The 115,343-nt window shown below is 70.8% G+C and carries 81 protein-coding genes and 1 pseudogene (1 of these 82 running past the window's edge); 41 read left to right on the top strand and 41 right to left on the bottom strand.

The window, feature by feature from the left end:
- On the top strand, positions 1-870 hold part of the coding region annotated (locus D7X32_RS45320; protein ID WP_158625605.1) for a trypsin-like serine peptidase (this coding region is incomplete at its 5' end). The annotated region extends 42 nt beyond the left edge of the window; 870 of 912 annotated nt are visible.
- Between the two features lie 51 nt (positions 871-921).
- Here D7X32_RS45320 and D7X32_RS03720 read toward each other — a convergent pair.
- Positions 922-2,316 (bottom strand): M20/M25/M40 family metallo-hydrolase, encoded by a 1,395-nt coding sequence (locus tag D7X32_RS03720; RefSeq protein ID WP_120601102.1) that lies wholly within the window; start codon positions 2,314-2,316, stop codon positions 922-924.
- Between the two features lie 96 nt (positions 2,317-2,412).
- On the opposite strand from D7X32_RS03720, the gene D7X32_RS03715 reads away from it, so the two are divergent.
- From D7X32_RS03715 to D7X32_RS03695, 5 genes are all read left to right on the top strand, one after another.
- A complete protein-coding gene (locus D7X32_RS03715; RefSeq protein ID WP_120601101.1) occupies positions 2,413-3,432 on the top strand; it encodes a dipeptide epimerase in 1,020 nt (339 codons plus the stop codon).
- Positions 3,429-4,631, top strand: a complete 1,203-nt coding sequence (locus D7X32_RS03710) for a DUF819 family protein (RefSeq protein WP_244238830.1) — start codon at positions 3,429-3,431, stop codon at positions 4,629-4,631. The genes D7X32_RS03715 and D7X32_RS03710 overlap by 4 nt, the downstream gene beginning before the upstream one ends.
- Before the next feature lie 15 nt (positions 4,632-4,646).
- Entirely contained in the window at positions 4,647-5,591 is a 945-nt protein-coding gene (locus D7X32_RS03705; protein ID WP_120601100.1) for a serine hydrolase, read from the top strand.
- A 261-nt stretch (positions 5,592-5,852) separates the two neighbouring features.
- Entirely contained in the window at positions 5,853-6,272 is a 420-nt protein-coding gene (locus tag D7X32_RS03700; RefSeq protein WP_147450016.1) for a hypothetical protein, read from the top strand.
- 116 nt (positions 6,273-6,388) lie between these two features.
- A complete protein-coding gene (locus D7X32_RS03695; RefSeq protein WP_120601098.1) occupies positions 6,389-7,465 on the top strand; it encodes an NAD(P)H-dependent flavin oxidoreductase in 1,077 nt (358 codons plus the stop codon).
- A 1-nt stretch (position 7,466) separates the two neighbouring features.
- Here D7X32_RS03695 and D7X32_RS03690 read toward each other — a convergent pair whose 3' ends face one another.
- Positions 7,467-8,567, bottom strand: coding sequence for an OpgC family protein (locus tag D7X32_RS03690; protein WP_120601097.1), 1,101 nt, complete (start codon positions 8,565-8,567; stop codon positions 7,467-7,469).
- Positions 8,568-8,679: 112 nt separating this feature from the next.
- On the opposite strand from D7X32_RS03690, the gene D7X32_RS03685 reads away from it, so the two are divergent.
- The 6 genes from D7X32_RS03685 to D7X32_RS03660 all read left to right on the top strand — a co-directional run bounded on the left by D7X32_RS03685 (position 8,680) and on the right by D7X32_RS03660 (position 20,271).
- A complete protein-coding gene (locus D7X32_RS03685; RefSeq protein WP_120601096.1) occupies positions 8,680-9,981 on the top strand; it encodes an AHH domain-containing protein in 1,302 nt (433 codons plus the stop codon).
- Positions 9,982-9,998: 17 nt separating this feature from the next.
- Positions 9,999-10,580, top strand: a complete 582-nt coding sequence (locus D7X32_RS03680) for an imm11 family protein (RefSeq protein ID WP_120601095.1) — start codon at positions 9,999-10,001, stop codon at positions 10,578-10,580.
- A gap of 368 nt (positions 10,581-10,948) precedes the next feature.
- Entirely contained in the window at positions 10,949-11,365 is a 417-nt protein-coding gene (gene rnk, locus D7X32_RS03675; RefSeq protein WP_171446740.1) for a nucleoside diphosphate kinase regulator, read from the top strand.
- Between the two features lie 219 nt (positions 11,366-11,584).
- Positions 11,585-13,354, top strand: coding sequence for an OmpA family protein (locus D7X32_RS47450; protein WP_120601093.1), 1,770 nt, complete (start codon positions 11,585-11,587; stop codon positions 13,352-13,354).
- Between the two features lie 60 nt (positions 13,355-13,414).
- Positions 13,415-16,597: a DUF4215 domain-containing protein gene (locus D7X32_RS03665; RefSeq protein WP_167506431.1), complete on the top strand. Its 3,183-nt coding sequence runs from the start codon at positions 13,415-13,417 to the stop codon at positions 16,595-16,597.
- Between the two features lie 125 nt (positions 16,598-16,722).
- The gene (locus D7X32_RS03660; RefSeq protein ID WP_120601110.1) at positions 16,723-20,271 is read left to right on the top strand and encodes a serine/threonine-protein kinase; all 3,549 of its coding nucleotides are present in this window, start codon (positions 16,723-16,725) and stop codon (positions 20,269-20,271) included.
- 22 nt (positions 20,272-20,293) lie between these two features.
- Here D7X32_RS03660 and D7X32_RS03655 read toward each other — a convergent pair whose 3' ends face one another.
- From D7X32_RS03655 to D7X32_RS03645, 3 genes are all read right to left on the bottom strand, one after another.
- On the bottom strand, positions 20,294-20,665 hold the full coding sequence (locus D7X32_RS03655) for a hypothetical protein (RefSeq protein ID WP_244238829.1): 372 nt from the start codon (positions 20,663-20,665) through the stop codon (positions 20,294-20,296).
- 153 nt (positions 20,666-20,818) lie between these two features.
- Positions 20,819-21,190 carry a hypothetical protein gene (locus D7X32_RS03650; protein ID WP_167506430.1) on the bottom strand — a complete coding sequence of 124 codons (372 nt, stop codon included), beginning with the start codon at positions 21,188-21,190 and terminating at the stop codon, positions 20,819-20,821.
- Positions 21,191-21,216: 26 nt separating this feature from the next.
- Positions 21,217-22,860: a sigma 54-interacting transcriptional regulator gene (locus tag D7X32_RS03645; protein WP_120601090.1), complete on the bottom strand. Its 1,644-nt coding sequence runs from the start codon at positions 22,858-22,860 to the stop codon at positions 21,217-21,219.
- A gap of 209 nt (positions 22,861-23,069) precedes the next feature.
- Here D7X32_RS03645 and D7X32_RS03640 point away from each other — a divergent pair, with 209 nt between their 5' ends.
- Entirely contained in the window at positions 23,070-23,780 is a 711-nt protein-coding gene (locus tag D7X32_RS03640; RefSeq protein WP_120601089.1) for an HAD family hydrolase, read from the top strand.
- Here D7X32_RS03640 and D7X32_RS03635 read toward each other — a convergent pair.
- Positions 23,752-24,504: a hypothetical protein gene (locus tag D7X32_RS03635; protein WP_244238828.1), complete on the bottom strand. Its 753-nt coding sequence runs from the start codon at positions 24,502-24,504 to the stop codon at positions 23,752-23,754. The two genes, D7X32_RS03640 and D7X32_RS03635, sit on opposite strands and share 29 nt — an antisense overlap.
- A gap of 41 nt (positions 24,505-24,545) precedes the next feature.
- Complete coding sequence (locus D7X32_RS03630) at positions 24,546-27,707, bottom strand: TonB-dependent receptor (RefSeq protein WP_208752307.1); 3,162 nt, start codon at positions 27,705-27,707, stop codon at positions 24,546-24,548.
- 264 nt (positions 27,708-27,971) lie between these two features.
- Here D7X32_RS03630 and D7X32_RS03625 point away from each other — a divergent pair, with 264 nt between their 5' ends.
- Positions 27,972-28,466 carry a hypothetical protein gene (locus D7X32_RS03625; RefSeq protein WP_147450015.1) on the top strand — a complete coding sequence of 165 codons (495 nt, stop codon included), beginning with the start codon at positions 27,972-27,974 and terminating at the stop codon, positions 28,464-28,466.
- Positions 28,467-28,473: 7 nt separating this feature from the next.
- Here D7X32_RS03625 and D7X32_RS03620 read toward each other — a convergent pair whose 3' ends face one another.
- A complete protein-coding gene (locus D7X32_RS03620) occupies positions 28,474-28,899 on the bottom strand; it encodes a hypothetical protein (RefSeq protein WP_120601085.1) in 426 nt (141 codons plus the stop codon).
- Positions 28,900-29,743: 844 nt separating this feature from the next.
- Between D7X32_RS03620 and D7X32_RS03615 the strand changes: the two genes are divergently transcribed.
- Positions 29,744-30,268 carry a hypothetical protein gene (locus D7X32_RS03615; RefSeq protein WP_147450014.1) on the top strand — a complete coding sequence of 175 codons (525 nt, stop codon included), beginning with the start codon at positions 29,744-29,746 and terminating at the stop codon, positions 30,266-30,268.
- A 73-nt stretch (positions 30,269-30,341) separates the two neighbouring features.
- Here D7X32_RS03615 and D7X32_RS03610 read toward each other — a convergent pair whose 3' ends face one another.
- From D7X32_RS03610 to D7X32_RS03580, 7 genes are read right to left on the bottom strand one after another with little or no spacing between them, the layout of a single operon-like run.
- On the bottom strand, positions 30,342-31,067 hold the full coding sequence (locus D7X32_RS03610) for an SDR family oxidoreductase (protein WP_244238827.1): 726 nt from the start codon (positions 31,065-31,067) through the stop codon (positions 30,342-30,344).
- Entirely contained in the window at positions 31,057-32,448 is a 1,392-nt protein-coding gene (locus D7X32_RS03605) for an FAD-dependent oxidoreductase (RefSeq protein WP_120601083.1), read from the bottom strand. The genes D7X32_RS03610 and D7X32_RS03605 overlap by 11 nt, the downstream gene beginning before the upstream one ends.
- Entirely contained in the window at positions 32,435-33,712 is a 1,278-nt protein-coding gene (gene kynU / locus D7X32_RS03600) for a kynureninase (RefSeq protein ID WP_120601082.1), read from the bottom strand. Before kynU ends, D7X32_RS03605 begins: the two co-directional genes overlap by 14 nt.
- Entirely contained in the window at positions 33,709-34,725 is a 1,017-nt protein-coding gene (locus D7X32_RS03595; RefSeq protein ID WP_120601081.1) for an amidohydrolase family protein, read from the bottom strand. The genes kynU and D7X32_RS03595 overlap by 4 nt, the downstream gene beginning before the upstream one ends.
- The gene (nbaC, locus tag D7X32_RS03590) at positions 34,722-35,246 is read right to left on the bottom strand and encodes a 3-hydroxyanthranilate 3,4-dioxygenase (protein ID WP_120601080.1); all 525 of its coding nucleotides are present in this window, start codon (positions 35,244-35,246) and stop codon (positions 34,722-34,724) included. The genes D7X32_RS03595 and nbaC overlap by 4 nt, the downstream gene beginning before the upstream one ends.
- 1 nt (position 35,247) lies before the next feature.
- Positions 35,248-35,676 (bottom strand): RidA family protein, encoded by a 429-nt coding sequence (locus D7X32_RS03585; RefSeq protein WP_120601079.1) that lies wholly within the window; start codon positions 35,674-35,676, stop codon positions 35,248-35,250.
- Positions 35,677-35,698: 22 nt separating this feature from the next.
- Positions 35,699-37,141 (bottom strand): aldehyde dehydrogenase, encoded by a 1,443-nt coding sequence (locus D7X32_RS03580; protein WP_120601078.1) that lies wholly within the window; start codon positions 37,139-37,141, stop codon positions 35,699-35,701.
- A gap of 186 nt (positions 37,142-37,327) precedes the next feature.
- Here D7X32_RS03580 and D7X32_RS03575 point away from each other — a divergent pair, with 186 nt between their 5' ends.
- Entirely contained in the window at positions 37,328-38,116 is a 789-nt protein-coding gene (locus D7X32_RS03575; RefSeq protein WP_120601077.1) for a 2-keto-4-pentenoate hydratase, read from the top strand.
- Here D7X32_RS03575 and D7X32_RS03570 read toward each other — a convergent pair.
- The 8 genes from D7X32_RS03570 to D7X32_RS03535 form a co-directional block, all read right to left on the bottom strand.
- Complete coding sequence (locus tag D7X32_RS03570; protein ID WP_120601076.1) at positions 38,038-39,411, bottom strand: nitrilase-related carbon-nitrogen hydrolase; 1,374 nt, start codon at positions 39,409-39,411, stop codon at positions 38,038-38,040. The genes D7X32_RS03575 and D7X32_RS03570 overlap by 79 nt on opposite strands.
- Positions 39,411-40,127, bottom strand: coding sequence for a hypothetical protein (locus tag D7X32_RS03565; protein WP_120601075.1), 717 nt, complete (start codon positions 40,125-40,127; stop codon positions 39,411-39,413). The genes D7X32_RS03570 and D7X32_RS03565 overlap by 1 nt, the downstream gene beginning before the upstream one ends.
- A 29-nt stretch (positions 40,128-40,156) precedes the next feature.
- Positions 40,157-40,897 carry a hypothetical protein gene (locus tag D7X32_RS03560; protein ID WP_147450013.1) on the bottom strand — a complete coding sequence of 247 codons (741 nt, stop codon included), beginning with the start codon at positions 40,895-40,897 and terminating at the stop codon, positions 40,157-40,159.
- A gap of 232 nt (positions 40,898-41,129) precedes the next feature.
- Positions 41,130-42,278, bottom strand: coding sequence for a bestrophin family protein (locus D7X32_RS03555; protein ID WP_120601073.1), 1,149 nt, complete (start codon positions 42,276-42,278; stop codon positions 41,130-41,132).
- A gap of 156 nt (positions 42,279-42,434) precedes the next feature.
- Entirely contained in the window at positions 42,435-44,666 is a 2,232-nt protein-coding gene (locus D7X32_RS03550; RefSeq protein ID WP_120601072.1) for a hypothetical protein, read from the bottom strand.
- Positions 44,667-44,945: 279 nt separating this feature from the next.
- Entirely contained in the window at positions 44,946-46,232 is a 1,287-nt protein-coding gene (locus D7X32_RS03545; protein WP_120601071.1) for a hypothetical protein, read from the bottom strand.
- Positions 46,233-46,431: 199 nt separating this feature from the next.
- Positions 46,432-47,952 carry an FAD/NAD(P)-binding protein gene (locus D7X32_RS03540; protein WP_120601070.1) on the bottom strand — a complete coding sequence of 507 codons (1,521 nt, stop codon included), beginning with the start codon at positions 47,950-47,952 and terminating at the stop codon, positions 46,432-46,434.
- A 127-nt stretch (positions 47,953-48,079) separates the two neighbouring features.
- Positions 48,080-48,913, bottom strand: a complete 834-nt coding sequence (locus tag D7X32_RS03535) for a sterol desaturase family protein (protein ID WP_120601107.1) — start codon at positions 48,911-48,913, stop codon at positions 48,080-48,082.
- Positions 48,914-49,057: 144 nt separating this feature from the next.
- Here D7X32_RS03535 and D7X32_RS03530 point away from each other — a divergent pair, with 144 nt between their 5' ends.
- Positions 49,058-49,768 carry a TetR/AcrR family transcriptional regulator gene (locus tag D7X32_RS03530; RefSeq protein ID WP_120601069.1) on the top strand — a complete coding sequence of 237 codons (711 nt, stop codon included), beginning with the start codon at positions 49,058-49,060 and terminating at the stop codon, positions 49,766-49,768.
- A gap of 8 nt (positions 49,769-49,776) precedes the next feature.
- On the opposite strand, the gene D7X32_RS03525 is transcribed toward D7X32_RS03530, so the two are convergent.
- From D7X32_RS03525 to D7X32_RS03515, 3 genes are all read right to left on the bottom strand, one after another.
- Entirely contained in the window at positions 49,777-50,754 is a 978-nt protein-coding gene (locus tag D7X32_RS03525) for a sensor histidine kinase (protein ID WP_120601068.1), read from the bottom strand.
- Positions 50,755-51,063: 309 nt separating this feature from the next.
- Positions 51,064-51,900 carry a hypothetical protein gene (locus D7X32_RS03520; protein ID WP_244238826.1) on the bottom strand — a complete coding sequence of 279 codons (837 nt, stop codon included), beginning with the start codon at positions 51,898-51,900 and terminating at the stop codon, positions 51,064-51,066.
- A gap of 397 nt (positions 51,901-52,297) precedes the next feature.
- Positions 52,298-53,686 carry a serine/threonine-protein kinase gene (locus D7X32_RS03515; protein WP_120601067.1) on the bottom strand — a complete coding sequence of 463 codons (1,389 nt, stop codon included), beginning with the start codon at positions 53,684-53,686 and terminating at the stop codon, positions 52,298-52,300.
- Between the two features lie 262 nt (positions 53,687-53,948).
- Here D7X32_RS03515 and D7X32_RS03510 point away from each other — a divergent pair, with 262 nt between their 5' ends.
- Both D7X32_RS03510 and D7X32_RS03505 read left to right on the top strand, forming a co-directional pair.
- A complete protein-coding gene (locus D7X32_RS03510) occupies positions 53,949-56,213 on the top strand; it encodes a serine histidine kinase EspA (protein ID WP_167506432.1) in 2,265 nt (754 codons plus the stop codon).
- Complete coding sequence (locus D7X32_RS03505; RefSeq protein WP_120601065.1) at positions 56,210-58,024, top strand: OPT/YSL family transporter; 1,815 nt, start codon at positions 56,210-56,212, stop codon at positions 58,022-58,024. The genes D7X32_RS03510 and D7X32_RS03505 overlap by 4 nt, the downstream gene beginning before the upstream one ends.
- A gap of 11 nt (positions 58,025-58,035) precedes the next feature.
- Here the strand turns inward: D7X32_RS03505 and D7X32_RS03500 are convergent, their stop codons facing one another.
- Entirely contained in the window at positions 58,036-61,953 is a 3,918-nt protein-coding gene (locus D7X32_RS03500; protein ID WP_171446596.1) for a serine/threonine-protein kinase, read from the bottom strand.
- A 366-nt stretch (positions 61,954-62,319) separates the two neighbouring features.
- Here D7X32_RS03500 and D7X32_RS47445 point away from each other — a divergent pair, with 366 nt between their 5' ends.
- Together D7X32_RS47445 and D7X32_RS03490 are read left to right on the top strand one after the other, a co-directional pair.
- Positions 62,320-63,873, top strand: a complete 1,554-nt coding sequence (locus D7X32_RS47445) for a Tox-REase-5 domain-containing protein (protein WP_279635557.1) — start codon at positions 62,320-62,322, stop codon at positions 63,871-63,873.
- Between the two features lie 12 nt (positions 63,874-63,885).
- Positions 63,886-64,647, top strand: a complete 762-nt coding sequence (locus D7X32_RS03490; protein WP_120601062.1) for an immunity 52 family protein — start codon at positions 63,886-63,888, stop codon at positions 64,645-64,647.
- A 57-nt stretch (positions 64,648-64,704) separates the two neighbouring features.
- On the opposite strand, the gene D7X32_RS03485 is transcribed toward D7X32_RS03490, so the two are convergent.
- The gene (locus D7X32_RS03485; protein ID WP_120601061.1) at positions 64,705-66,222 is read right to left on the bottom strand and encodes a Do family serine endopeptidase; all 1,518 of its coding nucleotides are present in this window, start codon (positions 66,220-66,222) and stop codon (positions 64,705-64,707) included.
- 434 nt (positions 66,223-66,656) lie between these two features.
- Here D7X32_RS03485 and D7X32_RS03480 point away from each other — a divergent pair, with 434 nt between their 5' ends.
- On the top strand, positions 66,657-67,118 hold the full coding sequence (locus tag D7X32_RS03480) for a response regulator (protein ID WP_120601060.1): 462 nt from the start codon (positions 66,657-66,659) through the stop codon (positions 67,116-67,118).
- A gap of 71 nt (positions 67,119-67,189) precedes the next feature.
- Positions 67,190-67,990, top strand: a complete 801-nt coding sequence (locus D7X32_RS03475) for a glutaminyl-peptide cyclotransferase (RefSeq protein WP_120601059.1) — start codon at positions 67,190-67,192, stop codon at positions 67,988-67,990.
- 21 nt (positions 67,991-68,011) lie between these two features.
- Here D7X32_RS03475 and D7X32_RS03470 read toward each other — a convergent pair whose 3' ends face one another.
- A complete protein-coding gene (locus tag D7X32_RS03470; RefSeq protein ID WP_120601058.1) occupies positions 68,012-68,548 on the bottom strand; it encodes a metal-dependent hydrolase in 537 nt (178 codons plus the stop codon).
- A gap of 86 nt (positions 68,549-68,634) precedes the next feature.
- On the opposite strand from D7X32_RS03470, the gene D7X32_RS03465 reads away from it, so the two are divergent.
- Together D7X32_RS03465 and D7X32_RS03460 are read left to right on the top strand one after the other, a co-directional pair.
- The gene (locus tag D7X32_RS03465) at positions 68,635-77,286 is read left to right on the top strand and encodes a non-ribosomal peptide synthetase/type I polyketide synthase (RefSeq protein WP_120601057.1); all 8,652 of its coding nucleotides are present in this window, start codon (positions 68,635-68,637) and stop codon (positions 77,284-77,286) included.
- Positions 77,267-77,716 carry a nuclear transport factor 2 family protein gene (locus D7X32_RS03460; RefSeq protein WP_120601056.1) on the top strand — a complete coding sequence of 150 codons (450 nt, stop codon included), beginning with the start codon at positions 77,267-77,269 and terminating at the stop codon, positions 77,714-77,716. The genes D7X32_RS03465 and D7X32_RS03460 overlap by 20 nt, the downstream gene beginning before the upstream one ends.
- Here D7X32_RS03460 and D7X32_RS03455 read toward each other — a convergent pair whose 3' ends face one another.
- Positions 77,717-77,950, bottom strand: coding sequence for a hypothetical protein (locus D7X32_RS03455; RefSeq protein ID WP_120525056.1), 234 nt, complete (start codon positions 77,948-77,950; stop codon positions 77,717-77,719).
- A 41-nt stretch (positions 77,951-77,991) separates the two neighbouring features.
- Between D7X32_RS03455 and D7X32_RS03450 the strand changes: the two genes are divergently transcribed.
- The 4 genes from D7X32_RS03450 (at position 77,992) to D7X32_RS03435 (ending at position 82,630) form a co-directional block, all read left to right on the top strand.
- Positions 77,992-79,104: a glycerophosphodiester phosphodiesterase family protein gene (locus tag D7X32_RS03450; protein ID WP_120601055.1), complete on the top strand. Its 1,113-nt coding sequence runs from the start codon at positions 77,992-77,994 to the stop codon at positions 79,102-79,104.
- A gap of 129 nt (positions 79,105-79,233) precedes the next feature.
- Entirely contained in the window at positions 79,234-79,740 is a 507-nt protein-coding gene (locus D7X32_RS03445; RefSeq protein ID WP_120601054.1) for a MarR family winged helix-turn-helix transcriptional regulator, read from the top strand.
- 50 nt (positions 79,741-79,790) lie between these two features.
- Complete coding sequence (locus tag D7X32_RS03440; RefSeq protein ID WP_120601053.1) at positions 79,791-81,074, top strand: HlyD family secretion protein; 1,284 nt, start codon at positions 79,791-79,793, stop codon at positions 81,072-81,074.
- Positions 81,075-81,079: 5 nt separating this feature from the next.
- Positions 81,080-82,630, top strand: coding sequence for a DHA2 family efflux MFS transporter permease subunit (locus D7X32_RS03435; RefSeq protein WP_244238825.1), 1,551 nt, complete (start codon positions 81,080-81,082; stop codon positions 82,628-82,630).
- A gap of 86 nt (positions 82,631-82,716) precedes the next feature.
- Here D7X32_RS03435 and D7X32_RS03430 read toward each other — a convergent pair whose 3' ends face one another.
- Both D7X32_RS03430 and D7X32_RS03425 read right to left on the bottom strand, forming a co-directional pair.
- Positions 82,717-84,249 (bottom strand): ricin-type beta-trefoil lectin domain protein, encoded by a 1,533-nt coding sequence (locus D7X32_RS03430; RefSeq protein WP_120601052.1) that lies wholly within the window; start codon positions 84,247-84,249, stop codon positions 82,717-82,719.
- A 192-nt stretch (positions 84,250-84,441) separates the two neighbouring features.
- A complete protein-coding gene (locus D7X32_RS03425; RefSeq protein ID WP_120601051.1) occupies positions 84,442-85,506 on the bottom strand; it encodes a polysaccharide lyase family 20 protein in 1,065 nt (354 codons plus the stop codon).
- A 514-nt stretch (positions 85,507-86,020) separates the two neighbouring features.
- Between D7X32_RS03425 and D7X32_RS03420 the strand changes: the two genes are divergently transcribed.
- Positions 86,021-88,777 (top strand): CHAT domain-containing protein, encoded by a 2,757-nt coding sequence (locus D7X32_RS03420; RefSeq protein WP_120601050.1) that lies wholly within the window; start codon positions 86,021-86,023, stop codon positions 88,775-88,777.
- Between the two features lie 7 nt (positions 88,778-88,784).
- On the opposite strand, the gene D7X32_RS03415 is transcribed toward D7X32_RS03420, so the two are convergent.
- Complete coding sequence (locus tag D7X32_RS03415; RefSeq protein ID WP_120601049.1) at positions 88,785-89,792, bottom strand: cupin-like domain-containing protein; 1,008 nt, start codon at positions 89,790-89,792, stop codon at positions 88,785-88,787.
- A 146-nt stretch (positions 89,793-89,938) separates the two neighbouring features.
- Between D7X32_RS03415 and D7X32_RS45315 the strand changes: the two genes are divergently transcribed.
- The 4 genes from D7X32_RS45315 to D7X32_RS03400 all read left to right on the top strand — a co-directional run bounded on the left by D7X32_RS45315 (position 89,939) and on the right by D7X32_RS03400 (position 93,376).
- Positions 89,939-90,109 carry a hypothetical protein gene (locus D7X32_RS45315; protein WP_158625604.1) on the top strand — a complete coding sequence of 57 codons (171 nt, stop codon included), beginning with the start codon at positions 89,939-89,941 and terminating at the stop codon, positions 90,107-90,109.
- Positions 90,110-90,220: 111 nt separating this feature from the next.
- Positions 90,221-90,778, top strand: coding sequence for an RNA polymerase sigma factor (locus D7X32_RS03410; protein WP_120601048.1), 558 nt, complete (start codon positions 90,221-90,223; stop codon positions 90,776-90,778).
- On the top strand, positions 90,775-91,611 hold the full coding sequence (locus tag D7X32_RS03405; RefSeq protein ID WP_120601047.1) for a zf-HC2 domain-containing protein: 837 nt from the start codon (positions 90,775-90,777) through the stop codon (positions 91,609-91,611). Before D7X32_RS03410 ends, D7X32_RS03405 begins: the two co-directional genes overlap by 4 nt.
- A 127-nt stretch (positions 91,612-91,738) precedes the next feature.
- On the top strand, positions 91,739-93,376 hold the full coding sequence (locus tag D7X32_RS03400) for an acetate--CoA ligase (RefSeq protein WP_120601046.1): 1,638 nt from the start codon (positions 91,739-91,741) through the stop codon (positions 93,374-93,376).
- Positions 93,377-93,396: 20 nt separating this feature from the next.
- Here the strand turns inward: D7X32_RS03400 and gnd are convergent, their stop codons facing one another.
- The 3 genes from gnd to zwf are packed head-to-tail and all read right to left on the bottom strand — an operon-like array spanning position 93,397 to position 97,050.
- On the bottom strand, positions 93,397-94,824 hold the full coding sequence (gnd, locus tag D7X32_RS03395) for an NADP-dependent phosphogluconate dehydrogenase (protein ID WP_120601045.1): 1,428 nt from the start codon (positions 94,822-94,824) through the stop codon (positions 93,397-93,399).
- Positions 94,825-94,846: 22 nt separating this feature from the next.
- Positions 94,847-95,512 (bottom strand): 6-phosphogluconolactonase, encoded by a 666-nt coding sequence (pgl, locus tag D7X32_RS03390; RefSeq protein ID WP_120601044.1) that lies wholly within the window; start codon positions 95,510-95,512, stop codon positions 94,847-94,849.
- Positions 95,509-97,050 (bottom strand): glucose-6-phosphate dehydrogenase, encoded by a 1,542-nt coding sequence (zwf, locus tag D7X32_RS03385; RefSeq protein WP_120601043.1) that lies wholly within the window; start codon positions 97,048-97,050, stop codon positions 95,509-95,511. Before zwf ends, pgl begins: the two co-directional genes overlap by 4 nt.
- Positions 97,051-97,255: 205 nt before the next feature.
- Between zwf and D7X32_RS03380 the strand changes: the two genes are divergently transcribed.
- The 3 genes from D7X32_RS03380 (at position 97,256) to D7X32_RS03370 (ending at position 99,970) form a co-directional block, all read left to right on the top strand.
- Positions 97,256-98,053 carry an SDR family NAD(P)-dependent oxidoreductase gene (locus D7X32_RS03380; RefSeq protein WP_244238824.1) on the top strand — a complete coding sequence of 266 codons (798 nt, stop codon included), beginning with the start codon at positions 97,256-97,258 and terminating at the stop codon, positions 98,051-98,053.
- Positions 98,054-98,071: 18 nt separating this feature from the next.
- The gene (locus D7X32_RS03375) at positions 98,072-98,794 is read left to right on the top strand and encodes a lysophospholipid acyltransferase family protein (protein WP_120601041.1); all 723 of its coding nucleotides are present in this window, start codon (positions 98,072-98,074) and stop codon (positions 98,792-98,794) included.
- A gap of 135 nt (positions 98,795-98,929) precedes the next feature.
- The gene (locus D7X32_RS03370; protein ID WP_120601040.1) at positions 98,930-99,970 is read left to right on the top strand and encodes a hypothetical protein; all 1,041 of its coding nucleotides are present in this window, start codon (positions 98,930-98,932) and stop codon (positions 99,968-99,970) included.
- 24 nt (positions 99,971-99,994) lie between these two features.
- On the opposite strand, the gene D7X32_RS03365 is transcribed toward D7X32_RS03370, so the two are convergent.
- Positions 99,995-100,675 carry a hypothetical protein gene (locus tag D7X32_RS03365; RefSeq protein ID WP_120601039.1) on the bottom strand — a complete coding sequence of 227 codons (681 nt, stop codon included), beginning with the start codon at positions 100,673-100,675 and terminating at the stop codon, positions 99,995-99,997.
- A 465-nt stretch (positions 100,676-101,140) separates the two neighbouring features.
- Between D7X32_RS03365 and D7X32_RS03360 the strand changes: the two genes are divergently transcribed.
- Together D7X32_RS03360 and D7X32_RS03355 are read left to right on the top strand one after the other, a co-directional pair.
- Positions 101,141-102,385: an exonuclease SbcCD subunit D gene (locus D7X32_RS03360; protein ID WP_120601038.1), complete on the top strand. Its 1,245-nt coding sequence runs from the start codon at positions 101,141-101,143 to the stop codon at positions 102,383-102,385.
- Positions 102,382-106,272 (top strand): AAA family ATPase, encoded by a 3,891-nt coding sequence (locus tag D7X32_RS03355; RefSeq protein WP_120601037.1) that lies wholly within the window; start codon positions 102,382-102,384, stop codon positions 106,270-106,272. The genes D7X32_RS03360 and D7X32_RS03355 overlap by 4 nt, the downstream gene beginning before the upstream one ends.
- Positions 106,273-106,312: 40 nt before the next feature.
- Here D7X32_RS03355 and D7X32_RS03350 read toward each other — a convergent pair whose 3' ends face one another.
- Together D7X32_RS03350 and D7X32_RS03345 are read right to left on the bottom strand one after the other, a co-directional pair.
- Positions 106,313-107,260 carry a serine/threonine-protein kinase gene (locus D7X32_RS03350; RefSeq protein WP_171446610.1) on the bottom strand — a complete coding sequence of 316 codons (948 nt, stop codon included), beginning with the start codon at positions 107,258-107,260 and terminating at the stop codon, positions 106,313-106,315.
- The gene (locus D7X32_RS03345) at positions 107,257-108,033 is read right to left on the bottom strand and encodes a TIGR02266 family protein (protein WP_244238823.1); all 777 of its coding nucleotides are present in this window, start codon (positions 108,031-108,033) and stop codon (positions 107,257-107,259) included. Before D7X32_RS03345 ends, D7X32_RS03350 begins: the two co-directional genes overlap by 4 nt.
- Positions 108,034-108,293: 260 nt before the next feature.
- Here D7X32_RS03345 and cglD point away from each other — a divergent pair, with 260 nt between their 5' ends.
- Positions 108,294-111,728, top strand: coding sequence for an adventurous gliding motility lipoprotein CglD (cglD, locus tag D7X32_RS03340; protein WP_120601035.1), 3,435 nt, complete (start codon positions 108,294-108,296; stop codon positions 111,726-111,728).
- 134 nt (positions 111,729-111,862) lie between these two features.
- Here the strand turns inward: cglD and D7X32_RS03335 are convergent, their stop codons facing one another.
- Both D7X32_RS03335 and D7X32_RS03330 read right to left on the bottom strand, forming a co-directional pair.
- Positions 111,863-113,620, bottom strand: coding sequence for a M14 family zinc carboxypeptidase (locus D7X32_RS03335; protein WP_120601034.1), 1,758 nt, complete (start codon positions 113,618-113,620; stop codon positions 111,863-111,865).
- 31 nt (positions 113,621-113,651) lie between these two features.
- Positions 113,652-114,587, bottom strand: coding sequence for an MBL fold metallo-hydrolase (locus D7X32_RS03330; RefSeq protein WP_120601033.1), 936 nt, complete (start codon positions 114,585-114,587; stop codon positions 113,652-113,654).
- A gap of 168 nt (positions 114,588-114,755) precedes the next feature.
- Here D7X32_RS03330 and D7X32_RS47440 point away from each other — a divergent pair.
- A pseudogene (locus D7X32_RS47440) lies at positions 114,756-115,343 on the top strand (sensor histidine kinase); the annotation flags it as partial.

Genomic DNA, 115,343 nt, shown 5'->3' with positions numbered 1-115,343 from the left:
GACAACGCGGGTTCGCGGACGTTCGCGGCGCAGCCGGACATCGCCGCGGTGCTCGCGTACTGGACGCCGGAGCGCATGGCGGCGGCCGTTCCGGTGGACGCGCCGGCGACGTCGGGGAAGGCGCCCATCAGCCTGCGGCGGACGCCGGAGGACAAGGCGTGGGGCCAGGTGGACGGCGCGGAGCCCCGGGGCGGCGTGCCCATGGGGGCGGCGGACATCCACTCCATGAGTGGCCGGGTCTTCTTCACGAGCGACCAGGGCGGGAACTTCTCCTGTTCCGGCAGCACGGTGAACAGCAATGGCAAGCGGGTGGTCTTCACCGCGGGCCACTGCGTGCACGGCGGTGGAGCGGGGCGCGGCTGGCATTACAACTGGGTCTTCGTGCCGGCGTACCACGCGGGCTCGCCGTACGGCGTGTGGACGTCGTACCAGCTGTGGACGAAGACCGGGTGGATCAACAACGCGGACCGCGCCTATGACGTGGCGGCGGCGGTGATGAACCCGCTCAACGGCGTGCGCATCGTGGACGCGGTGGGCGGCCAGGGCATCAAGTGGGGCATCGGGTACGGGCAGAACATCTACCAGTTCGGCTACCCGGCGGATCCGCCCTACAACGGCTCGCAGCTCTACTACTGCGCGGGCACCACCTGGAACGAGAGCGGCTTCCCCACCATCAGCTGCTCCATGACGGGCGGCGCCAGCGGCGGTCCGTGGCTGGAGAGCTATGGGCAGACGTTCTGGGCGTACCTGTACTCGGTCAACAGCTGGCAGTTCTGGAACCCGGATCCGACCCACGTCTACAAGTGGCAGGGCCCGTACTTCAGCTATGACACGGCGGGCAGCCTGTACGACCTCGTGAAGGACATGTAGCGGTGTCTCCTGGAGGGAGCGGCGGGCGTCCGCTCCCTCCGGGCCGCCGCGTCAGCGCGTCAGGTGCTTCAGGGTGAGGTAGACGAACTCCGCGCCGGGCTGGAGCGACGCCACCGGGACGCGCTCGTTGGGCGCGTGCGCGGTGCGTGCGTCGTCCGGAGTCAGCGCGAACAGGTCGATGCCATAGGCGTGGATGCCCGCGCGGCGCAGCGTTGCGGACTCGGTGGTGCCGGTGGACATGCGCGGCAGCACGGGCGCCTTTGGCCACACCTTCGCCGCGGCGGCCTTCACCGCGCGGAACATGGCGTTGTCCCCCACGGGTGACATGGGCGAGTCCGGCGGCGACACGTCCATCTCCACCTGGATGTCCGGGTCATTCACGGCCGCGACGATGCGTTCGCGCACGGCCTTCGCGTCCGCGTCCGGAAGCAGGCGGCAGTTCACGGTGGCCTCGGCGGTCGCGGGAATCACGTTGGACTTCGTGCCCGCCTTGAACACCGTGGGCACGCAGGTGGTCCGCAGCACGGCGCCCAGCGCGGGCTCCAGCCGCGCCACGGTGGCCACCGCGTCCTCGGGCGGTGCGTCCGGCGCGGCGGCGATGCGGCGCAGCGCTTCTCCCAGCTCGCCGGGGGTCGACGGCGCTCGGCCCAGCACGTGGAGCCGGGCGGCGGGCGTCAGGTGCGCGGGGAAGGTGAGGGCACCCACGCGCGCCACCGCCGCGGCCACCCGCACCAGGGGGCCCGCGTCCACGGGCGGCGCGGAGGAGTGGCCTCCCGGGCCGGTGGCCTTGAGCGTCACGTTGCGGGACACACGCTCCGCGGCCTGGAGCGCCACGAAGCGCACCTCGTCGCGGTCCGGTGACAGCTCCGTGAGGCCGCCCTCGTTGAGCGCGAGCTCCGCCTCCTTCAGCTCCGGGCGGTGCTCCATCATCCAGTCCAGTCCCTGGCCCGAGCCCACCTCCTCGTCCGCGCCCAGGTACAGCAGGATGTCGCGCGAGCGCGTGCCGCCCTCCTGCTTCAGCCGGCGCAGCGCGAGGATGCTCGCCGCCGCCATGCCCTTGTTGTCCTGCACGCCGCGTCCGTAGAGCAGGCCGTCCTTCTCCGTGAGCGTCCATGGGTCGGTGGCCCACTCGGCCTTCACGGCCGGCACGGTGTCCAGGTGCGCGAGCACGAGCACCGGCCTGCCCTTGCCGTTGCCCTTCAAGCGCACCAGCAGGTTGCCGCGCCCGGGCGAGGGCTCGATGAGCTCCGATTCGATGCCCGCCTCGCGCAGCCACTTCGCCGCCACCCGCGCCGCGGCCGTTTCGTTGCCGGGCGGGTTGGAGGTGTCCGCGGCGACGAGCTCCGCGAGCAGCGTCCGCAGCTCGTCCTTCGGCGCGGGACGCGATGACGCGGCGTGGCTTGGACCCAGCGCGAACAACACAGCGAGAAGGGGCAGGAGACGCATGGCGCGGAGGCTCGCGCCTTGGGCCCTGGAAGGCAACGGAAGCGGCGTTTGCAAGGAGTGCCGTGTTAAGGGAGGAGCCCTGGAGGGAGTCCGCCCATGGCCTCGCCGTTGAGCTTTCGCACCGTGGAACTGCCGCTGCGTCACGCCTGGACCATTGCCCGGGGCACGAGCACGGTGAAGCGCAACGTGTTCGTGGAGGTGCGCGCGGAAGGGCACGTGGGTTACGGCGAGGCCGCGCCCAACGTGCGCTACGGCGAGTCGTGGGAGACGGTGGAGGCAGCGCTCCACAAGTTGGCCCCGGTGCTGGAGGGCCGCGACCTGCGCCACTTCCGCGACGTGTCCGAGGCCGTGGACGCGGCGCTGCCGGACAACCCCGCGGCGAAGGCGGCGGTGGACCTGGCGCTGCATGACTGGGCGGGCAAGGTGATGGGCGTGCCGCTGTACCGGATGCTGGGCGTGGACCCCACGCGGCAGCCGGTGACGTCCATGTCCATTGGCATCGACGTGCCGGAGACGCTGGCGGTGAAGGTGCGCGAGGCGGCGGACTTCCCGGTGCTGAAGGTGAAGCTGGGCGCGGACCGCGTGCAGGAGGTGTTCGGCACGGTGCGGGCGCTGACGGCGCAGACCATCCGCGTGGATGCGAACGAGGCGTGGAAGCCGGACGAGGCCCTGGCGCACATCCAGTGGTTGTCCACGCAGGGCGTGGAGCTGGTGGAGCAGCCGCTGCCCGCGGCGGACGTGGAGGGCGCGAAGTGGCTGCGCGCGCGTTCGCCGCTGCCGCTGGTGGCGGACGAGTCGCTGACCAAGGCGTCGGACGTGCCGAAGCTGGCGGGGGGGTTCCACGGCATCAACGTGAAGCTCCAGAAGAGCGGCGGCATCCGCGAGGCGCTGCGCATCATCGAGACGGCGCGCGCGTGCGGCCTGAAGGTGATGCTGGGTTGCATGGTGGAGACGGGGCTGGGCATCGCGGCGGGCGCGCACCTGGCGCCGCTGGTGGACTGGGTGGACCTGGATGGGAACCTGCTGCTCGCGGAGGATCCGTACCGCGCGCACCCGGTGGTGCAGGGCCGCATCCAGCTGGGAGCGGGCGCGGGTCTGGGCGTGGAGCCCCGGTGACGCCACCGCTGATCCAGGATCCGATGGCGGTGCTCGCCGTGCTGCTCGCGGTGCTGGCGGGGCTGTATGCGTTGCAGCGCTACCCGGCGGTGGAGCGGTTCTTCAACGTCGTGCCGCTGCTGGTGTTCGCGTACTTCGTGCCGACGCTCTTGTCGAACACGGGCGTCATCCCCACGCAGTCGGAGCTGTATCGCTTCACGCGCGTGTACCTGCTGCCCGCGAGCCTGGTGTTGCTGGTGCTGTCGGTGGACCTGCCCGCCATCGTGAGGCTGGGGCGCAACGCGGTGGGCGTGTTCCTGGCGGGCTCGCTGGGCATCATGGTGGGCGGGCCGCTCGCGTATCTGGCGTTGGGGTGGCTGGTGCCGGCGGAGCTGGGGGACCAGGCGTGGAAGGGATTGGCGGCGCTCAGCGGGTCGTGGATTGGCGGCAGCGCGAACTTCGTGGCGATTGGCCAGAGCGTGGGCGCGCTGGACAGCACGCTGAGCATGCTGGTGGTGGTGGACGTGGGCGTGTCCAACGTGTGGACGGCGGTGCTGCTGTCCTTCGCCGGGCGTGAGAAGGCGATGGATGCGAGCATCGGCGCGGACCGGACGGCGCTGGACCGGGTGCGTGAGGAGTCCGCGCGGCTTCAGGCGGCGTCCGCCCGGCCCGCGAGCCTGTCCGACCTGCTGTCGATGCTGGCGGTGGCGTTCGGCGTGACGGTGGCGTGCACGGCGCTGGCGAAGCAGCTGCCGGACCTGGGCAACGTGGTGACGGGCTTCACGTGGGTGGTGTTGCTGGTGACGACGGTGGGCGTGGTGCTGTCGTTCACGCCGGTGCGCAGGCTGGAGGGCGCGGGGGCGAGCCGCATGGGCTCGCTGTTCCTGTACCTGCTGGTGGCGACGATTGGCGCGCAGGCGGAGTTCCGGCGGTTGTGGGACGCGCCCGCGCTGGTGGCGGTGGGGGCAGTGTGGATGTGCATCCACGCGGCGGTGACGATGGGCGCGCGGCGGTGGCTGAAGGCGCCGGTGTTCTTCGCGGCCGTGGGTTCGCAGGCGAACGTGGGAGGCACGGCCTCCGCGTCCGTGGTGGCGGCGGCGTTCCATCCCGCGCTCGCGCCGGTGGGCGTGCTGCTCGCGGTGCTGGGGTACGTGCTGGGGACGTACTGCGGGCTGGTGACGGCGCTGATGCTGGAGCAGGTGTACCGGCTGATTCACTGAGGCACGGAGGCGCGGATGCGAGCGGTGTGGTTCTGGGCGGGACTGCTGGCGATGAGCGGTTGCGCGACGACGCAGGACGCAGCCGTGCCCCGGGAGTCCTTGGCGGCCGTGGTGGAATCGCTGGCGCGGGAGGCGGCGCGGCTGTCGCCCGGGACGGACCTGTCGCTGGCGGTGGTGGACCTGCGCACGGGCGAGTCCGCGAGCGTCTCCGGCACGGAGCCGCACATCTCCGCCAGCTCCGCGAAGGTGTTCTGGGTGGCGGCGGCGCTGGGACAGCGGAACATGGCGACGGTGACGCCGCTCGCGGAGAAGGTGTTCCGCACGTCGGACAACGAGGCCTCCGGCGAGGTCATCGACCTGGTGGGCGGACCGGATGCCATCAATGTCTATCTCCAGGGCTTGGGGCTGAAGCACACGGCGCTGACGAAGTGGAACTACGGCCGGGAGCGCTGGGCGACGAACTCCCCTCGCGTGATGGGCAGGGACAACTACTTCTGCGCGGACGACATGGTGTCGTTCCTGGCGCGGTTGGACCGGCGGGAGTTGTTGGGGGCGGAGCCCACGGCGCAATTGCTGCGGTGGATGGAACTGACGCCTCGTGATGGCTGCGGAGGCTGGCTGGGAACGCGCCTGCCCGCGAGTGCCCGCGCGTCGCTCCAACACAAAGGCGGGTGGTTGCCTCCGGGCTGCTGTGGGGATGACGCGCGCTACAACGTGCTCAATGAAGTGGGGCTGGTGACGCTGCCGGACGGTGGGCGGTACGCGGTGGCCATCCTGGCCTCGCGTGGGCCGGATTGGCCGAGGCAGGCGTTCGTGGTGGAGCGCGCGTCGTGCGTGCTGTACCGGCACCTGGCGAAGGACATGTCGCTGGACTGCGGAGAGGCCCTGGCCCGGGCGGGTGGTCCTGCGCCCGTGGTGCTGGATCCCGGGGCGCCCGCGCCGAACTACGACTGCGAATAAGAAGGTGAGAACCCCGTTGGAGCGCCCCGCCGGAGGCGGGCCGCGAAAACCTGTCCGACAGTCGGACAGGTTCGGGCAACGGAAACCTGTCGGACAGGCGGGACCGCAGCGTGGAGACCTGTCGGACAGTCCGACAGGCTTGGGCAATGAAAACCTGTCCGACAGTCGGACAGGTTTGGACTGTGCCGGGCGGCCGGGGACGGTCTTGATGCCTGGAAGACTGGCACGCTCGCGGCGCGACCTTGCAGTACCAGCGAACTCATGAAGAACCCGCCACGGTGTACCGAAGAGGAATTGAAGGTCCTGGAGTCGCTGACCACGTACATGCGGACCTCGGTGTGGACGGGGCGCGGCTATCCCGTCGAGGTGTATCTGTACCGATGGCAGCAGACCGCGGAGACCGCCGGGGACTCCCGGGACGGCATTGATGACTTCATCTATGGGCTGACGAGCCGGGAAGCGCTGGAGGTCATCATGAAGAAGTGTCCCCAGCCTGCCGTGGACGTGTTGAAACGCCTGGTCGAGGAGGCCGACGAAAAGTTCCGGGCCGCGACGCGAGACGACGGTGGCCAGGCCCTGTCGAAGTTCTGGATACCCGCTGGTACGACCTGGTGGTACTCCCGCCGGCCTTTCACCGGGCCCCTCAGTACCTACCTGGACACGGGGAAGTACGGGACATAGCGCCGCGTACTCAGCATGGAGCGTGGAAGCAGGACTGATGCCTCCGGAGTGCGCGGCACTGCGATGTGAAGCCGAGCCGTTAATGCTGTCCGACGTGAGTCACGGGAGGTGTGGCCATGATGGATCCGCAGGCGTGGCGCAGGTTCGAGGAGCGGCTCGGGGTGGAGCATTCGATCATCCAGGCTCCGATGGCGGGCGGCCTCACGCCGCCGGAATTGGTCGCGGCGGTGTCGGAGGCAGGAGGGCTGGGCTCATTGGGAGCCGCGTACGTTCAGCCGGAGGACATCGTCCAGCAGGCCCGCGCGGTGCGCTCACTCACGTCGCGGCCCTACGCCATCAACCTCTTCGCGCCGCAGCCCGCGGTGGCTCTCGCGGACCCCGGACCCACGCTCGCCATCCTTGAGCGCTTCCATGCGGCGCTGGGGCTGCCTCCTCCCGTGATTCCGGCGGCCCCGATGCCGGACTTCGCGAGGCAGGTGGAGGCGGTGCTCGAAGCCGCGCCCACGGTGTTCAGCTTCACCTTCGGCATTCCGCCCGCGCCGGTGCTGGAGACGTTCCGGTCGCGCGGCATCCTCGTCGTGGGCACGGCGACGAACGTGCGCGAGGCCCAGGCGCTGGAGGCCGCGGGCGTGGATGCGATTGTCGCGCAGGGCTCGGAAGCCGGCGGACATCGGGGCTCCTTCGGCGGGTCGTTCGAAGCGGGCATGGTGGGGACGATGGCGCTCGTGCCCCAGATGGTGGACGCCGTGCGGGTGCCGGTCATCGCCAGCGGCGGCATCATGGACGGACGTGGCATCGCGGCGGCCCGGATGCTGGGCGCGGCGGCCGTGCAGTTGGGAACGGCGTTCCTGCGGTGCCAGGAGTCCAGCGCGGCGGCGGCCCACAAGGCGCTGCTGCGCGAGGCCCGGGATGAGTCGTCACGCATCACACGTGCGTTCTCCGGCCGCCCGGCCCGGGCGATTCCGAACGAACTCACGACCACGCTGGAGGCGGCCGGGGCCATCCTTCCGTTTCCGCAGCAGCACGGGGCCACGCGCACGCTGAGGGCGGCGTCGTCGAAGCAGAACGACACGCGCTACATGGCCCTGTGGGCGGGGCAGGGCATCGGGCTGTCGCGAGAGGGCCCCGCGGCGGACCTGGTGCGGGCCCTGGTGGCGGAGACCGCAGCCGCGCTGTCCGCCGTGCGCGGCTGACTCAGGACGTCGAGGGCGGGCCCATGCTCCGGCCCGCGATGCGCTGGCGCAGCGCCACGAAGTACATGCTGCAGAAGGTGGCCACGAGGACCGCGGCTTCATCCCAGTAGTCCAGCGGGTCCTCGTTCTCATCCAGCAGCGACAGGCTGAGCAGGCACAGCACGACGTGGACGGCGAACACGGGCAGCGACGCCTGACCCAGCGCCTCCAGTACCTTGGGGCGCAGCCAGCGGAACAGACGGGGTGCGAGCCAGCTCGCGAGCAGGGCCACGGCCAGGAAGTTCACGAGCCGCAGCGGCGCGAGTGACCACTTGTCGAACAGCACCGCCGCGTCGCCCAGGTCCACGTCCAGGTGGCGCACGACGAAGAACCCCAGGCTGACGACGATGGCGCCCGTGAGGCGCCGGCGGGATACGGGCTGGCGTTGTTCCGGCGCTGTGGCGCGGGCGACGCCCATCCACACGCCGAGCACCCAGAGGAACTGCCACGCGAACAGGTCGAAGGCGCCCGACAGGTCGATGCTCAACGGCGGCCACGGCAACACGGGATTGGCGACGAGCACGTCATACAGGGCGCGCTTGAGGCCCACCTGCGCCCAGACCCAGATGAGGGCACTCAAGCCCAGCACCCGGGACCAGCCCTCCTTGCGCGCACCCAGCAGCACGGCGGGGGTGATCAACAGGAGCACGACATAGAGCGGGAGGATGTCGAGCAGCGGGGGACAGTAGAGGAGGATCAGGCTGCTCCACAGGGCGGTGAACGGGTCCTGATGGAAGAAGCCAATCAGGTTGTGGATGGCGGGCCTGCGCGCGGCGACGCCCAGCGTGGCGATGATGGTGAACGCGAAGCCGAGCAGGGCGACGTGGTAGCCGTACACCTTGAGGGCGCGGCTCCAGAGGCTCTTGAACATCGCGGCCGTGCCCGGCTTCTTCGCGTGCACCACGCCCACGAGGAACGCGGAGAGGAACACGAAGCCCTCGGCGGCGGACACGAAGCCGAACGGCTGATTGCCAATGACACTCAGCCGGGTGGGCAGGTGCGTCAGCGTCATCAGGACGAGCAGCACTCCGCGCAGGCTGTCGAACTCAGGGCGGCGTTTCATGGCGGGTAGACTCCCTCCACCCATGCCACAGCCCCACGTCCCGGGTAAACCTCTCCGCCAGCTCGGATCCAGTGTCACTGTCCGGGTGACGTACGCAGCCGTCATCGTGTGGATGCTGCTCGTGGGGACGGGCTGCGTGGCCTCGCGGAGCGTGCGGCTCAGCACGGGACGAGGACCCACCCGCGTCCACACGCCGCAACGAGACGTCCGGCCCGTGGCGCTGGACGAAGACGAATTCAAGGACGCGGTCGCGGGCCTCGCACGCACCGCGCCTGTTTCCGCGCACCCCATGGAGGCGGCCCGCGGGCTGCTGGCGGCTCCCCATGCATCACGTCCCTACGCCCACGTGCGTGGACACCTGGGGCTCATCTCCGTGCAGGAGCCAGGGCGCGCGCACCTGAGTCTCAAAGATGCTCCGGATGTGGAGTTGGCGGCGGCCTATGGCCGGTGGTGCCAGCGCAAGGCGCTCTCCGGGGATTGCCTCCACCTCCTGGAGCGTGGGTCCACGCTGGACGCGGACGGCAAGCGCACGTTGGCCTTCTCCATCGCGTTGGATTCGGTGTGGGACGAGACGGAGGACGCGCTGCGGGGCATGACGGATCGCGAGGCGGTGCTCTCCATGATCGTCACGACCAGTGCCTTGTATCTGGGCCTGTGGCTGTTGCCGGAGCCGGTGTCCAAGGGCGTCGCGGCGACCCTGACAGCGGTGCTCATCGCCTACCTGGGCGTCGACACGGTGTGGAGCCTCATCCATGGATGGATGCGGCTCGCGGATGCGGTGGCGGTGGCCACGACCTTCGACGAGCTCCGGGATGCGGGGGAGCAGTACGGCGAGGTGATGGGAGAGAACGCCGCGCGGGCCTTCGTCATGCTGGCCACGGCGGCACTGGGCAGCACGGCGGAGGCGCTGGCTGCGAAGGTGCCCACGCTGCCCGGTTCGGCGCAGGCGTCACTCGTGGGCGCGGCGCAGGGTGGCTTCCAACTGGGCGCGGTCGCGCAGGTGGAGTCCGTCGCCGTGTCGACGACGGGGGATGTCCTGATCAGCCTGGCACCGGGCGCGGTGGCGACAGGCGGGCCCGTGGAGGTGGTTGGACCCAGGCATCACATCGCGTCCGACAAGTTCAGCACGTCCACCGCGAACGGAGGCCCGTGGACGCCGCGCTACCAGAAGATTTTCAGGCGAGCAGGGATGTCCTTGGATGACCCTGCGAATCAGGTCGATGTGCCTGGCCACCGAGGTCCGCATCCTCGCGAGTACCACGAGCGGGTCCATGGGGCGCTTGAACTGGCGACGGAGAGCTGCGAAACCATCGCGCAGTGTAGGGAGTCGCTGACGCGTACACTGCGTGTCCTGGCGGATGAAATCCTCCAGAAGGGGAGCCTGCTCAACAAGCTGGTGACTCGCACGGAGTGAGTTCAGGAGTTCGACCCATGTCTTCGCGATACTTCGACCTCAGCGACGACGTGTACCTGGAAGGACGTTGGGAACTGGGGCATCCACAAGATGCCCAGGGCATCGAGCTCAGCAACCCGTGGCAGTTCCGGATAGGAAAGCCGAGTCCCTGGGCTGAGCGTGTTCGCATTCCCATCGATATTCCAGGTGCCGCGCTCGACTACTCCCACGCAGCGTTCAGCACTCCGGTTGTCACCTCACGGGTGGCCGCCATCTTCGAGCGCCTTGCCCCGAACGATGTGCAGCTCTTCCCCGTGGACATCGAAGGGCAACCCGACGACTTCTTCATCCTGAATGCCATTCGCCGCGTGAACTGCGTCGATGACAAGGCTTCCGAGCAGGTGCGCTATTGGACGCCCAAGGACGGGCTCGCGGAAAAGGTAGGGACCTACGTCTTCGTCTGGGGCATGCACATCGACGCCACACGGCTCGGCAGCGCGAGGGTCTTCCGCCCCCTGCACTGGGAAGTGGCCCTCGTCATCCCCGAGGACATCAAGCTCGCGCTGGAAGAAATCGGCGCCACGGGCGTGTGGTTCCAGGACGTGTCCCCGGTCCGCTGATTCCGCGCCTGCGTGCGTCACGGCGGTTGTCCGCCAGGCCGCCTGTTTCCCCAGCGTCGGTTGCAATCAGGGATGGCGCGGCTACATTCAGCACTTCATCGCAGCCGCAGCCCCCGGGTCCCTCGTCAGATGACGGTTTCGCTCACAGCCTGCATGCAGCGTGCTCCGCGCCGGATTTCCGTGCGCCGGATGCTGCCCGCGCACGGCCGAGCCACCGCCTGGCTTGTCACCCACGCCGCCCGTCTCGCGTAGCTCACGACGGACGGCGTCCGCTCCACCCCCACTGAAGCCCGCGCCACGCACGCCCGCCTGCCGGGAATGCGTTTCGCCGCCATTCCTTTCCCATGCAGGAGGCATCCCCCATGACCCTGACCCACGACCATCCCCTCATCGTCACCGACACCGACCTCCAGCGCCTGGAGCGCGTCGTCGAACAGTACGGCACCGCTCGCAACGCGGAGCTCGTGGAGCAACTGGAGTCCGAGCTCGCCCGCGCCGTCGTCACGTCCCCCACCGCCATCCCTCGCGACGTCGTCACCATGAACAGCACCGTCGTCTTCGAGGACGAAGAGGCCGGCGAGACGCGCGAGGTCACCCTCGTCTATCCCAAGGACGCCAACAGCGACTCGGGCCGCATCTCCGTCCTCGCCCCCGTGGGCAGCGCCCTCATCGGCCTGTCCGTGGGCCAGACCGTGGAGTGGCCCCTCCCCAATGGCCGCACCCGTCGCCTGCGCATCGTCGCCGTGCCCTACCAACCGGAAGCCGCTGGCCACTTCCACCTGTAGGCCCGCGTCCTTCCTTGACGCGTCAGCGCCGTGTCCGCGTCCCGCGCTGACGCGTCAGCCGCCAAGGCCCGGGGGCGGCCTGGCTCGCATCCCCGCGCCATTGCTCACAGTCGTCGTTCCAACACATCCTGGCCTCTCGCGTGCAACCGTCCGCGTGCCCCTCGCCTTGCGATGGGTCGCGGGCGTCCATCAAGCCCGCGTGTGGATGTGGAGGAACGCTTGTTCGCACGACGGCATCACCTTGGGTTCGGAGGACTGGCCGTCCTCTGCGCCTTCAGCGCCCAGGCCCAGAGCGCCATTCCGGGCATCGAACTGGAGCGCCTGCAGCTCAACCCCGGCATGCGCGACAGCCTCGTGCTGTCCACCGGTGACCTGCTCCCCGCGGGCCAGTTCCGCATCGGGCTGACCGCGCACTACGAGAACCGGCCCCTCGTCCTCGTGGAGGACGACACCCGGCAGGCCGACATCATCTCCAACCGCGTGACGGCGCACATCAGCGCCGCGTACGCCTTCACGAACTGGTTGGAGGTTGGCGCCCAGGTGCCCATCGTCGCCCAGTGGGGCCCGGAGACCGCCGGAGTCGGCGTGTCCCGTCCCACCACGAGCGCGCTCGGCACCCCGTGGCTCCAGGCCCGCCTGGGCTTCCTCTCCGAGAACCGGGGCGGACCGCTCGACCTGGCCCTGCACCTGAGCGCGGCCCTGCCCCTGGGCAGCAAGGCCGCCCTCACCCGTGACGAGGGCTTCACCTTCTCCCCGCGCCTGGGCGCCGGCAAGCAGCTGGGCGGCACCTTCCGCGTGGGCGCGGACGTCGGCGCGCTCGTGCGCACGAAGACGTACGCGCTGACGCCGCAGACACAGCCCTACCTCGACGAGATGGGCGTGGAGCTGAACGGCGGCGTCAACCTGTCCGCCGGACTCTGGGGCCTGCGCGAGGAGATCCTCGTGCGCGGCACCGTCCCCACGCAGGACTCGCCCAGCTCGATGGAGGCCCTGCTGGGCCTGCGCGTCCCCACCGCCGACGGCACCGAGGTGTACGTCATGGGCGGCCCGGGCTTTGGCCAGACGCCCGGCACGCCGCGCTTCCGCGTGCTCGCCGGTGTGTCCTTCGGTACGCCCCCCGCGCCCAAGGGCCCCGTCTGTATCGCGGGCCAGCCCCACGTGGCCGCCGAGTGTCCCGACCTGGATGCCGACGGCGACGGCGTGAAGAACCGCGACGACCAGTGCCCCACGACGGCCGGCCTGGCGCAGCTCCAGGGCTGCCCGGACAAGGACGACGACCAGGACGGCATCCCCAACCTGGCGGACAAGTGCCCCACGCAGGCGGAGAACAAGAACGGCTTCCAGGACGAGGACGGCTGCCCGGACGACCCCGACTCCGACGGGGACGGCATCGTGGACTCCAAGGACCAGTGCCCGAAGGAGCCGGAGACGTTCAACCGCTACAAGGACCGGGATGGCTGCCCGGACGTGGAGCCCGACCGCGACGGTGACGGCATCGTGGACCGCCTGGACGCCTGCCCCGACGAGCCGGGCACCGAGGCCGACGGCGGCTGCAAGCAGGCGCCCATCGCGCGCATCGACTCCGGGAGCATCCGCATCCTCGAGGCGGTCTTCTTCGAGAACAACCAGGCCGTCATCCAGAAGCGCAGCAACGCGGTGCTCGACAAGGTCGCGGCCATCCTCGTGTCCCATCCGGACATCGAGAAGGTGCGCGTGGAAGGCCACACCGACGATACCGGCAAGGCCGCGTACAACCTGGACCTGTCCCAGCGGCGCGCCGAGGCGGTGGTGGACTACCTGGTGAGCAAGGGCGTGCAGCGCGAGCGGTTGGAGGCGAAGGGCTTCGGGCCCACGCAGCCCATCGCGGACAACACGAAGGCGGACGGCCGCGCGAAGAACCGCCGCGTCGAGTTCAAGATCGTCGGAGAGGCCGAAGGCGTGCAGACGGCGCCGGCCTCCTCCTCTTCCCCCGACACCTCTCCGAAGTAAGGCAGACCCTTCATGTTCATGACCCAGATGCATTCCTTCTTCCGGGGAGATTCACCCCGCATGGCCCTGCGCGCGGGCTTCCACGCGCTGGCCTTGTGTTCGCTGTTCCTCCTCGCCGGTTGCGAGTCGGCTCCCTCCGCCTCCGAGCCCGTCCTCACGAGCCAGTCCTCGGCGCTCGTGGGCGACGGCCGGCTCCAGCCCGGTGAGCAGTGCGACGACGGCAACACCGTGAGCGGCGATGGCTGTTCGGCCACCGGCACCGTGGAGGCGGGCTACCTGTGCAACGTGCCCGGCAACGCGTGCTCGCTGGCGAGCCTTTGCGGCAACAACGTCACCAACTCCGGCGAGCTGTGCGACGACGGCGACACGGCCAGCGGCGGCAACGGCTGTTCGGCCACGTGTGACCTGTCGCTGTGTGGCAACGGCGCGTTCGACAACCGCCAGTACCCGTCCTTCGCGCAGGAGGTCTGCGACGACGGCAACCGCTTCGAGGGCGACGGGTGCAGCCGGCAGTGCGAGGTGGAGCCCGGCTTCGCCTGCGCGGGCAGCCCCAGCCGCTGCGTGAGGGCGGGCGTGGCGGTGTTCAACACCGGCGTGGACGCGCAGAACCGCCGCCTGCCCACGGGCGGGGTGGATCCGCACTGGTTCTACTCGGGCACCACCACCGGCGCGGACACCGGCGTGCGCAACGCCAATGACTGGCCGCTGGAGATGCAGACCGCGCGCTTCATGGCGCCCAAGGGCGCGCAGACGTGCGTCTACCAGGACTTCCTCATCCCCTCGACGACGAACGTCGCGCAGTTCCGCCTGCGCCTGGCCACCTTCAATGACAACCAGTTCGACAGCGCGAAGGTGAACGGCACGACGGTCTCCCCCGTCACCGTCAGCGAGCCTCCGGGCCAGCCCTGGCAGAAGAACATCTTCCGCGAGTTCGGCACCTCCTCGCCCTGGCACGCGGGCATCAACCGCATCGAGCTGTGCAACGAGAACGCCGCCAGCCCGCCGAACGCCTTCCGCTACCTCTTCGTGGACGCCTACGACGACCGCTGCGGTGACGGCGCCATCTCCCCGCGCGAGGAGTGCGACGACGGCAACGCCGCCAACGGCGACGGTTGCAGCGCCACCTGCGGCATCGAGCCCGGCTACGGCTGCGCCGGCGCGCCCAGCACCTGCGCCCAGACGTGCGGCAACGGCAACCTGAACCCCGGCGAGCAGTGCGACGACGGCAACACCACCGCGAACGACGGCTGCAACGCCAGCTGCCGCGTGGAAGACGGCTACGCCTGCCCCACGCCGGGCCAGGCCTGCGCGGCCACCTGCGGCAACGGGGCCATCAACCCGGGCGAGCAGTGCGACGACGGCAACGCGTTCAGCTCCGACGGCTGCTCCGCGGCGTGCCGCATCGAGACGGGCTACACCTGCAACGGTGCTCCCTCCGTCTGCGCCCCGCTGTGCGGCAACGGCGTGCTGAACGCCGGCGAGCTGTGCGACGACGGCAACACCGCCCTGGGCGACGGCTGCTCCAATGCCTGCACCCTGGAGGCGGGCTATGCCTGCGCCACGCCGGGCCAGCCCTGCGCGCAGACGTGCGGCAACGGCACCGTGAACCCGGGCGAGCAGTGCGACGACGGCAACCTGACGTCCGGCGACGGCTGCGCCACCGAGTGCCGCGTGGAAGACGGCTACGCCTGCTCCGCGCCCGCCTCGGGCCCGTCCGTGTGCGTCCAGTCGTGCGGCAACGGGACGTTGGATGCGAATGAGACGTGCGATGACGGCGACACGCAGTCCGGCGACGGCTGCTCCAGCGGCTGCCGCGTGGAGACGGGCTACAGCTGCTCGGGCGCGCCCAGCACCTGCGTCACCCTCTGCGGCGACGGCATCACCGCGGGCGCCGAGGTGTGCGACGACGGGAATGCCACCAATGGCGACGGCTGCAACACCACCTGCACCGTGGAGCCGGGCTGGAGCTGCCCTGCCCCTGGCAACGTGTGCTTCAACACCTGCGGCAACGGCGTGGTGAACGCCGGTGAGCAGTGTGACGACGGCGACACCACCAGCGGCGACGGCTGCTCCGGCACCTGCGCCGTGGAGCCGGGCTACAGCTGCAACGGCTCGCCCAGCGTCTGCGGCACCACGTGCGGCGACGGCGTCCGCGCGGGCACCGAGGTGTGCGACGACGGCAACCTGGTGGGCGGTGACACCTGCTCGCCGCGCTGCCTGCTGGAGGTGGGCCAGACGTGCACCGCGTCCAACGTCTGCGAGGCGTACTGCGACCCGGTCAGCCAGAAGTGCGTGGCCCAGGACCCCGGCCCCGTGACGCCGGCCCCGGTCATCACCGGCCCCGCCGCGAACGCCACGGTGGGCACCGGCACGCCCCCCATCACGGGGACCAGTCAGCCCAACGCGCAGGTGACGGTGCGTGAGGGCACCACCGTGGTCTGCACCGCCACCGCCGACGCGAGCGGCAACTGGAGCTGCGTCCCCACGACGCCCCTGGCGGAGGGCCCGCACACCGTGACGGCCACGGCCCAGGCACCTGGGGGCATCACCAGCCTGCCGTCCACCGCCGTCCCCTTCGTCGTGGACACCCAGGTCCCGGCCCCGGTCATCACCGGGCCCGCGGCGAACGCCACGGTGACCACCGGCACGCCCGCCATCACCGGCACCGGCGAGCCCGGCACGCAGGTGACGGTGCGCGAGGGCACCACCGTGGTCTGCACCGCCACCGTGGACGCGAGCGGCAACTGGAGCTGCGTCCCCACGGCGCCGCTGCCGGCGGGTCCGCACACCGTGACGGCCACGGCCGAGTCGCCCGCGGGCGTCACCAGCCCCCCGTCCACCGCCGTCCCGTTCGTCGTGAGCACCCAGGTCCCCGACAACCAGGCCCCGGACACCTCCATCGTGAAGGGCCCGGCGCCCACCACCTCCAGCCGCACGGCGGACTTCGAGTACGCCTCCACGGAAGAGGGCTCCACGTTCGAGTGCAGCCTCGACGGCGGCGCCTGGGGGCCGTGCCAGGACACCTACACCGTCGGCAGCGGGGACCATGTCCTGCGCGTCCGCGCGGTGGACGACAGCGGCAACACGGATGAAACCCCGGCGCAGTACACCTGGACGGTGGAGAGCACGCGCGCCTTCGCGGGCGGCGGGTGCAGCACCGCGCCGGATGCCTCCTGGCTGGCCCTCCTGGGCCTGATGGGAGTGCCGGGGCTGCGCCGCCGTCAGCGCCGCGCCGCCGCATAGCGTCTCGCGGAGCCCGCCGGAGGGGCCGGCCTTCCCCCTTTCCGGGAGCGCCCCCTCGCTCCCTCCCATGGCGCCCTTCCGGCGGCGCTCCCGCGTTCCCCGGCCTTCCCCGTATGCTCCCGTCCGTGCCCGGGGCAGGTCATCAAGAGGTGTACGAGGAGGAGGTCCTTCTCGCGCTGGACGAGGGGTTGCTGTCCTCCGACGAGGCGGCGGCCCTGCGCGAGGAGGCCCTTCGCCTGCAACGCAGGCCCCTGGAGCTGTTGAAGGAACGGGGCCTGCTGACGGAGAAAACCCTGGACCTCTTGCGGCAGGACCTGGTCCGAGGTCGCACGGACCGGGGTGACGCCCCCATCCAGGAAGCCGCCACGCTGTCCACGGCGGTTCCGTCCTCGCTGGTCATCGAAGGCGTGCCCGCCTTTCCGGTGCCCGGCTGGGACCGCTACGAGCCCGTGCGCTTCCTGGGGCAGGGCGGCATGGGGCAGGTGTTCCTGGCCTATGACCCGCTCTTGCGCCGCAACGTGGCCCTCAAGTTCGTGCGCGACGGGGACCCGGAGCTGGCCCGCCGCTTCCTGTCCGAGGCCCGCGCCCAGGCCCGCGTGCGCCACGAGCGCGTGTGCGAGGTCTACGAAGTGGGCGAGGTGCGCGGGCACGCCTTCATCGCCATGCGCTACGTGGAGGGCCCGTCGCTGGGGCAGCTCTCCAACTCGCTCACGCTGGAGCAGCGCGTCTGGGTGCTCTGCCAGGCCGCGCAGGGCGTGCACGCCGCGCACCGCGTGGGGCTGGTCCACCGCGACCTGAAGCCCGGCAACATCCTGGTGGAGCGCACGGAGGACGGAGGCTTCCTCCCGTTCGTGATGGACTTCGGGCTCGCGCGCGACTGGCGCGAGGGCACCGCCACGCCGAACGCGGTGCTGGGCACGCCGCACTACATGCCGCCCGAGCAGGCCCGGGGTGAAGGCCACCGCCTGGACCGCCGCGCGGACGTCTACGCGCTGGGCGCTACATTATATGCGCTGCTTACCGGGCAGCCTCCCTTCACCGGCGGCACGGAGAAGGAGGTGCTCGCGAAGCTCCAGACGGAGCCGCCTCCGCGCCCGCGCATGTTGGAGCCGGACATCCCGGAGGACCTGGAGGCCGTCGTCCTCAAGTGCCTGGAGAAGGAGCGGCCGCTCCGCTACGACTCCGTGCGCTCCTTCACCGACGACCTGGAGCGCTTCCTGTCGGGCGAGCCGGTGCGGGCCCGCCATGGCGCGCGCTACTGGCTGGGCAAGAAGGTCCGCAAGCACCGCGCGGCGCTGGCGCTGGGCGGCACGGTGGTGGCGGTGGTGGCCGGCGCGCTCACGCAGGCGCAGCTCGCGCGCGGCGAGGTGGCGGAGCGCGAGCGGCTGGCCCGCGCCTTCACCGAACGCGTGGAGCGCATCGAGTCCTCGGCGCGCTACTCCGCCCTGTCGCGCCTGCATGACACGCGCAAGGACCGCGAGGCGCTGCGCGCGAGCATGGCCGCGCTGGAGGCGGAGATTGCCCGCGCGGGTGAGCAGGCGGTGGGGCCCGGGGAGTACGCGCTGGGCCGCGCCCTGTTCGCGCTGGACGACCTGGACGGCGCGCGCGTGAAGCTGGAGTCCGCGTGGGCGCACGGCTACCGCGAACCGCGCGTGGCGTGGGCGCTGGCGCAGGTGCTGGGCCACCTGTACCGCGAGCAGCTCCTGCTGGACGTGGAGCGCCGCGCCCCCGCGCAGCGCGAGGCCCGGCTCAAGGAGCTGAACGGCCGCTACCGCGACCCGGCGCTCGCGTACCTGCGCCAGGCGGAAGGGCCGGACGTGCCCGCGCCGCCGTCGTTCGTGAAGGCCCTGTTCGCCTTCTACGAGGACCGGCCGGAGGACGCGCTGGCGCTGCTGGACGCGCCGGGCACGCAGTCGCCGTGGTTCTACGAGGCGCCGTTGTTGCGCGGCGACATCCTGCTCGCGCGCTCCATGCGCCGCTGGAACGGCGGGGACCGGGCGGGTTCGCAGGCGGACCTGGCGCTGAGCCGCGAGGCATACGCCGCCGCTGTCGCCACCGCGGAGAGCCAGCCGGTCGTGCACTCGGTGCTGGGGCGGCTGGAGCTGGCCGCGCTGGTGATGGAGCTGTACGGCGAAGGCAACGTGCTGCCGCACTACGAGCGGGGCCTGGAGGCGCTGTCGCGCGCGCTCGCCGCAGCGCCGGACCACGCCCGTTCGCTGGTGCTGGTGTCGCGCTTCCACCGCCGGCTCGCGGAGCAGCGCACGAACCAGGGCGGGGAGGGCGTGGAGGCGCTGCTGGAGAAGTCCCTGGCCGCGCTGCGCACCGCCGAGGCCGTGTCCACGCCGAGCGACCGCATCCCGCTGGAGCGGGCCCTCACGCACCGGCTGTGGGCGCGCTACCAGCAACTGCACGGGGAGGATCCGCGCGGACAGCTGAAGCTCGCGATTGCCTCCTTCGAACGGCTGCGTCCGGAGGACCGCGACTACGCGTTCCACGCCAACCTGGGCCTCGCGTGGCAGGGGCAGGCGGACGCGGAAGGCGCGCGCGGGGGAGACCCGGTGCCGCTCCTGGACAAGGCCATCGCCGCGTACCAGACGGCGCTCCAGCTGAGCGAACAGCAGCCGCTCTCGTGGATCAACCTGGGCGTCGCGTACCGCAAGCGGGCGGACGTCCCGAACGCTCCGGACGCGACGGGCGACCTGCGCCGCGCGAACAGCGCGTTGACCCGGGCCCTGTCGCTCAATCCGGACAACTTCAGCGCGTGCTTCAACGGCGCGGAGGTGGCGGAGCAGCTCGCGCGCGCCCGCTACCTGAAGGGCGAGGACGTGAGCGTGGACCTGGAGCGGGCCCTGACGCTGTACCGGCAGGGGCTGGCGCTCAACGCGAAGCAGCCCGCGCTCCACAACGCGCTGGGCTCCGCGGTGTTCTGGCAGGCGGAGCTGCGAGCGGAGGAGGGCGGCGACACGAAGGCGCTGCTCGACGAGGCGAAGGCGTCGTTCGAGAAGGCCCGGACCCTGGCGCCCACGCAGGGCTTCGCCTTCAACAACCTGGGCGAGTGGGAGGTCTTCCGCGCGGAGCTCCAGCTCGCGAAGGGAGAGGACCCCAGCGCCGCGCTGCGAGCCGCGGTGGACGACTACACGGAGGCGCTGAAGCGGCTGCCGGACGACGCGGACCTGTTCGCGAACCTGGGCAAGGCCTGGGTGCGCCAGGCCACCTGGACGCTGTCCCGGACGCGCGACCCGGCGGCGGACCTCGCCAAGGCGGAGACGGCGCTGAACCGGGCGCGCGAGCTCAACCCGAAGCTGGGCAATGCGTGGCGCTACCTGGCGGAGGCCGCGGGCGTCCGGGCGCGCTGGACGGCGCAGGGCCATGGCGCGGCGGACGGCGACTTCACGCGCGCGGCGGCGGCCTTCGAGGAAGCGATGAAGCTCGACCCCAGGCTGGAGTACCGGCTGGCGGCGGCGGACCTGCACGGCGCGTGGGCGCGGTGGCGCATCCGTGAAGGGCAGGACGCGGCGGCCGGCGTGAAGCGCGGGCTGGAACTGTCCGACGCGGTGGTGGCAGCCCGTCCCCGGTGGGGCCGGGCTCGCGAGGTGAGGGAAGGACTGCTTTCGCTTCGCGCCGGACCGCGCGCCCCGTCAGCGGAGCGCGTGGCCGACGCCCCCGGGCCCTGAAGGGCGCCGGGCGCTGACGTCCTTACTTGTTGGGGGCGGGGTCCTCCGGCGGATCGCTGGTCACGTCGATGCCGCCGTTCTTCCGGTCGCGCTCCTCCGGACCACGGGGGTTGGTGCCCCGCTCGCGCGTCCCATCGTCGATGACCGCGTCGAAGCCGTAGATCTTCTTCGGCGCCAGGTTCGAGACGGTCAGCTGTTGGGTCGTCAGCGTGCCGCCCCCGAGCGTGTACGGGCCGACCGTGGTGAGGCAGGTTCCGTCCGGGAACGTGACGACGGCGGTGTAGGCGGAAGGGTAGCTGCCCATCGAGAAGACAACCTTGTCCCCGTGCTTCACTTCCGGGCCGGGGCTGTAGCTGATGGGAACTGTGGAGAGGTCGACTGTGATGGTGGCCATAGGTCCGCACAGCATTGCAGCACCTGTACCAACACGCATGTGTCAAACGCGCCCCTCGGATGTTTCACGGCCGCGGCAGGGGACACGCGCTCCCGGACGCGTCAATGACACGTCACGTTCCGGGGCTGACGCGTCCGCCGCCGCGCTGACGGCCTACCGGCGGACCTCCTTCGGCGGGTCGCTGGTCACGTCGATGCCGCCATTCTTCCGGTCCCACTCGTGGCCCTTGCGGGCCTGGGACTCCTGGCCGTTGTTGATGTCCACGTCGAAGGGATAGACCCGCTGCAGCGCCGTCAGCGAGACGACCAGGGGCGCCGTCGACATGGTGGGGCCTCCCAGGGTGTACGGGCCGGAGGTGGTGAGGCAGGTGCCTTCGGGGAACGTGATGGTGGCGGTGGCGGTGAGGGCGTTGCCCAAGGTGAAGACCACCGTGTCGCCGTGCTTCACATCGGGGCTGGGGATGTAGGTGACGGGGGTCGTGGAGACATCGATGAGGATGTTGTTGGCCATGGTGCCGGTAGGCATTGCAGACGCCGTACCAGCGCGCCGGCTCAGCTGCCTTCCAGCCCCAGCTCGCGCACGCGGCGCTGGAGCGCGCGGCGGGAGACCTCCAGCTTCTGCACCATGCGGTCCAGGTCACCCTCGCACTCATGGAAGCAGCGGGTGATCTCCTCCGGGCTCAGGTCGCGCGCGGTGCGCAGGAGTGAGCTCTTGTCGATGAGCACGTACACGGAGGAGCGCGGGATGCCCAGCCAGTCCGCCGTGGCCTTCAAGTCCCAGGCGCAGGCGCGCAGGGCCTCCAGCACCTCCTGCTCGCTCACCTCCGACGGCTTGCGCCGCGCGGGCGCACGCGTCTCCGAGGGCGCTGGCGTGTCCTCTGAAACAGGGGAGGGCGCCTGCGCGCTCAGCGGCTGTCCAGGGATGGGAAGCGCGTCGGCGTCCAGCGACTGCTCCAGCCGGGCGTCCACGCGCAGCCCGGGCAGCCCCCGGCTTCCAATGACGAGCTGCCGCGCGACGTTGCGCAGCTGGCGCACATTGCCGGGCCACGCGGAGCGCACCAACCGCGCGGCGAGCGCCGCGGGCAACCACGGCTCGGCGCGCGCGTCCGAGGAGTTGAGCCGCCCCGCCTCGCCCGTGGACTCCAGCTCCTGGCGCGCGAAGTGGAGGAACAGCGGCGCGATGTCCTCACGGCGCTCGCGCAGCGGCGGCACGGTGATTTCAAAGCCGGCCAGGCGGTGCAGCAGCGGGGCCTTGAAGTGGCCGTCGCGGATGCGCGCCTCCAGGTCCGCGTCCGTGGCGGTGACGAGCCGCACGTCCACGCGCACGGGGGTCTGCCCACCCACGGGGTAGACCTCGCTCGTCTCCAGCACGCGCAGCAGCGCCGCCTGGACCTCCGGGGGCGCCTCCGCCACCTCGTCCAGGAAGAGCGTCCCGCCGTGGGCCGCGCGGAAGAAGCCCTCCCGGTCGCGCGCGGCGCCGGTGAACGCACCCCGCAGGGCGCCGAACAGCTCCGCGGCGATGAGGTCCTTCGACAGGGCGCCCAGGTTGACGCTGACGAAGGGGCCGGCGCGCCGGGGGCTCCGCTCATGGAGCGCGCGTGCCACCAGCTCCTTGCCCGTGCCCGTCTCGCCCCGCACCAGCACGGGGACCAGGAGGTCTGCCACGCGCAGCACGTCCTCGCGCACGCGGAGGATGCCCTCGCTGTCGCCCACCATGCCCAGCACCGCGGGCCCGGCCGGCGCATGGGTGCCGCGCACGGTGGCCTGATGCAGCAGCAGCGCCACGCGCCCGGCGAGCACCAGGGGCACGCCGGCCACCAGGGCCTCGGCGGGGAACTCGCGCCCGCCGCGCACCGGCTCGCTGCCCACCCACACCGGGGTTCCGCCCTCCGGCACCAGCAGCCGCACGCCCCCCCGGTCGCTGGCCTCGAAGCGCACCGGCGTGCGGCTGAGGAACGGGTCACCCAGGGGCAGCGCCAGCACGCCGCCCGGGCGGTGGAAGTCCGGCGCGTTGCGGGACAGCGCCACCGCGCGCTCGCCGGAGAGCAGCCCCTCCAGCAGCAGCCGCTCCCCGATGCGTTGGGGCTGGGCGTGGCCAATGATCGTCAGCGCCGGCACCACCTGGGTGGCCTGCGAGGGCGTGCCGTGCGTGCGGACGGCGGTCGTGGAGAAATCCGTGGGGTTCTTGGGCGGCATGGATCTCCCTGGAAGCCTACAACGGGCTGGCTGCCCCTGGGCCTGGCAGGCGGCTTTCCTTCCCACTTCTAGCGCCCCGGCCGGAAACCGTCCCCCTGGCTGGTCGCACGGTCGGCACAGGCGGTGGGGGTGGAAGCCACGCCCGGAACCCACCCCGTGAATAGGTTTGGGACGCGTGCCGTGTGGATCTTCGAGAGAGCCCGACCTCCATGTCTCCATCGACCTCGAACATCACTTTTGACGCCGTTCTCTTCGACCTGGACGGCGTCGTCATCGACACGACCGAACTGCACTACCGCGTCTGGGAGGAGTTCGCCCGGGAGCGCGGCTACGTGCCCACGCGGGAGGAGCTGCTCGCCACCAACGGCCGGCGGGCCGGAGAGACGCTGCGTGCGTGGTTCGGCGCGGAGCTGGACGACGAACAGGTGGCCGCGCTCACGGACGACCGGGAGCAGGCCTTCCACCGGCTGCTCGACCACGAGCCGGTGTTCGCTGTTCCCGGCGTGGGGGCCTACCTCATGGCCCTGAAGCAGGCAGGGGTGCCCTGGGCCCTGGGCACGAGCGCCCTGGCACAGAACGCGGAGCGCGCCCTGGATCGCGTGGGGCTGCAGCACCTCTTCCCCGTGCGGGTGACCTCCACGGACGTCGTCCGGGGCAAGCCGGATCCAGAGGTGTACCTCAAGGCCGCCGCCGCGCTGGGCGTCTCACCCCACGCGTGCGTGGTGTTCGAGGACGCGGTGGCGGGCCTGAGGGCCGCGCGGGCGGCGGGCGCGGCGTGTGTCGCCGTCGCCACGTCCTTCCCGCGCGAGGTCCTGGTGCGCGAGCGGCCGGACTGGCTGGTGAGGGACTTCCGGGACCTGCCGCAGGCGCTGCGCCCCGGAAGCCACGGTCTCACGGGGCTGATGGCACCTCACCCGTGAGCACGCAGATGAACGCGTCCGGGTCGCACTTCACGGGGAACAGCGGGTTGATGCCGGAGCCGCGCAGCCGTCCCGCGTCGTAGTCCGCGTACGGGTCGCACAGCGTTTCGTCCGGCAGCTTCGTCTTGCTGTTCTGGCACTTCACCACCGGCCAGATGCCCTTCACGGTGTACTCGGCGGTGCAGCCGTTCTCCGTGTAGACGAGGTCCGCGGTGAACTGCGTGCCCGGAATCTCCGGCGTGTTGTAGATGCGCAGGTTGCTCCACGCGTAGCCGTAGTCCTGCGCGGGCAGCGCGCCGCCGTCGGGCGCCACGGACGCGGCCACGTCCAGCCGCGTGGGCGTCAACTCCGGCACCGAGCAGAAGTGGTCCGCTCCCGGCGTCGCGGAAGCGAGCGGCCCCACCGCCGTGGCGGACGCCTTCGAGTCCTCCGAAAGCCGGGACGCGAAGTCCTCCAGCAGCTTGCCCAGCCGCGCGCTGCGCACGCCCACGGTGTCGGGCGCGGCCGGGTCCTGGCTGAAGAACTTCTGCAGGCCCAGCGACTCCGGCTTGAGCCGCGCGCAGACGCCGTCCGGATTCTGCCCGGGCTTGAGCTGGTACGTCGCGGCGAACGAGCCGGTGGAGCCGTCCGACACGGCGCGCGCCACCACGCACTCGGCCTCCGGTTCGCTGCCGCACGCGCCCACGGCGACGGCCGCGGCTGCGATTCCTGCACTGATTGCCATCCAACGAAGCTTCATCGCGGGAGTTCTCATGGGCGTTGGGCCTAGAAGGTGAGCTTCGCGCCCAGACGGATGGAGCGCGGGGCCTGGTAGGCGGTGGGCCGCTTGAAGTTGGGGTTGATGTCCTGCACGCCGATGGGCAGCCCCGTGGCGGTGGAGATGACCTTGCAGTTGGGGTTGTTCTGGGTGAGGCAGGCGGTGAGGTCGTCCGGCTTGCCGCCCTGCTCGATGGCGTACACGCGCGTGGTGGTGAAGGTCTGGTCCACGTCCGTGTACTGCTGGAAGTTGAAGAGGTTGAACACGTCCAGGGACACCGTGAGGACGTAGTCCTTCACCAGCCGCTGGTTGACGCCCACGTGTCCGTCCACGCCGTGCACCCAGGGCAGCCGGCCCGCGCTGCCGCGCGGCAGGATGAACGTCTCCGAACCGCTGCGGCGCGGGTGCGCGCCCAGGTAGTTGAGCGGCGTGCCGGAGCGCGCCCGGTAGTTGCCGCCCACGTTGATGCTGGTGCGCGGGCCCAGCACCAGCTCCTTCGCGGCGAACACCTTGAACGCGTGCGTGCGGTCCCCGGGCAGCTGGCCTTCGCGGTTGATGGTGAGCGACACCAGGTCGAAGTCGCGCGTGAGGTTGGGGGACAGCTGGCCGGTGTCCGCGCGGAACAGGCCGGAGTAGTTCCCGCGCAGGGTGGACCAGGTGTAGCTGGCCTGGGCCAGCCACCCGTTGGTGAAGGCGCGCTGGAAGTAGAGGTTGACCGCGTCGTACTCGCGCTTCGCCAGCGGGAAGTCCGTGGAGTAGCCCTTGCCCGGGTTGCCCAGGAAGAAGGTGCTGCCGTCGTCGCGGCTCATGTCCTCGATGACGTCGTTGAGGTAGCGCCGGGTGTACGTGGCGCCCAAGCGGCTCGCGGTGAAGAGCTCGTACTCACCGCCCACCACGAACTCGTCCGCGGACTGGGCGCGAATCTTGGGGTCCACCGGCACGCGGTCGCCGCCCTGCGCGTCCCACAGCTGGTTGGGGCTCTCCCGGTTGCCAATGGGCTGACGGTTCGCGTCCGCGGTGCAGTCCACCAGCAGCGACCCTTCGCGTGAGGGATTGCACGGGGGCGCGTCGTAGGTGGCGGACAGGAGCTGCTGCTGCGGGAAGGACAGGTCCGCCATGTCCAGGGGGACGTTCTCGAAGAAGCGCGCGTAGTTGGCGAAGAGCTTGGCGCGGCCGCTCTGCGTCGGGTCGTAGATGACGCCCAGGCGCGGGGACCACTGGTTGGGCAGGTGCAGGCCCACTTCGCCGTCCAGGCCGTAGATGGTCTGCACGTCGTAGCGCAGGCCCACGTTGACGGTGACCTTGTCCATCACGGACCAGCTGTCCTGGAGGAAGCCGCCCACGGTGGTGGACGTGGAGGTGCCCTCCTTGCTGGCCAGGAACACCGGCTGGTCCGGGCCGTCCAGGTAGCCGTACTGGTTGAGGCTGAAGAAGCAGTCGCCGCCGGTGCACTCCTGCCAGGGCGTCAGGCCGGTGCGCGCGCGGTTGTTGTAGAAGCTCATCCGCTCGATGTCCGCGCCCGCCTTGAGGATGTGGTGGCCCAGGGCCTCCAGCAGGTAGGTGCCCATCACCTTGCCCTGCACGCGGTCCAGCCGCTGGATGCTGATGGTGCCGGGGCCGCCGGTGGAATAGGCCGTCACGGGACAGCGCAGCTGCTGCTCCGCGGGCGTGCTGCCACAGTCGTCCGCGTTGGGGAGCGTCTCGAACTCGTTGATGGTGTGCGGCCCCGGGTTGCGGGTGCGGCGCCAGGCGATGTTGGACTTCGCGGACAGGCCCTCCCCGGAGCCCAGGCCCGAGCCGTCCGACGGGAGGGTGGAGTCCGCCTGGTGGTGCCAGCCGAGCGTCGCGTCCACGAGCAGCTTCTTGTCGAAGAAGGACGACGCCTGCTTCGCCACGATGTCCATGGCGCTGTTGCTGCGCCGGGTGGCGATGGATTCATACGCGCCCTGCACGAAGGCGGTGCAGGACAGGCTGGTGCACACCTCCGGCTCTCCGTCGTCGCTGAAGGCGTACTTGCCGCTGCCACCGGAGGAGCGTGGCGTGCCGAAGACGGAGAGGGAGAGGCTGTGGTCCGGGTTGAAGTTGTAGGTGAGCTTGCCCAGGTACTGCACGCTGCGCTCGTCGGCGAAGCGGCTGGTGCGGCTGCCTTCGATGGGCGTCGCCTGGGAGAAGCCGGTGGAAAGGTCCTTGCGAGGGGTGTTCACCTTGTCGCAGCCGTTGCTGTCCACCTCCGTGCACACCTCGTAGCTGTTGAGCTGGCGGTCCACCTGGATGCGATTGAAGGACGGCGCGACGCCCACGTAGAACCAGAGCTTGTCCTTGAGGAGGGGGCCGCCCAGGTCGAAGCCGAAGTCGCCCAGGTTGTGGGCGCTGCCCTGCGCGGAGATGACGCTGCCCTGGCGGAGGACTTCCTTGCCGGACGTCTGGAGCGCGCCGGGCGCGTAGTTCGCGAACACGGAGCCGTGGAACTCGTTGGAGCCGGACTTGGTGACGACGTTGAGCACGCCGCCGGTGGAGCGGCCGTACTCCGGCATGTAGCCGCCGGTGATGATGTTGACCTCCTTCACGAACTCCACGGACAGGGGCGTGCCCAGCGTGCCCACGCCGGGGTCGTTCACGGACAGGCCGTCCACCACGTACTGGCTTTCAGGGGACGAGCTGCCGCTGATGCTCACGCCGTAGCGGTCCTCGGTGGCGCCGGGGGCCAGTTCGGCCAGGCCTTCAAAGGAGCGGGACGCGGAGCCCTTGGTGCCGGGGCGGATGACGGCGATGTTGCGGATGAAGTCCTGGTCCACGGTGACGCCCGCGGCGCTGGAGCCCACGTCCAGGGTGGGCGGTGTTGCGTAGACCACGTCGTAGGAGGTCAGGGCCTCAGGTAGCAGCTCCGCGTTGAGGCGGACGGTGCGGTCGATGCGAAGCAGGATGCCGTCGCGGGCAAAGGGACGGAAGCCCTGGGTCTCGAAGCGCAAGGTGTACGTGCCCGGCGGGAGCTGGGGGATGCGGAACAGGCCGCTCTTGTCGGTGAGGACGGTGCGTTCGCCCTGCAGCTGGGGGGACGTGGCTGTGACGACCACGTTCTCCAGCGGCTGGCGGCCATCCGCGTTGACCAGCGTCCCGGTGATGACCGAGTTGCCCTGGGCCCAGGCCCCGGCTCCCCACAACACGACCATGAGCCACAGCCCACGGATGAAACGGATTCGTCTGAGCACGTCTGCGCCCCTCCCGGCGAAGGCGGCGAACTCTGTCGCAAAAACGTGAGAAATCCACCAGCCCCTATCAAAAAGACTTTGCTGTCAGGACGGAAAATGCCCGACCCGCTGCGTCAGCAGACTGTGTCGGCACGTGGAGAAGGGGGGAGCCTTGGCCCTTGCCGGGGGGCGGCTCGATAACTCACGGGAGGGACGCGGCTGCCACCCCCGCGTCAATCGACCCTCATGAACTCACGACTCATGCTCTTCGCGGCCCTGCTCTCCTGCGCTGTGGCCCTCATGGCGTGCGCCCTGGCGGGGCTGCGCGGAACAGGCGGCGCGTTCGTGCTGGCGTTGTTGCCGGCAGGGGTCCTGCTGGGGCTGCTGATCGCGGTCCGCCAGCGGGCGGCGCACTGGCGGCGCATGGGTTACTTCGAGCGCTCCAGCGGAGCCTGGTGGGGCGGCTCGATCCTTGGAGGGCTGCTCACGGCCGCCTGGGCGGTGACGGAGGTCTTCTCCTACTTCTCCACGCCGGAGCACTGCGGCAAAGGCGGCTGTGCGCTCATCATCTTCTATGTGCCTGCGGCCATCGTGGCCGGAATGCCGCTGGGGATGCTGGTGTGGTCCGCGGTGCTGGGGGCGCTCGGGATGGTGAAGGGGTTGAAGCCGGTGGCCGTTCAGGGAGTGCTCGCGGGCACGGCCGTCTTCGCGTTCGTGCTCTTCCTGGTTCTGGGACACTGAGCCGGGCTCAGAAGATGTTCCCGGGCTCCGAGGTGAAGAGCGCGTGGAAGAGCGTGGTCTCCGGCGGCTTCATGAAGTTGACGTAGAGGGGGACGGGCGTCTGCGCGACTTCAAGGGGCAACGCGGTGGCGCCGAAGTCCGCTTCGATGTGCTGGGCGACCGTGTCCGCGATGTCTCGCAGTTCGAGCGGGACGGGGCCGAGGAAGACCTTCGCGCTTCGGAGCTGATTTCCCAGGTACTCCTTGCGGACGCAGTGCACCGTATAGACCGGAGCCAGGATGCTGAGATACCCGGCGACCACCCATACCTTCTGGGGACGGTGCATGATCTTCTCGTAGTGAGGGTAGACCAGCGCGCCGAAGCTGGGATTCGCCAGGGGCGGCGTGTAGTCCCAGGCATCGCAGCTGGGAAGCGCTTCTCGAAGCGACTTCACAAAGGCCCCCCAGCGGGGCCTCTCCGCATTTTTCTCCTCCCAGAGGGCCTGGTAGCGAAGATCCTCGGGGCCTGGCTCCTGACGGAAGACATAGGCCTGGTCGGCACCCCAATAGAGGCGAGCGACCGCGAACAATTCTTCAGCCGAAGGTGTCATGGCTTCTGGAACCGAGGGCGAACAGGCGTGGTTTCCGCATGGCACAGCTGATTCACTCGCGATCCTTCGACAGCTCCTCCGAGCGCAAGCGAGAAGGCATTCCTGAACTCGGTGCAGGCCATTCCAAGCGCCGTGACCGGAGTAGTCGAACTGAATACCGTCTGGGCTGCCAGGTTCGCGCAGTCCGACGAGATGCGCTGGGCCAGTTCAAGCGGGATGTCGCCAAGACGTGTGGATTGCACAGGCATTCCGACACCCAATGTGCATCTGAAGACCTCCCCTGAGTCACGCCGTAGAGGAACATGGAGGCACGCCTCTCGCCAGCCTCCAGGCCCCGGGCCTGCCTGCTCCACGACCGCGACGAACCGGAAGTGCCGGGGCTGAAGGCTCCCCTCCACCACGGTCCCTGCACCCGTCGCGCAGCCGGTCAGCAGCCACGTCAGTCCCAGGCCTACCGCCCGCGTCGTCGCGTCCATGCCCTTCCCCCCGGAAGGGCACTGACGTCACTTCAAACCCTCTCAAAGCTCCACCCTCACAGGCGACGCATCGCCCACGGAGGCATGCACCTGACTTCCTCATGCCCTCAAGGGCCGGGAGCCCTTCCCCCGCGCGCGATGGAGCAGGGGCCAGTGCGGGTCACATCTCCAGAGGGCCGCGATGTCGCGGCACCAACCTGAGGAGAACAGCGATGCGGATCCATCAAGGGTTTCAGGTAGCGGCGGTCCTTGTCGGAATGGTGGCGGCCCTCACGGCGACGGGGGCGCATGCGGCGCCCACGGTGTTGACGTGCCCGTTGGGCGTCACCAAGGCGCACTATGAGCCGGGCATGACGCTCCAATCGAAGCCGACGACGGTGACGAGCCAGGGGTTGTTCGCGCTGTGTTCGGGCATCCCCGCGGACATCGGCTCGGCGGAGTTCGACTACACGGCGAAGGGCAACGTGGCGTGCACGGCGAGCAGCATCACCGGCGGCTTCAAGGTGAAGTGGGGCAACGGGCAGACGAGCACGGTGGCCAACGCCCAGGTGACCACGGCGCGTCCCCAGGGGCTGGTAGTCTCGACGGTGACCGGGAAGGTCACGGAGGGCCTGTTCCTGGGACAGGAGGTCGTGCACACGGTGACGCTCCTCCAGTCGAACCTGCTCGGCTGTGAGACCACGCGAGGCGTCACGGACGTGTCCGGGCTCTCGACCCTCACCGTCCTCGGGCTCTGAGGGGCTGCCAACGGGGCGCGGAGCACGGGCGGCCTCGCGCCCGTGCTCTTCCTGACGCCGTTCGTCCGACGCCTCAGAACCCCTTCAGCGCCCCACCATCACAGGCAATGGACTGGCCGCTGATGTACGCGGCCGGCTCCGACGCCAGGAACGTCACCAGCGCCGCGAACTCCTCCGGCCTCCCCAGCCGCCGCGCGGGGATGTTTGGCGCCACCTTCTCGTCGGACAGGCCCAGGTCCTTCATCCGGTCCGTCGCGTGGTAGCCCGGCAGCGCCGCGTTCACCGTGATGCCGTACGGCGCCACCTCATTGCTCAGGCTCTTCACCAGGCCCAGCAAGCCCGCGCGCAGGCCGTTGGACACCGTGAGGTTGCTCAGCGCCTCGCGCGCCGCCGTGGACGTCACCAGCACGATGCGGCCCCAGCCCTGCGCCTTCATGCCGGGCAGCGCTTCTTGAATCGCATCCACCGTGGCCAGCCACAGGCTCTGGAACCCTGTCTGCCATTGCTCCACCGTAATGGCCTCGAAGCCACCGGACGGCGGGCCGCCCGCGTTCACCACCAGCACGTCCAGGCCGCCCAGCTTCTGGGTCACCTCGCGCACCAGTCCGCGCGCGGCTCCGGGTTGCGTCAAATCACATGGCACCGCCAGCGCCGCGCCCAGCTCCTTCGCCGCCTTCTGGAGCTTCTCCCCGCCTCGCGAGGACACCGCCACCGTCGCGCGCTCCTTCACCAGCGTGTCCGCGATGGCGCGCCCCAGCCCCGACGACGCGCCCGTCACCAGCGCCCGCCTACCCTTCAAGCCGAAATCCATCCGCGTGCTCCTCCATGAAAGGGGTCAGCCGGCCGCGAATCAGCTTCGCCGCCCGGTCCAGGTCCACGTCCTCGGGCCGCTTCAAGTCCTTCGCCAGCTCCGACACGATTCCGCCCGCGAGGGTGCCCACGCCGTACGCCAGCCGGTAGGGCACGCGGCTGAAGCTCACCAGCGAGTAGCGGCTGACGAACTCGCCCGGGAAGGCGTTGAGCAGCACCTTCTCCACGCCCTTCTCCAACAGGAAGCGCGGATCCGCCGTGCTGTCGCGCATCTCGATGAAGTTCTCCACCGCCATGTCCGCGATGGCGTCCGCGTTCGTCTTGCGCAGCCGCTCGAACTCGCTGAACGCCTTTCCAAAGTCCGGCTGCCGCTCCAGCAGCGCGTCCAGCACCACGCAGTCCTCGAAGCCGCAGTTCATCCCCTGCCCGTAGAAGGGGACCATCGCGTGCGCCGCGTCGCCCAACAGCAGCGTGCTTCCTCCCGCGTGCCACGGCGCGCACTTCACCGTCACCATGTGCCCGGTGGGCCGGGAGAAGAACTCCTCCACCAGCCCCGGAATCAGCGCCTTCGCGTCCGGGAACTGCTCCTGGAAGAACGCCTCCAGCGCCCCAGGCGTCTGGAGCGACGCGAAGCTCACCGGCCCCTCCCACGGCAGGAACAGCGTGCAGGTGAAGCTGCCGTCCTCGTTGGGCAGCGCGATGAGCATGTACGTCCCACGCGGCCAGATGTGCAGCGCGTGCTTCTCCATCTGGAAGCGCCCGCCCTCGCCCGGCGGAATCGTCAGCTCCTTGTAGCCATGGCCCAGCGTCTCCGAGTCCGCCTGGAACCCCGTCTGCGATTGCAGCGCCTGCCGCACCGCCGAACCGGAGCCGTCCGTGCCGAACACCACCGCGTCGCGCACCTCGCGCGTCGCGCCCGTGGCCTCGTCCAGCACCGTGAGCGTCCCCGCGGCCGGATCCGCCTGCGTCACCCGCTGGCGGAAGCGGATGGACACGCGGCCCGTCTCCTCCGCGCGCGTCATCAGGAACTGGTTCAACCAGCCGCGGGACAACGAATTGATGTGCTGCGAGTCGTCCTTCCCGTAGGGCTGGAAGGCCAGCTCGCCCTTCACCGGGTGGATGACCCGCCCGCGCATGGGGATGGCGTGCTTCAGCGCCTCCTCCTCCAGGCCCACCTGCCGCAGGGCGTGCAGGCCGCGCGTGGAGATGGCCAGGTTGATGGAGCGCCCCGCATCCAACGTCTCGCGGCGCATGTCCGCCCGGCGCTCCAGCACCTCCACCGTGTGGCCCCGGCGGGCCAGGTACAGCGACAGGAGCGAACCCACGAGGCCCGCTCCCACCACCGTCAGCTTCGACTCATTCGAGGGCATGGGCTTCCAGCGCCTTCACGAAGCGGAAGACGTCCAGGTACGTGTTGTAGAGGGGCGCGGGCGCGGCGCGGATGATGTCCGGCTCGCGGAAGTCACAGATGATTCCCGCCGAGGACAGCCGGTGCAGCAGCCGCTTCGGCTCGCCCTTGAAGCGCAGGGACAGCTGCGCCCCGCGCTGCTTCAGGTCGCGCGGCGTGGTGATGGTCACGTACCCCGCGGGCAGCCGATCCAGGAGGAACTCCAGGAAGCCGGTGAGCTGGTCGCTCTTGGCGCGCAGGGCCGCCATGGTCGCCTTGTCGAACAGCTCCAAGGACGAACGCAGCGCCGCCAGTTGGAAGATGGGCGGGTTGGACAGCTGCCACCCCTCCGCGCCCGGCAGCGGGTCGAACGTGGGGCCCATCTCGAAGCGCGTGGCCTTGTTGTGCCCCCACCAGCCCTCGAAGCGCGGCAGCTCCGGCGAGCGCGCGTGCCGCTCGTGCACGAACACGCCGCCCAGGCTGCCCGGTCCGCCGTTGAGGTACTTGTACGAACACCACACCGCGAAGTCCGGCCCGTCGTCGTGCAGCGACAGCTTCAGGTTGCCCGCCCCGTGCGCCAGGTCGAAGCCCACCTTGCAGCCCTGCGCGTGCGCCACGCGCGTGATCTCCCGCAGGTCGAAGGCCTGCCCGGTGAGGTAGTTCACGCTGCCCAGCATCACCAGCGCGACCTCCTTCCCGTGCCGCTCGATGGCTTCGAGGATGTCCTCGGAGCGCAGCGTGTCCTCGCCCTCGCGAGGCATCAGCCGGACGATGGCCTCCTTCGGGTCGTAGCCGTGGAAGCGCGCCTGCGACGCCACCGCGTACTGGTCCGACGGGAAGGCGCCGCCCTCGATGAGGATTTTGAAGCGCTCGGGCGTGGGCCGGTAGAACGACACCATCATCAGGTGCAGGTTCACCGACAGGGTGTTCATCACCACGACTTCCAGCGGCTGCGCGCCCACCACCCGCGCCACCTGTTCGGTGAGCAGCTCGTGGTAGGGCAGCCACGGGTGGCGGCCGTGCATGTGGCCTTCCACGCCCAGCCGCTCCCAGTCCTCCATCTCCATCTGCACGTACTTGCGCGCCTTGCGCGGCTGCAGCCCCAGCGAATTGCCCGCCAGGTAGATGGTCGGCGCGCCGGAAGCGGCCGGGGGGAAGAGGAACTCGTCGCGCAGGGGCCTCAGCGGATCCTTTGCGTCCAGGCCGTAGGCGAACACATCGGTGTTCTCGTAGACAGGGGCCGTCATGGTGCGAAGTCCTCGTGCGAGCGCCCCAGCCACTCCAGGGCGTTGCGATAGAGCAGCCGCTCGCGCACGGAAGGCGCCAGGTCCGTCAGCGACTCAATGAGCGTGCCGGGCCGCTCCTCGCCCAGCGGGAAGGGGTAGTCACTGCCCAGCGCGACCTTGTCCGCCCCGAACAGCTTCACGATGGCGCGCAGCGTCTCCGCGTCGTGCACCAGCGAGTCCACCCAGAACCGTCCCAGGTAGTCGCGCGGCGCGACCTTGTTGTCCACGGCCACCAGGTCCGGGCGAACCTCGAAGCCGTGCTGGATGCGGCCCAGCGTGCCGGGGAACGCGCCGCCGCCGTGCGCGAACGCGAGCCGCAGCTTCGGCAGCCGCTCCATCACCCCGCCGAAGATGAGCGAGCAGATGGCCAGCGACACCTCCGCCGGCATCCCCACCAGCCACGGCAGCCAGTACTTCGCCATCTTCGCCTCACCCATCATGTCCCACGGGTGCACGAAGACGGCCGCGCCCAGGTCGCTCGCCGCCTGGAAGAAGGGGAAGAGGGCCGGGTCGGACAGGTTCAAGTCATTGACGTGGCTGCCAATCTGCACGCCCGCGAACCCCAGCGTGCGGATGCAGCGCTCCAATTCCTTGACCGCGAGGTCGGTGGATTGGAGCGGCACCGTGCCCAGGCCCACCAGTCGCTTGGGCGCGGTCGCCACCGCGCCGGCCAGGTGGTCGTTGAGGAAGCGCGCCACCTCCAGGCCGTCCTGCGGCTTGGCCCAGTAGCTGAACAGCACTGGCACCGTGGACAGCACCTGCACCTGGACGCCGTGTGCGTCGCATTCCGTGACGCGCTGCTTCGGGTCCCAGCAATTGCTTTCAATCTCGCGGAAGAACTTCCCGTCATCCCGCATCATCCGCGCGCGGCAGGGCGCGTGGTGGTCCAACGTGATGAAGCCGCCGTAGCCGAAGCGCTCGGCGAAGCGGGGCATCTCCGGGGGGAGGAGGTGCGTGTGGATGTCGACCTTCACTTGGGCGCACCACCCCGCGTGACCTTCGTGCCGCACTGCTTGCAGGTGCAGTGCTCGGGGTTGCCGTAGAAGTGCTCGAACACCGGCGGCAGCTGCGTCACCAGGTTGGTGACGTGCAGCGACTCCTCATAGAGCTTCTCGCCGCACTTGGGGCACAGCCACAGGAAGGAATCCAGCTCCTGCGGCTGGCGGCGGCGCTCCAGCACCAGCCCGATGGTGCCTGCGGGCCGCTGCGGCGAGTGCGGCACCTTGGGGGGCAACAGGAAGATTTCCCCCTCGCGGATGGGGACGTCCTGCACCTGCCCCTCGTCGATGACGCGCAGGGTGATGTCGCCCTCCAGCTGGTAGAAGAACTCCTCGCCCTCGTTGACGTGGAAGTCCGTGCGCGAGTTGGGCCCGCCCACCACGGTGACCATGAAGTCCCGGTCCGCCCACACCTGCTGGTTGCCCACGGGGGGCTTGAGCAGGGGGCGGTGCTCGTCGATCCACTTCTTGAAGTTGATGGGGGTCAGTCGGCCCATGTCACGCGTCTCCAATGGTGGCGATGCACTTCAGTTCAATGGCGATGGGCGTGGGCAGCGCGTTGATCTCCAGCGTGGTGCGGCATGGAGGGTTGTCCTTGAAGTACTCCGCCCACAGCCGGTTGTACGTGGGGAAGTCCCGCTTCATGTCCGTGAGGTACACCGTCACGTCCACCAGCCGCTCCCACGACGAGCCCGCGTCCTCCAGGATGTAGCGCACGTTGCGGAACACGGAGTGGCACTGCGTCTCGATGTCGTAGGAGACGATGTTGCCCGCCGCGTCCAGCTCCACGCCCGGGATGGCCTTGCTGCCGCGCTCGCGCGGGCCCACGCCGGAGAGGAACAGGAGGTTTCCCACCCGGCGCGCGTGGGGGTAGAGCCCCACCGGCTCCGGGGCCTTCTTCGAATCGATCCGCTCGCCAGCGCTCACGTGGAAGTCACTCCTCTGTGTTTCAGAGCTTGATGCAGACGTTCTTGGGTTCGGTGAAGAAGCGCAGCGCGTCCCAGCCGCCCTCGCGGCCCACGCCCGACTCCTTCACTCCGCCAAACGGCGTGCGCAGGTCGCGCAGCATCCAGGTGTTCACCCAGACGATGCCGCTGTGCAGCCGGGCCGCGAACCGGTGCGCGCGCGCCAGGTCCTTCGTCCACACGCTGCCCGCAAGCCCGTAGCGCGTGGAGTTGGCCCACGACAGCACCTCCTCCTCGTCGTCGAAGGGCATCAGCGTGGCCACCGGACCGAAAATCTCCTCCTGGTTCGTGCGGCACGTGGGCGCCAGGCCCTCCACCAGCGTGGGCTCGATGAACCAGCCGTTCACGCAGCGGCCGGGCACGTTCGCGCGCTGGCCACCGGTGAGGAGGTTGCCGCCCTCCTGCTTCGCGAGCGCGATGTAGCCCATCACCTTCTCGAAGTGCTCGCGCGACACCAGGGCACCCTGATCCGTGCCCTCCACCAGCGGATCCCCCACCTTGAGGGCCCGCGTGCGCGCGACCAGCGCTTCCTTGAAGCGCGGATACAGTGAGCGCTGCACGAAGATGCGCGGGCCGCACAGGCAGATTTGCCCCTGGTTGGCGAACGACGAGCGCAGCGTGGTGGCCAGCGCCTCGTCGAAGTCGCAGTCCGCGAAGATGACGTTGGGGTTCTTCCCGCCCATCTCCAGCGACAGCTTCTTGAACGCGGGCGCGGCCACGCGGGCAATCTCCGCGCCCGTGCGCGTGCTGCCGGTGAAGGAGATGGCGCTGACGTCCGGGTGGCGCGTGAGCGGCCCGCCCACGTGCGGCCCCAGGCCGTGCACCAGGTTGAGCACGCCCGGCGGCAGCCCCGCGTCGCGGCACACCTGCGACAGGAGGTAGGCCGTCATCGGCGTCACCTCCGACGGCTTGGCCACCACGCAGTTGCCGGCCGCCAGCGCGGGGGCGATCTTCCACGTGAGCAGGTACAGCGGCAGGTTCCACGGCGAGATGCAGCCCACCACGCCCAGCGGCGAGCGCAGCGTGTAGTTGAGCGCCACGCCGTCCATGGGGTGCGCTTCGCTGGAGAACTGCGTCGCCGCGTCCGCGAAGAACTCGAAGTTGAGCACGCTGCGCGGGATGTCCACCGTGCGGGCCACCGGCAGCGGCTTGCCCGTGTCGATGGACTCCGCGCGCGCGAAGGCGTCCAGGCGTTCGTGGATGAGGCCCGCGATGCGGCGCAGGAACCGCGAGCGCTCCATCGCCGGCAGGGCGGCCCACGCGGGGAAGGCCCGGCCCGCGGCCTCCACGGCGGACTGCACGTCCACCTCGCGCGAGTCCGGCACGTGCGCGTAGAGCTGGCCCGTCGCGGGCTCCGGCTTGTCCAGCCACTGGCCACCCGCCGCGGGCACCAGCTCGCCACCGATGTAGTTGAGGACCTTTTCCAAGGCAGCGCCCTCCTGAAGGGAGACGCGGCAATGTATGTCGCGGCCGTCCGCCGCCTCCAGGATTCCGAACAGTCGACGTTGGATGGCGCTCGCTTGCGCGGCCGTCTGGCGCCCGGCGTCTCCGGGACCCGCTCCACCGGTGAATCCTTGGTGGAATTGCGGGCCGGGCATGGAAAAGATTCGCGCATGACCTCGACAGTGGATGTGGCGGCCCTGGCCGGAATCCTGGACGCGGCGCGGCGCGAGCGGCGTGAGGTGCCGCCCCTGACGCACGCGCACCCGCGGCTCTCCGTGCCGGACGGCTACGCGGTGCAGGCGGAGGGCATCCGGCTGCGCGAAGCCCAGGGCGAACGGGTGGTGGGCCTGAAGATGGGCTTCACGTCGGAGGCGAAGCGCCAGCAGATGAACCTGGGCTCGCCCATCTTCGGCGTGCTCACGGACCGGATGCGCGTGCAGCCCGGCGGCGTGGTGAGCGTGGGCGCGGGCATCCACCCGCGCATCGAGCCGGAGATCGCCTTCCGCACGTCGAAGGAGCTGAAGGGCACCGTCACGCGCGACGAGGTGCTGGACGCGTGCGAGGCCGTCTTCGCGGCGATGGAGGTGTTGGACTCGCGCTTCGTGGGCTTCAAGTACTTCAGCCTGCCGGACGTGGTGGCGGACAACGCGTCGTCATCGCTGTTCGTGCCGGGCACGCTGGAGCGGGGACCGCGCGACCTGGACCTCACGAAGCTCCAGATGCGCATGGAGGTGAACGGCAAGGTGGAGGGCGAGGCGCGCTCGGATGCCATCTCCGGTGACCCGGTGGTGTCCATCATCCAGCTGTGCGCGCTGCTCGCGGAGCGCGGTCAGGTGCTGCCCGCGGGGAGCCTGGTGTTGTCCGGCGCGGCCACCGCCGCCTACCTGATGAAGCCCGGTGACCACGTGCGGCTCACCGTGGACGGGCTGGGCACGGTGGAGGTCACCGCGGGGGAGTAGGCCGGCGCGCCGCTCCTGGCGGTGAGGATGCCGCTGGTCCCCGGCTCGCTCCGGGCCAGCACCTTCCCGTTGGAGGAGACGATGACGGCCGGGCCCGCCAGCGACGCGCGCACCACGGGCAGGTGCTGCTCCACGGCGCGCAGGATGGCCGCCCCCACGGCCTGCTCCAGCGCGAAGCGGTTGCCCACCAGCGGCAGGTCGCTGGCGAGCACGGCCAGCAGGGTGCCTCCCGCGGCCTGCCCCTGGAGGGCGGTGGGGCGGCTGAAGGCCTCGTAGCAGATGAGGGGCACGACGCTCCGGCCCGCCACGGACAACCGGGGGACGGCGGTGCCCGGCGTCAGGGGTTCACCGCTCCCGCGCAGGCCCAGGAAGGCGCGCTCGCCCACCGGAACGAGCACCGCCTTGCCCCGGCTCTCCAGCAGCTGCCCCTCCGCGTCGAAGGCGCCCGCGGCGTTGAGGTAGTGCCCCTCCGTGCGCAGCGTGAGGCCCGCGACGCTCGCCACGGGCAGGCGCGTATCCGCGAACGCGGCCAGGGGCACCGGCTGGGGCAGGACACCCTCCGGCAGCCGCTGGTTGCCGCGCACCGTGCTCTCCGGCCACACGAGCAGCGACGTTCCCCCGGGCACCTCGCGGGGCAGGCGCGCCGACGAGGCCAGGTGCACCACGCCCACGCCCTCGAGCGCGTCGTCCGAGGGGGCGAACGGGGGCACCCCCACGAGCGCGCCCAGCACGAGTCCCGCCGGAGCCAACAGCCGGAGATCGCGCCGGGCCGCGGCCTCGCCCACGCTGACCGAGGCATAGAGACACAGCAGCAGCAGGGGCCCCCAGCCCACGAACGCGAGGGCGCGCAGCACGGCGGGCTGTGCCCACTGGGAGTGCAGCAGTTGCGTCATGGAGAAGCCGCAGGTGAGCTCCGCCACGGCTTCACCCGCCGCCCAGGCGAAGGGCAGCCAGAAGCGCGGAGGCACGCGGCGCACGGGCGTCAGGACCAGCGCCATCGCCGGCACCTGGGACGCCACCGCCGTCGTCGCCCAGCCCAGCGCGGCCAGCGTGAGGGCGGCCCCGGCGACCCCCGGCGCGAAGTGGCGCGCGGTCCCCACCCACCAATGCAAGGCCACCGCCTGCCGCACCAGCGCCGCCAGCGCGAGCATGCCCGCGGCGCGAAGTCCGCCCGGCGCGCGGTGCAGGGCCGCCGCCAGGCACGCGACGCCCACCCAGGCCAGGGGCTGCGCGTCGGGGCCGAGGAAGGCCGCGCCCTGGAGCAGTCCCGCCAGCAGTGCGAGGCCCCAGTTCATCACCGGCGGAAGCGCTCCGGCGCCACCGGCACCAGGGCCGTGGCGTCCGTGCCGGGGAGGTCCACGCCCACGAGGTTCGGCAACTTGCGCACGAGGCGCGCCTCCAGCGCGTCCACGTCCCATGTCTCCAGCGTGTCGCGCGCCTGGTGCAGCGCGTCCGGGTCCAGCCTCCAGCGCGTCAGCGGCTTGCCGGAGCGGGTGCGGAAGCGCTCCGCGCGCGCGTCGGCGGTGCCGGGCTGGAAGAAGTCCGCGTCGTAGAGCAGTCCCTGCGGCGGCAGCTTGTACGTGGCGCCCACCACCAGCGCGCCAGGGACCGCGTCGGCGAGCGCGTCCAGCAGCGGCAGGGAGAAGCCATAGCAGGTGTCCAGCACGATGAGCTCCGGACGGTAGCAGGCCGCGACGCGCGCCAGTGTCCGCGGCCCGGTGTGCAGGTACAGGGGCGGCATGCTGTGGCCGCTGAAGATGAGCACCTCCGCCGCCGCGTCCCGGGGACAGTCGAAGTCCTCCAGCGCGAGGTTGGGGCACGCGTCATCGCCAGCGCCGCAGGCCGCCTGTTGGAGGGGCAGCGCGTCCGCGCGGGAGAAGATGGAGACGACGCGCGGCGCTTCTGTCGCCGCGCGCCGGGGGGGCGGCTCGCGCGAGCACGCCCCCGCCAGGAGCAGCAGCGCCCCGAGGACTCCCTTCCAGCCGTGTGCGGATGGATTCTGGACGGGCACGGGGCGCTGGCTCCAGGACGGCGAGGAGACTACTTCCAGCAGGAGCAGCCGACCTGCCGGCAGTAGTCGCGGCAGTACTGGGTCATGCCGTTGTTGGTGTTACAGCCCTTGCGGCTGTACTCGCGGCTGCAGAGGTACCAGGAGCCGGTCAGCCACACGACCACGACGACGGCCGCGACCACCTGGCCCTTGCTGGTGTCGCTCTCCGGAATGTACTGGTGGATGGTGTCGAGCAGCACGATGAGCGAGTAGTCAGACACCGGATCCATCACGCCCGTCTTGTGCAGCAGGTCAGAGGCCTCCTGCTCGTTCTTCGCGAACGCGTCGCCGACCCGGATGGTGCCGTCGGCGTTGAAGGTCATCCGCTGCTGGCCGGCGTCCGTGACGATGAGGGCCTCGCCCTTCTCGTCCTGCATCTCGTAGTGGCTCTTGCTCCCCGTCTCCTCGTCGAAGATGTCGATGACCGTCGTGCCGTCGCCGCGCGTGAGCTCCTGGCGCAGCACGAACGCGAGCGTGTGGGGTGCCTCCCCTTCGTTGCCCCGCACCTGGACGCGGCCGTAGCGCTCCAGGTGGTTGTCCACCACCTGCGCCGGCTGCACCTCGCGGTGGAGGATGCGGCTCTGCAACAGCTGGGTCTTCTCCAGCGTCCACGGGCTGGTTTCCGGGCTGCGGCTGCATCCCACCTGGAGGGTGAAGATGCTCAGCAGCAGCAGTGCCACGCTGGACTGGAACACGGGGCGCGAAACAGACGACACGTCACGGGGGTTCATGGGGGCCTGACTCCTTGCGGACGGCCTGGACGTACCTTCCGGGAGGGAAGGACGCTCCAGACCGTTCCTGCCCCCTGAGCACGGTGCGTGCCAGCACCCGCCCCGAGTCAATCCCTGTCACCCCCTGCCCGTGCTGTGGCCATCCCGGTCACAAAGACGCTTGTCATTGTAACCTTGAATGTCATGTTTTGTGTGAATAGCAATGTGAGTACGTATTTCCCACAGGGCTGCTTCAGTACAGCAGGCCGTTCTTCGGCTGGAGCGGCGGGGGCAGCTCGGCTTCGCCCAGCATCTGTCTCAGGTTGATTTCAATGGTGCGGCACAGCGCCGTCATGGGCGTGTCGCTGACGCCGTCCTCGAAGGGGTCCTCCACGTCTCGGCCCACCGCGTCCAAGGCGATGAAGAGGAACGCGATGATGGCGGTGATGAGCGGCGTGAGCACGCCCAGGTCCGCGACGACGCCCAGGGGCAGCATGGTGAGATAGGCGCGCACCATGGCGTGCGGAAGGATGTCGTACTGGCGGGGCAGGGGCGTGTTCTTGATGCGCTCGCACGCGCCCAGGTAGTTGGTCAGCTCCGTGAGCGTCTCGTCCATCGCCACGCGCAGGTAGACCTTCTCCGAGTGCTCGACGTCGCTGTAGACGCGGCGCATGCGGATGCTCATCCACAGGAGGATGGCGGCGGGCACGTTCTGTTCGTCGCGCAGCGCCTCCAGCACGGACGGCCGGAAGAACGGGGTGATTTCCGGGAAGGGGTCCTGCCGCCGCAGGTGGCACCGCAGCGCGTTCACGAAGCCCACCTGCGCGTAGATGAGCTCGCGCGCATCCTCGGTGATGCCCTCGAACATGCCGGTGATGATGCCTTTGGGGGCTTCCATGCCCGGGTGGATGAACGTGGCCAGGTTCGCGCGAGGGATGACCGGACCGCGCAGGTCGCGCGCATGGCCGAACTGGTCGCGCACCGCGCCGTCGCCCACCTTGGACCAGGCCGCCGCCAGCGCGGGCCCCTCTGGCTGCACGGCCATCTGCACCAGGCGGGACGCGGCGGTGGGCGTCTCCGGCGTCCCGTCGCTGCGCTGCGCCCGGGGGGCGGGCAGGAAGGTGAGCACCTGCCGGGCGAGCGTCCGCGACGCGTTCACCAGCCCGCCCCAGAGGGTGCGTGCTTCCCACCAGCGCTCGTAGGCGGAGTTGTTTCGGAAGCCGAGCAGCACGCCCAGCGCCGCGGCCAGCAGCGTCACCGGCAGCGCCGGCACCGACAGCCACTTGGCGTCCAGCACCTCGTAGCCCAGGGCGATGGCCAGCGCGATGACGATGTGGACGACGACGGGGCGCCCCGTGTAGCGGAGGATGATCCGCCAGGACAGCATCCGACCGACGATCATCGCGCGGGGCTCCTCTGCGTGCTGCGTGAGAAGCCGGATGTAGTGATGCCCCCGCGTTGGGGCAATGCAACGCGTCACCTTCGCGTCCACCGTCCGGCCAGAAGCCCCCTCCGCACGCCCGGGGGGCGTGCGGAACCGGACGAATGGACGCGCGCTTCAGGCCCGCGACTTGGAGAAGACGATGCTCGCGCCCGTCCCCGGCACCGTCACGGTGAAGGTGCGCTCCACGGTGGCCAGGCCGTTGCCGCCGCGCGCCGCCAGCTCCAGGAAGAACGCGCCCGAGGCCTTCAGGTGGAAGGACTGCGCCCACGACTGGGACAGCGCCTTGAACGCGTCCTTGAAGACGGAGGACGAGCGCTGCTCGCTGTTGCGCAGGTCCAGCAGCCCCGCGCGCAGGTCGCGCCACTTGGACACGGTGCCGGGGTTCTTCTGGATGACCTCCGCGAACGTGAGCATGCCGTTGCCCAGCTGCCCCTCGGTGTGCGCGAAGTGCCCGACGAGCGGGTTGTTCTTCAGGTTCGCGGCGGCCGTCCTCGCGGCGTCCGCGGCGGACCAGTTCTGCTCCAGGTACGCCTTCCACAGGGGCTCGTAGACGGACTCGCGCACGGCGGGCCGGTCGCGGCACGGCACGCCGTACCAGGGCAGGGCCCGGGCCAGCGCGCGGGAGAAGGCGGAGTGGGCGTCCGGGTCCGCCGCGTGGGCGATGACGTCTCGCAGCGTCCGGTTGTCCAGCTTCAGCTCCACGCGCGTTTCAATCTCCTTGCCGCCCGCCGCGTCGCGGATGCGCTTGAGGACCTCCTCCTCCTCGGCGTCGTCCAGCGCGCCCCAGATGATGGCTTCGTCCACGGCCTGGCGCAGGTCGTCGCCCGACAGCTTGCGCGCGTCGTGGGCCAGCAGCAGGTACAGGCCCAGGTCGAAGTCCGACACGGTGGGCGACTTGCGGAACTCCCCCATGTCCGCCTTGAAGTCCGCGGTCCAGTGCATGTACGGCGTGAGCAGCGCGCCGCTGTAGCTGCGCACGCCCAGGAACGAGATGCGCTGGGGCGCTTCCTTCTCCAGGCTGTTGCGCTGCACCACCTGGGTGAGCTCGCGCGTGTCATTGCCGCCCAACGCCCACTTGCCCAGCTTCAGGGAGAAGCCCCAGGCCTTCGACTCCTTGTTGACCTCCTTCAGCAGGCACTGCTCCAGCGCCATGCCTTCGGACTGCATGCGCTGCATCGCGCTGTCCATCCGCCCCGACACCAGCAGCGGGTGCAGGGCGCGGGCCTGGGCGTCGGTGCACACGGTGGACAGGAGCGTGGTCTGCTCGCGCAGGCGCAGGTATTCGTAGCGGAAGCCCAGCTCGAACTTGGACTCGGCCAGGGCCTGGATGCGCGCGCGCACGTCCGTGCGGAGCTTCTCCCACTGCGTGCGCAGCGCCGTGGTGTTGGCCTCCAGCTCCTGGAAGCCCAGCCGGTCCAGGATGATGCGCAGCACCTTCGTCTCGTTCTCCGACAGGGTGTGCGCTTCCAGCTTCGTCATCAGGGATTCGAACTGGGACAGCGGCACCGACAGGAGCCCTTCGAGGACGTGCTCCACCTGGGTGACGACGGCGGCCGGGTCGGTGAGGCTCGCCTCCACATGGATGCTGGCGGTCACGCCCGCTTCACGCGCCACCACCTTCTTCACCTGCACGCGCACCTGGCCCGCGGCGGGACGGGAGAAGATGACGGCGTAGTCGTCCACCACCTTCACCTTGGCGGACACGGTGGCGCCCGCCTTGGCCTCGAAGGCGAGCATGGTGCTGGCGGACAGCAGCTTCGTCAGCGTCTGGAGGTTGGAGGTGTAGACGTCCGTCCAGTCCAGCGTCGCGGTGACGGACAGCTCGCCGCGCGCCTGGAAGGCGATGGCGTCACCCACGCCCAGCTTGTCCAGCGACGAGGTGAGCAGGGGCAGCCGCAGGTTGGGCGCGTCCTCCTTCAGCGCGGCGCGAGCGTTCGTGTCCTGCGTGTGCCGGTGGTAGTCCGCCAGCAGCACGCGCACGTCGCCGTTGGCCGCGAGCGCCACGTAGGGCAGCGGGAAGCCGACCTCCGCCTTCACGCGCGCCTCCACGCCGTACTTGAGCCACGCCTGGTCGCCGTCGAAGACGAGCGCCGGAGCCAGCTGTGTCGCCGGGTCGCCGGGTTTCTCTCCCACCACGCCCGCGGCGTCCACGTCCGCGGGGGCGTCATAGCCTTCCACGAAGCCGCGCGCCGACACGTCGAACGCGAACGTCAGGGGGCCCAGCTTCTCCCCGGCGGGCAGCGCGTAGCTGGCGGTCGGCAATTCCACGCGGATGTCCGAACCCTTGAGGGGCGCATCCGGCAGCACCTTCGACACTTCGTCCAGCAGCGCGAGCTTCCACGACATGACGGCTCCCTCCCACGACGTCCACGGAAAGGCCGCATCGTACATCGACGCCCTGACGTGGGAGGCCGGACAATGAAGCGGGCGCAGGCGACCCACCAGGGAGGCGCCCGCGCCCGCTGTGCTGGAGGCGCACCGCGCGGACGGGGCCGGCAGTCGGACCCGTTCGGAAGACCGCGGCCCGGGGAGGCCCGCTCCAGCCGCGCGGCGGAAACCTGTCCGACAGTCGGACCGGTTTGGACAACCCCTCAGGCGGGGCGGCTCAGGGGAGCATCTGGCGGGTCAGGGCACGTCGTGGACCTGCTGGAGCGCGGGCGCTCCATCCGCCTTCACGACCAGCGGGTCGGGCATCAGGCCCTGCACGCACGAATGGATCTGGGCCTCGGTCTCGTCCACGGGCTTCAGCATCAGCGACGCCGTCCGGGTGGGGAGCGCGCGCGGCCACTGGCCCTTCTCGGCGCGGGCCACGTCGACCTCCACCAGGGCCATGAGGGCCTCGGAGCGCAGCTCGCGCAGGGCGAGCGCTTCCACGTCCTCGGGCGACAGGCGCACCGACGGGGACTCCGCGTGCCGGAAGTATTCCTCGCCCTTGAGGGTCTCCAGGTCCGCCAACGAGCGGCGCCGCTCCTCGGCCGGTTGATCCGCCACGGCCATCAAGCGGTCCGCGTCCTCCACCCACTGACGCCACTGGAGCCGGCGCGACAGGGCTCCGGGAAGCGCGGGCGCGTCGAACCACGTGGGCGGGAGTTCGGCGCGAGCTTCGTCGGAGAGCAGGTCGCGGAAGGCGTGGAGCTGCGCGGCGACAGCCTCTTCGTGCAGCGTCAGGGACACCGGCGGGAAGCCTTCATGCAGCCGGGTGAGCTGCGAGAGGGCCTGGCGCTTTCTGCCCAGGGACGCCGCGTCGAGCGCATCCGCGCAGGCCCGCCACGTGCGGCCGTAGCCGTTCGCGGACAGCCGCTGTCCCACGAGCCCGCCCCCCAGGGCCAGCTCCCGGCTGAGCGCGAGCGTGTCCACGCACGTGTCCACCGCCTGGTCCGCGTCACCGCGCGAGACGAGCAGCCGCGTCTCCAGCGCCGCCGCGTCCACCACGTGGCGCAGGGCCTGGAGCAGCGCGTCCCGTCCCGACACCTCCGGGCCGGACAGCGGTCGCAGGTCTTCCGGGAGGCCACCGGACTCCGCGTGGGTGGCGGCGAGCACCTGCCGCATCAGCGGACGAGCGTGCTCCAGGGCTTCACGTCTGGTAGCGGGAAGGTCCATCACCGGAGTGCGCCCTTCCGTCACCGCCTCGAGGGTCGCGGCCTCCGCCGCGCTGAGGGCCGACGCTTCACGGGCCTGCTGGATGAGCGCGGGCAGCAGCGACGCCACGGCCTCTCCGAACGTGCCGGGCTGCGTGGCGGTGACGTGCGCCGGGCGCGGGTGTGTCGCGTGCGTCAGCGTGTTGACCTCGCGCAGGAGCCGTTCCTCCAGCGCGTCGGTGCGCAGGTGCTGGTACGCCAGCGCCCCAACGCTCACGAGGACGGACAGGGACACGCCTCCCATGAGGGCGGGGAGGGGGCGCTTCAGGGGCATCAGGAAGGGACTCCAGGAGGGGGGCCCAAAATGTCGCACGAAACGCCAGAGCCCCACATCCACCCTGGAAGCGGAGCCGTTGTCCGTCGAGCATGAGGCCTCGTCCTCCAGGTCATGGCGCCTGTCAGCTCTGCTACCGGCCAGGCATGCCAAGGGGAGGGCGCGTGACCCGCGCGTCACTCCACGTGACGCGCGCCGCTCAGGGAGACGCGGTGGTTTCGGGTGGGACGCTCCGGGACACGCCCAACCGGCGCAGCAGCAGGTCCGCCAGGTCGCGGGCCTGGGAGCGGATCTCCGGCACGGCGGTGGTCTCCCACAGGTCCCCCCGGCGCGTCGGACCCAGCGTGAAGAGGTGGGCCGACGGCTGACCGCGCGCGTCCAGCACCGCGCCATCGGCCGCCGTCGCCAGCCCCATGCCCAGCGAGTCCGCGCGCGCCTGTCCCGCCTCCAGCAGGCCGCGGAGGACGGGCTGGCTGCGCGAGGCCGGGTTCGACTCGGGGCCGGTGCAGTTGATGACGTGCTGCACGCGCAGCACCTGGGGCTCGCGCTCGCCCCGGGGACGCAAGCGGACCGCCACCGCGTCCGGCTCCAGCTCGAAGCCGAGCACGCGGCTCGCGTGGAGCACCAGCCGCCCTTCGCGCCGCCACACGTCCATCGCGTCGTGGATCTCCGGCGCCATGCGGTGGCGGTGCACCTCCCAGTACGCCCGCAGGTGGCGCAGGAACCGCCGCCGCTCCGGCTCCGACAGCCGCTGCCACAAGGGCGTCGTCACCGGCCGCAGCGCATCCACCGCCGCGCGCCAGTCCGCGCCCGCGGCGGCCTGCGCATCGACCTCCTGGCGCATCGTGCGCAGCACGTCGCGGATCCGCAGCGTGCTGAATGGCACCACGCCCTCCGCCGAAGGGGACGCGGCCTGCGTGGCGGTCTCCGCGTCGCGACAGCGGTCCATCTCCCGGCGCACCGACCGCAGCAGCTCGCGGATGCGCAGGGGCTCCGCCGCGGCGGGCGTCTTCGCTCCGTGCGCGCGGTGCGGGTGCGGCAGCAGGCCGTGCCGGGACAGCGCGTGCACCGTGCCCTGGTAGCCGCGCTCGCCCAGCGACAGCACCGTGTCCACCATGGTGAGCGCCGTGCCGATGAGCAGCACCGGGTCCCCGGAACCAATGCCCTCCAGCGCCCCACCCATCCACGGCGAGCGGTGGTAGCGAGGGCTCGCATAGAGCCCCCCGTCCGGCACGCGCAGGTCCGCGGGCAGGGCGTTGCCCAGCGCCAGCACCACGCTGCGCGCCTCCATGCTCTGGCCGCTCGCGAGCGACACCTTCACGCCGTCCGGGGTCTCCTCCACCGCCGTCACCTCGTCGCGCGGCGTCTCCAACTGGACGCCCGGCGCGGCCCGCGCGGCGGTCTCCTTCAGCACCGTCTCCAGGTACTGGCCAAAGCGGCGGCGCTCGGCGAACGCGGACGGCGGCGTGTCCGGCGCCTCCACGCGCAGCCAGCGCAGGAAGTGCTCCGGGTCCTCCACCCAGGCGCTCATGCGGCCGGCCGGCACGTTGAGCAGGTGGCGCGCGCTGGTGGTCGAGTACGCGACCCCCCGTCCCAGGCGCTCCCCCCGCTCCACGAGGGCCACGCGCAGGGGCGAACGGGCGCCCCGCAAGAGACAGGCCGCCAGCAGCGTTCCGCTGGCGCCCGCGCCGATGATGATCACGTCCTGCCGGGAGTTCACCGCTCGATTCTAGGGCCGGCCCTCCCGGATGCCATCCCTCCCAGGTGTCGTCACCCGCGCGGACTGTCCGTCGGCCCACGGCCGTTGGCCTTCCGGGACCCCCTGGGACGTCGGGGCCCGGCGGACCTCAAAGCGCCTGCCGCGCCTCGGGCACCGCGGGGACGGAAGGCGCGGGGGGAGCAACCGCCAGCCGCTCCCCGATGCGCGTCAGCCCCTCGCCAGCGCGGGCACGGGCATGCACCAGCGGATAGTCCGGGAACGCCGTGCCGAACCACCGGTCCAGCACCACGGTGTAGAGGCCGTAGTGCCCCTGATAGCGAGCATGGTGCAGTGCGTGAAACGTGGGGGTGAAGAAGACGCGGCCCACCCAGGACGTCACGAAGCGCCGGGGCAGCCACTCCGTGTTGCCGTGCCCGAAGGCGTTGAGCACGTAGTTGGTCAGCATGTAGGCCAGGATGCCCACCTGCGTGCCCGGCATCAGGTGCAGGGCCGCGAAGTGCAGTCCGAGCCCGCCCCCCGTCAGCACCACCCGCTCCACCATGGAGAACGACAGCGCGGTGAGCGGCTCCGTCACCTGCGCCACGTGGTGCTGCGCGTGGAAGCGGTAGAAGCGCGGCAGGTGCATCAGCCGGTGCGTCACGTAGAACCACACCTCGAAGCCCACGAACATCCACGCGTACGACCAGAGCGCGGTGGACAGGCTGAACGGCGCCAGCAGGGGACCGGTGAAGTACCGGAAGCCGGCGATGATCACCGCGTCCGTCAACAACACGCCCACCGCGGAGAGCAGCTCGCTGCGCAGCTGCCCCTTGGCCAGCTCCCGCCGGTACACCCGGAAGCGCTCCGCCATCCGCGTGCGCCACACGAGCCACCCGACCGTCACCGTCAGCAGCTTGATGACACCGGAGATCAGCAGGACCAGCAGGAACAGCACCGGCAGGGATGGATTCAGCGGCAGCATCACGGACCTCGCGAAGGCCAGCACACCCCCGGGCCATGCATGCCCGGATACCCCCTTGATAGTGGTGGCCCGGGTCCATTGTCAAATCTGACAATAGCGACATGTGCGTTGAACGGCGGGGCGTGGTGGCTAGGATGGGCCGCGATGGCACCCAGGCGTCCCCAGGGCCGGGCTCCGGCCCGGCGCACCTCCGCTCCCCGTCGTCCCGCGAAGCCCGCCGCGCCCCGGAAGCGGCGCACGCCGGAGGAGGCGCGCGAGGCCATCCTCCAGGCCGCCGAGCCGCTGCTCGTGGAGCAGGGGCCGGACCGGGTGGGGCTGCAGGCGGTGGCGAAGGCGGCGGGGGTGAGCCACGCGCTCGTCACGCACTACTTCGGCACCTACGAGGCCCTGGTGCGCGAGGTGCTCCTGCGCCGCAACGAGCTGCTGGCGGCGTCCTTCCGGGAGCAGCTGCTCGCGGCGGACACGCCCCCCGGCGCGGGGGAGCTGCTCGAGCGCTTCTTCACCGTGGTCCAGCAGGGACAGCACGGCCGCCTGATGGCGTGGGCCCTGCTCACCGGCCGCGCTGAACACATGCCGCTGGCGCGAGCCCAGGGCCTGCGGCTGCTGGCGGACGCGCTGGAGTTCCAGGCGGGCCGCGTGGCGGAAGCGCAGGGCCTGCCGCCGCCGTCACGCGACACGGTGGACATGACGCTGCTCGTGGCGCTGTGCGCGTCGCAGTGGTTCATGCTCGCGCGGGAGGTGCTCCTGCCCGTGCTGGGCCGCCCCGTGGACGCGGCGTCGGACGCGCGCTTCCGCGAGGTGCTCGGCGGGATGCTCCAGCGGTCGATGGGCGTGAAGCCTCCCGGCGGAGGCTGAAAAGCGCTTCAGGTCCAGTCGGCCTGCGAGCGCGGCGACTGCACGAAGGCGCCCGCCACCGGCAGGGACACGCTGAAGACGCTGCCCCGGCCGGGCGCGCTCTCCATGGTCAGCGTGCCGCCCAGCGAGGTGACGATGCCATGGCACACCGCGAGCCCCAGCCCCGTGCCCACGCCCAGCGGCTTGGTGGTGAAGAAGGGGTCGAAGATGCGCTCGCGGTGCTCGGGCGCGATGCCGCAGCCGGTGTCGCGCACCTCCACCAGCACGTGGCCGGGCTCCCCGGGGCGCGCCACCACGCGCACCTCGTTGCCCTCCGCGTTCCCCGGTGAGATGGACTGCGCCGCGTTGAGCAGCAGGTTCAAGAACACCTGGCCCAGCCGCGAACCGTTGCCCTGCACCGGCGGCACGCCGTCGCACTCCACCACCAGCCGCGCGCGGTGCCGCAGCTCGTGCATGGCCATCTTCGCCGCCGTGCGCACCACCGCGGCCAGTTCCGCGGGCCCGCTGCCCACGTCCTCCGCGCGCGACAGCGTCTGCAGGTCGCGCACGATGAGCCGGATGCGCTCCGCGCCGTCGCGCGTCTCCGCCAGCGCTTCCAATATCTCCTGCCGGTCCTGCTCCGACAGGCGCTCCTTCTGCTGCAGCTCCTGGTGGATGTACTCCAGGTTGCTCAGGATGAAGGCCAGCGGGTTGTTGATTTCATGGCCCACGCCCGCCGCGATGCGCCCCAGCGCGATGAGCCGGTCCGCGAAGAGCAGCTGGGCCTGTGTCGCGTGCAGCTGCTCCAGGCTGCTGGACAGCTTCGCGTTGGCGGCCTCCAGCGCCGCGGTGCGCTCGCGCACCGTCTCCTCCAGCAGCCGGTTGTCCGCGCAGGGGGTCTCCACGGTGCACCGGGCCTTGGGGCCCAGGCGCTCGAAGGCCTGGCGGAGCGTGCCCCGCCGCCGCGTCATCGCCGCCAAACGCCCGACCTTCGCTCTTACCGTCATCGCGGCCCGCTCCACCCACGTCCATCCGCGGCCGTCACCGCTCCTCGTGGCGGTGGTCCCTGCTCCCGGGCCCGGCCTGTGGAAGGCCATCCAACACCGCCGCCCCGTGCCCGGCAAGGTGCGCGCGAGTACGTGATGACGTCGGGCGGACACCGCCCGGATTCACGTCCCGGCTGTGATTTTCCACTGGGGGATTCGGGCGCGCGGGAGGAACACACCGCACGCCCGGAGGCTTCTGGACACGCGGCCCTGGGGGAGGCCGTTTCATGCCCAGCGCACTTCACCGTCGGTTCAACAGGTGCGTCTTCTTCAGGCGCCACAGTCCGCGCGGCAGCTGTCCGCCGTGTTGCCGGAGCCCGCGTGTTCGGTGAACTGGCACACGCCGTCGCCGCAGCGGAACAGCTCCGTCGGCTGCACGCGCGTGGTGATGGTCGGGTACGTCTTCCCGTTGTACGTGCACTGCGTGTAGTAGGGCTTGCTCGGGTCGGGCTTCGTGCAGAACTGCGAGCAGCTGCCGATGTTGGTGACCGGCGCACAGTTGTCCGCCTTCAGCGTGAGGCTGCACGCGCGCGTGGAGCTCTCCGCCGCGGTGAAGTCGCGATCACGCCCCGCGAACACCCCCTCGGTCGTGAAGAGGTTGCCGAAGAAGCACCCCTCCTTCGCGCTGAACTGCGACAGCTCCTCGGCGGAGTAGGGAATCTCCGTCCCAGCCGCCGTGCGGCCCAGCGCGGACAGCGCGATGTGCAGGCCGTACTTGTTCACGTGCGCCGCCAGGCACGCGCTCACCACCTGTTGCTCCGTCACCGTCGCGGCGCTGCCCGCCGACCAGCCCGGCGCCAGCCCCAGGCCGCCCTGCCACGTGTACTTCACGCCCGTGACCGTGGACTGGAAGGTGCGCGTCTGGCCCGCGGGCACCGCGCACTTCACGATGTACGACATCAACGTCGGCGCGTCGGCCACGTTCTGGTTGAACCAGTCGTTGAAGGACGCGGTGGCCAGCCCGTTGACCGTCATTCCGTTGACCGTCATTCCGTTGACGGTCATCCCGTTGACGGTCATGCCGTTGACCGTCATGCCGTTGTCCACCTGCTGTGCCTGATCCACCGACGATGCCCAGTCGGCCTCCAGCGTGGCGTCTTCCGCCATCGCGCCACCGCAACCCACGAGGGCGATGAGTGCCCCCGTCAGCAGCAACGACGTCAGGGGTTTGCGTGGCGTGTTCCGGTTCCACCACTCGCTGCATCCACTTCCAGGCCGAAAACCAGGGGTGAGGCGCATATAGGGGGCTCCCGCTCGGGGGTCGTCGGAGGTCCGACTTCCAGGATGTCAGGCAGTCCAGGCTTTCAGCTAGAAAGGTGCTGAAACTGTCAGACAGGGGAATCGTGACGGATTCAGGATCGGAAATAAATACGTCTTCGTCAAAAAATTATGGTGTGGGTCCAATTCTTACGGAGCCAGACGTATGCCTGTGAAGGGTTTGGAACCACAGACCTGAGGTGGGTGCGGCAGGGGGAGGAGGAGGAACGGGGACAGCGGGGACGGCTCACTGCGGAGGAGGACTGTCGAGGAACTGCGCCGCGGGACGGGTGACGGCGAAGCCACCCGGCTCCCTTATGTTCCAGGTTGCCACATGCGTGACGGGGCCGCCTACCACCTCGGTCTCGCCGGAATCGCCGCGGATCTCCGCCTCGCCCTGGTGGAGACAGAGGTGGACGCGGGCGTGGGCGGCTTCGGCCAGACACTGGGCTTCCGCGTGCAGTTCGCGCAGGGGCTGGAGGCCGTGGGCGGGTGACGTGCCGGTGACCAGGGGCCGCACGCCCAGCAGCGTGGTGCCGGTCTGGAGCGCCAGGATGAAGCCCTCGGCGCGCAGGCCCTGCTCCAGCGTGTCCATGACGGTGGCGAGCGCGGCGTAGGTGGTGTCGTCGTCCATGTCCGCGTCGGGGAGCACCACCTCCGCGTTCACGGCCAGCACGAGGCGCGTCTGGCCCTCCACCTGGTTGGGCTCTTCCACGGCTTCGCGCAGGGCGGTGAGGAAGGCGTTCACGCTGGGGTAGCGGTGGGTGGCGTCCTTGTTCAGGCACCGGAGCACCACCGCGTCCACGGCCGGGGACACCGGGACCTTCACGCTGGGGCGCGGAGGCGGGGCCTCCAGGTGCATGCGCTCCAGCTCCAGCCGATCCTCGGACTGGAAGGGGTAGCGGCCGGTGAGCAGCTGGTACAGGAGCACGCCCAGCGCGTACACGTCCGTGGGCGGCCCGATGCTGCCTCCGCGGAACTGCTCGGGCGCCATGGCGTGCGCGGTGCCCAGCCGCTGGCCGGCGGTGGTGAGGCCCTCCTGGCCGGGCTCCTGCTGGATGAGCTTGGCGATGCCGAAGTCCAACAGCTTCAGCCGGGGCTTCTCCCCCTCCTCCACGACCAGGATGTTGCTGGACTTCAGGTCGCGGTGGACGACGCCCGCGCGGTGCGCCGCCTCCAGCGCGCCGCAGATGGGCTCCAGGTACGCCAGCGCGCGGGGCGCGGACAGCCGCCCGCGCTCCTGCACCACCTGGCTCAGCGTGCGCCCCGACAACAGCTCCATCACGTAGTAGGGGCTGCCGTCCGGCATCAGCCCGAAGTCGTAGACGTCCACGATGTTCGGGTGGTGGATCTGATTGACGACCCGCGCCTCGCGCACGAAGCGCTGGAGCATCTCCCCCTGGTCCGCCAGGTGCGAGTGCAGCACCTTCACCGCGGCGTGCCGTCCCAGGATGCGGTGCTCCGCCTCGTAGACGCTGCCGTGGCCTCCGGCGGCCAGCATGGACTTGAGCACGTACTCACCCGCCAGGGTGCCCGGCCCGCGCTCGGGTCGTGTGGGTGTTTCGTGCGCCTTGTCCGTGGCGTTCGCGGCCGCGCGCGCCTGGATGCGGAAGGTGCTCTCGGAGTCCGCCGCCATGAATACTTCGCACCCTACCATCCAAGGGGTGGGTCGCGGGTACCCGTGCCTGGTTGGCTGCCCCGCCTGCTTGTCTGCCAGTTCACCAGGAGTCACGCCTCCCATCCTGAAGGGGGTGGGGACGTTCATTGGAAGCCGTTGGGGTATGGTTGCGGTCCGGGCCAAGACTTCGGGCCCATACGGAGCGCGGCGTCATGCACGACAGGCGGCGAGGACACTGCCGTCCCGAGCGCAGGGGAACGCCAGGGGGCTTGCATACATGATGACGTTGGTGGACGAGCTCACGACCTGCGCGGGCCAGTCGGTGACGGCCCCGTCTTCGACCGGGGCGTGCCTCATCCTCATCAGCACCACGACGCCGGCGGCCATTGGCAAGGCGTACCGGTTGGAGCCGGGCGAGCACGTCATCGGGCGCGGCTCGGAGGCGGAGGTGCGCATCGACGACCACGGGGTGTCGCGCAAGCACGCGCGCATCCAGCGCAAGCCGGACGGCTCGTGCCTCGTCACCGACCTGGAGTCCACCAACGGCACGTTCCTCAACGGGCTGCCGGTGTCCACCGCGGAGCTGCAGGAGGGCGACCGGCTCCAGGTGGGGACGGTGACGGTGTTCCGCTTCTCCCGGCGCGAGGTGCTGGAGCAGCGCGAGGAGCAGCTGCGGCAGGCGCTGTCCGCCGCGCGCGTGGGCATCTGGGACTGGAGCGCGAAGAGCGGGCAGGTGACGTGGAGCGAGCACGTGGACCGGCTCCTGGGCCTCGCGGTGGGCAAGCTGTCCGGCCGCGCCATGGACCTGGCGGAGGTGGTGCACCCGGCGGATCTGCCCCGGCTGCGCGCGGGGCTGGCCACGGCGCTCCAGCAGCGCTCGCAGGTGGACGTGGAGTACCGCATCGAGCCCTCGGGCAGCGGCTACCGCTGGATTTCGTGCAAGGGCGACGTGCTCCTGGACGCGGCGGGGCAGCCCGCGCGGGTGACGGGCACGGTGATGGACATCACCGCGCGCAAGCAGGCGGAGCAGGAGCTGCACCGCCAGGCGCTCATCTTCGAGAGCATCTCCGACGGCGTCGTCATCACGGACCTGGCGGGCGGGGTCATCGACTGGAACACCAGCGCGGAGCGGATGTTCGGCCGCAGCCGCAAGGAGGCCATGGGGCAGACGCTCTTCAGCGTGCTGCACCCGGGTGAGCCGGACCGGCTGACGGGCGCAGTGCTCACCGCGCTGGAGGTGCACGGCCGCTGGAGCGGGGAATTGGAGTTCCGCCGCGCGGACGGCATGGCGTGCGTCTGCGAGTCCGTGGTGGTGCCGCTGCGCGACGCCGAAGGGCGCATCATCGCGAACATCATGGTGCACCGCGACCTGAGCGAGCGCCGGCAGCTCCAGGCGCGGCTGGTGGTGGCGGACCGGCTGGCCAGCGTGGGCACGCTGGGCGCGGGCGTGGCGCATGAAATCAACAACCCGCTGGCGTACATGCTGGTGAACCTGCACCTCATCCGCGAGGGGTTGGACAAGCTGGAGGCGCAAGGCGCGCCGTCGGAGCCGGTGGCCTCCATCCAGCAGCTGGTGCGCGAGACGACGGAGGGCGCGGAGCGGATCGCGACCATCGTGCGGGACCTGAAGGTGTTCGCGCGGGGCGAACAGGAGTCGCGCCCCATGCCGGTGGACGTGCGCCGCTCGGTGGAGCTGGCGTGCAAGATGGCGGACAACGTCATCCGCCACCGCGCGCGGCTCGTCACGGAGTTCGAACCGGTGCCCGCGGTGGAGGCGAGCGAGGCGCGGCTGTGCCAGGTGTTCCTCAACCTGCTGCTCAACGCGGCGCAGGCGATTCCGGAGGATCCGTCCTCCGTCACCGAGCATGAGATCCGCGCCATCATCCGTCCGGGCGAACCGGGCAAGGTGGTGGTGGAGGTGCGCGACACCGGCGTGGGCATGACGCCGGAGGTGCTGGGGCGCATCTTCGATCCGTTCTTCACCACCAAGGCGGTGGGCGTGGGCACGGGGCTGGGGCTGTCCATCTGCCACGGCATCGTGGAGTCCATGGGTGGCTCCATCCACGCGGAGAGCACGCCGGGGCAGGGCAGCACCTTCCGCGTGGTGCTGCGGTCGGCGGCGCACGAGGTGGACCTCTACCCGCGGCTGTCGGCGACGGCGACGCCGGGGGCGCGGGCGCGCATCCTGGTGGTGGATGACGAGCCCAACGTGACGGTGGCGCTGCAGCGCTCGCTGGCCACGGAGCACGAGGTGTCCACGGCGAACAGCGCGCAGGCGGCGCTGCGGCTGGTGAACGAGGGCGGCCGCTTCGACCTCATCCTCTGCGACGTGATGATGCCGGGGATGACGGGCATGGACCTGTACTTCGAGCTGGGGCGCTCGGCGCCGGAGCAGGCGGGGCGCATGGTGTTCATGACGGGCGGGGCGTTCACCCCGCGCACGACGTCGTTCCTGCGCGACGTGCCGAACCTCAAGCTGAGCAAGCCGCTGGACCTGGCGCAGCTGCGCGAACTGGTCGGCCGCTCGGCGGAGGCGTCTCGATGAGCGCCTCCTCCGGTCACCCCACCGCTCCTTCCGAGGCCGCGGCGGGGCCGGAGGATCCGGTGCCCGTGACGGCGACGGGGCTGGGGCTCGCGGGGGCGGCGGCGCCGGAAGGCCGGGAGTGGACGGTCCGGTCGCTGGGGATGGGGCTGGTCATTGGCGCGATGCTGGCCGTCACCAACCTCTACATGGGGTTGAAGACGGGCTTGTGGGACTCGGGCTCCATCACCGCGGCGGTGCTGGGGTTCAGCGCGCTGGCGCCCTATGGGCGCAGGCGGGGCGTGCCCTACACGCCGCTGGAGAACAACCTCACGCAGACGACCGCGGCGGCGGTGGGCGCGATGCCCGCCTCGGCGGGGTTGATCGCCGCCATCCCGGCGCTGGCCCTGCTGGGCACGGGTGTCCCGGGCTGGGGCATCGCGTCCTGGGGGCTGGTGCTGGGCGTGGTGGGTGTGCTGGTGGCGGGGCTCTTGCGGCGGCGTCTGGTGGAGCAGGAGGCCCTGCCGTTTCCCACGGGCATCGCCACCGCGGAGTTGATCTCCGCGCTGCACGCGGCCACGCCTTCGGAGGCGCAAGGCACGCGGGCTGGCAGGGGCCGGACGTTGGTGGGCGCCGGGGTGGTGGCGATGGTGCTCACGTGGATGCGCGATTCGCGCGGCTGGCTGCCGGGGATGGTGGCGCTGCCGGGCCGCGTGGGCGGCGTCTCGCTGGAGTCCCTGACGTGGGGCGTGGGGGTGAGCCCCATGCTGCTGGCGGTGGGGATGATGACGGGCCCGCAGCTGGCGTTGAGCATGCTGCTGGGGTCGGCGCTGGCGTGGGGCGTGCTCGCGTCGTGGCTCCTGGACACGGGTCTGGTGGCGGGCGTGGGGTACGAGCCGCTGTCCTCGTGGCTGATCTGGCCCGGCGTGGGGTTGATGGTGGGCGGGGCGGTGGTGTCGCTGCTGGCGCAGGCGCGGGACTTCCTGGGCGCGGCGAAGGACCTGCGTTCGGTGGGCGTGGGCTGGGGAGGGCTGCCCCGGTGGAGCCTGGGCCTGGCGGTGGTGGCGTGCGTGCTGGCGGTGGTGCTGGGCGGGGTGCTGTTCGGGCTGGGCGTGCCGTCGATGCTGCTGGTGCTCGCGCTGCTGGTGCCGCTGTGCGCGGTGTGCGCGCGAGGCGCGGGGCAGACGGACGTGTCGCCGGTGGGGCAGGTGGGCAACCTCACGCAGGTCATCTTCGGCGGGGTGCGGCCCGGAGAGTTGTCGCCCAACGTGGCGGCGGGTTCGGTGGTGGCGGGCGCGGCGGCGCAGACGGGCGTGAGCCTGTGGTCGTTGAAGGCAGGGCACCTGCTGGGCGCGTCGGCCTCCCGACAGCTCGCCGCGCAGCTGGTGGGCGTGGCGGTGGGCGCGGTGGTGGCGGTGCCGGCCTACCTGCTGCTGGTGGACGCGTACGGACTGGGGACGGCGGCGTTGCCGGCGCCCTCGGCGGCGCAGTTCCGGGCCGTGGCGGAGGTGTCCGTGCGAGGCCTGGCGGGCCTGCCGCTCCACGCGGGCTGGGCCGCGCTGGTGGGCTTCGCGGTGGGCGCGCTGTCGACGCTGGCCGCGAAGAGCCGGGCGGCGCGGTGGTTGCCGTCGCCGGTGGCGATGGGCATCGGCTTCATCACCCCCGCCTACTTCGCGGTGACGCTGTGCGTGGGGGCGGGGCTGGTGACACTCGCGCGGAAGTGGCCGAAGACGACGGAAGCGCAGGAGTCCTCGCTGAGCTCTGGAGCGCTGGTGGGTGAATCGCTGATGGGGCTGATCATCGCGGCGACGGCGGCGCTCTCGCGGTCGGCGTAGCGGGGTGCGCGCTACGCGGCGGGCGTGAGGTCCCGCACGCGCGCCAGCGAGCGGCGGATGCGGTCCTCCATCAGGTTCGGCAGGTGCGCCGAGCGGGCCAGCGCTTCTCCGAGCGCGAGCATCGCCTCCGCGAAGTCGCCCCGGCGCCCGGCCGCGAGGCCCATCATCTCCAGGACTTCGAGCGGCTCCTGTTCCACGGAGACCTGGGCGGAGCGCTCCCGCAGCGCGTGCCACTCCTCCGCCGTCGCGTCCTTCGCGGCCAGCTCCACCATGGAGAAGAGCACCTCCTCCGACGGGCTCAGGTTCACGCCGTGCCGGTTGGTCGCCATCGTCCGCCGCACCTGTCCCAGCAGGTCGCGCGCCTGGTCGTACCGGCCCGTCCACGCCATGGCCCGCGCCTGGAGCAGCAGTGCCCAGGGCCGGTGCGCCACCTCCGGATGCCGGCGCTCCAGCGCGACGGCCCGCGCGATGTGCGGTGCCGCCGCTTCCGCGTCGCCCGCCTGGTAGTACAGCTCGCCCAGGTTGATTTCGCCGAAGTATTCCCAGCCCACCACGCCCAGCTCGCGCCCCAGTTGCATGAAGCGCTCCTGGTCCTTCAGCGCATTCGTCAGGTCGCGCCGAGCCACCCACAGGTTGCGGCGGTTGTTGATGGCCGAGCCCAGATGGAAGCGATCGCCGCGCTCCGTGCAGATGCTGATGAGCTCATCCAGCACCCGCTCCGCGCCGTCGATGTTGCCCATGCTCGGCAGGATGGCGACCATCAGGAGCAGCGCCACCACCAGCGTCTCGTAGCCCGCGTCGCCCAGCTTCCGCGCCCGCTCCGCCGCGGCCTCCAGCGGCATGAGCGCGTCCAGCCATTCGCCCTTGCGGAACTGCGCGCGGCCCAGCGCCAGCAGCAGCCGCGCCTGCACGTAGGGCGATGTCACGGTCTCCGTCAGGTGTTGCGCCTCCTGGGCCCGCGCCTCGCTGCGCGCGTAGTCGTTCACCCAGTCGAGCGCCACCGCCTCGTCGAGCAGCAGCTCCACCTCCGCGCGTGAATCTCCCAGCCTCCGCGCCCCCGCGCGCGCGATGGCGAAGTCCGTGAGCGAGTCCTCGTACCGGCCAATGCGGTAGCGCATCAGGCCCCGGCCCCGCAGCGCCGTGAGTCTGCGCAGCTCGTCCTCGGGCTCGATGAGCTCCAGGGCGCGCGTGTACATGGCCTCCGCGTCGAGGTACGCGTGGCGGCCGCGCGCGGACTCCGCCAGGTCGATGGTCAGCGCCGCCGCCTCGTCGCGCAGGCCCGCCGCCGCCGCGTGCAGCGCGAGCCGGGCCAGCCGCTGGCGCTCCTGCGCGCCCGCCGGGCTCAGGTAGTGGCGGTACGCGGCGTGGTGGATGCGCGCCTTCTCCTCCGCCGGCAGGCTCGCGACCACGGCCTCGCGCACCAGTTCGTTGCGGAAGCTCAGCCCTTCCAGCCGGTGCTCCACCAGCAGCCCCAGGTCCAGGAGCCGCCGCGTCGCATGCCCCACGTCCAGCGGGAAATGCGCCGCGGCTCCGTCGCGCTCCAGCTCGCGCACCACGCCGTCCGCCGCCGTGGCGGTGAAGGTCGCGCCCAGGAGCGCGCACAGCCGGGCATGCGCGGCGAGGGCCGGAGGCAGCGCGCCCAGTTCGCGGTCCGCCAGCCACTCCACCAGCCGCAGCTCCGGCACGCGGTCCAGCTCGTCCGTGACGAGGTACCAGTTGCCGCCCGGAGAGCGCTGCCGCACCAGCCCCTGGCGCTTGAGGCCGCGCACCAGCTCCACCAGGAACAGGGGCACGCGCTGCGCGCGCTCCACGATGCGCTCCACCGCCTGCGCGGGCACGTTCTCCACCGGCTTGAGCAGCGTGCGGCACAGGGCATGCGCGTCGCCCGGAGTCAGGCTGGACAGGGGCAGGTCCAACTGGCTGGCGGCGCGGGTGCCCCACGCCGGACGGCTCTGCTCGAAGCCCGGGCGCACCAGCACGCAGACCCACAGGGGCACGCGCGTCTCCGCGAGCGCCGCGTACTCCAGGGCGTCCAGCGCGGGCTCCTCCGCGAAGTGCGCGTCGTCCACGATGAGGCACAGGGGCCGTTCGCGGGCGCTCGCCGCCAGCAGCTCACCGGTGGCGCGCATGGCCAGCGAGCGCAGCGCGCCCGGGGCCGCGGCCCAGCTCTGCAGCTCCGGCCCGCCCGGCGCATACCACCCGAGCGTCGCGGCCACGCCCGGCCACAGCTCCATGCCCAGCTGGGTCCCCAGCCGGTCGAGGATGGCGGTGCGGCCGTCCTCCTGCGTGTCGGTGTCGTCGCGGTCGAAGCCGTGCAGCGCCATGCGCAGCAGCGAGCGCAGCGTGCCTTCCGGATCGCCCTGCACGGGCTCGCGCGAGCGCATGGAGTAGACGCGCGCGTGCGGCAGCAAGGCCCTCAGCCGCAGGCCCAGCGTGGAGGACAGGTGGCTCTTGCCGTGGCCCCGGTCGCCGCGCACGGTGACGATGGTGGGCGCCGCGTCCGACACCGCGGCGCGGGCGCTCTCCATCAGCTGCTCCAGCTCCACGTCGCGGCCCACCAGCATCGCGCTGCTCAGCTGCAGCACGGTGACGTCCGGCCGGGGCGCGGCGCCCGAGGGCGCGGGGCGCATCAACCCGGAGCGTCCAGGCACCGGCAGACACGGCACCTCCGGGACGGCCTCCGCGGCGTAGGTGGAGAGCAGGGGGCCGCGCAGCTCCGGGACGTGGGTGTAGCGGTCCTCGCGCGCGAAGATGGCGCCCAGGTAGCGGGGCGCGCCATCGCGGCGGCGCTGCACGGTGACGGTGGCCACGTCCACGAGCGCGGCCGGGGCGAGTCCCCGCTCCGCCAGGCCTTCCGCGGCGCGCAGTGCGCGGCGCACGGGGTTCTCTCCCACGTCCGGGTCGAAGACGCCGGCGAAGCGCTCGCCGTCGGCGAAGGCCATGTGGCCTCCGTAGGCGGCCAGGGCCTTCTGCACCGCCACGGGATTCGCGCGAGAGGAGGTGAACAGCACCGCCACCGAGCGGCGCGTCTGGGCGGGACGAACCTCGGGCAGCAGGGTGAGCCGGGGCGCGGGCTGCACCGCGGATTGGCCCGCGTGGTCCAGCGCCGCGCGCAGTGCCTGGGCCACGGCGGCGGCGTCGCGGGGACGGCGCGCGGGCTCCTTGGCCAGACAGCGCAGCACGACCTCCTCCACGGGCGGCGCCACCGGGGCGTACTCCGAAGGAGGCGGCGGCCGGAGCGACAGGTGCGCCTGCATCACCTCCGGGAGCGAGCCGAAGAACGGCGGCCGGCCGGTGATGAGCTCGTAGAGGATGATGCCCAGCGCGTACACGTCCGTGCGCGCATCGAGGACCGCGTGGCCTGCGCACTGCTCGGGCGCCATGTATTCGGCGGTGCCGGCGAAGGAGGACGTTTCGTCGGGAGTGCCGTCGTCCGCGAGCACGTCGGGCGCCGGACGTTGCACCAGGCCGAAGTCGAAGACGCGGGCGCGATGGTGGGCGTCGTCCAGGAAGACGTGCTCGGGCTTGAGGTCGCAGTGCACCAGCCCGTGCGAATGCACGACGGCCACCGCCTCCAGGAGCGCGTTGGCGCGCGGCGCGAACTCCTGCGGCGACATGGGGCCGGACACCTGCGCCAGCCAGTCCGCCATCGTGGGCAGCGGCACGTACTCCATGGCGACGAAGCGCTGGCCACCGGGCAGGGTGCCCGTGGCGTGGAGGGCGGGCACGGTGGGGGGCCCGATGGCGCGCAGGGCCTCCGCCTCGCGGGCGAGCTGCGCCTCCGCGAGCGCGATGCCGGGCCGCGCCAGCTTCAGCGCGATGCGTTCGCCCTCGGTGCCATCCGGGGCGCGCTTGTGCGCGGTCAGCAGCACGCCGAAGCCGCCGCGCGCGATGACCTTCTCGCAGCGGTAGCCCGGAACGTCGGGCACGACGAGCGAAGCATCGGACGGCGGAGCGGTGGGAGGCAGGACGCCGGGCGGGCACGGCGTGTGGGAGCCCTCCCAACGCCGCCCGCATGTGAGGCAGCGCGGCACGGCCGCGACTCTATGCCAGCGCCGCTGTGATTTCCGAACCTCTGGGCTCGGTCATTCGACGGACACGTGAAGCATCCGTCAGAAGACCCTCCATGCCCGGAGGGCTTCCAGGCGCCACATCATGTGAACCGCGTGACACCGGACATCCGAGGCAGGCAGCGGGTCAGCGGGTCGCCCGCGCACCGGCTGCGTCATTTCGCACCGCGTTGCGGTCAGGATGTCAGGACTCCCTGCTAGCCCTGTTCAACAGGAGGAACAGGCATGAAAGGGATTCATGTGCCGCGCGGCAGGGAAGGGGTCCGTCGAGCGTGGCTGTGCCTGGTGCTCGTTTGGGGCCTGGTGGGTTGCGCGGGGGGACGCGCCCGTTCGTTGCCGGTGGGGATGCACGGCTATGCGCGCTACCACAGCGCCTCGCCCACGCCGTGGGGCGGCGAGGCTCCGGTGCGCCTGCCGCAAGGAACGGTGCTCATCGGGAGTTCGGAGGAGCGGACGCGACAGGCGGTGGAGCTGGGCCTGCTGGAGGTGGACGCGTTCGAAAAGCTGCTGCTGCGCGCCGGGCTGGAGGACCTGGAGGAGCTGCCGGTCCGCCGCAATCCCTTCACACCCGACGACGCGGCCGAGGTGCTGAACCGGTTGATGGAGAAGCCGGTGACCTTCGGCGCCTATCCGCCCCGCATGGCGGCGGGGTTGCTGCTGCGCGAGGTGCTGGAGGCTGGCGAGGTGTCCCGCGAGGAGCTGGTTCACCGCATGGAGCGGTTCGTCCGGGAGCAGGTGGCGGTGCTGCGGCCGGACGGGTACCTGGCCTGGGCGTTGGATGGGCGCACGCAGCAGAAGGTGGCGCCCGTGCAGTGGAAGGACGGGGCCTTTCGCGCGGGCAACTTCGAGCTGGGGCGTTTCTACAGCGGCAGGGGCGGTGTCTTCCGTCACGTCGATGCGCAGCTGCGAGCCGCGGACTGGCGGCCGCTCGCGGAGGTGTACGACGACGCGGACGTCATCAGCCGCTCACTGGATGGCGCGGAGGACGCGTTCGTGGAGCTGTACCACGGCATGGGACAGCTGCTGTCCCATCCCACGGACAGCATCGCGGGCCTGCGCCATCTCCCGGAAGGCGTGGTGACCCTCATTGATTCATCGCCCGCGTACTGGGAGCGCTTCCGCTCCATGACCGGGGGCGAGCAGATCCGCGAAGCCGCGCGGCTGACCACGAACGTCCTCATGTTGTGGGGCACGGCTTCAGCGACGACGCGCACGTTGGCGCGAGCAACGGCGGGCGTGGAGGCCACGGTGCCCGTTCTCGCGGTGTCCGCGGAGGGCGTGCTGGGCGTGGAGCGCATCGCGGTGCCCGTAGGGCGCGCGGCGGCGGTGCTGAGCGGAGGGCCCGGCGCGGCCATCATCCTGCAGAAGGCGAACGTGGCGTCGGCTCCCGACGAGCCAGGGCAGTGGGGGCCCGCGAAGGAGTCGATGTCCGAACGGGCCCGGCGATACCAGGAGCAGATCTCCGGGCACTCGGCGGATGAGGCGTACTGGGTTGGTGACGTGAAGTTCGACGGGTTCCGGGACGGAGTGCTACTGGATGCCAAGGGTCCCGGCTACGCGAACAAGTTCTTCGATGACCTGGATCCGAAGAGGTGGTTCAAGTCGACGGGGGCAGAAGCACTCGCCAATCAGGCGAGACGACAGCTCAAGGCTGTTCAAGGACTGGGAACTCGCATCGAGTGGCATGTCGCCGAGGAGAAGGCCGCGAATGCCATCCACAAGTTGCTCGAAAGCAACGATATCCATGGGATTCGAATCGTGCACACTCCAGCGCGCTAAGGAGGAATCACGGTGACCGTCACGGACAGGCCCTGGACGTATCTCGAGACATATTACGCAGGCGCCTATTGGGGGGTGCGCAGGGAAGCGCCTGAAGACTGCGGGCTGCGCACCGCGAAGCTGCTGGAGCTGTTGTCCGCGTGCGACCCCTTTCTTGAGCACTGGTACAAGCCCGCACGCTCGCTCAAGGACGCTCGCAAATTCCCCATGATGCCACCGGACGTGCCGACCCTCACCGAGCTGTTTCGGCGAGGCGTCAACCGCGAGAAGGGGAAGCCGGTCATCGAGGAACTGGGCTTCCACTGCAACTTGAACAACGCAGGGGGTGACTATGACAACTCGGCTCTGAGCATCCACTGTGGGTGCTATTCCGAAGTCGTCCCCAATAGTTGCGTGCTGAGTCTGCCCACGCTTGGTCGCAGTCCGAACGCGGAGCGCGTGATCTCCGCTCCCGTGCTCACGCATGCGGTGCGCAGCATGGCCCTGGCCATGGACCCGGACTGGGCCGTGGCCGCGTCTTACGCCTACCGGAAGATGGACGAGGACAACAGGGCTGGCCCCTGGGTCGGATGGGTGACCTATTTCTCCAAGCAGCGTGGCACCGTGCCCCCACTGCCCGCGCCCGTGCGCATCGAACCGGTCGAGGACAAGGGCACCCTCATCGTCCTGACCCCGGAACGCTTCACCGTGGCCAACCCGGAACACGTGGCCCTCGCGCGGCGCGTGCGCGAACTGCTCACCCGGGCGGGGCTCCTGAACACCCGCACCCGCTGAAGAACAACGGCGCGCTCACACCCCGGCCGGTGGAGCGCGCCCACAAAGCATCACGGCCTACCGCTGCGGCACTTCAATCGCACGCAGCAGCGCCCCGTCCTGTCCAGGCACTCGCGCGCGCAAGAGCAGCGCGGACCCCGGCTCCGCGGACGTCAGGGCCTGCGCCGCCTCGGCGACGCCGGACACCTTCTGGTCACCCACCTGCGTCAGCACCATCCCAGGCATCAGTCCCGCGCGCTCCGCGGCGCTGCCGGACTCCACCGCCGCCACCTGCGCGCCGCCGCTGCCGTCCTGCGCCTCCGACAGCCGCAGGCCCAGCCGCTTCGACAAGGGCGCGGGCGTCGAATCCCGGGGCGTCATCTCCTCTTCACCCCGCTGCGTGGGCCGGGTGCCCAGCTTCACCGGCACCTCCATCGCCTGGCCGCCGCGCACCAGGCTCACCTTCACCTCGCTGCCCGGCTTGAGCAGCGCCACCGCGCGCGTCAGCGAACCCGCGGAGTCCACCGCGCGCTCGCCCACCGACGTGATGATGTCCTCCTCGCGCAGGCCTGCCTTCGCGCCCGGCCCGCCCGCGCTGACGCCAGCGACCACCGCGCCCTTCGCCGCCTCCACGCGCAGCGCGCGCGCCAGCTCCGGCGTGAGGTCCTGCACCGCCAGGCCCACCCAGCCCCGGCGCACCACGCCCGTCTCCTGGAGCTGCGGCAGGAGCGCCTGGATGAGGTTCGCCGGCACCGCGAAGCCAATGCCCGTCGCGCCGCCGATGATGGCCGTGTTCATGCCCACCACCTCGCCCTTCATGTTGAAGAGCGGGCCGCCGGAGTTGCCCGGGTTGATGGCCGCGTCCGTCTGCAGGAAGTCGTCATACGGACCCGCGTGGATGTCGCGCGCCCGGGCGGACAGGATGCCCGCGCTCACGCTCGACGCGAGCCCGAACGGATTGCCAATGGCCATCACGGGGTCACCCACGCGCAGGCCATCCGAATCCCCCAGCTTCACGAACGGCAGCTTCCCGGACACGCCCTTCAACTGGATCAGCGCCACGTCCGTGAGCGAGTCGCGGCCCAGCACCTCCGCCTCGAACGAGCGCCCGTCCTCCAGCTTCACCCGGACGGTGTCCGCGCCCTCCACCACGTGGTTGTTCGTGAGCACCAGTCCGGCCGGGTCGACGATGAAGCCCGAACCCAGCCCCTGCTTCGCGGGCGCGCCGCCTCCTTCACCGAAGGGGTTCTGTCCGCCCTGCATGCCGAAGCGCTCGGCGAGTCCGGGGGGCAGGCCCTGCATCCCACCCATCGCGGGCCGTGCGCGGGCCTGCACCTCCACGTTCACCACCGCGCCCTTCACCGTGTCCACGAGCGGCGCCAGTGACATGAGCGCGCCGGGCGAACCCGGCGTGGGAGCCGAATAGACCGCGGGCTCCACCTTCGCGCCCGAGGGCGTGGTGGCTGTCTTCAGGGACAGCGTGGGGCGTGCGGGAGGAGCCACGTCCGCTGCCGGCGTGCAGGCTCCCAGGGCAACCAGGGGCATCAGCGTGAGCGCGCGGGCAAGGCGGCGGCGGGACGGAAGCGTGCGAACCATCGTGCGTTCTCCTTGGGTGGCGGCCGGAGGCGGGCCTTCCGGACCGGAGGGAAAAGAGTCGAACCGGATGCGGTGGGCACCCTGGGAAGGAGGCAGCGGTCCCGTTCCACCAGCGACACCGGGAGCCACCGGTGGCCCAGCTGCCTGAAGGGAGCTCGTTGAGGAAGCCCCGCATCCGGTCCGACGCCGGGACTTCATTGCAGTCCGTGGGCCAACCCCCGCCGGAACCCCTTTCAGAGGGGAGCCACGCCCCGGAAGGCCCCCGGACGCGGGGCAAAGTGCCCCAACCGGGGCATTTCGCCCGGGGGCGGCGTGCCCCATGCCCCACCGCCCCTGCGCCCTCACGGCATGGCACGGCGGATGCTCATGGAGTGGGAGGTCCCCCGCGAGCGTCCCCGCCGCGGCACCTTCAACCCCTTCAGGAGTTCACGTCCATGGTGCACGAGCAGACGGAAGGGGTCGCGCGCGCCGCGGCCTGGGAAGACCCCGAATCCGAGCCCGCTCGGGCTCCGCGCATCCTGGTCGCGGATGATCAGACGGAGATGCGCACGCTCATCCGCAAGATGTTGGTGCGGCGAGGCTATGAGGTGGTGGAGGCCTCGGACGGGCCGGACCTGGTGCGCGTCCTCATTGATGGGCTGACGGCGCCGGAGTCGCGCGCGCCCGACCTCATCATCACCGACGTGCGCATGCCGGGCTTCACGGGCCTGGAGGTGCTCGCCCGGCTGCGCCGCGAGCAGTGGAACACGCCGGTCATCCTCATCACCGCCTTTGGCGACGTGCAGCTGCACCGCGAAGCCCTCCGCCTGGGGGCCGCCTGTGTGCTCAACAAGCCGTTCGACATGGATGAGCTGCGCGGCGCGGTGGAGGTGGCCCTCGCGGTGACGCGCGAGTGAAGCCGCCCCGGGTGGCGCGCTAAGGTGGCGTGGCCCGCCGTCCGTGAAGTCGTCTTGTCGCAAGGAAGCCCATGCGCCGCCTCCCCTGGTCCCTGTCGTTGTCCCTCCTGTGCCTGGCGTGCGCGCCCACGCAGCGCCAGACGCCGGACGCGGGGACTCCGGAGGCCACGCCTCGGAAGCTGGTGGCGCGCATCGTCCACACGTATCCGCACGACCCCACGGCCTTCACGCAGGGGCTCCAGTTCCACCAGGGCCAGCTCTACGAGAGCACCGGTGAGAAGGGCGACCTGCGCCGCATCTCCCTGGAGCAGGCGTCGCCCCTGTGGAAGGAGGCCCTGCCGGACGTGTTCCCGGAGGGGCTCGCGAGCGACGGGGAGCGGCTGTACCAGCTCACCTGGCAGGACGAGACGCTCTTCGTGTGGAACGGCACGCCGCCCGCGCGGGAGAAGCAGGTGTCCTACGCGGGCGAGGGCTGGGGCCTGTGCTACTGGCAGGGCCAGCTGGTGCGCAGCGACGGCACGTCCACGCTGCGCTTCCACGACCCGAAGGACTTCCGCGTGAAGTCCCAGGTGCAGGTGACGTTGCAGGGCGTGCAGCAGGAGATGCTCAACGAGTTGGAGTGCGCGGAGGACGGCGTCTACGCCAACGTCTGGCATTCCAACAACGTCCTGAAGATCGACTACGCCACCGGCCGAGTGCTGGCGGTCATCGACGCGTCGGCGCTGGCGCAGGCGGTGCGCGGGCGCGTGCACAGCTATGAAGCGGTGCTCAACGGCATCGCGCTGGAGCCCGGCACCGGCCGCCTGTTCTTCACCGGCAAGCTGTGGCCCGACCTCTTCGAGGTCACGCTGGAGCCGGCCGCCACGCCGTAGGCGCATTCCAGACAGCCCGTTTCAGGGGGCGCCGGAATCCGGCTGTCTGGAAAAGCGCCGCCGCACGGTCCGGACCACCTCCGCGTCCCAGCGCGGTGACAGCAACTCCAGCGCGGTCCGCCGGAAGGGCAGTGCGCACGCCAGACACGCCAGCGTCGCGGCCAGTGCAATGAGCGTGTTCTGCCACGAGGCCAGGTTCCACTGGCCGGACCAGGACCACGCCTCCAGGCTCCGCGGCCACAGATAGTGGATGGGCCAGCCGGGACCGCTCCCCGCCAGGTCGCACAACAGATGACCGTGGAAGGCAGCCACCGACAGCAGGGCCACGGCCGCTCGCTGGCGTGCCAGCGCCGTGCAGACCGCCAACGTGACGAGCGCTCCCACGTAGCCATGGAAAATCACGTGGTGATAACGCGAATAAGACTCTTCACCCGCCAGCAATGACAAACCATCCAAGTCCGGAGCGAGTCCCGCGCAGGTGACCAGGAGGCGGTCGCGCCGCTCGCGCAGGCCTTGCGCCAGCAGCCAGGACACTTCGGCGTGCACGATGGGATTCATGGGTGTGCACTAGCGTACGGCAGGCCAGGCCGGGGGCGAAGGTTCTGGAGGCCGTACGTTGAGAAAGTGGGGGGCAATGACTCATCATGAATTTCATCTCCGCGCACCCAGGGCCGGATGTCGCCACGTTGTTTGAAGCGCACGCGAGAGACACACCGGAAGCCGTGGCACTGCACTTCGAAGGCGGTGTGCTCAGTTACGACACGCTCAACCGGCGTGCGAACCGCCTGGCACGGCGGCTCCAGGCCTTGGGGGTAGGACCCGACCAGCCCGTGGGCATCCGTGTCGACCGCACACCGGAAACGCTGGTGGGATTGCTGGGCATCCTGAAGGCCGGTGGCGCCTATCTCCCGTTGGATCCCAGCCATCCCGTGGAGCGGCTCGCCGCGATGGTGGAGGACTCCGGGATGCGGGTCCTGGTCGGAGGACGTGAGGCGCTCCAGGGGCTGCGCTTCCAGGGACAGGTCGTCGCTGCTCCCACTTCGGATGAACCTCCAGAAGCGCTCGATGCCGTGAACGTGAAGGGTGGGGCGGGACCGGACTCGCTGGCGTATGTGCTCTACACGTCGGGCTCCACGGGGCGGCCCAAGGGTGTGTGCATCCCGCACCGGGGCGTGGCGCGGCTGGTGTTGGACGAAGGCTTCATGGGCTTCCGGCGCGAGGACCGCGTCCTTCAGGCCGCGTCGTATGCCTTCGATGCCTCGACGCTGGAGGTCTGGGGGGCGCTCCTGAATGGCGCGGCCTTGTGCCTGGTTTCACGGGAGACCCTGCTGTCGCCTCCGCTCCTCGCGGCGAAGCTCCGGCGCGATGCCATCTCCGTCGCGGTGCTGAGCACGTCGCTGTTCCATCAACTGGCCGCGGTCGTCCCGGACGCGTTCGGCACGCTCCGCGTCTTGATGGTGGGCGGTGACGTGCTGGACCCCAAGTGGGTGGCGCGGGTCATGGCGCAGGGAAAACCCCAGCGGCTGCTCAACAGCTATGGACCCACGGAGTGCACCACCTCCGCGACGGCGTATGAGCTCCACTCGCCTCCGGTACCGGGCGTGTCCATTCCCATCGGGAGGGCGCTCGCGCGGCTCCAGTTGCACGTCCTGGATGACGCGGGGGCACCGCTGTCCGTGGGCGAAGTGGGAGAGCTGTACCTGGGTGGGGAGGGGCTCGCGCGGGGCTACCTGAACCGGCCCGTGCTCACCGGCGAGCGGTTCCTTCCGGATCCGTTCAGCGACGTGCCCGGGGCGCGGATGTACCGGACGGGAGACCGGGTGCGGTGGCTCGAGGACGGCAACCTGGAGTTCCTGGGGCGCGTGGACCACCAGGTGAAGATTCGCGGTGCCCGGGTCGAGCTGGCGGAAATCGAAAGCGTCCTGCGCACCCACCCTCGGGTCGCTGACGCCGTGGTCCAGGTGCACGAGGCGTCTCCGGGCGACAAGCGGCTCGTCGCGTATGTCTCACGGCGTGGAGATGCGGCGCTGGAGGACGCGGAGCTGCGCGCGTATCTGGGCTCGAAGCTGCCGGACTTCATGCTCCCGCATGCGGTCATGGTGCTGGAGCGGATGCCGCTCAATCCCAGCGGCAAGGTGGATCGTCAGCAACTCCCAGCGCCACGCTTTGGCTCGGGAGAAGGTGAAACACCGAGCACGCCGCTGGAGCAGGCCATCGCGCGCGTCTGGTCGGAGGTCCTGGGGACGCAGCGGGCTGGAACGCGGGACCGCTTCATGGAGTCGGGCGGGGACTCGTTGCTCGCGATCCGCCTCATTGAACGGCTGGAGCAGGCGGTGTCGGTCCGCCTGCCCGTGCGGACGCTCTTCGACAGTCCGAACATCTCGGAGCTGGCGCGGTACGTGGAGACGGTACGGGGAGAGCGCCGGAGCCCTGTCCTGCCACCCGTCGTCACGGTGGACCGGACGCGGCCCCTGCCGCTATCCGACACCCAGCGGCAACTGTGGCTGCTGGCTCAGGTGGCGCCAGGAAGCGCCGTCTACAACGAGCCGTTCACGCTGTACCTGCCCGGCGACGTCCAGCCTGACGCGCTGGAGCGCGCGTTCCTGTCACTCATCGCCCGGCATGAAGTGCTGCGGACCACCTTCGGCTCGAATTCGGACGGTCCCTTCCAGCGGGTGCAGCCGGAGATGCCGTTCCGCCTGCGACGCGTGGACCTGCGCGCCGTTCCCGAAAGCCTGCGGAGCGCGAAGGCCTTGCAGCTGGCCACCCAGGAGGCGCGTGAGCCTTTCGACCTGGAGCACGGGCCGCTGCTGCGAGCGACGTGGATGCAGCTGAGCGCGGCGGAGAGTCGCCTCGCCCTGGTGATGCATCACCTCATCGTGGATGGGTTCACGATGGCGGTGTTCCTCCAGGAGCTGCACCGCTTCTATCTGGCGGAGGCACCTTCGCTGCCGCCCCTGCCGCTCCAGTACGGCGACGCCGCGGTCTGGCAGCAGGGGCCTCGCTATCAGGAGGCCATCGCGCCGCAGCTGGATTGGTGGAAGCATACGCTCGCGGGTGCACCGAATCTGGAGCTGCCCACGCAGCATCCCCGCCCACCGGTCCCGAGCTTCCGAGGGGCCAAGCACGTCGTGCGAATCCCCAGGGACCTCCTGGAGTCGGTGAAGGCGCTGGGGCGCGGTGAGGACGCCACGCTCTTCATGACGATGCTGTCGGCGTTCGGCGCGCTGCTGCACCGCTACTCCGGGGCGGAGGACCTCATTGTCGGAGGCGCTTTCTCCGGACGGAGCCGCGAGGAGTCGCAGGCCATCTCCGGCCACTTCGTGAACCTGCTGCCACTGCGGCTGCGCTTCTCCGAAGGGTTGAACGTCCGAGGGCTGCTGGCTCGGGTGCGCCGCGTCTGCCTGGAGGCGCTCGAACACCAGGACGCGCCGCTCCTGCGCATCGTGGAGGCGGTGAACCCGGCGCGCATCCCCGGCGCCAACCCGCTGTTCCAGGTGTCCTGCACGCTGGAGCCGCCCATCGCGGTGCCGGAGTCGGGTTGGCGGGTGGAGCCCCACGACGTCGACACCGGGACGTCGAAGCTGGACCTCTCCATCGAACTGGATGAGCGGCTGGATGGCATGTCCGTGCGGTGGGAGTACGCGCGGGACGTCTTCGAACCCTGGATGATCCACCAGCTGGGCGACCACTTCGTGACGCTGCTGCGCGAAGCCGTGCGGAATCCGGAGCAACCGGTCGCGACGTTGCCGCTGCTTTCGGAGGTGGAACAGACACGGTTGCTCGAATGGGCGCAGGGGCCCGTGGAGGCCGTGTCGCACGCGGAATGTCTGCACCATCCGTTCGAAGCGCAGGTGGAGCGCACGCCGGATGCGCCGGCCCTCGTCTTCCAGGGGCGAACCCTCAGCTACCGGGCGCTGAACACGGAGGCGAACAGGCTGGCCCATCACCTCCTGGCGCAAGGCATCGGGCCCGGAGACTTCGTGGGGGTGTGCCTCCAGCGCTCCTTTGAGTTGATCATCGCCATGCTGGCGACGCTGAAGGCGGGTGCGGCCTACGTGCCGCTGGATCCCGCGTATCCCAAAGCGCGGCTGGAGTTCACGGCACGGGACGCGGGACTGAAGCTCATCCTCGCGCAGGAGGCGACGCTCGCGCTCATGGATGGCGCGGGCGTCCAGGTGGTCGCACTGGCGCAGGTGCGCGGCGGGTCCGAGGAAACGCCACGACTCCCCGTCACCGGAGATGACCTTGCGTATGTCATCTACACGTCCGGTTCGACGGGGCAGCCGAAGGGCGTGCGCATCGGTCACCGGAGCGCGGTGCATCTGTCGGAGACCGTGGTCTCGGACTTCGGCTTCGCGCCGGGGCAGCGCGTGGCGCAGTGCTCCCGGTACGGCTTCGATTTCTCCGTCGCGGAGATCTTCCCGACGCTCTCCTCCGGCGCCACGTTGTACCTGCTGTCACAGTCGGACGTGGCCGCGGGTGAGGAGCTGGCGGACTTCCTGGCGGCCCAGCGCATCCACACCGCGATGTTCACGCCCTCGGCGCTGGGCTCCATGGCGTGGCGAGCGCTTCCGGACCTGAAGCTGCTCGTGATTGGAGGCGAGGAGCTTCCCGCGCGGCTCGTGGACACGTGGGCTCCGGGCCGCCGGTTCATCCAGGTGTATGGGCCCACCGAAGCCACGGTCTTCACGACGAGCACGGAGTGCGTGGCGGGCGAGGGGCCGTACTCCATCGGAACGCCGCTTCCCGGCTACGAGGTCCATCTGCTGGATGAAGCCCTGACGCCCGTCCCCGTGGGCGTGCGAGGCGCGCTCTACATCGGAGGCAAGGGGCTGGCGCAGGGCTACCTGAACAGGCCCGAACTGGACGCGGAGCGGTTCATTCCCCACCCGTTCAGCGCGGAGCCGGGAGCACGCCTCTACAAGAGCGGCGATGTCGCCAGCCATCGCCCGGACGGCAGCATCGAGTTCCACGGCCGCTCGGATCGCCAGCTCAAGCTGCGGGGTTTCCGCATCGAACTGGGCGAGATCGAGGCCGCGCTGCGCAAGCATCCCGACGTCCGGGACGCCGTGGTCGAACCCCGGCTGCTCGCGGGAGAGCGGCACCTCGTGGGCTACGTCATTCCCCGCGATGCCGCGGCGGCGTCACGGCTCCTGCTGCCCGCATTCAGGGACACGCTGGGCGAGACGCTTCCACCGCACATGGTCCCCCGGGAGCTGGTGCTGCTGGAGGCGTTCCCGCTGGGGCCTACGGAGAAGCTGGACCGCGACGCGCTGCCATTGCCTTCCGGCAAGTCCCAGGCTCCAGAAGCCCCCGCCTCCACGGAGCGCGAGAAGGCACTGGAGCGCATCTGGTGCCGGATTCTCGGCGTGGAACGCGTCGGCAGGCAGGAGGGCTTCTTCGACGCGGGTGGGAACTCGCTGCTGCTCGCGCGGGTCCAGGCCGCGCTGGCCTCGGAGCTGGGCATCCGCGTGAGCATGGCCACGCTGTTCCAATTCCCGACCCTCGAATCCCTCGCACGGCACCTGGACGCTGACACCCGCGAGCAGCCCGACCCGGTGACACCGGAGCCCGCGCGCGCTTCCGGCCCCATCGCCATCATCGGCACGGCCGGCCGGTTCCCGGGAGCGCCTGGCATCGATGCGCTGTGGACGCTGCTGGTGGAGGGCAGGGAGGGACTCTCCCGCTTCAGCCGGGAGACGTTGCTCGCCGCGGGCGAGGACCCCCAGCTCCTGGAGGACCCCGCCTACGTTCGTGCCTCCGGGCTGCTGGAGGACGTCGAGTCCTTCGACGCGGCGTTCTTCGGCTACAGCCCCCTGGACGCACGGCTGATGGATCCGCAGCTCCGCGTGTTCCTGGAGTGTGCCTGGGAGGCGCTTGAGGCAGCGGGCTACGACCCGAAGCGGCTGCCCGGCAAGGCGGGGCTGTTCGCGGGTTCGGGCGTGCCTCGCTACTGGTTGGACCAGGTGCTGCCGCGCTTCCGTTCCCTGTCCGTGGCCTCGGAGGCGTACCGGTCCATCCTGGGCAATCCGTGGCAGTTCCTCGCCACGGCGACGGCGTATCAACTGGGCCTGCGCGGGCCCGCGCTCACGGTGCAGACCGCCTGCTCCACGTCCCTGGTAGCAGTGCACCTGGCCTGCCAGAGCCTGCGCACGGGCGAATCCGACGTGGCCCTGGCGGGGGGCGTCTCCCTCTTCGCGTCCGGCCCGTCCGGCTACCTCCACGAACCCGGCGGCATCACGTCTCCGGACGGGCACTGCCGTCCCTTCGACGCGAAGGGGCAGGGCACGGTGCCCTCCAGCGGCGTGGGCATCGTGGTGCTCAAGCGACTGGAAGATGCGCTGCGGGATGGGGACACCATCCATGCCGTCATCCGGGGCTCGGCCATCAACAACGACGGAAACGCCAAGGTCGGCTTCACCGCTCCAGGCGTGGAAGGTCAGCGCGACGTCATCGTGCGAGCCCACGCCGACGCGGGCGTGGCTCCTTGTGACATCACCTACGTGGAGGCTCATGGCACGGCGACGCCGCTGGGAGATCCGCTGGAGGTCCAGGCGCTGCGGCTCGCCTTTGGTGCCCGTGAGGCGTCGGAGCCCGCGGTGGTGCTGGGGGCGCTCAAGAGCAACGTGGGGCACCTGGACTCGGCGGCCGGGGTGGCGGGGTTGATCAAGACGACGCTGGCGCTGGAGCACCGCTTCCTCCCGGGCACCGTCCACTTCGAGTACGCCCATCCGGATGCGGGCCTGGAGCGTTCTCCCTTCGTCGTGAGCCGGGAAGGACGGCCGTGGTCCGTGCCGGAAGGCTTCACGCGCATCGCGGGGGTCAGCGCGTTTGGCATTGGTGGGACGAACGCGCACGTCGTCCTCGAGGAGTCCCTCCCTGAACCCGCGGAGACCCTGAGCCCCACGGCGGAGGTGCTGGTGCTCTCCGCGCGGAGTGGAGAGGCACTGGGCGTGGCCTCGCGGCGGCTCGCGGATCACCTGGAGCGGAAGCCCGGGCAGTCCCTGGCGGACGTCGCGTACACGTTGCAGGAAGGGCGGACGGCGTTCGGATACCGGCGCGCCATCGCTTGTGAGACACCCGCGGAGGCCATCGAGAAGCTCCGGCGGGACGGCTCCGTGCAGCTCGCTTCGTCCCCACTCCCGGAGGTGTGCTTCCTGTTCCCGGGGACGGGCACGCAGGAAGCGGGCATGGGCGCGGAGTGGTACCGGCGCGCTCCGGCGTATCGCGAAGCCTTCGATGAATGCGCCGCGCACTTCGGTCGGGACCTGGAGCGCGAGCTTCGCGCAGTGCTGCTCACCAACGACGGTGGGCCGCATGCACAGGAAGCGCTTCGGGTGCCCTCGCTGGGCATGGCCGCCATCTTCACGACGGAGTACGCACTGTCGCGGCTGCTGGACGCCTGGGGCCTCCACCCGACCAGCCTCCTGGGCCACAGCCTGGGCGAATACGCCGCTGCCTGTCTCTCCGGCGTCCTGTCGCTGAAGCAGGCCGTGGCGCTGGTCGCGCTGCGCGGCCGTCTCTGCGACGCACTGCCGCCGTCCGGCATGCTGGCCGTGCCCCTATCGGAAGGCATGCTGGTGCAGGAGCTGCCATCCGGACTGTCCCTGGCCGCGGTCAACGGGCCCGGGCAGTGCGTGGTGTCCGGGGCGCTGGAGCCCCTGGAGGACTTCGCTGCGCGGCTGCGGGAGCGGGGCGTGAAGACGAAGCGGCTGCCGCTCGCGAGCGGGTTCCACTCCGAGCTCGTGGAGTCCGCGATGCAACCGCTCACGGACCTGGTCAGGTCGATGACCTCGAGGTCCCCTTCGATTCCCATGGTCTCCAACGTCACGGGCACCTGGCTGACCGAGGACGACGCGCACGACCCCACGTATTGGGCCCGCCACCTGCGACACACGGTCCGGTTCTCCTCGGGGTTGGAGCTGTTGCTGGAGGATCGCGAGCGGATCCTCGTGGAAGTGGGACCGGGACAGACGCTCTCCGCGTTGGCGCTGCTGAACCCCCGGGTGGGGCGGGAGCGGCTCGTGCTGCATACGCTCGGCGTGCCCACGGGGCGGCGTCACCCGCCGGAGAGTGATGAACAGGCCCTGCTCCATGCCGTGGGCCAGCTCTGGTCCGCGGGCTTCCCGGTGGATTGGAGCAAGGTGCGCGCAAGCGGACCGCGCAGGCGCCTCGTGCTGCCCACGTATCCCTTCGAGCGCAAGCGGTACTCGCTGGCGGAGAAGGCGCCACGGGTCCCGCAGCCTGAAGTCACGAAGGTGCCCCCGTCGCTCAGCCGTGAAGAGGTGCGGGCGTCCATGGAAGCCCTCTGGAAGGAGCTGCTCGGCGTGGACACGCTGACGCCGGACAGCCACTTCTTCGACCTGGGAGGCACATCCCTCCTGGTCGTGCAGCTCAACCGCGAGCTCAAGTCGAGGCTGTCGATCAGCTTGTCGCTGCACGCGGTGCTGGAACACCCGACCCTGGGCGCGTGGGTGCGCGCGGTCCAGGACGAACTGGAGCGCACGGGACGGCCGCTCCTCAAGCATGCGCCGCTGCGGATGGTGCTCCAGGAGGGACGGCGCGGACGGGCGCCGTTCTTCCTGGTGCAGCCCATTGGAGGCACCGTCTACACGTACCTGCCGCTGGCGAAGCGGCTGGGCGCGGACACGCCGGTGCACGCGTTCCGTGCATCGGGACTGGAGCCCGGCGAGGTGCTCTACCGCGACGTGCCGGCGATGGCGCGCGTGTACGTGGACGAACTGCTGGCCTTCCAGCCCCAGGGGCCCTTCTGGCTGGGTGGCCACTCCTCGGGTGGCGTCATCGCGTACGAGATGGCGGCCGTCCTGCTGGAGCGCGGCCACGCCGTGGCGGGCGTCATCCAGATCGACACGGTGACGGTGGACGACTCGCGCAGGCTGGGGGTCCGGAGCGTAGGGGACGTGCTCCGGCTCATCGACGCGTTCCGGGAGATCTCCCCGCGCGCGGCGGAAGGACTGCGGACGGCGATGGCGCTCGACACGCGGCTGCGCGACGTGGTGCTCGCGACCAACGAGGCCATCGCGGCGTACGCGCCGGGCCGTCACCCGGTGCCGCTCGTCTACCTGCGGGCCACGGAGCGGGACGCCGTGCTGGATGTGCACGCGACGGCCTGGTGGAAGGCGCTGACGACCGCTTCGTTCCAGACCCACGACGTGGATGGCAACCACTTCACCGTCATGGAGGAGCCCTTCGTGGCGGAGGTGGCGCGGATCATCCAGGGCCACCTGAGAGAGGGAAGGGGCGACGAAGGCGATGAACGCGACGCGGGATGAGTGGAAGACGGAGCTCTCACGGCGTTTCACCGCGTTCGTGGACGCCTACGAACGCGGGAGCCTGGAGGCGCTGTCCCAGGTGTTCTGGCACGACGACGACATCGTGGTCATGGGCACGCACGCCAACCTCCACTTCATCGGCTGGGCGCAGGTGGAGCACTCCTTCCGCGCCCAGTTCGGGAGCCTGCGCGACCTCCGCGTGACGCTGCGCTCGGAGCTGCTCTGGCACGGCGGTGCACCGCCCTCCACCATGGCGTGCCTCACGGTGCCCGCGATGGACATCTCCCTGGTGGCGGGTGGCAGGCCCGTCACCTTCGAGGGGATTCGCATGACCAGCGCCTTCGAGCGCCGGGGCACCGAATGGCGGATGGTCCAGCTGCACTGGTCGCTTCCGCGCACGGAGGTGCTGGTGGACCACAGGGACCGCTGATCACCCCGGAGGCAGGGGCGAGCGGCGCGGCGTGCCCAGCAGCTCCAGCGTGCGCAACGCCACGTCCGCCAGCGTGGACGTGCACGGCATGCAGCCTCCGCCGCAGCACGGAGGCCAGTCGCCCTCCGGGTCCCGCAGCAGCGGATACACGCAGCCCCGCAGGGACTGGGGCAGTCCCGCGTCGTCGCACGCCTGACGCAACGCTGCCTGCACGGTGGCATCCTTCACGTCCATCGCTTCAGCTTCCTAACCGACACCCCGAAGGAAGGCAGCCCGTGCGCACGGCATCGTCCCACCGGTGGTTGCCCCGCCGCGCCTTCGCGGTGCTCCTGGCGTGCCTTGCCTGCGCATGCTCGGGGACGGGCCGTCCCTCCCTCACGCCAGCGGACGACCCCACGGTGCGCCTCATGGACACCTTGCGTGCGCACGCCCGCGGCAGGGCTCCCGTCTGCGCTCCGGATGCCCGGCTGCTTCAGCCCGGAGGCGGCATCGACCTGGAGCGCCTCCGCGCCGCCGGCCACCCGGTCATCGTCTGGACCGTGAACGACCTGCCCACGATGCAGGCCCTGCTCCAGCGCGGCGTGGACGGCATCATCAGCGACCGGCCGGATCTCCTCACCCTGGCGGTGCGCGACTTCGATGCCAACGGAGACGGCACCCCCGGAGACCTGCTGGACGAGGGCGGGCTCATCGACCCGAAGCGCTTCGATGCGCAGGGCCACCGGGGCGCGCGGAACCTGCGGCCGGAGAACACGCTGCCCGCCTTCGAGGCCGCGCTCGACCACCGGGTGACCACGCTGGAGCTGGATACCGTCCTCACCGCCGACGGCGTCCCCGTGCTCTCCCACGACCCGGACCTGTCCCCAACGAAGTGCCGGCACGTGGATGGAAGCCCGCTGCCCGCTCCCGTCCCCATCGCGACCCTCACCGTCGCGAAGCTCCAGGACACCTTCGTCTGCGACCGGCTCCTCTCGGACCGTCCGGAGCAGACGAACGACCGCGCCCGCTCGCCCGAAGCCGTCGCGTTCGCCGCCCGCGCCGGACTCCCGGACCCCTACACCGTCCCCACCCTGCGTCAGGTGTTCGCCTTCGCGGCGGACCAGGCGGACGCCACGCACGAAGCCCGCGACCCGCTCCGCGCCCGGAACGCCCGCCGCGTCCGCTTCAATGTGGAACTCAAACGGACGTCCCGGAAGACAGACATCGCGCCGGCCCACGGCGACGCGGTCGCTCAAGTCATCAATGAATCAGGGCTCGCCCAGAGGGCGGACGTGCAGTCCTTCGACCTGCGCGCCGTGCGCTCCTTCCAGGAACGTCACCCGGAGTCGCGCGCTGTTCTCCTCCTGGAAAGCCCTCCCACCCGCGCGGATGTGAAGACGGTCGAGTAGCCAGACGGTCCACGTCCCGGTTGGGGAATCAAGGATTTAGTCAGGCGACGAATCGACTTGCGCAAAATCGTTAGGGGCCTTACTAGACGCTCCGTCTTGGCTCCTCCCCGTCCCAGAAACGCCACGCCGATGAAGCTCGTGCCCCGGTACGAGCGGCTGAAGCAGATGGCCAAACGGTTTCCCGCGCTCGACCCGAGCGCCATCGAGACCTGCCTGACGATGCTCCGCCTCTCCAATGAGTTGACCGAGGCCTACGAAGCGCACTTCGCGCGGCATGGCGTTTCGCACGGGCGCTTCGTCGTGCTGGTGCAGCTCTTCGCGGCGGAGGACGCGGGGGACACCCTGCGTCCCGCGGAACTCGCGGAGCTGTCGCGGTGCAGCCGCGCGACCATCACGGGGCTCTTGGACACGCTGGAGAAGGACGGCTTCATCTCCCGCACGGACCACCCCGAGGACCGGCGCATGTACTCCGTGCACCTCACCTCGAAGGGCCGCGAGTTCATCCAGGGCATGTTGCCCGACCACTACCGCCGCATCGCCGCGCTCATGGCTCCCTTGAGCCTGGATGAGCGGGACACGCTCCGCGACCTGCTCGCCAAGGTGTCCTCCGGCATCCCCGCCCTGCGGGATCCCTGATCCCGCTTCCCACACCCCTTCTTCAACAACAGCCGTACCGAGCAACAACCATGACGACCCGTACCGCCCCTTCACTGGAAGCCGCTCCCTCCACCGAAGCCCCCGTCGCCGCGAAGCCCGCGAAGCGCTCCCGCGCCAAGCAGGTGCTGCCCATCCTCGTGGGCGTGGCGGTGCTGGGCGCGGGCGCGCGCTTCCTCCTCACCCACGGCCACGAGTCCACCGACGACGCGCAGGTCGAAGGCCGCATCGCCAACGTGTCGCCGCGCGTGGCCGGTCAGGTGGCCCGCGTGCTGGTGCATGACAACCAGGCGGTGAAGGCCGGCGACGTGGTGGTGGAGCTGGACCACGCGGACCTGGACGCCCGCCAGGAGGTCGCTCGCGCGGACGTGATGAGCGCCGAGGCCCAGCTGTCCAACGCCCAGGCGCAGCTCACCCTCACGGAGGCCAACGCGGGCGCCAACCTGCGTCAGGCCCGCGCCGGTATCACCCAGGCCTCCAGCGGCATCAGCTCCTCCAAGGCCGCGCTGGAGCAGGCCCGCGCGGACGTGGCCTCCTCCGAAGCGCGCTTCAAGCTGGCGGAGACGGACCTGGGCCGCGTGAAGCAGCTGCGCGAACAGGGCGCGCTGTCCCAGTCCGACCTGGACACCCGGCAGGCCGCGTATGACACGGCCAAGGCCGCGTTGGACCAGTCCCGCGCGCGCCTGACCTCCACCGAGGCGGGCATCCAGAGCTCCTCCGGTGGCCTGGAGGCCGCGCAGGGCAAGCTCACCGCCGCGGAGACCGCGCCGGTGCAGGTGCAGGCCGCGCAGGCCGCGCTGAAGCTCGCCGAGGCCCGCCTCAAGCAGACCCGCGCCGCGCTGACGCTCGCGGAGCTCAACGTGTCCTACGCGCAGGTGCGCGCCCCGGTGGACGGCGTGGTCAGCCGCCGCACCGTGGAGGTGGGGCAGATGGTGGGCCCGGAGCGCCCGCTGATGGCCGTCGTCCCGCAGAACGACATCTGGGTCGTCGCCAACTTCAAGGAGGACCAGGTCGGTGAGATGCGCGCGGGCCAGCCGGTGGAGCTGAAGGTGGACGCCTTCGGCGGCCACGCGTTCAAGGGCCACGTGGACAGCCTCGCGGGCGCCAGCGGCGCGCGCTTCGCCCTGCTGCCTCCCGACAACGCGTCCGGCAACTTCGTGAAGGTCGTGCAGCGCATCCCCGTGCTCATCCGCTTCGACGGTGACCTGAAGGAACTGCCCATCAAGCCGGGCATGAGCGCCTACGTCACCGTGGACACGGGCGCGGAAGCCGCGCCGCAGAAGACCGCGGCGGTGGATACCCGGAAGGCGGAGTAACCCCCGTGGACGCACGCCGCGACGTCATCCAAGGTTCCAAGGCGGGCATCACCATCGCGGCCATGGCCGCGGCGCTGATGTCCGTGCTGGACATCTCCATCGTCAACGTGGCCCTGAGCGACATCCGCGCGAGCTTCGGCACGCCGTTGGATCAGATCGCCTGGGTGTCCACGGGCTACATGATGGCCAACGTGGTGGTCATCCCGATGACGGGCTGGCTGCAGCGCCGCTTCGGCTACCGGAAGTACTTCACGTTCTCCATCATCCTCTTCACGGTGGCCAGCGTGCTGTGCGGCCTGTCGTGGAACCTGCCCTCGCTGGTGGCCTTCCGCATCCTCCAGGGCATGGGCGGCGGCGCCATCATCCCCACGTCCCAGGCCATCCTCTTCGCCCGCTACCCGCGCGAGGAGCACGGCATGGCGGGCGCCCTCTTCGGCCTGGGCGCCGTGACGGGCCCGCTCCTGGGGCCCACCGTCGGTGGCCTCCTCATCGAGGCGGCGAGCTGGCACTGGATCTTCCTCATCAACGTGCCGGTGGGCCTCTTCGCCGCGTACATGGCGTGGCGCTACATCGAACAGCCCCACTTCGAACCGTCCATGGAGAAGGTGGACAGGAACGGCATCGCGCTGCTCGCCGTGGGCATGGCGTGCCTCCAGTACGTGCTGGAGGAGGGCAACCGCGAGGACTGGTTCGACAGCCGGTTGATTACCCTGCTGGCGGTCATCGCGGGCATCGCGCTCGTCACCTTCGTCGTCCACGAGCTGGAGACACCCAGTCCCGTGGTGGACCTGAGGGTGTTCGCCAACCGCTCTTACTCCGCGGCCACGGGGGTGAACTTCCTCGTGGGCACGGCGCTGTTCTCCGGCTCGTTCCTCTTCAGCCTCTTCTGCGGCTCCGTGATGCGCTACGAGGCGTTGGACATCGGGCTCATCTTCCTCAAGGGCAGCGCCATCCAGATTCTGCTGATGCCGCTCATCGGCAAGTTCGGTGGCAAGGTGGATGGCCGGTTCCTCATCGGCTTCGGCATCCTGGGCATGAGCTTCTCGCTGTGGACCAACGGCCACCTGGCCACGCGGGTGGATGAAATCACCCTCATCACGCCGGTGTTCATCCGCGCCTGCTCGCTGGGCTTCATCTTCGTGCCGCTGTCGGTGATGGCGCTCAGCAACCTGCGTCCAGAGCAGCGAGGCAACGCGTCGGGCCTCTTCAACCTGACCCGCGAGCTGGGTGGCTCCATCGGCACCGCGTGGATGAGCAGCGCGCTCAGCCGCTCCACCCAGGCCAACGTCACCGCCATCACCTCGCACGTGGACGTCTACGGGCAGGTGGCGCAGGAGCAGGTCTCCCAGATGACGGGGGCCATGGCCGCGAGGGGCGTGCTGAACCCCACGGGCGCCGCCTACGGCCTCTTGGGCCAACGCATCAACGCGCAGGCGCTGGTGCGGGCCTTCAACACGAACTTCCTCATCCTCGCCGTGCTGTTCGTCTGCGCGTTGGTCCTGGTGGCCATGCTCCAGAAGGCGGACCCCACCGTGAAGGTGGAAGGCGCGCACTGACGCGCGGGCCGCCGTGAAGAACAAAGCGCGGGTCCCCGGTGAGTTGGGGGCCCGCGCTTCTTCATTTCAGGAGGGGCAGGGGACGACTACCGGCGCCACTTCTGCGCGCTGGTGCCGTTGCACTCCCAGAGCTGCAGCGGGGTGCCGCTGGCGGAGTTGCCGCTGGTCACGTCCACGCACTTGTTGGCCTGGGGGTTCACCAGGTCACCGGCGCCGGAGAGGACGAACTGCTGCGCCGGGTTGCCGGAGCAGGTGACCAGCTGGATGGCCGTGCCGTTGGCGCTGGAGCCCCAGGCCACGTCCATGCACTTGCCGAAGGCGCGCACGGTGCCGTCCGACATGAAGGTCCACTTCTGCGCGTTGGTGCCGTTGCAGTCCCACAGCTGCAGGCGAGTGCCGTCGGCCGTGTTGGAGTTCGGCACGTCGATGCACTTGTTCGCCAGGCCGATGATGGGCCCGCCCGAGCCGCCGCTGCCGGACGTGGTGAGCGACAGGCCGTAGACGCCCAGGATGGGGTTGAGCGGCTGGAAGAAGGTGTTGCCACCCGTGGTGCAGTTGCCGGAGCCGCCGGACGTCACGCCCTGCGCCTGGTTGCCGGACAGCCACGAGCCGCCGGAGTCACCACCCTCCGCGCACGCGTTCGTCTGCGTGAGGCCGTACACCGGGCCCACGTTGTAGTTCACCGTGACGTTCTTCTGCTGGATGACGCCACAGCGCCAGCCGGTGGTGGAGCCCGAGCGACAGATGGACGCGTTGATGCCCGCCTCCTGCGACCCGTACACCAGCACGTTGCCGCCCGCGTAGTTGTTCACCCACGGCTGCGACACCCAGGAGCCGTTGGTGCGCACCCACGCGTAGTCGTTGCCGGGGAAGGTGGACGCCACCACCGTGCCCTGCGCCACGCCGCTGCCGCTGGTGGTCGTGCCCGCGCCGCCACAGTGGCCCGCCGTCACGAAGCCGCCCGCCACCGGGAAGCCGATGGAGCAGCGCGCGTTGCCCGGGTAGTACGCGTCACCGCCGCGCAGGTCGTACAGCGGCTGGATCTCCTCGCGCGACGCAACCACGCGCACCGCGTCGTGCTTCACGCCCGCCTTCGCCAGGAAGTCCGTGCCGCCCGTCAGCGCGGAGTCCTGCGCCAGCACCACCACGCTGTTCGTCATCACGTCCACGTACCAGGCGTGCACGGTGCGGCCCGCCGTCCGCGCATGGCTGTCCAGCTGGGCCTTCACCGCGTCCAGCGCCGCCTGCGTGTACTTCACCTTCTGGGGCACCGCCCCCGCGCGGCGGACCGCGTCCGCGTCCGCGTCCGTCGTGACGCCCACCACCAGCGCGCTGCCGTCCGCGTTCATCCACGCGCCGCCAAAGCGCTCGCCCAGCTCCGCGCGCAGCGAACCTTCCACGCGCACCGCCGCCGCCTCCGACGCCAGCCGCCGCTTCACGCCGTCCGCCGTCAGGCCCAGGTCCCGCTGCATCGCGGAGAGGATGTCCGGCGACACGTCGTGCGCCAGCGCCGCTTCCGCCTGGGAAGGAGCCGCCAGCGCCAGCGAGGGGATGACGCTCAACGTGGCACCGGCGAACAGCGCCGTCGCGGTGGAGAACAGACCGAAGGTCCGCTTCATCGGGTCCTGCCTTTCGTGCTGCGGGGAAGCCCGAAGCGAAACCCGACTGAGCCGCGAAGGTCAAGCAATTCAAGAATTACTTAAATTCTCTGACATTGTTGCGTTGGCGAAGAAAGTCTCGTGAAACAAGAAGGCCCGGTGCGTCACGAGGACACACCGGGCCATGGAACTTGCTTCGGTGACGGGCGGAAGTCAGCGCTTCGCGCGCCGGGCCAGCGCGCGGGCGGGGGCCCGGCGGCGGCGCAGCGTGGCGGCGCCCAGCAGCAGCAGGGCGGCGGCGAAGGGCAGGGTGCCGGACGTGCCGGACGCGCTGCAGCCTCCCGCCACGCCTTCGGACGCGTCCGGCAGGCCATTGGGGTTGTTGGACACGGTCGTGGTGGGGACGGTGGGGATCTGCCCGCCCACGGTGGGCAGCGGGGTGGTGGGCACTTCCGGCGTGCTCGTCGCCGGGGTCTCCGCCACCGGGGGCGTGGTGGTGTCACCCGGGGGAATGGTCGTGTCGTCCGGCACCGGAGTGGGCGCGGGCGTCTCCTCCACCGGCGCGGGCGCGGGCGGCATCACGTCCTCGAGCGTCGAGGCGATGGTGAAGCCGTCGTGGTAGATGCTGCCTTCGGGCTTGATGGCGTCGTCGCGGTACAGACCCATCTTCAGGTAGTTCAGCTCCTTGCCGAACTGGTTGGCGCCGTAGGTCTTCGGCAGCACGTGCTGGCCGTTGTGCCACAGCTCCACGAAGCCGGCCTTCTTGTCCGAAGACCACTTCACGTGCAGCACGAAGTCGTGCCAGTTGCCCTTGTCGATGGACGTCTGCCACAGCACGGGCGTGGTGTTGCCGCCCACGCGCAGGTTGATCTTGTCCCCGCGCACGAAGAACTCCAGCGGCGGCGAGCCACAGCAGCTCTCCTGGTGCCACTGCGTGATGACCTGCCACGAGTCATGCACGGGGTAGTTCGACGGGAAGAGCGTGCTCCACTTGTAGTAGTACTCCTTCCCCTGCGTCTCGTGGGTCAGGTACAGCAGTTCGTTGCGGTTGCCGCTGGCGTTGATGGGATCATCGCCCTGCTTCACCGTGGCCTTGAGGGCGTACCTGCCGTCACGCACCACATCTGTCACGACCTGCAAGCGGCTGTTGGCAACGGCCTGCTGGCGCGTCCACTGGGACGTGTTGCCGGTCTCGAAGTCGCCCTTCCAGATGACGCCAGCGAAAGACAGGGCGGGCATCAGGGAGGCCGCGGCAACGAGCTGAAGGAGTCGCTTCAAACAGGGGTCCTTTCGGTCCGGGTTGGGCCACGAGGACACGTGGCGGGGAAAAAGCCTTCCCGCCCCGTCCCGCCTGCCAACCCCCTGCCGGACGCGCGCCTGGCGGGACGTCTGCTGGGATTGAAAGCAGACAGGGCCCTGCCGCCCGTCACTTCCCCAGGCATGCCGAAGCGCGTGATTCCGGGAGGATGCGGGCACTCAAACCATCGGTTGAGAGCAGCCGTGCAGGCGGGCCCCCGGGCGTCATTCCCCCAACAGCCTGACGGCCCGGCGCCCCGTCTCCCTCTCGCATCGAACGTGGGAAGTGGGGCCTTTTTTCAAGATCGGCGGACCAGCCCGTCTATTGGAGCGTGTGTCGCCCAAAACATCCGATGCGCCTGTTTTCCCACCGCCTTGCTGCCCACCGCGTCATGGGACGCCTGGAGGCAGGACGCGAGGCCAGGTCGGCGTTCGTCGGAGGTTGGTGTAGAACGTCCCGGAAGGGCGGCAGGGGGGAGACGCCCGAGGGGACCGCATGGTGAAGCCGGCGAAAACGAGTCTCTGGGCGCTGGCGCTGGCCCTCCCGCTCCTGGCGGCGGGAGTCGCGGCCCTGAAGCCCCGGGCGCAGCCGCAGTCCGTTCCTGACACCTTCTGGGCGGATCGCCGGGCGGCGGCCCGCATCGAGGCCCGCCTGACGCACCCGGAAGCCGACCGCTACCGCTCGCGTGCCCCCGCTGGCGGTTGCCCGGTGCCCACCGAGCCGATGCCCCTGGGCCCGCTTGCCCGCATGGAGGCCCGCGAGGACTGGGGCGGCATCGCGGCGGCCTATGCCCTGGAGGGCGAGTGGAGCCAGGCGGCGTCCTTCCTGGAGCGCCTGCCGGCCTCTCCGGAGCGTGACAGCGACCTGGCGGCGGTGGCGCTCGCCAAGGGCGACCACGAGCGCGCGCTGCGCCTGCTGGACGCCGCGCTCACCGCGAAGCCCGGCCTGACGCAGGCCCTGTGGAACCGCGCGCTGGTGTTCCGCGAGATGGGGCTGACGCTGCGCGCGTCGGAGCTGTTCGAAGAGGTGGCGAAGCGCAACGAGCAGGGCTGGGGGCGTGAGGCCCACGCCCAGGCGCTGTCCCTGCGCGAGTCCACGCTGGAGCGCCAGCGCCAGTGGAAGGCCGCGCGCGACGCGACGATGGCCCTGGTGCAAGACCCCAAGGCGCCGCTGCCCATGGACGCGGCCCGGCAGCTCCCGGGCGCGGTGCGCGGCGTCTTCTATGATGCCGTGCGCACCGCGGCGTCGAAGGAGCGCGCGCTGTCGCTGCTGCCCCTGGCGAAGGAGCTGGACCGGCTGCAGGGCGGCAGCGTGCTCACGGACTACGTGCAGCGCGTGTCGAAGCGCGACTTCTCCCGCCGGGCGGAGCTGGCGCGCCAGTACGCGGAGGCGCTGCGCGCGGGCCAGGGCGTTCCGGAGACCCTGCTGGACCGGGCGCGCGTGTCCGGGGATGACGACATCTATCTGGGCGCGCTCTTGCGCAGCCGCAACGGCTCCCTGACCCGCCTGCAGGACATGGTCGCGCGCATCGGCCGCATGGGCGACCCCTGGTTCACGTACATCGCGGAGCGGGACCAGGCGCGCCAGGAGGTCGTCGAGGGCTCATGGTGGAAGGCCGAGCAGCGGCTGTTCAACGCGCTCCAGCGCTGCCGTGAGACGACGCTGTCGGTGCGCTGCCTGGACCTGGAGCGCCGGCTGACCATCTTCTACACGGACCTGCAGCGCCTCACGGAGGCGGAGCAGCACGCGCGCGTGCTGTGGGCGGGCGCCCGGCAGCTGCGGGAGTGGGACACGGAGTTCAGCGTCCTGGAGATCCTCAGCCACGTGGCGCGCTCCCGCAACGACCTGGGCAGCGCGCGCGCCTACCTGGAGGAGTGGTCCGCGCGAGGCGCCACCCGCAGCTGCTCCTGGCCCCACGTGCAGCTGGCGCACCTGTACTACCTGGACCTGCGGCCGGACGCCGCGCGGCGCGAGCTGGAAGTGGCGGACGCCTGCGCGGACAACCCCATGGAGCTCGTGTTCGGCGCGACGGTCGCGGAGCTGTCGCGCTTCGGCTCCGGCCCCCGGGACGCGCAGTGGCTGAAGACGGTCACCACGCGGGCCCTGGAGGGTGACTCCATCCCGGAGAGCGACCGCATCTACACGCACTACCTGGAGGGCCGCTTCCTCCTGGACCAGGACCGGGCCGGGGGAGAGGCGCTGCTCAAGCGCGCCATCGCGGACGCGGAGGCCCTGCCCCGCGGCGACGTGCTGGGGCGTGAGACCTGGGCCCTCAGCTATTCGTCGCTCGCGGCGGACGCGGGCCGCGCCGGTGAGTTCCCCAAGGTGGTGGCGCTGATGGCCGCGCAGCTGGGCACGCCCGTGCCCTCGCGGTGCGCGCTGGCGGCCAGCATCCACGCCGAGCGCACCACGCTGGTGGCGCTGGGCCCCAAGGGCGAGGTGAAGGGCTACTACGACGGCTCCCGCCGGGAGCCCTTCGCCCGGACGGATTCGTCCCGGCTGGTGCCGGAGCCCCTGCGCCAGACGCTCGCCGGCTGCGAGCGCGTGGACGTGTTCGCGTGGACGCCCCTCTTCGGCCGCACGGACCTGCTGCCGCCGGAGATGGCCTGGAGCTTCCGCCTGGGCCGCGCGCAGGGGCCGCGTCCGACGCCTGCTTCCATGTCCACGCGCCGCCTGGTGGTGGCCGGCGTGGACGCGCCGTCGCTGCTGCAGCTGCCCCGGCTCCCCTCGTGGACGCCGGAGGCGGAGCCGGGCGCCGCGCCGCCGGACGTGCTGTCCGGCGCGGACGCCACGCCCTCGCGCGTGCTGGAGCGGATGGCGGATGCCACGGAGATTGAAATCCACGCGCACGGCATCACCGACCCCAGCATCTCCGGCGCGTCGCTGGTGGTGCTGTCACCGGAGGTGAACGGCCGCTACGCGCTCACCGCGGACGTGGTGCGCGAGCAGCGGCTCACCGGCGCGCCCACCGTGTTCCTGGCCGCGTGCAGCGCGGGCCGCACCGCGTCCCTCCAGAGCACGGAGCCCTTCAGCCTGCCCGCGGCCTTCATCGACTCCGGGGCCCGCGCGGTGCTGGCCTCCACGGTGGACATCCCGGACGCCGCCGGCCGCTTCTTCGACGGCGTGCGCAGGGGCATCCACGCCGGCAAGCCCGCGGCCATCGCGCTGCGCGACGAGCGCCAGGCGTGGCTCGCGCGCGACGCCCGCGCCGCCTGGACGCGCTTCGTGCTGCTGGTGGAGCGGGCGGACTGAACCCCCGTCAGAAGGGAGCATCCAGGTGCGTGTTGCCTCCCGGAACGAGGAAGTGATGGAAGGTGACGCTGGCGCTCACGTCCAGCGCCTTCACCCAGTGCCACCAGCCCACGGGCAGGAACACCATGTCACCGGGCTCCAGGACCGCCTCCAGCACCGAGGCCTCCGCGAACAGCGGGTGCGCGGCCAGGTCCGGCTTCGCCGCGTCCACGTGGCTGAAGGTGCCCCGGTGCGGGTACACGCGGTGGCGCTCGAAGGAGGGCACCAGCCGCACCTGCTTGCGGCCCATCACCTGCCCCAGGAGAATGTTCATGTTGTCGTGGTGCAGCGGGGTGACGGTGCCCGCGGGCCCCAGCAGCAGCGTCAGCTGCTCCGGCCGCAGCGACGGGTCGATGATTCCCGCGGGGGCCCGCAGGTCGTCGCGCAGCGGCGCCAGCCCCTCGCGCCCCCAGTTGTCGTTGCGCGGCACCATGTAGAAGTCGTTCGTCTCTCCGGCCGCCTCCAGCTTGGAGAGGAAGTCCGAGAAGGGCATCCGCGCCCGGTGCCGGTCCTGCTCGGCCGCGTGCTCCGGGTTGGCGTCGCGTCCCACCATCACCTCCACCTCCACCGCGCCGAACCGCTCGCGGAAGTACGGCAGCGACCAGCGCCCCAGCGCGGGCCAGTCCTTCATCAGGCCGCGCAGCACCACCGGCCGGTGGCCCAGGTAGTAGCGGCGGAAGAACTCCTCCGGGGACACGCCCTCGCGCACCTCCAGCTCCCGGCCCCCGTCCCGGGCGCGCAGCTCGCTGTAGACATCCATCAGCGACTCCAGCCACCCGAAGTGCCGGGCCACCTGGAGCGCCGCCTTGAAGTAGGGGTGCTGCCCTACCGCCGCGATCTCCTCCCGCGCCAACGCCGGGTCCACCCCTGCCTGCACCAGCATCTGCTGTACGTCTTCCACCGACACGCCCAGTGCCAGGTTCTCCGCCAGCCACTGTCGCCACGCCGGGTGCAGCGGAGACTTGTCCTCGTTCATTCGGAACTCCTTGAAATTCTTGAAGGAATGGCCCTGGGGGGCCCCTCCTGCCGGTGCGGCGGGGCGTGCTATGGACCACTCCACCAGTCTTTTTCCACCCATCCCCGGTTTTCGCCGGACTTCCGCCGTACCAGGAGAAGCGACCCATGATCCCCGGAGACATGCCCTCCGCCGTCAATGCCTTCGAGCCGGACCGCAGCGCCCCTCATGTGAAGAATTCGTACGTCAACTGCCAGGAGCGCGGCCCCAAGCGGCGGCGCCCGCTGCCGCCGCCGTCGGTGGCCCCCCTCCTGGAGGGGGCGGAAGGGGCTCGCTGAGCCCCCTGCCCGGCGGGCTTGTCTGCCCTTCCGGGCATTTTTCTCTCAAGAAACGAACCGCTCGGCGTCTTTAGTCAGGAAAGCCCACCAGTCACTCCGGGGCCTTGTGTCATGGCCAACCTCTTCAACCGCGAACGGCGCCACTTCGAGGCGTTCATCCAGCGACACCGGCCCAGCTTGCTGGCGGTGGCGCGGCGGTTGTGCGCTCGCGGCGCCCTGGACCCGGAAGACCTGGTCCAGGAGGCCTTCGAGCGGGCGTTGCCGGAGTACGGCCACCTGAAGGACCGGACGGAAGCGGCGTGCGCGGCGTGGCTGTGCACGACGATGACCAACCGGTTCCTGGACCACTGCCGCCGGCAGCGCACGGAGAGCCGGGGGCTGCCGCACCTGGCGCTGGTGCAGGACCTGCCGGTGACGGGGGACGGGGACCGGGAGAACTGGGAGCTGGTGGGCAACGACGCGTTCCAGGCGGCCATCGAGCAGCTCAAGCCGCACCTGCGGGACGCGTACAAGCTTCACGCCGAGGGTCGCCGCTACCAGGCGATCGCTGAACATTTCAACGTCCCCGTCGGAACCGTGGGCAGCTGGCTGACGCTGGCGCGCCGGGACCTGAGGGAACTGCTGCTTCCGAGCGTCGCGGTGGCTCGGGAGCGGGGAGTCCAGTCATGAACGCGCATTGCACCCGGTTGCACCTCTTCATGGACGGCGAGCTGTCCGAGTCCGACGCCGAAGGATTCCGGAGCCACCTGCCGCGCTGTGCCGCGTGCGAGGGCGGCCTCAGGGACCTGCTCCAGCTGGAGCTCCTGGCGGCGCGGGCCCTGGGCACGGGCGTGGCGGAGCAGCCTGCTTCCAAGCCGCAGGGCAACGTGGTGGCGCTGGGCGCGTGGGTGCGCAAGAACGCGCGCGTGGTGGCGCCGCTGGCCATGGCCGCCAGCCTCTGCGCCATCTTCGTGCCGCGCATGCTGCCCGCCGCGGACGTGCCGGCGGTCGTCTTCCTGGCGAACCAGACCACCCGCGAGCTGGAGGCCCGCCTGTCTGATCCGCGCGCGGACATCCACCGTCCCTACAGCCCCATGCGCGGTGGCGCGGACGGCCTGGAGGCGGGGAAGGTCACGCTGCCGCTGCGTCCGCTGGCGGAGATGGAGGAGCGCAAGGACTTCCGCGGCATCGTCGCGGCCTACGTGCTGCACGGCCAGTGGCAGCAGGCGCAGGCGGTGCTGGCGCGCGAGCCCGAGTCGCTGGAGCGAGACATCGACCTGTCGGTGGTGGCACTGCAGGAAGGCCGCTACCAGGACGCGCTGAACCGGCTGGACCAGCAGGTGCTGCCCAAGGCTCCGCGCAACCCCCAGGCGCTGTGGAACCGCGCGCTCGCGCTGCGCGCCCTGGGCCAGAAGGACTCCGCCGCGGCCGCGTTCGACCAGGTCGCCGGGCTGAAGGAGCCCGGCTGGAGCGACGAAGCGCGCGGCCTGGCGAAGGGCCTGCGCGAAGAAGCCGCCCGCTGAAAAGCACCCGGGATTCCCCGCGCGTCACGAGCGTCCACCACCGGGCGCTCCGCGCGGGGTTTCCGCCTCACCGCTCGGGATGACGTGACAGGCTGCTGGGGTTGTCGGAACACCCCAGGAGCCGCCCATGCCCGAGTCCCCGCCCCGCGCTTCCGCCGACTACGCGTCCACCCGCCGGGACTTCCGGTGGGAGCGGCCGGCGCACTTCAACTTCGCCACGGACGTCATCGACCGGCACGCGGCCGAGCGGCCCCAGGCCCCCGCGCTCCAGTGGTCCGACGAGTCCGGGCACTCGCGGCGCTTCACCTTCCAGGACCTGAAGGAGCGCTCGCTGCACGCGGCGCGCTTCCTCACCGGGCTGGGCCTGAAGCGCGGCGACCGGGTCTTCATCCTGATGCCGCGCGTGCCGGAGTGGTGGTTCCTGGTGCTGGGCTGCATCCGCGCGGGCATCGTCTTCATGCCCGGCACGCCCATGCTCACCGCCAAGGACATCCGCTACCGGCTGGAGGTCTCCGGCGCGAAGGCCGTCCTCACCGACGCAAGCTGCCTGGACCGCTTCGAGGGCGTGCGGGGACAGGCTCCCGGCGTGACGACGTGGGTGTCCACCGGCGACGCGCCCGCGCCGTGGACGCGCTATGCGCCGGAGCCCCTGGCGGAGGGACAGGCGACGGCGTTCCCGCCCACGCGCGCGGATGATCCGCTGCTCATCTACTTCACGTCCGGCACCACCGGCATGCCGAAGATGGTGCTGCACACCCAGTCCAGCTACGGCCAGGGGCACTTCATCACCGGCCGCTACTGGCTGGACCTGACGCCGGAGGACCGGCACCTCACGCTCAGCGACACCGGCTGGGCGAAGTGCGCCTGGGGCAAGCTCTTCGGTCCGTGGAGCGTGGGCGCGTGCAACGTCGTCCACGACTTCCGCGGCCGGTTCGACCCCGTGGCCTTCCTGAAGGTGCTGGAGCGGGAGAAGGTCACCACCTTCTGCGCGCCGCCCACTGCGTGGCGTGCGCTGGTGCTCCAGGATTTGAAGGCGGTGGACCTGTCCTCGATGCGCCACGCGCTGAGCGCGGGAGAGCCGCTCAACCCGGAGGTCATCCAGACGTGGAAGGAGGCCACGGGGCTGCACATCCGCGAGGGCTACGGCCAGACGGAGACGGTGGTCATCGTGGGAATCTTCCCGGGCATGGAGCCGCGCGTGGGCTCCATGGGCAAGCCGTCTCCGGGCTTCACCGTGGCCGTCATCGACGAGCACGGCCATGAAGTCGCGGACGGACAGGAGGGCGACATCGCCGTGCGCGTGAAGCCGGAGCGGCCGGTGGGCTTGTTCGCGGGCTACCTCAACGACGACGCGGCCAACGCCGCCAGCAGCCGGGGGGACTGGTACATCACCGGCGACCGCGCGGTGCGCGACGCGGACGGCTACCTGTGGTTCGTGGGGCGCTCCGACGACGTCATCAAGACGTCCGGCTACCGCGTGGGCCCCTTCGAAGTGGAGTCCGCGCTGATTGAGCACCCGGCGGTGGCCGAGTCCGCCGTCATCGGCGTGCCGGACGACAAGATTGGCCAGCGCATCAAGGCGTACGTGCTGCTCACGCCGGGCCACACCCCGTCCCCGGAGCTCGCGCAGGAGCTGCAGGACTTCGTGAAGAAGACCACGGCGCCCTACAAGTACCCGCGCGAGATTGAGTTCGTCACGGAGCTGCCCAAGACGGTGAGCGGGAAGATCCGCCGCGCCGAGCTGCGCGCCACCCAGAAGAAATAGGCGGCGCGCAGGGCAGGGGACTACTTCAGCCAGTCCGAGTGCACGAAGCCGGCGTCGGGCTTGTCCCGGCGCTGGTACGTGTGCGCGCCGAACGCGTCGCGCTGGGCCTGGGTGAGGTTCTGCGGCAGCTCCGGGCTGCGGTAGCTGTCCATGTACGCCAGGCTGCTGCTGAACACCGGCACGGGGATGCCCGCCTTCGTCGCGGCGCCCACGAGCTTGCGCCACCCCGGGGCCAGCTTCTCCAGCACGGGCGCGAAGGCCTCGGACACCATCAGGTTGGGCAGCGTGGGCTGCTGCTGGAAGGCCTCGCGCAGCGGGGTGAGCAGCTTCGCGCGGATGATGCAGCCGCCCCGCCAGATGCGCGCCATCTCCGCCAGCGACACGCCCCACTTGTACTCGTCCGACGCCGCCTGGATGAGCCGCATGCCCTGCGCGTACGTCACCACGCGCGCCGCGTAGAGCGCGTCATGCGCCCACTGGGCCAGCTCCTTCTGCTCTTCCGAAGTGAGGGAGACGGTGGGGCCGTGGAGCTTCTTGCTCGCGGCCACGCGCTCCTCCTTGCGCGAGGACAGGTTGCGCGCGTCCAGCGCGGACGCGATGGAGGGCACCGGCACGCCCAGGTCCAGCGCCACCTGCACCGTCCACTTGCCCGTGCCCTTCTGGCCGGCCTTGTCCAGCACCATGTCCACCAGCGGCTTGCCCGTCTCCGGGTCGCGCTTGCGCAGCACCTTGATGGTGGTCTCCAGGAGGAACGACTCGGCGATGCCCTCGTTCCACTTGGAGAGCAGGTCGGCCAACGTCGCGGTGTCCAGGCCCAGGCCGCGGTGGAGCACGTCGTACGTCTCCGCGAGCAGCTGCATGTCCGCGTACTCGATGCCGTTGTGCACCATCTTCACGAAGTGGCCCGCGCCCTCCGGGCCCACGTGGGTGACGCACAGGCCCTCTTCGCTGCGCGCGGCGATGGCCTCCAGCACCGGCTGCACCAGCGCGTACGCGTCCTTGGGTCCGCCGGGCATGATGGACGGGCCGTTGCGCGCGCCCTCCTCGCCGCCGGACACGCCAATGCCCAGGAAGTGGAAGCCCTTCTCCTTGCACAGGGCCTCACGGCGGCGCGTGTCCAGGTACCAGGAGTTGCCCGCGTCCATGATGACGTCGCCGGGCGACAGCAGCGGGAACAGCCGCGCCATCATCTCGTCCACGGGGGCGCCGGCGGTGATCATCAGGAGGATGCGGCGCGGGCGCTCCAGGCCGGCGACGAACTTCTCCAGCTCCGGGTAGCCCTCCAGCGCCTGCTTCGGGTTCTCCTTCTGGACCTTCTGGATGCTCTCCGGGTGGCGGTCCCATACGGCGACGCGGAAGCCGTGATCCGCGATGTTGAGGGCCAGGCTCGCGCCCATGACGCCCATGCCCGCCACGCCGAACTGCGCCGGCTTCGTCTGTGTGCTCATCGTTCCCTCCAGAGGGCCCGCCTCACCCGTGGGCGGCGGGATCCAACATCCACTGCGTGTTCTTCACGTGCGACGCGGGCAGGGACATATCGCCCGCGAGCACCCGCCGCATGGCGTCCCGCTTGCCTTCGCCCGCCACCAACCCCAGCACCGCCCCCGCGCCCTGGAGCACGGGGAAGGTCAGCGTCATCCGCCACGGCGGCGGCTTGGCGCTCTGCTCCACCGCCAGCACCCGCCGCGTGCGCTCCTGGAGCGCCGGATGGCCGGGCATGAGGCTCGCGGTGTGGCCGTCCTCGCCCACGCCAATGAGCACCACGTCCAGCTTCGCGGGCAGCGTCTTCTCATAGTCGCGCGCCGCGGCGTCGCGGTCCGTGCGCTCGCCCTGCATGCGGAACACCTGCGCGTCCGGCAGCTTCAGCGGCGTCAGCAGCGACTCCTTCACCAGCAGGTAGTTGCTGTCCTTGTGGTCCGGCGGCACGAAGCGCTCGTCCACGAAGTACACGTCCACGCGCTCCCAGGGGAGCTGGTGGTCCGCGAGCATCCGGTACGCGGGCCTGGGCGTGTTGCCGCCCGACAGCGCCAGGCTCACCCGGGCCTTGGTCGCGAGCGCCTTCTGAAGCTCCCGCGCCATCCAGTCCGCGGCCTCGCGGGTCAGCCGCTCCGAAGGAACCACGAGGGGCTGGCTCATAGCGTGGACCACCGCCGGCCGTTCTTCGCGGGCAGCGCGTCCGCGGCGTCGGGGCCCTTGCTGCCCTTGGGGTAGGTGTGGATGGTGCCGCCGGCGTCCGTCTCCAGCGCCTGCAGGATGGGCGTGATGTAGCCCCAGGCCTGCTCCACGCTGTCCTGGCGCGCGAAGAGGGTCGCGTTGCCGCGCATGCAGTCCAGCAGCAGCCGCTCGTACGCCTCCGGCACGGGCTTCTTGAAGCTCTCCGCGTAGTCCATGTCCATGGTGACGCCGCCGATGTTGACGTCCTCGCCGGGGATCTTGGACTCGAAGGACAGCGCGATGCCTTCGTGCGGCTGGATGCGCAGCGTGAGCACGTTGGGTTGCAGCCGCTGGCAGGTGTCGCCGCCGCCGCTGAACAGGCCAATGGGCACCGACTTGAAGTGGATGGACACCTCCGTCAGGCGCTTCTTCAGGTTCTTGCCCGCGCGCAGATAGAAGGGCACGCCCTGCCAGCGCCACGAGTCGATGTTCATCTTCATGGCCACGTAGGTGGGCGTGCGGGACCCCTTCTTCACGCCCTTCTCTTCCTGGTAGCCCGCGTACTGGCCCACCACCACGTGCTGGGGCACCTCGCCGCCCTCCACGGGGCGCAGCGCGCGGAAGACCTTGTTCTTCTCATCGCGGATGTCCTCCGCGCCGAAGGACACCGGCGGCTCCATGGCGCACAGGGCCAGCACCTGGAGCAGGTGGTTCTGCACCATGTCCCGGATGACGCCCGTCTCGTCGTAGAAGCCGCCTCGGCCCTCCACGCCAATCGCCTCGGCCGCCGTGATCTCCACGTGGTCGATGTGCTGGCGGTTCCAGAGCGGTTCGAAGATGGCGTTGGCGAAGCGGAACACCAGGATGTTCTGCACCGTCTCCTTGCCCAGGTAGTGGTCGATGCGGAAGATCTGCTTCTCATCCAGCGCCGCGCCCAGCGTCTTGTTGAGGGCCTTCGCGCTCTCCAGGTCGTGGCCGAAGGGCTTCTCGATGATGAGCCGGTGCCAGGGCTTCTTGCCGGGCTGGTCCTCGCGCTTGAGCAGGTCCGCGTCCGACAGGCTCTTGATGATCTGCGGGAACGTGGAGGCCGGCGTGGCCATGTAATAGAGCTGGTTGCCGCCCGTCTGGTGGCGCTTCGCGATGTCCTGGAGCTTCTGGCCCAACTGCTTGAAGGCCTCCGGATCGTCGTAGCCGCCGGAGGCGGTCTCGATGGTCTCCGCGAAGCGCTTCCACGCGGCCTCGTCCAGCGGCTGCGTGCGGGCGAACTTCTGGAGGCCCTCCTTCACGTGCTCGCGGAAGGACGCGTCCTCCAGCTTGGAGCGGCTGAAGGCGACGATGGCGAAGTGCTCCGGGAGCAGGCCGGAGCGGGCAAGCTCGAAGAGGGCGGGGAATAGCTTGCGTTCGGCCAGGTCGCCCGTGGCTCCGAAGAGGACCAGGGTGCAGGGGTCCGGGCGGCCCGCGCTGAACACCGGTGCGCCCTCACGGGGATGGGTTTCGATGTGCACTCCCTGCGCGTCCATGCGGTGTCTCCCTCTGGGTTCGACCGAGCACCTTAAGGCGCTAATCTGGCGGCCCTGCAAGCGCATTGCAGGAGAATGATGCGGGCCTGACGTCTTGCCTGCCCCGGGGCTCGGGTGCCCCCTGACGCTCGCCCAGGCTCCTTCGGAGAGCGCGCGGGCGGCCGGGCGTGAGAGGGGTCGCGGGAACATGGTACTCCTGGAGGCCATGACGACTTCTCCCGTGGCGCTCATCACCGGGGGCTCGCGCGGCGTGGGCCGTGCGGTCTCCCTGCGGCTGGCCCGTGCCGGCTACGACATCGTCTCCACGTACCGGCGGGACGCGGAGTCCGCGGCGTCGCTGGCGAAGGACGTGGAAGCGCTGGGGCGCCGCTGCCGCACGGTCATCGCGGACCAGTTGGAGCCCGCGAGCCTCCACGGCGTCTTCGACGTCATCCAGGAGGAGTTCGGGGCGCTGGACGTGTTCGTCGCGAACGCGGCGTCCACGGTGTTCACGCCGCTGATGCAGACGAAGCTGCACCAGATGGACAAGACCTTCAACGTCACGGTGAAGAGCTTCCTGTTGGGCGCGCAGCGTTCGGTGCCGCTGATGGAGGGGCGCAAGGGGCGCATCGTGGCGGTGTCCGGCATGGACTCGCGCATGCCGCTGCCGTTCCATGGCCTGCTGGGCGCGATGAAGGGCGCCATGGAGATCATGGTGAAGTACCTGGCCGCGGAGCTGACCGGCACAGGCATCCGCGTCAACGCGGTCAACCCGGGCTACATCGACACGGACTCCAGCCGCTTCTACATGGGCGACGCGTGGGACGCGCTGGAGGCGAAGGTGCAGGAGCAGGTGCCCGCGGGGCACGTGGCCCACGTGGATGAGATTGCCCGCCCCATTGAATGGCTGTGTTCGGAGGGCTCCGCGTACGTGAACGGCCAGACGCTGGTCGTGGACGGCGGTCTGGAGATCAACTACGCGATGAACTTCGCGGCGAACATGACGCCTCCGGCCTCGCGCTGAACGGGGTTCCTCTCACGCATGCGCTACGTCGTCTCGCTGTGGTTCTTCGCGCTGTTCCTGGTCACCGCGCCCATCCTCTTCACGCTGGGCGCGGTGTTGTTCGTGGTGGCGTACCCGTTGGACCCCGACCGCCAGTGGCTGCACGTGCTGGTGTGCCGGTGGTGCTACGGGCTGTGGCTGCACGCCTCGCCTGGATGGAACGTGCGGGTGGAGGGGCGGGAGCTGTTGCCCAAGGGCCCGTGCGTCTACGTCGTCAACCACCAGTCGTTCGCGGACATCCTGGCGGTGATGGGGTTGTTCACGCCCTACAAGTTCGTGGCGAAGGCGTCGCTGTTCCGCACGCCGCTGGTGGGCTGGATGATGACGCTCTTGGGCTACGTGCCCATCGTGCGCGGCAGCTCCACGTCCATGGAGCAGCTGCTGGGCCCGTGCCGCCGGTGGCTGCGGAGGGGCATCCCGGTGCTCATCTTCCCGGAGGGCACGTATTCGCCCGGGGAGCTGCTGCCGTTCAAGCGCGGCGCGTTCCAACTGGCGCTGGAGGAGCACGTGCCGGTGGTGCCGGTGCTGGTTCGCGGCACGCGTGAGCTGGTGGATGGGGATGGGCCGTGGATGAGTCCTCGCGCCACCGTCACGGTGAAGGTGCTGCCGGCGCTGCCGCCGGAGAGCTTCGGGCCGGATTCCGCGGCGCTGGCCACGCGCGTGCGCGAGCAGTACGTGGAGGCACTCGCGCGGGTGGGCTAGGGGCACGGACGGGGTAGTGTCCAGGTCATGCGCCACCTGCTCCTGTGCTGGCTCGGGGTCTGTCTGTCTTCCACGGCGTGGGCAGGGACTCCTGCCCTTCCAACCCCCTTGCCGGAGGCGGGAACACCCGACCCCTTGCACCTGGTGTTGTACGTGTCGTCGCTGAGGGTGGTTGAAGGGGGCACGGCTTCCTTCAGCGTGGCGTTGGCCGGCTACCCGTTGTCCGGCACCCCGGGTGGGTTGCTCACCGTCACGGTGGAGCGGACGGACGGCGACGTGGACCTCTCGGTGCGGGAAGGAGCGTCGCTCACGTTCGACCCGGCCACCTGGAGCACGCCCCAGGAGGTGGTGCTGGCGGCCGCGAAGGATGCGGACAACGAGGACGGCACGGCCACCTTCACGCTGTCCGCGCCGGGCTTGGAGTCGCGCACCGTCATCGTGACGGAAGCGGATCAGGACCCCCTGGCTCCGGTCTTCACCACCGTGCCTGTCACCCAGGCCGTGGTGGACGTCCCCTATCGGCTCGGCGTGCACGCGCGGGGACGGCCCGCGCCGGCGTATGTCCTGCGCACCGCGCCTCCGGGAATGAGCCTGGATGCGCTGGGCACCCTCACGTGGACGCCTTCTCAGCTGGGGGAGGTGGACGTGGCGGTGGTGGCGAGCAATGGGCAGCAACCCGATGCGGAGCTGTCCTTCCGGCTCGTCGTGGGGCGGGATCAGCCCCCCTCGGCGCGCATCATCGCCCCGCTCCAGGACGAGCGGCTGTCAGGGCCCCTCGCCGACTTCTCCTGCGAGTGCATCGACGACGTGGGTTGCGTGCGCGCGCTGTTCCGGGTGGATGGCGTGCCGCTGGTGACCCAGGAAGGCCCGGGCCCCGTCTATTCCGTGAGCGACTGGGACATCACGGGGCTCGCTCCTGGAGGCCATGTCCTCCAGGTCTTCGTGACGGACTCGGCGGGACACGAGGTCGAGGCCAAGGCCGTCACGGTGTACGTCGACCGTCCCGGTCCGGACGCGGGAACGGCGGTGGATGGTGGGCGGCCCATCGAGGTTGGGGACGAGGGCGACGACATCATCGACCCCTGGAGCTGTGACTGCGCGACCACCGGGTTGGCTCCGGCGGTGTGGGTGGGGCTGGGCCTGCTGGGACTGCGCGCCCGGCGTCGCCGGGCCTGACGTGGTGCCGGGCGCGGCGGAAGCTCAGGCGTGCTCGGAGCCGGGCAGCTCTTCGTCCAGCGGAGCCTCCGCGTGCAGCGGGGCGTCCGCCGCGTTCGACGCGGGCGGCGCGGGAGCGGCCCCGGTGACGGCGCGGGCCAGGTCGTGGGGCGCGCGGAGCAACGTCTCCAGCGCGGCGGTGCTCGCGGGGACTCCGCGCTGCTCCACCTGGAGCCAGCCGCCCTTGATGCTCACGCGGCGGTGGCCCTTCAGGCCCAACAGGCGCTGACGCACGCCCGGATCCAACAGCACGGGGCGCGCTTCGGGAGCCAGCCCCTCCACCTGGAAGGCTGAGTCCAGCTCCGCGTCACCCAGCGACTCCTCGCGCGGGGTGGCGGCGCCAGGGACCTTGTCCTCGGGACGCTCGTGCTCCAGCAGCAGGTCCGCGGGCAGCGCGCCCTCCAGGTCCAGCCGCAGCACCGTCACGGTGTGGCGCTTCTTGCCTCCCGCGCCGCGCTTGCCCGTGGCCAGGAGCAGCGGCCGCCCCTGATAGCGCCCCTGCACCTCCATCCGACGCTCCGCGATGGCGAGGCCGTGCGCCTTCGCGAACGCCTCCCACGCGGCGCGCTGACGGCGCTTGAGCTGGAACAGCGTGGCGAGGACCAGTGCGCCCAGCACGAGCAGGGACGCGAGGATGCCGAGCGGAGAAAAGACACCGGGAAGCATGGCGGCGCATTGTGCACTGGCCTCGCGGCGCGTGAACCATCAATCCGATCGCGGATGCACCGCCGCGCGCCGGGCAGGCTTGCTGCATGGGGTGCGTGGACCTGGGGAAGGAACGCCGCGCGCATGCAAACGTGTGGAATCCCGCGTGCCTCGCGCGCTCCGTGCCCTGGATGCATGGCGGGACTCGCGGCAGGTGCACGGATGGCGCACGCGTCCCCACGCCGCCGGTGTGTCCTCGTGGGTGGGCCTCTTCCCTGGGCGGAGGCTCCTTGGCGCGTGGGGTGGGGAGGACGGGACGCGTTGGGCAGGCCACGGACGCAAGCACGCGGAATGACGCCCTTTTTCGACAATGTCAGAGGGGGCGGGTAAGGGAGCGGGGGCTCGCCGCTTGGAGTCGGGGTTGGGACCGGGAGAGGCTGCCCGGCCCGCACCCGCCACCGGGCCACGAGGGAGGGTGAACGCCGGATGCGCCTGCTGCACACGTCGGACTGGCACCTGGGCCACACGCTGTATGACGTCTCACGCGAAGCGGAGCACGCCGCGTTCCTGACGTGGCTGTTGGACACGCTGGAGTCCCAGGAGGTGGATGCGCTCCTGGTGGCCGGGGACATCTTCGACACGGCCAACCCCAGCGCGGAGGCGCAGGCGGCCTGGTACCACTTCATCGCGCGTGCCCGGCGCACACTGCCGAAGCTGGACGTGGTGGTGGTGGGCGGCAACCACGACTCCGCCGCGCGCCTGGACGCGCCGGATCCGCTGTTCCACGCCCTGGGCGTGCGCGTGGTGGGCGGCCTGCCGCGCCATCGCGGCGGGCTGGAGATGGAGCGGCTGGTGGTACCGGTGCACGACGCGCGCGGGAAGGTGGGCGCGTGGGTGGCGGCGGTGCCGTACCTGCGGCCCTCGGACCTGCCGTCGGTGCCGGATGGCGAGGGCGACCGGCTGGTGGAGGGCGTGCGCTCCGTGTACTCGGAGGTGCTGGAGGGCGCGCGCAGGCGGCGCAGGTCCGGGCAGGCGCTGGTGGCCATGGGCCATTGCTACATGACCGGCTCGGAGCTGTCGGAGCTGAGCGAGCGGAAGATTCTGGGCGGCAACCAGCACGCGCTGCCGGTGGAGCTGTTCCCGGAGGACGTCGCGTACGCGGCGCTGGGGCACCTGCACAAGGCGCAGCGCGTGGGCGGCCGCGAGGGCGTGCGCTACAGCGGGTCTCCGTTGCCGCTGTCGCTGTCGGAGGCGCACTACCGGCACCAGGTGCTGGTGCTGGACATGGAGGATGGGGCGCTGAAGCAGGTGCGTCCGCTGTCGGTGCCGCGCACCACGGACATGATGCGGGTGCCTGCCCGGGACGCGGCGCCGTTGGCGGAGGTGCTGGAGTTGCTCGCGGCGCTGCCCGCGTACGAGGCGGGGGCTCCGGAGTCGATGCGGCCGTACCTGGAGGTCTGCGTGTCGCTGCCCCGGCCGGAGCCGGCGCTGCGCCACAAGGTGGAGAAGGCGCTGGAGGGGCGGGCCGCGCGGCTGGTGAAGCTGACGCCCTTCTACACGGGCACGGGTGGGGCGCTGGCGGACGTGCGGCCGGGGCTGTCGCTGCGTGAGCGCACGCCGGAGGACGTATTCCTGGCCCGCTACGCGCGGGACTTCAAGGAGGCGCCTTCACCGGGGCTGCTGGAGTCGTTCCACGCGCTGCTCACGCAGGTGCAGGAGGACGCGTCGTGAAGATCCTCGCGATTCGCGGCAGCAACCTCACGAGCTTCGCGGGGGACTTCGCGCTGGAGCTGGACCGGGCGCCGCTGGACCGGCTGGGGCTGTTCGCCATCTCCGGCGCGACGGGGGCGGGGAAGAGCACGCTGCTGGATGCGCTATGCCTTGCGTTGTTCGACCGCACGCCCCGGCTGGGCGGGCCCAGCAAGGTGCTGGTGGGCCGGGCGGACGAGGACGAGGAGGCGCGGCTGTCCGCCTACGACGTGCGCGGCATGCTGCGGCGCGGGGCGGGCAAGGGCCACGCGGAGGTGGACTTCCTGGGCAAGGACGGGCGGCGCTACCGGGCGCGCTGGAACGTGTGGCGTGCGCGCGAGCGCGCGGAAGGGCGCTTCCGGCCGCAGGAGCTGAGCCTGACGGACGTGGCCTCGGGGCAGCTGTTCGGCCGCACCAAGGGCGAGGTCCTCCAGGCGATTCAAGAGCGGCTGGGGCTGTCGTTCGATCAGTTCCGGCGCTCGGCGCTGCTGGCGCAGGGAGAGTTCGCGGCGTTCCTGCGCGCGGACGCGAACGAGCGCGCGGAGCTGCTGGAGCGGATGACGGGCACGGAGGTGTACAGCCGGGTGTCCATCGCGGCGCACGAGAAGAACGCGAAGGAGCAGGAGGAGCTGAAGCGGCTGTCGCAGGGGCTCGCGGCCATCATGCTGATGTCGGACGCGGATCGCGAGGTCGCGCGTGTCCAGCTGGGCGAAGAGGAGGCGGCGCGGGTCCGTGAAGAGACGCGGCTGCGCGAGTCGGAAGCAGCCCGGTCCTGGTACGCGCAGCGCGCGGAGTTCGTGGGGCAGGAGCAGCAGTCCGAGGGCGCGGTGACCCGGGCGGAGGCGGACCGCGAGGCGGCGGCGCCCCGCGAGGCGCTGCTGGAGTCGGTGCGCGCGGCGGAGGGCTTCCGCGCGGTGGTGTCGGCGGTGGAGTCCGCGGAGCAGGGCTGCGTGAGGGCGGAGGCCGAGCAGCTGGAGCGGGCCTCGCAGGCGGAAGCGGCGCTCGCGGCGGCGGCGGCGCAGCGGCAGGTGCGGATGCAGGCGGAGGCCGCGCGCGCGGCGGCGCTGGATGCGGAGGCGTCGGTGCGTCCGGCGCTGGAGGAGGCCGCGACGCTGGACACCCGCCGCGCGGAGGCGGAGCGCGAGGCCCGTGAGGCCGCGGAGCTGGCGAAGCAGGCGAAGGGCGCGGAGGGTTCAGCGCGCGATGCGCTGGCGCTGGTGCAGGCGGCGGAAGTGAAGGCCCAGGCGCTGGTGGACGCGGCCGAGGCCTGGCGTGTGTCGCATGCGAGCTGGGAGTCCCTGGCCACGGAGTGGCCCCGCTGGCAGCGCGAGCTGGAGCGCTTCGCGGGGGCGCTGAAGGAAGAGCAGGCGGCGGGCGCGGACGCGGACCGGTTGGAGAAGGACGCGGACCGGTCGGGCAACGAGGCCCAGGCGCGCCGTGAGGAGCACCAGGGCGCGGTCGAGTCGGAAGCGCAGGCGCAGGCCCTGGCGACGCACGCGGAGGCCGCGCTGGGTGAGGACGGCGGCGCGGCGAGGCGGGCGCTCCGGGATGCGCTGCTGTCGCGGCAGGATGCGCTGGGCGCACTGGCGCTCGCGGGTGAAGGCGCGCGGGCGGAGGGCACGGCGGAAGGTGACGCGGCGGCGGAGGTGAAGACGCACCGCGAGGCTTCACTGCGTGCGGCGGAGGAGGCGAAGGACGCGGCGGCGCGGCGAGTGACACAGGAGGCGATGCTCCACGAAGCGCGCCGTGCGCAGTCGCGCGCGGAGGCGACACAGGGGCTGGCTTCGCACCGGGCCGCGCTGCACGCCGGTGAGCCGTGTCCGCTGTGCGGCGCGCTCGAACATCCGTATGCCCGGGAGGGTTCCGCGCTGGAGGGGCTGGTCGCGGAGGCCGCGGCCCGGGTGCTGGAGTTGGAGTCGGCGCGCGACGCCGCGGCGAAGCAGGAGAGCGCGGCGAGTGTGCGGCAGGCGACGGCGGACACGGCCGCGACCCAGGCCGAGGGCCGGCGGGACACCGCGGCCCGCAAGCGCACGGCGCATCGCGAGTCCTGGCGCGCGGCGCGCGAACGGTGGAGCCGCGCGGTGCTTCCGGGTGAGGACAGGGCGAATCAGGCGGAGGCGAAGGCGTCATCGCGCGGGAGTGCGCTGAATGCAGGCGCTAATGTCGCGAACGCGGAAGCCCACCGCTCCATCTCGGCCGATGCTGCGCCTCCCGAGGACGCGGAGGCTCCCGCCGCCCAGGCGTGGATCCGCGCTGCCCAGGAGGACGTGCGCGCGCGGCTCGCGGCGCTTCGCGATGAAGAGGCTTCCGCGGAGCTCCGGGCCAGCGCTGCTCGCGACGCACGGGCCCAGCTGGAGACGCGGCGCACCCGGCGCGAGGGCGCGTCCGAAGCCCTGCGCAAGGCCGAGGACGCCTGGTCCCGCGCGTCCCAGTCCCACCGGGATGCGCTCCTGCGCCGGGACACCGCCCGTGATGCCCGGCAGCGCGCGCTCACCGAGGTGTCCCCGCCCTTCGCCAACGAGGTCGCCTGGGAGGAGAAGCTCGCCGCGGATCCCGCGCGCTTCCAGAGCCGCTGCCTGGAGCGCGTGACGAAGTGGCGCGAAAAGCTCGCGGAGCTGGAGGCCTCACGCAAGCGCCTGGAGGAAGAGCAGGGCCGCCGCGCCCGTGAAGAGGTCCGCCTTCAGTCCCGGCATGAGGACGCGGAAACCGCCGCCCACCGCGCGAGCCTCAAGGACGCCGCCTTCCAGGACGCCGCGAAGGCCCGTGCCCGGCTGCTCCACGGACGTTCCACGCACGAGGTGCGCGCGGAGCTCCAGGCACGGCTCGACGCCGCCCAGGCCACCTACGAGCGCGCCCGCGAGGACTCCGAAGCCCTCCAGCAGGCGGAGAAGGTGGCCACCGCCCGCGCCGAGGACGCCGTGCGCCTGCGCACCGAAGCCGCCCTCGCCCTCGACAGCGCCCAGGCCGTCCTCGCGGAACGCCTCGCCGGCCATGGCACCACCCTGGAGGAGCTCAAGGCCCTGCTGTCTCGCGGCGCCGCCTGGTGCGACGCGGAAGCCCGCGCGCTCAATGCCTTGCGCGAGTCCGTGGCCCAGGCCCGCGCCGTCCTCGTGGAGCGCCGCGAGCGCCGCGTCCGCCACGAAGCCTCGGGACTTCCCACGCTCGCGGAAGCGGACGTGGCGGACCTCTGCGAGCGCCTGCGTACCGACGTGGAGGTGCGCCGCCGCGCCGAGGCCCTGCTGCGCGCGAAGCTGGACACCGACGACGCCGCCCGCGCGCGCCATGGCGCGGAGGCCCGGGCCCTGGAGCTGCGCCGCGGCGAGGCCGAGGTGTGGAAGACGCTGGGCGACCTCATCGGTTCGCACGACGGCAAGAAGTTCAAGGTCTTCGCCCAGAGCCTCACCCTGGACGCGCTGCTGCTGCACGCCAACGCGCACCTGCGCGAGCTGGCGCGCCGCTACCGCCTGGAGCGCGTGCCCGGCCACGACCTGGATCTCCAGGTGGTGGACGGCGACATGGGCGACGAGGTGCGCAGCGTGGCCAGCCTCTCCGGCGGCGAGAGCTTCCTCGTGTCACTGGCGCTCGCGCTGGGCCTGGCCTCGCTGTCGTCGGAGACGACGCAGGTGGAGACCCTCTTCATCGACGAGGGCTTCGGCACGCTGGATCCGGAGACGCTGGAGGTGGCGCTGGCCACGCTCGACGCGCTCCAGGCCACCGGCCGCCAGGTGGGCATCATCTCCCACGTGAGCGGGCTCGCCGAGCGCATCGGCGTGCAGGTGCGCGTGGTGAAGCAGGGCGGCGGCCGCAGCAAGCTCGTCGTCGAAGGCGACGCGGGGATCCTCGTTCCGTCGGATCAACAGGTGGCGTGACGGTCCGGGCCGGGGACTCACCGGGCCCGGCCCCCGGCCTTCAGCCCGTCACCGGCTCCGCGCCCATCAGCCCGCGCACCACCGCGGCCACGGCCAGCGGGGTCGCCACGCGGTCATCGCTCAGCGCCGCCAGCGCCCGCGCGAATTGATCCGCCGAGGAGAAGCGCTGCGACGGGTGCGGCGCGAGCGCCCGGTCCAGCACCAGCGCCAGCGGATCCGACACCTCCGGCGCCACCATGCGCACGGGCGTCAACCGCAGGCCCCGGATGGAGGCCTCCACCTCCTCGGCCGTTCCGTCCGCGTAGGGCGACTCCAGCGACAGCAGCTCGTAGAGCAGCACCGCCGCCGCCCACAGGTCCACCGCGACGGAGACCTCGCCCGCCAACAGCTCAGGCGAGCGGTAGTTCTGCTTGCCCACCCGCCGGAGATCCACCGCCATGCCCGCGCGTGAGCGGGCCACGCCGAAGTCCGCCAGCTTCACCTCGCCGCCGCGCGACAGGAGCACGTTGTGCGGGGACACGTCGCAGTGCACCACCGCCAGCGGCAGGCCCTTGGAGTTGGTGGCCGCGTGCGCGTACGCCAGCGCCTCCAGCACGTGGCGCACCATCATCACGGAGATGTCGATGGGCAGCTCGATGCGCCGGCGCCGGCACTGCGCCAGCACCCGCCCCAGGTCCGTGCCGTCCACCAGCTCCAGCGCCAGGTAGGGCCCGTCCGCCAGCTCGCCGTACTCGCGGAAGCCCACGATGTGCGGATGAGCCAGGCACCGCGCCAGCTCCGCCTCGTGCAGGAGCTGCTCGCGCGCCTCCGCGTCCCGCGCGCGCTCCGGACGCACGCGCTTGAGGGCCACCTCCTCGCCCGCCAGCGGTCCCTGGAGCATCCGCGCGCGGAACACCTCCGCGTTGCCGCCACGGCCCAGCCGCGACAGCAACTGGAAGCGGCCCAGGTCGCGTGGCCACTCCGGTGTCTGGCCTTCCTCCAACGTCACGCCTTCTCTCCAACCAGGCTCGCCAGATACCCGTCCAGTGTCGCCGAGAACGTGGCGTCGTCGCTCAGGAAGGCCAGCCCCACGCCTCCCGTATACGGCGCGTCCACCACGTGCACCACCAGCGCCTCGCCCTGCAGCCGCTGGCCGTTGGGCAGCTTCACGTCCACGGTGACGACGCTGTCCTGCGGCGGGCGGTGCGCCGTGCGCACGAACAGTCCCCCGTTGCTGATGTTCAGCGCGTGCTCACGCACGAAGTCCAACTCCGTGCGGAACTCCATCTCCAGCTTCACGGCGAAGCGCCGGGCGCGGCGCGGCGTCTCGTCTCCGGAGGATGAAGGCGCCTCGGACGGATCCGCCTCCGGCGCGCGGTACGACTCGCCTGTGCTCGCTAGGGGAGCGGGCGGCGGTGCGGGGGGCGCTTCGGCTGGCGGCGCGGATGCGGGCGCGGGCGCGGCGGGCTGGGGAGGCCGCGCGGACAGGGCCTCCAGGTGTTGCCGCAGCTCCTGCGCGGCCTGCTCGCGTTCATTGCCCGCGAACGGCGTGCCGCCCGCCAGCGTGCGCGAGCGCAGCGCGTCCCGCTCCGCCTTGGGCAGCCGCCACAACTCCACGAACGTGCCGCCGCTCTTGCGCACCTCTTCGCCCAGCCGCTCCACCGCCGCGCGCGGATATCCGGGCACCTCGACCTTCACCTCCAGCGCGCCGGCCTCGTCGCGAAACGCCACCATGAGCTGCATCGACTGCGCGGACGGCAGGAGTGATCCCAGGCCTTCCACCACGGCTGCCGCCTTCTCAGGCGAAGCCGCTCCCCCCCATACCGCCGCAAGACCGAAGACAGGCACGGGGCGGAAGATAACCGAGCCCTCCTGTCCCCCGTAAAGACAGTGCAGCCGGAAACAGGCGACAGCGGTGGACATCGATTTTACGAATCGTGATGTCGCCTCGGCCCGAGGGCGTACCTACATCGGAATCAGGCTCGCATCCCTTTATGCTGCGGGTGTTCTCCGTAACCCCCCTTCCCGGAGTGCAGACCCGTATGCGCAATTGGATCCAACTCTTCTCCGGCACGCTGCTCGCCGCCCTGCTCGTCACGGGCTGTGGCGGCACGGACCCGGACCCCGGCCCTGGCACTGATCCCAACCCCACCACCGACGCGGGCCCAGACAGCGGCACCGACGTCGACGCGGGCTTCGATGCCGGTTACGTCGAGGACGCGGGCGTCATCATCGACCCCGACCCCGACCCTGGCGAAGTCACCACCGACCCGTATGATCCGAACAACGCCACGAAGGACTCGGACTGCGACGGCCTGACGGACCAGGAGGAGTTCTCCACGGTCTACACCGGGGGTGTGAAGACGAACCCCGGCCTGCGCGACACCGACGGCGACGGCATCCGCGACGGCGTGGAGGTGGGCCGCACGTCCAGCATCAGTACGGACCCGAGCTGCAACTTCCGCGCGGACCAGGACCCCACCACGCGCACCTCGCCGGTGAAGGCGGACACGGACGAGGACGGACTGCCGGACGGCCTGGAGGACGCCAACCGCAACGGCAAGCGCGACCTCACGGAGACGGACCCCAACACCGCCGACTCCGACGGTGACGGCCTCGCGGACGGCGTGGAGGACGCGAACAAGAACGGCTCGGTGAGCCCCGGCGAGACGGATCCGCGCCTGCGCGACACCGACGGCGACGGACTGCCGGACGGACTGGAGAAGCAGACCGGCACGGATCCGCTCAATCCCGACACCGACGGCGACACCTGCTCGGACGGCGCCGAGGACGTGAACAAGAACGGCAAGCACGACTCGGGTGAGAAGAACCCGCGCGTGGCGGACTGCGCCGCGTCCGTGCCCGACGCGGACTTCGACGGCATCCCGGACTCCGTCGAGAACGCCACCGGCACCAATCCGAACAAGGCCGACACGGACGGCGACGGCGTGGCGGACGGCGTGGAGGACTCGAACAAGAACGGCCGCGTGGAACCCGGTGAGACGGATCCGCGTCTGACGGACACCGACTGCGACGGGCTCCAGGACGGCGCCGGCCGCGACGGCTTCCTCGGTGAGGATCCGAACTCCAACGGCCAGGTGGATCCCGGTGAGTCGGATCCCTCCAACCCGGACACCGACGGCGACGGTCTGCTCGACGGCGTGGAGCGTGGCGTGACCACGGCCGCGGCGCCGCGCAACAACTGCGGCTACTCGGGCGACGCGGACCCCACGACGAAGACGGACCCCAACAAGCCGGACTCCGACGGCGACGGCATCCCCGACGGCGCGGAGGACTCCAACCAGAACGGCCGCGTGGACCCGGGTGAGCTCAACCCGCTGGATCCCAAGGACGGCGCGGCCACCACGCCCGCCGGCAAGGCGTGCAGCGTGCAGAACCTGCGCACGGTGACGTTCAAGGAGGACAGCGGCGCGGACCTGCGGCTCGCGCTGCCCAACACCTTCAAGAGCGCCAACCTGCTCAACCTCACGGCCGGCGGTCAGACCGTGGGCGTGATGGGCTGGGACGACACGAAGCAGGTGACGTTCATCGCGTACAAGCGCGGCCAGGTGGGCACCTCCACCACGCCCGCCGGTGACGAGACGGGCATCCGCACCGGCTCGGCGCTGCTGACGGCCGCGGACGTGGAGTTCACGCAGACCTTCACCACCTGGGACGGCTTCCCCGCGGTGGTCGCCCGCTACGGCGTCACCGGCACGACGGAGCTCAAGGCGTTCACCAACTCGCTGGCGCGGCAGCTGGTGCCCGCCAGCATGGAGAACCTGGGCGGCTCCGCGGGCATCAACGGCCCGTTCAAGATCCAGGCGCAGTACGTGCACCGCTCCAACGGGAGCGTGGTGGTGGTCCTCGCCATCACGCCGGCGGCCCGCTACAACGAGTCGGCCACGGGCAGCCTCTTCACCATGGCGGACACGGCGGGCGGCTCCGCGCTGGCGCAGTTCGGCGACGCGGACGCGGTGCAGTGCGAGGTCTTCACCGGCAACACCGCGGTGGTGGACTTCCTCTTCGTGGTGGACGACAGCGGCTCCATGGCCACGTCGCAGACCTTCCTCGCCGGCGCGGCGGCGGCGGTGGCCGGCAAGCTGGCCAACGCCACGCTGGACTGGCGCCTGGGCATGGTCACCACGGCGTACACCGGCTCCGGTCCCAACAACGGCGTGCTCCGTCCCTTCACGCAGAACATCGACCAGTTCAAGGCGTGGCTGACCAACAACGCCGTGTGCAACAACGCCGTGTGCGCGGTGAAGGGGGGGAGCACCCAGAGCCCGACGTACACGCCGCTGCCCAACACCACCTGCTCCAGCGACAAGGAGTGCTGGGTGGGCATTGGCGGTGACGGCGTGGAGCGTCCGCTGGAGGCGGCGCGCAAGGCCATCAACAACCTGACCGCGACGGGCGGCACGCCGGAGACGCGGATCCGCGCGGGTGCGAAGGTGGTGGTCGTCATCCTCACGGACACGCGCGACCAGTCCTCCAGCGCCGTGGCGGAATACACGGCGTACTTCCTCAACACGGGCACCACGGCGGGCACGACGAAGAACCCGGTCAACGCGCCCATCCAGCTGCACGGCATCATCTGCCCGCCGGAGAAGGCCACCGACGACAAGGCCACCTGGTGCCGCACGGACGAGGACCCGCGCATCCCGCGCCACCTGGACGTCATCCAGGCCTCGGGCGGCGTCGCGGGCAGCATCCGGGACAACACCTCCATCACCAACACCATCAACGCCATCGTGGACAGCGTCATCGCGTCCGTGGGCTACAAGACGCTCAAGCCGCCGATTGGCGCCTCGCTGAAGGTGGCGGTGGCGGAGGTGGCGGATGCCGCCGTGTGCCCCAGCATCGGGGACCTGCCGCGCAGCCGCACCAACGGCTTCGACGTGGACGGCATCAACCGCACCGTGTCCTTCTACGGCGCGTGCCGTCCGAAGCAGTCCGGTGTGACGCAGGCGGCGGTGTCGTACCGCTACTGGATCGACCGCACCGCCAAGCCGGACGGCAACCCGCCGCCGTGCTCGTCCGACACGCAGTACTACAATCCGAACGACCCGGATTACTGCGACGGCAAGCTCGTCTGCAACCGCACCACCGACAGGTGCGAGTGCCCGGCGGACTGCGGTGGCACGGCGCCCGCGGGCCAGGTGTGCAACACCGACCGCGACGTGTGTGACTTCTCCTGCGCGCCGGATTGCGGCGGCACGTGCGGCACCTTCGAGACGTGCAACACGAACTCCTGCTCGTGCAGCTGCGTGCAGTCCGCGTCCTGCGCGGCGGGCTACAAGTTCGACAACAACGCCTGCGGCTGCGTCTGCGACACGGCCGCGCTCAACTGCGGCACCAGCTTCGGCGCCGACCCGGGCCTGTGCGCCTGCGTCTGCAAGCCGGACTGCGGCGGCTGCGCTCCGGGCTTCACGTGCAACGTCAGCGCGTGCGTCTGCGAGAAGCCCATCGGCTAGGCCTGAATGAAAACGCGCTCCCGGTGCCACATGGACCGGGAGCGCGTCAGTGACTGAAGGCAGCTGCTTCACGAAGCCCCCGCTCCGCGACGTCCCCTGAAGGGGGGATGCGGGCCGGGGGCTTCTTCTTTCCGTCACTTCCCCAGGTTCGCAGGCGCGCTGGCGGCGCGGTACACGGGGTAGAGGCCCAGGCGCTCGTCCCAGGTCGGGTGGCGCTCGGCGAAGAAGCGCAGGCGAGCGCGCGGGTCCTTGGCGAAGCCAGCGTCCTTCAGGCGCTCCTGGAAGGCGGCCTTCACGCCAGCGTCCTTCGCGAGCAGCTCCCGGGCATAGGGCTCCAGCACGTAGTCCTCGATGTATTCCTTCTGTTCGAAGTGGGCGTTGAAGAAGCCCCAGGCCAAGAGCGAGTCCGGCCCCGCGGGCTCGAAGAGGTGCGCCACCAGCTGCACGTTCTTCTGCGCCACCGGCACGTAGAGCGTCCCCACGGGCAGGTCCTGCGTGTCCGGCTTCCACTCGCCCTTCGCGGTGAGGTTCTGGTGGCCCTCGTTGGAGCGCGCCTGGAACTGGAAGTCCTTCGAGCGGAACGACTCCACCTTCGCGGCGGGCACCGCGCGGGTGAGGCGCTGGAACGCGATGCCGTGCGCGGCCAGCTTCGGCGCGACCCACGCGGCGTGCGCGGCGGACACCAGGTAGCCGCCCGCGGGCAGCGTCGCGGTGAGCGCGGGCTGGATGTCCGGCGAGTACGGCACCTTCCATGTCTGGGGCTTCGTGTCGTCGTAGCGGATCCACGGCTGGCCGGAGATGTCCGACGGCGCGCGCTCGTAGGCGTAGCCCTTGAATTCAATCGTCTCGCGCTTGGGCGTGTTCTCCCAGCCGAGCACCACCTCGCGCACCTGGCCGGACACGGCCTTCTGGTCCTCGGCCTTCACGGCGGCCTGGAGCGCGGCGCCGTCGCGGGCCACGAGCCGCAGCAGGCCCTCCAGCACGTCGCGGGTGGCCTTCACTCGCTGGGCGTAGTTCTTCCAGGAGTGCGTCTCCACGAGCACGCCGAAGCGGTGGTGCACGGACCAGAAGCCATGGCTGAAGCGCGGCGGGGGGACGCCGTAGGCGAAGCCGCTGGTGGGGTCGTCGTCCTGGAGGAAGGACGGGTAGAAGCGCAGCGGCTGGTGCCCTTCCGCGGTGAGGCCGGTGAAGAGCTCGTCCACCAGCTTCGTGCCCAGCGCCTGGAGCGCGGGCGGGCCGGACTTCTGGGGCTCCAGACCCACGGACACGTCGGGTTCGAACTTCGCGCCGTCGGTGACGTGCAGGTCCACATAGACGAGCGGGTCCCACGCGTTGAGGTACTTCAGCAGCAGCACCATCTCCGGCGCGTCCGCCTTCACGTAGTCGCGGTTGAGGTTGAAGTTCTGTCCGGTGACGCGGAAGCCCATCTCCTCCGGGCCCACCTGGTTGGGGCGGTGGTTGGCGTTGAAGCGCTCATGGCCGTCCACGTTGAAGACGGGCACGAAGACGGCGGTGACGCCCTTGAGCAGGTCCGGCACGGACGCCCGGTTCTGGAGCGCGTCGCGCAAGAGCCAGAAGCCGGCGTCCTTGCCGTCGATTTCACCCGCGTGGATGCCGCCCTGGAAGAAGACGACGGGGCGGCCCTTCTTGCGCGCGGCGTCCGCGGTGAGGGTGCCGTCCTGGCTGACGACGAGCGCCACCAGGGGGCGGCCTTCCGGTGTGATGCCCATCGTGTCGCAGCGGGCCTTGCCGGGGAACGTCTTGGGGAAGGCGCGGCAGAGGCTCTCTGCTTCCGCGTAGCGGCCGGTGCGCTTCCAGCCGCTCTGTTCGGAGAGGGAGGTGAGGGGTGGGGCCTGCGTGAGGACCAGGGCGGCGAGGGTTTGCAGGAGCATGGCCGCTTGAGACCACAAGCCCCGCCAACGCTCAACCGTGCCGCACGGTGTGTGTGCCGCCCACCGGCAGCACGTGCACGCGGTCGCGCGGCCAGCCCCGGCGCAGCCACTCCGCGTCCAGGCGGACGGGGGGCTCGTCCAACGGCTCGTCGGTGAGCTTGAACGTGCCCCAGTGCATGGCGAAGAAGGCCATGGCGCCCAGGTCCTCGAAGGCCTGCACCGCCTCCTCCGGGTTCATGTGCTGCAGCCGCATGAACCACGCCGGGTCATAGGCGCCAATGGGCAGCAGCGCCGCGTCCAGCTTGGGGAACCGGGCGCCAATCTCCTTGAAGCCCTGGAAGTAGGCGGTGTCGCCGGAGTGGTAGACGCGCGCGCTGGAGCCCTCCACCACGAAGCCGCCCCAGAGCATCTCGTTGGCGTCGTTGAGGCCGCGGCGGCTCCAGTGCTGGGCGGGCACGTAGTGCACGCGCACGGGACCCACCTGCGTGGACTCCCACCAGTCCATCTCATGGAAGGGCAGGCCCTGGCCCTGGAACACCGGCGCGTGGCCCAGGCCGGTGATGATGCGCGCGCCCACCTGCTTGAGCGTGGGCAGGTCCAGGTGGTCGTAGTGGTTGTGGGACACGAGGCTCGCGTCGATGCGCGGCAGCTTCTCCACCGGCACGCCGGGCGCCACGTTGCGGCGGATGACGACGTTGATGGTGTCGCGCAGCACCGGGTCGATGAGCAGCGACACGCCATCCAGTTGCACCAGCCAGCTCGCGTGGCCCAGCCACGTCAGGCGGGCGCCCTCGCCCGGCGCGGGCGGGGTGGCGAGCACGGCCAGGTCCGGCTCCACGTGCGGCACGACGGCGCGCGCGGGCGAGCTGCGGCGCTTGCCCGCGAGCTTGTCCGCGACGGCCCACTTGAAGACGCGGGTGAAGGCCTGCGGTCCGCTGCCATCCAGGTTCTTGAAGCGCATCGCCATTGAGTGGCTCCCGGCAACGGGTGTGCCCCAAAGATGGGCCCGCGCCGCCTCGTGCGAGTCATGCTCGGCCGGAGGGGAGGGGCGCAAGGGGAATGCGGCGCTGGATGGCCCACGGCGGACACGTGCCAGGCGCGGGCGGAGGGGCCGCGCCGTATAAGAGGGCTTCCCATGGGACCTGTCTCCGGCACCACGACCCGCAGGGTGTTGCTCGCGTTCGGCGCGCTGGTGGCGCTGTTCGCGGCGGCGTCGGGCTATGCGCTCGGCCGGCTGTCGGACCTCCACGAGGGCACGCATGCGCTGCGCGAGGTGGGCGGCCGGGCGCGGGAGGCGCGCGAGCTGGCGACGGCGGTGCGCGACCAGTACGCGCACCTGGCGCACACCATCATCCTGGGCAACGACAGCCACCGCCGCTTCCATTCGGAGGCCCGCGCCCGCGTGGAGGCGCTGACGCGGCGGTTGGCGGAGCACGCGCGCGACGCGGACGAGCGCGCGGCGGTGGCGGACATCCAGGCGTCGGGTGACGCGTTGGACACGCTCTACCGGGACACGCTGCTGCCCGCGGTGATGGCGAAGGACGCGCGGGCGGTGGAGGCGGCGCATGGGCGGGCGCTGGAGTGGGTGTCGCGCATCCAGGCGCGGGTGGACGCGCTGACGGCGGACTCGGACGCGTCGATGGCGGCCTTCGAGGCGCGGGTGGGCGCGGTGGAGCGCGACAGCTTCCGTTGGGCGCTGCTGCTGCTGGGCGGGGCCACGCTG

Source organism: Corallococcus carmarthensis, from assembly GCF_003611695.1.
Taxonomy (GTDB): Bacteria; Myxococcota; Myxococcia; order Myxococcales; family Myxococcaceae; genus Corallococcus; species Corallococcus carmarthensis.
The sequence above is the reverse complement of the archived record's forward strand: the minus strand, read 5'-3'. Positions and strand labels throughout refer to the sequence as shown.

What these genes read in the sequence shown, in the direction of transcription:
- D7X32_RS03635 (WP_244238828.1), bottom strand. Translation starts at nt 24,504, where the DNA reads ATGGCAATCAGTGCAGGAATCGCAGCCGCGGCCGTCGCCGTGGGCGCG.
- D7X32_RS03720 (WP_120601102.1), bottom strand. Translation starts at nt 2,316, where the DNA reads ATGCGTCTCCTGCCCCTTCTCGCTGTGTTGTTCGCGCTGGGTCCAAGC.
- D7X32_RS03630 (WP_208752307.1), bottom strand. Translation starts at nt 27,707, where the DNA reads ATGGTCGTGTTGTGGGGAGCCGGGGCCTGGGCCCAGGGCAACTCGGTC.
- D7X32_RS03535 (WP_120601107.1), bottom strand. Translation starts at nt 48,913, where the DNA reads ATGCTGCCGCTGAATCCATCCCTGCCGGTGCTGTTCCTGCTGGTCCTG.
- D7X32_RS03650 (WP_167506430.1), bottom strand. Translation starts at nt 21,190, where the DNA reads ATGCCTACCGGCACCATGGCCAACAACATCCTCATCGATGTCTCCACG.
- D7X32_RS03575 (WP_120601077.1), top strand. Translation starts at nt 37,328, where the DNA reads ATGACCTCGACAGTGGATGTGGCGGCCCTGGCCGGAATCCTGGACGCG.
- D7X32_RS03715 (WP_120601101.1), top strand. Translation starts at nt 2,413, where the DNA reads ATGGCCTCGCCGTTGAGCTTTCGCACCGTGGAACTGCCGCTGCGTCAC.
- D7X32_RS03380 (WP_244238824.1), top strand. Translation starts at nt 97,256, where the DNA reads ATGACGACTTCTCCCGTGGCGCTCATCACCGGGGGCTCGCGCGGCGTG.
- D7X32_RS03550 (WP_120601072.1), bottom strand. Translation starts at nt 44,666, where the DNA reads ATGTCGTGGAAGCTCGCGCTGCTGGACGAAGTGTCGAAGGTGCTGCCG.
- cglD (WP_120601035.1), top strand. Translation starts at nt 108,294, where the DNA reads ATGCGCAATTGGATCCAACTCTTCTCCGGCACGCTGCTCGCCGCCCTG.
- D7X32_RS03400 (WP_120601046.1), top strand. Translation starts at nt 91,739, where the DNA reads ATGCCCGAGTCCCCGCCCCGCGCTTCCGCCGACTACGCGTCCACCCGC.
- kynU (WP_120601082.1), bottom strand. Translation starts at nt 33,712, where the DNA reads ATGACGGCCCCTGTCTACGAGAACACCGATGTGTTCGCCTACGGCCTG.
- D7X32_RS03475 (WP_120601059.1), top strand. Translation starts at nt 67,190, where the DNA reads ATGCGCCGCCTCCCCTGGTCCCTGTCGTTGTCCCTCCTGTGCCTGGCG.
- nbaC (WP_120601080.1), bottom strand. Translation starts at nt 35,246, where the DNA reads ATGGGCCGACTGACCCCCATCAACTTCAAGAAGTGGATCGACGAGCAC.
- D7X32_RS03465 (WP_120601057.1), top strand. Translation starts at nt 68,635, where the DNA reads ATGAATTTCATCTCCGCGCACCCAGGGCCGGATGTCGCCACGTTGTTT.
- D7X32_RS03695 (WP_120601098.1), top strand. Translation starts at nt 6,389, where the DNA reads ATGATGGATCCGCAGGCGTGGCGCAGGTTCGAGGAGCGGCTCGGGGTG.
- gnd (WP_120601045.1), bottom strand. Translation starts at nt 94,824, where the DNA reads ATGAGCACACAGACGAAGCCGGCGCAGTTCGGCGTGGCGGGCATGGGC.
- D7X32_RS03640 (WP_120601089.1), top strand. Translation starts at nt 23,070, where the DNA reads ATGTCTCCATCGACCTCGAACATCACTTTTGACGCCGTTCTCTTCGAC.
- D7X32_RS45315 (WP_158625604.1), top strand. Translation starts at nt 89,939, where the DNA reads ATGATCCCCGGAGACATGCCCTCCGCCGTCAATGCCTTCGAGCCGGAC.
- D7X32_RS03480 (WP_120601060.1), top strand. Translation starts at nt 66,657, where the DNA reads ATGGTGCACGAGCAGACGGAAGGGGTCGCGCGCGCCGCGGCCTGGGAA.
- D7X32_RS03470 (WP_120601058.1), bottom strand. Translation starts at nt 68,548, where the DNA reads ATGAATCCCATCGTGCACGCCGAAGTGTCCTGGCTGCTGGCGCAAGGC.
- D7X32_RS03360 (WP_120601038.1), top strand. Translation starts at nt 101,141, where the DNA reads ATGCGCCTGCTGCACACGTCGGACTGGCACCTGGGCCACACGCTGTAT.
- D7X32_RS03375 (WP_120601041.1), top strand. Translation starts at nt 98,072, where the DNA reads ATGCGCTACGTCGTCTCGCTGTGGTTCTTCGCGCTGTTCCTGGTCACC.
- D7X32_RS03705 (WP_120601100.1), top strand. Translation starts at nt 4,647, where the DNA reads ATGCGAGCGGTGTGGTTCTGGGCGGGACTGCTGGCGATGAGCGGTTGC.
- D7X32_RS03555 (WP_120601073.1), bottom strand. Translation starts at nt 42,278, where the DNA reads ATGATCGTCGGTCGGATGCTGTCCTGGCGGATCATCCTCCGCTACACG.
- D7X32_RS03525 (WP_120601068.1), bottom strand. Translation starts at nt 50,754, where the DNA reads ATGACGGTAAGAGCGAAGGTCGGGCGTTTGGCGGCGATGACGCGGCGG.
- D7X32_RS03330 (WP_120601033.1), bottom strand. Translation starts at nt 114,587, where the DNA reads ATGGCGATGCGCTTCAAGAACCTGGATGGCAGCGGACCGCAGGCCTTC.
- D7X32_RS03645 (WP_120601090.1), bottom strand. Translation starts at nt 22,860, where the DNA reads ATGCCGCCCAAGAACCCCACGGATTTCTCCACGACCGCCGTCCGCACG.
- D7X32_RS03570 (WP_120601076.1), bottom strand. Translation starts at nt 39,411, where the DNA reads ATGAACTGGGGCCTCGCACTGCTGGCGGGACTGCTCCAGGGCGCGGCC.
- pgl (WP_120601044.1), bottom strand. Translation starts at nt 95,512, where the DNA reads ATGAGCCAGCCCCTCGTGGTTCCTTCGGAGCGGCTGACCCGCGAGGCC.
- D7X32_RS03455 (WP_120525056.1), bottom strand. Translation starts at nt 77,950, where the DNA reads ATGGACGTGAAGGATGCCACCGTGCAGGCAGCGTTGCGTCAGGCGTGC.
- D7X32_RS03440 (WP_120601053.1), top strand. Translation starts at nt 79,791, where the DNA reads ATGACGACCCGTACCGCCCCTTCACTGGAAGCCGCTCCCTCCACCGAA.
- D7X32_RS03680 (WP_120601095.1), top strand. Translation starts at nt 9,999, where the DNA reads ATGTCTTCGCGATACTTCGACCTCAGCGACGACGTGTACCTGGAAGGA.
- D7X32_RS03615 (WP_147450014.1), top strand. Translation starts at nt 29,744, where the DNA reads ATGCGGATCCATCAAGGGTTTCAGGTAGCGGCGGTCCTTGTCGGAATG.
- D7X32_RS03485 (WP_120601061.1), bottom strand. Translation starts at nt 66,222, where the DNA reads ATGGTTCGCACGCTTCCGTCCCGCCGCCGCCTTGCCCGCGCGCTCACG.
- D7X32_RS03430 (WP_120601052.1), bottom strand. Translation starts at nt 84,249, where the DNA reads ATGAAGCGGACCTTCGGTCTGTTCTCCACCGCGACGGCGCTGTTCGCC.
- D7X32_RS03445 (WP_120601054.1), top strand. Translation starts at nt 79,234, where the DNA reads ATGAAGCTCGTGCCCCGGTACGAGCGGCTGAAGCAGATGGCCAAACGG.
- D7X32_RS03505 (WP_120601065.1), top strand. Translation starts at nt 56,210, where the DNA reads ATGAGCGCCTCCTCCGGTCACCCCACCGCTCCTTCCGAGGCCGCGGCG.
- D7X32_RS03655 (WP_244238829.1), bottom strand. Translation starts at nt 20,665, where the DNA reads ATGGCCACCATCACAGTCGACCTCTCCACAGTTCCCATCAGCTACAGC.
- D7X32_RS47445 (WP_279635557.1), top strand. Translation starts at nt 62,320, where the DNA reads ATGAAAGGGATTCATGTGCCGCGCGGCAGGGAAGGGGTCCGTCGAGCG.
- D7X32_RS03410 (WP_120601048.1), top strand. Translation starts at nt 90,221, where the DNA reads ATGGCCAACCTCTTCAACCGCGAACGGCGCCACTTCGAGGCGTTCATC.
- D7X32_RS03530 (WP_120601069.1), top strand. Translation starts at nt 49,058, where the DNA reads ATGGCACCCAGGCGTCCCCAGGGCCGGGCTCCGGCCCGGCGCACCTCC.
- D7X32_RS03405 (WP_120601047.1), top strand. Translation starts at nt 90,775, where the DNA reads ATGAACGCGCATTGCACCCGGTTGCACCTCTTCATGGACGGCGAGCTG.
- D7X32_RS03605 (WP_120601083.1), bottom strand. Translation starts at nt 32,448, where the DNA reads ATGCCCTCGAATGAGTCGAAGCTGACGGTGGTGGGAGCGGGCCTCGTG.
- D7X32_RS03520 (WP_244238826.1), bottom strand. Translation starts at nt 51,900, where the DNA reads ATGGCGGAAGACGCCACGCTGGAGGCCGACTGGGCATCGTCGGTGGAT.
- D7X32_RS03625 (WP_147450015.1), top strand. Translation starts at nt 27,972, where the DNA reads ATGAACTCACGACTCATGCTCTTCGCGGCCCTGCTCTCCTGCGCTGTG.
- D7X32_RS03545 (WP_120601071.1), bottom strand. Translation starts at nt 46,232, where the DNA reads ATGCCCCTGAAGCGCCCCCTCCCCGCCCTCATGGGAGGCGTGTCCCTG.
- D7X32_RS03510 (WP_167506432.1), top strand. Translation starts at nt 53,949, where the DNA reads ATGACGTTGGTGGACGAGCTCACGACCTGCGCGGGCCAGTCGGTGACG.
- D7X32_RS03690 (WP_120601097.1), bottom strand. Translation starts at nt 8,567, where the DNA reads ATGAAACGCCGCCCTGAGTTCGACAGCCTGCGCGGAGTGCTGCTCGTC.
- D7X32_RS03685 (WP_120601096.1), top strand. Translation starts at nt 8,680, where the DNA reads ATGCTGCTCGTGGGGACGGGCTGCGTGGCCTCGCGGAGCGTGCGGCTC.
- D7X32_RS03665 (WP_167506431.1), top strand. Translation starts at nt 13,415, where the DNA reads ATGGCCCTGCGCGCGGGCTTCCACGCGCTGGCCTTGTGTTCGCTGTTC.
- D7X32_RS03420 (WP_120601050.1), top strand. Translation starts at nt 86,021, where the DNA reads ATGGTGAAGCCGGCGAAAACGAGTCTCTGGGCGCTGGCGCTGGCCCTC.
- D7X32_RS03460 (WP_120601056.1), top strand. Translation starts at nt 77,267, where the DNA reads ATGAACGCGACGCGGGATGAGTGGAAGACGGAGCTCTCACGGCGTTTC.
- D7X32_RS03415 (WP_120601049.1), bottom strand. Translation starts at nt 89,792, where the DNA reads ATGAACGAGGACAAGTCTCCGCTGCACCCGGCGTGGCGACAGTGGCTG.
- D7X32_RS03335 (WP_120601034.1), bottom strand. Translation starts at nt 113,620, where the DNA reads ATGCTCCTGCAAACCCTCGCCGCCCTGGTCCTCACGCAGGCCCCACCC.
- D7X32_RS03700 (WP_147450016.1), top strand. Translation starts at nt 5,853, where the DNA reads ATGAAGAACCCGCCACGGTGTACCGAAGAGGAATTGAAGGTCCTGGAG.
- D7X32_RS03560 (WP_147450013.1), bottom strand. Translation starts at nt 40,897, where the DNA reads ATGAACCCCCGTGACGTGTCGTCTGTTTCGCGCCCCGTGTTCCAGTCC.
- D7X32_RS03365 (WP_120601039.1), bottom strand. Translation starts at nt 100,675, where the DNA reads ATGCTTCCCGGTGTCTTTTCTCCGCTCGGCATCCTCGCGTCCCTGCTC.
- zwf (WP_120601043.1), bottom strand. Translation starts at nt 97,050, where the DNA reads ATGGACGCGCAGGGAGTGCACATCGAAACCCATCCCCGTGAGGGCGCA.
- D7X32_RS03515 (WP_120601067.1), bottom strand. Translation starts at nt 53,686, where the DNA reads ATGGCGGCGGACTCCGAGAGCACCTTCCGCATCCAGGCGCGCGCGGCC.